Annotated in this window: 105 protein-coding genes and 5 tRNA genes; 22 read left to right on the forward strand and 88 right to left on the reverse strand. The window is 67.1% G+C overall.

Annotation, left to right across the window (positions count from 1 at the left end):
• Window positions 1–162: 162 nt before the first annotated feature.
• Window positions 163–558 (reverse strand): RidA family protein, encoded by a 396-nt coding sequence (locus FHP25_RS15960; protein WP_147847947.1) that lies wholly within the window; start codon window positions 556–558, stop codon window positions 163–165.
• A 17-nt stretch (window positions 559–575) separates the two neighbouring features.
• On the reverse strand, window positions 576–1,568 hold the full coding sequence (locus FHP25_RS15965; RefSeq protein WP_147847948.1) for a DODA-type extradiol aromatic ring-opening family dioxygenase: 993 nt from the start codon (window positions 1,566–1,568) through the stop codon (window positions 576–578).
• Between the two features lie 190 nt (window positions 1,569–1,758).
• On the opposite strand from FHP25_RS15965, the gene FHP25_RS15970 reads away from it, so the two are divergent.
• A complete protein-coding gene (locus FHP25_RS15970) occupies window positions 1,759–2,961 on the forward strand; it encodes an ABC transporter substrate-binding protein (protein WP_147847949.1) in 1,203 nt (400 codons plus the stop codon).
• Between the two features lie 56 nt (window positions 2,962–3,017).
• Here the strand turns inward: FHP25_RS15970 and FHP25_RS15975 are convergent, their stop codons facing one another.
• From FHP25_RS15975 to FHP25_RS15990, 4 genes are all read right to left on the reverse strand, one after another.
• Window positions 3,018–3,425, reverse strand: coding sequence for a hypothetical protein (locus FHP25_RS15975; protein ID WP_147847950.1), 408 nt, complete (start codon window positions 3,423–3,425; stop codon window positions 3,018–3,020).
• A 97-nt stretch (window positions 3,426–3,522) separates the two neighbouring features.
• Window positions 3,523–4,347, reverse strand: coding sequence for an SDR family NAD(P)-dependent oxidoreductase (locus FHP25_RS15980; RefSeq protein WP_147847951.1), 825 nt, complete (start codon window positions 4,345–4,347; stop codon window positions 3,523–3,525).
• A gap of 68 nt (window positions 4,348–4,415) precedes the next feature.
• Window positions 4,416–5,501, reverse strand: a complete 1,086-nt coding sequence (locus FHP25_RS15985) for an alpha/beta hydrolase (protein WP_218578407.1) — start codon at window positions 5,499–5,501, stop codon at window positions 4,416–4,418.
• A gap of 96 nt (window positions 5,502–5,597) precedes the next feature.
• Entirely contained in the window at window positions 5,598–6,503 is a 906-nt protein-coding gene (locus FHP25_RS15990; RefSeq protein WP_147847952.1) for a LysR substrate-binding domain-containing protein, read from the reverse strand.
• A gap of 223 nt (window positions 6,504–6,726) precedes the next feature.
• Here FHP25_RS15990 and FHP25_RS15995 point away from each other — a divergent pair, with 223 nt between their 5' ends.
• Window positions 6,727–8,247: an AMP nucleosidase gene (locus FHP25_RS15995; protein ID WP_147847953.1), complete on the forward strand. Its 1,521-nt coding sequence runs from the start codon at window positions 6,727–6,729 to the stop codon at window positions 8,245–8,247.
• 187 nt (window positions 8,248–8,434) lie between these two features.
• Here FHP25_RS15995 and FHP25_RS16000 read toward each other — a convergent pair whose 3' ends face one another.
• The 6 genes from FHP25_RS16000 to FHP25_RS16025 all read right to left on the reverse strand — a co-directional run bounded on the left by FHP25_RS16000 (window position 8,435) and on the right by FHP25_RS16025 (window position 14,212).
• Complete coding sequence (locus FHP25_RS16000) at window positions 8,435–9,406, reverse strand: SDR family oxidoreductase (protein ID WP_147847954.1); 972 nt, start codon at window positions 9,404–9,406, stop codon at window positions 8,435–8,437.
• 112 nt (window positions 9,407–9,518) lie between these two features.
• On the reverse strand, window positions 9,519–9,923 hold the full coding sequence (locus FHP25_RS16005; protein ID WP_147847955.1) for a DoxX family protein: 405 nt from the start codon (window positions 9,921–9,923) through the stop codon (window positions 9,519–9,521).
• 34 nt (window positions 9,924–9,957) lie between these two features.
• Window positions 9,958–10,632, reverse strand: coding sequence for a sulfite oxidase-like oxidoreductase (locus FHP25_RS16010; RefSeq protein ID WP_147847956.1), 675 nt, complete (start codon window positions 10,630–10,632; stop codon window positions 9,958–9,960).
• 71 nt (window positions 10,633–10,703) lie between these two features.
• Window positions 10,704–12,233, reverse strand: coding sequence for an acyl-CoA synthetase (locus FHP25_RS16015; RefSeq protein WP_218578408.1), 1,530 nt, complete (start codon window positions 12,231–12,233; stop codon window positions 10,704–10,706).
• Window positions 12,234–12,282: 49 nt separating this feature from the next.
• Window positions 12,283–13,503 carry an ABC transporter substrate-binding protein gene (locus FHP25_RS16020; protein WP_147847957.1) on the reverse strand — a complete coding sequence of 407 codons (1,221 nt, stop codon included), beginning with the start codon at window positions 13,501–13,503 and terminating at the stop codon, window positions 12,283–12,285.
• 67 nt (window positions 13,504–13,570) lie between these two features.
• Entirely contained in the window at window positions 13,571–14,212 is a 642-nt protein-coding gene (locus tag FHP25_RS16025; RefSeq protein WP_147847958.1) for a TetR/AcrR family transcriptional regulator, read from the reverse strand.
• Between the two features lie 150 nt (window positions 14,213–14,362).
• Between FHP25_RS16025 and FHP25_RS16030 the strand changes: the two genes are divergently transcribed.
• The gene (locus tag FHP25_RS16030) at window positions 14,363–14,785 is read left to right on the forward strand and encodes a VOC family protein (RefSeq protein WP_231712344.1); all 423 of its coding nucleotides are present in this window, start codon (window positions 14,363–14,365) and stop codon (window positions 14,783–14,785) included.
• A gap of 207 nt (window positions 14,786–14,992) precedes the next feature.
• Here FHP25_RS16030 and FHP25_RS16035 read toward each other — a convergent pair whose 3' ends face one another.
• The 3 genes from FHP25_RS16035 to FHP25_RS16045 all read right to left on the reverse strand — a co-directional run bounded on the left by FHP25_RS16035 (window position 14,993) and on the right by FHP25_RS16045 (window position 17,889).
• Window positions 14,993–16,165 (reverse strand): isovaleryl-CoA dehydrogenase, encoded by a 1,173-nt coding sequence (locus FHP25_RS16035; protein ID WP_147847960.1) that lies wholly within the window; start codon window positions 16,163–16,165, stop codon window positions 14,993–14,995.
• Window positions 16,166–16,183: 18 nt separating this feature from the next.
• Window positions 16,184–16,663 carry a hypothetical protein gene (locus FHP25_RS16040; RefSeq protein WP_147847961.1) on the reverse strand — a complete coding sequence of 160 codons (480 nt, stop codon included), beginning with the start codon at window positions 16,661–16,663 and terminating at the stop codon, window positions 16,184–16,186.
• A gap of 74 nt (window positions 16,664–16,737) precedes the next feature.
• Window positions 16,738–17,889, reverse strand: coding sequence for an aromatic ring-hydroxylating oxygenase subunit alpha (locus FHP25_RS16045; protein WP_178133563.1), 1,152 nt, complete (start codon window positions 17,887–17,889; stop codon window positions 16,738–16,740).
• A 118-nt stretch (window positions 17,890–18,007) separates the two neighbouring features.
• Here FHP25_RS16045 and FHP25_RS16050 point away from each other — a divergent pair, with 118 nt between their 5' ends.
• Window positions 18,008–18,892, forward strand: coding sequence for a LysR family transcriptional regulator (locus FHP25_RS16050; RefSeq protein WP_147847963.1), 885 nt, complete (start codon window positions 18,008–18,010; stop codon window positions 18,890–18,892).
• A gap of 10 nt (window positions 18,893–18,902) precedes the next feature.
• On the opposite strand, the gene FHP25_RS16055 is transcribed toward FHP25_RS16050, so the two are convergent.
• The 4 genes from FHP25_RS16055 to FHP25_RS16070 all read right to left on the reverse strand — a co-directional run bounded on the left by FHP25_RS16055 (window position 18,903) and on the right by FHP25_RS16070 (window position 24,934).
• Window positions 18,903–19,976, reverse strand: a complete 1,074-nt coding sequence (locus FHP25_RS16055; protein ID WP_147847964.1) for a hypothetical protein — start codon at window positions 19,974–19,976, stop codon at window positions 18,903–18,905.
• Window positions 19,977–20,012: 36 nt separating this feature from the next.
• Window positions 20,013–21,395 (reverse strand): magnesium transporter, encoded by a 1,383-nt coding sequence (gene mgtE / locus FHP25_RS16060; RefSeq protein WP_147847965.1) that lies wholly within the window; start codon window positions 21,393–21,395, stop codon window positions 20,013–20,015.
• A gap of 34 nt (window positions 21,396–21,429) precedes the next feature.
• The gene (locus FHP25_RS16065) at window positions 21,430–23,718 is read right to left on the reverse strand and encodes an NADP-dependent malic enzyme (protein ID WP_269434395.1); all 2,289 of its coding nucleotides are present in this window, start codon (window positions 23,716–23,718) and stop codon (window positions 21,430–21,432) included.
• Between the two features lie 214 nt (window positions 23,719–23,932).
• The gene (locus FHP25_RS16070; RefSeq protein ID WP_147847967.1) at window positions 23,933–24,934 is read right to left on the reverse strand and encodes a helix-turn-helix transcriptional regulator; all 1,002 of its coding nucleotides are present in this window, start codon (window positions 24,932–24,934) and stop codon (window positions 23,933–23,935) included.
• A 337-nt stretch (window positions 24,935–25,271) separates the two neighbouring features.
• On the opposite strand from FHP25_RS16070, the gene FHP25_RS16075 reads away from it, so the two are divergent.
• Window positions 25,272–25,970, forward strand: a complete 699-nt coding sequence (locus FHP25_RS16075) for a hypothetical protein (protein ID WP_147847968.1) — start codon at window positions 25,272–25,274, stop codon at window positions 25,968–25,970.
• A 152-nt stretch (window positions 25,971–26,122) separates the two neighbouring features.
• Here the strand turns inward: FHP25_RS16075 and FHP25_RS16080 are convergent, their stop codons facing one another.
• Both FHP25_RS16080 and FHP25_RS16085 read right to left on the reverse strand, forming a co-directional pair.
• Complete coding sequence (locus FHP25_RS16080) at window positions 26,123–27,124, reverse strand: AraC family transcriptional regulator (protein ID WP_178133564.1); 1,002 nt, start codon at window positions 27,122–27,124, stop codon at window positions 26,123–26,125.
• Between the two features lie 284 nt (window positions 27,125–27,408).
• Window positions 27,409–27,493 (reverse strand) — tRNA-Leu (locus FHP25_RS16085).
• A 100-nt stretch (window positions 27,494–27,593) separates the two neighbouring features.
• Between FHP25_RS16085 and lipB the strand changes: the two genes are divergently transcribed.
• Entirely contained in the window at window positions 27,594–28,358 is a 765-nt protein-coding gene (lipB, locus tag FHP25_RS16090; RefSeq protein ID WP_147847970.1) for a lipoyl(octanoyl) transferase LipB, read from the forward strand.
• Window positions 28,359–28,373: 15 nt separating this feature from the next.
• On the opposite strand, the gene FHP25_RS16095 is transcribed toward lipB, so the two are convergent.
• The 6 genes from FHP25_RS16095 to FHP25_RS16120 form a co-directional block, all read right to left on the reverse strand.
• Window positions 28,374–29,786, reverse strand: a complete 1,413-nt coding sequence (locus FHP25_RS16095) for a TMEM43 family protein (RefSeq protein ID WP_218578410.1) — start codon at window positions 29,784–29,786, stop codon at window positions 28,374–28,376.
• 84 nt (window positions 29,787–29,870) lie between these two features.
• Window positions 29,871–30,170: an acylphosphatase gene (locus tag FHP25_RS16100; protein ID WP_147847971.1), complete on the reverse strand. Its 300-nt coding sequence runs from the start codon at window positions 30,168–30,170 to the stop codon at window positions 29,871–29,873.
• A gap of 12 nt (window positions 30,171–30,182) precedes the next feature.
• Window positions 30,183–30,938, reverse strand: a complete 756-nt coding sequence (locus FHP25_RS16105) for a sulfite exporter TauE/SafE family protein (protein ID WP_147847972.1) — start codon at window positions 30,936–30,938, stop codon at window positions 30,183–30,185.
• Between the two features lie 78 nt (window positions 30,939–31,016).
• The gene (locus FHP25_RS16110) at window positions 31,017–33,143 is read right to left on the reverse strand and encodes an acetyl-CoA carboxylase biotin carboxylase subunit (RefSeq protein ID WP_147847973.1); all 2,127 of its coding nucleotides are present in this window, start codon (window positions 33,141–33,143) and stop codon (window positions 31,017–31,019) included.
• Window positions 33,143–35,308, reverse strand: coding sequence for a S9 family peptidase (locus tag FHP25_RS16115; RefSeq protein WP_231712345.1), 2,166 nt, complete (start codon window positions 35,306–35,308; stop codon window positions 33,143–33,145). The genes FHP25_RS16110 and FHP25_RS16115 overlap by 1 nt, the downstream gene beginning before the upstream one ends.
• On the reverse strand, window positions 35,278–36,810 hold the full coding sequence (locus FHP25_RS16120) for an acyl-CoA carboxylase subunit beta (RefSeq protein ID WP_147847975.1): 1,533 nt from the start codon (window positions 36,808–36,810) through the stop codon (window positions 35,278–35,280). Before FHP25_RS16120 ends, FHP25_RS16115 begins: the two co-directional genes overlap by 31 nt.
• 82 nt (window positions 36,811–36,892) lie before the next feature.
• Between FHP25_RS16120 and FHP25_RS16125 the strand changes: the two genes are divergently transcribed.
• On the forward strand, window positions 36,893–37,174 hold the full coding sequence (locus FHP25_RS16125; protein ID WP_147847976.1) for a hypothetical protein: 282 nt from the start codon (window positions 36,893–36,895) through the stop codon (window positions 37,172–37,174).
• A gap of 436 nt (window positions 37,175–37,610) precedes the next feature.
• On the opposite strand, the gene FHP25_RS16130 is transcribed toward FHP25_RS16125, so the two are convergent.
• The 6 genes from FHP25_RS16130 to FHP25_RS16155 all read right to left on the reverse strand — a co-directional run bounded on the left by FHP25_RS16130 (window position 37,611) and on the right by FHP25_RS16155 (window position 46,341).
• A complete protein-coding gene (locus FHP25_RS16130) occupies window positions 37,611–40,154 on the reverse strand; it encodes a S8 family peptidase (protein ID WP_147847977.1) in 2,544 nt (847 codons plus the stop codon).
• 53 nt (window positions 40,155–40,207) lie between these two features.
• Complete coding sequence (locus FHP25_RS16135) at window positions 40,208–41,218, reverse strand: AAA family ATPase (RefSeq protein ID WP_147847978.1); 1,011 nt, start codon at window positions 41,216–41,218, stop codon at window positions 40,208–40,210.
• Window positions 41,219–41,352: 134 nt separating this feature from the next.
• Window positions 41,353–42,249, reverse strand: coding sequence for a glycoside hydrolase family 25 protein (locus FHP25_RS16140; protein ID WP_147847979.1), 897 nt, complete (start codon window positions 42,247–42,249; stop codon window positions 41,353–41,355).
• Window positions 42,250–42,310: 61 nt separating this feature from the next.
• Window positions 42,311–43,024 (reverse strand): ATP12 family chaperone protein, encoded by a 714-nt coding sequence (locus FHP25_RS16145; RefSeq protein WP_147847980.1) that lies wholly within the window; start codon window positions 43,022–43,024, stop codon window positions 42,311–42,313.
• A 121-nt stretch (window positions 43,025–43,145) separates the two neighbouring features.
• Window positions 43,146–45,281 carry an AsmA family protein gene (locus FHP25_RS16150; protein ID WP_178133565.1) on the reverse strand — a complete coding sequence of 712 codons (2,136 nt, stop codon included), beginning with the start codon at window positions 45,279–45,281 and terminating at the stop codon, window positions 43,146–43,148.
• Between the two features lie 55 nt (window positions 45,282–45,336).
• Window positions 45,337–46,341, reverse strand: coding sequence for an RluA family pseudouridine synthase (locus tag FHP25_RS16155; protein ID WP_231712346.1), 1,005 nt, complete (start codon window positions 46,339–46,341; stop codon window positions 45,337–45,339).
• Window positions 46,342–46,459: 118 nt separating this feature from the next.
• Here FHP25_RS16155 and FHP25_RS16160 point away from each other — a divergent pair, with 118 nt between their 5' ends.
• A complete protein-coding gene (locus FHP25_RS16160) occupies window positions 46,460–47,389 on the forward strand; it encodes a dienelactone hydrolase family protein (protein ID WP_178133566.1) in 930 nt (309 codons plus the stop codon).
• 177 nt (window positions 47,390–47,566) lie between these two features.
• Entirely contained in the window at window positions 47,567–49,225 is a 1,659-nt protein-coding gene (locus FHP25_RS16165; RefSeq protein WP_147847983.1) for a L,D-transpeptidase family protein, read from the forward strand.
• An 80-nt stretch (window positions 49,226–49,305) separates the two neighbouring features.
• Here FHP25_RS16165 and FHP25_RS16170 read toward each other — a convergent pair whose 3' ends face one another.
• The 46 genes from FHP25_RS16170 to FHP25_RS16395 all read right to left on the reverse strand — a co-directional run bounded on the left by FHP25_RS16170 (window position 49,306) and on the right by FHP25_RS16395 (window position 86,459).
• Entirely contained in the window at window positions 49,306–50,514 is a 1,209-nt protein-coding gene (locus FHP25_RS16170) for an LLM class flavin-dependent oxidoreductase (protein ID WP_147847984.1), read from the reverse strand.
• Window positions 50,515–50,869: 355 nt separating this feature from the next.
• Window positions 50,870–52,168 (reverse strand): replication-associated recombination protein A, encoded by a 1,299-nt coding sequence (locus FHP25_RS16175; RefSeq protein WP_147847985.1) that lies wholly within the window; start codon window positions 52,166–52,168, stop codon window positions 50,870–50,872.
• Between the two features lie 17 nt (window positions 52,169–52,185).
• The gene (locus FHP25_RS16180) at window positions 52,186–53,598 is read right to left on the reverse strand and encodes a Do family serine endopeptidase (protein WP_147847986.1); all 1,413 of its coding nucleotides are present in this window, start codon (window positions 53,596–53,598) and stop codon (window positions 52,186–52,188) included.
• A 245-nt stretch (window positions 53,599–53,843) separates the two neighbouring features.
• Window positions 53,844–54,284 carry a 50S ribosomal protein L17 gene (gene rplQ / locus FHP25_RS16185; RefSeq protein WP_147847987.1) on the reverse strand — a complete coding sequence of 147 codons (441 nt, stop codon included), beginning with the start codon at window positions 54,282–54,284 and terminating at the stop codon, window positions 53,844–53,846.
• A gap of 105 nt (window positions 54,285–54,389) precedes the next feature.
• On the reverse strand, window positions 54,390–55,406 hold the full coding sequence (locus FHP25_RS16190; protein WP_147847988.1) for a DNA-directed RNA polymerase subunit alpha: 1,017 nt from the start codon (window positions 55,404–55,406) through the stop codon (window positions 54,390–54,392).
• A gap of 147 nt (window positions 55,407–55,553) precedes the next feature.
• Entirely contained in the window at window positions 55,554–55,967 is a 414-nt protein-coding gene (gene rpsK / locus FHP25_RS16195; RefSeq protein WP_147847989.1) for a 30S ribosomal protein S11, read from the reverse strand.
• A gap of 23 nt (window positions 55,968–55,990) precedes the next feature.
• Window positions 55,991–56,365, reverse strand: coding sequence for a 30S ribosomal protein S13 (gene rpsM, locus FHP25_RS16200; protein ID WP_147847990.1), 375 nt, complete (start codon window positions 56,363–56,365; stop codon window positions 55,991–55,993).
• Window positions 56,366–56,483: 118 nt separating this feature from the next.
• Window positions 56,484–57,068, reverse strand: a complete 585-nt coding sequence (locus FHP25_RS16205) for an adenylate kinase (RefSeq protein ID WP_147847991.1) — start codon at window positions 57,066–57,068, stop codon at window positions 56,484–56,486.
• Window positions 57,065–58,408: a preprotein translocase subunit SecY gene (secY, locus tag FHP25_RS16210; protein ID WP_147847992.1), complete on the reverse strand. Its 1,344-nt coding sequence runs from the start codon at window positions 58,406–58,408 to the stop codon at window positions 57,065–57,067. Before secY ends, FHP25_RS16205 begins: the two co-directional genes overlap by 4 nt.
• Window positions 58,409–58,477: 69 nt before the next feature.
• Entirely contained in the window at window positions 58,478–58,957 is a 480-nt protein-coding gene (gene rplO / locus FHP25_RS16215; RefSeq protein ID WP_147847993.1) for a 50S ribosomal protein L15, read from the reverse strand.
• Between the two features lie 65 nt (window positions 58,958–59,022).
• Complete coding sequence (gene rpmD, locus FHP25_RS16220) at window positions 59,023–59,214, reverse strand: 50S ribosomal protein L30 (RefSeq protein WP_147847994.1); 192 nt, start codon at window positions 59,212–59,214, stop codon at window positions 59,023–59,025.
• Between the two features lie 11 nt (window positions 59,215–59,225).
• Window positions 59,226–59,870, reverse strand: a complete 645-nt coding sequence (gene rpsE / locus FHP25_RS16225; protein ID WP_147847995.1) for a 30S ribosomal protein S5 — start codon at window positions 59,868–59,870, stop codon at window positions 59,226–59,228.
• Between the two features lie 17 nt (window positions 59,871–59,887).
• Window positions 59,888–60,244, reverse strand: a complete 357-nt coding sequence (gene rplR, locus FHP25_RS16230) for a 50S ribosomal protein L18 (RefSeq protein WP_147847996.1) — start codon at window positions 60,242–60,244, stop codon at window positions 59,888–59,890.
• A 14-nt stretch (window positions 60,245–60,258) separates the two neighbouring features.
• The gene (gene rplF, locus FHP25_RS16235) at window positions 60,259–60,792 is read right to left on the reverse strand and encodes a 50S ribosomal protein L6 (RefSeq protein WP_147847997.1); all 534 of its coding nucleotides are present in this window, start codon (window positions 60,790–60,792) and stop codon (window positions 60,259–60,261) included.
• A 2-nt stretch (window positions 60,793–60,794) separates the two neighbouring features.
• A complete protein-coding gene (gene rpsH, locus FHP25_RS16240; RefSeq protein WP_147847998.1) occupies window positions 60,795–61,193 on the reverse strand; it encodes a 30S ribosomal protein S8 in 399 nt (132 codons plus the stop codon).
• A gap of 16 nt (window positions 61,194–61,209) precedes the next feature.
• Window positions 61,210–61,515 (reverse strand): 30S ribosomal protein S14, encoded by a 306-nt coding sequence (gene rpsN, locus FHP25_RS16245; protein ID WP_147847999.1) that lies wholly within the window; start codon window positions 61,513–61,515, stop codon window positions 61,210–61,212.
• Window positions 61,516–61,533: 18 nt separating this feature from the next.
• On the reverse strand, window positions 61,534–62,076 hold the full coding sequence (gene rplE, locus FHP25_RS16250; protein ID WP_147848000.1) for a 50S ribosomal protein L5: 543 nt from the start codon (window positions 62,074–62,076) through the stop codon (window positions 61,534–61,536).
• Window positions 62,077–62,090: 14 nt separating this feature from the next.
• Window positions 62,091–62,414: a 50S ribosomal protein L24 gene (gene rplX / locus FHP25_RS16255; protein WP_218578411.1), complete on the reverse strand. Its 324-nt coding sequence runs from the start codon at window positions 62,412–62,414 to the stop codon at window positions 62,091–62,093.
• Between the two features lie 13 nt (window positions 62,415–62,427).
• A complete protein-coding gene (rplN, locus tag FHP25_RS16260) occupies window positions 62,428–62,796 on the reverse strand; it encodes a 50S ribosomal protein L14 (protein ID WP_119263519.1) in 369 nt (122 codons plus the stop codon).
• Window positions 62,797–62,816: 20 nt separating this feature from the next.
• Entirely contained in the window at window positions 62,817–63,059 is a 243-nt protein-coding gene (gene rpsQ / locus FHP25_RS16265; RefSeq protein WP_147848001.1) for a 30S ribosomal protein S17, read from the reverse strand.
• A 10-nt stretch (window positions 63,060–63,069) separates the two neighbouring features.
• Window positions 63,070–63,315, reverse strand: coding sequence for a 50S ribosomal protein L29 (rpmC, locus tag FHP25_RS16270; protein WP_147848002.1), 246 nt, complete (start codon window positions 63,313–63,315; stop codon window positions 63,070–63,072).
• Window positions 63,315–63,740 carry a 50S ribosomal protein L16 gene (rplP, locus tag FHP25_RS16275; RefSeq protein ID WP_147848003.1) on the reverse strand — a complete coding sequence of 142 codons (426 nt, stop codon included), beginning with the start codon at window positions 63,738–63,740 and terminating at the stop codon, window positions 63,315–63,317. Before rplP ends, rpmC begins: the two co-directional genes overlap by 1 nt.
• 20 nt (window positions 63,741–63,760) lie before the next feature.
• Complete coding sequence (gene rpsC, locus FHP25_RS16280) at window positions 63,761–64,444, reverse strand: 30S ribosomal protein S3 (protein WP_147848004.1); 684 nt, start codon at window positions 64,442–64,444, stop codon at window positions 63,761–63,763.
• A complete protein-coding gene (gene rplV, locus FHP25_RS16285; protein ID WP_147848005.1) occupies window positions 64,444–64,833 on the reverse strand; it encodes a 50S ribosomal protein L22 in 390 nt (129 codons plus the stop codon). The genes rpsC and rplV overlap by 1 nt, the downstream gene beginning before the upstream one ends.
• Before the next feature lie 8 nt (window positions 64,834–64,841).
• Window positions 64,842–65,123 (reverse strand): 30S ribosomal protein S19, encoded by a 282-nt coding sequence (gene rpsS, locus FHP25_RS16290; protein ID WP_147848006.1) that lies wholly within the window; start codon window positions 65,121–65,123, stop codon window positions 64,842–64,844.
• Between the two features lie 21 nt (window positions 65,124–65,144).
• A complete protein-coding gene (gene rplB / locus FHP25_RS16295; protein WP_147848007.1) occupies window positions 65,145–65,975 on the reverse strand; it encodes a 50S ribosomal protein L2 in 831 nt (276 codons plus the stop codon).
• Window positions 65,976–65,989: 14 nt separating this feature from the next.
• A complete protein-coding gene (locus FHP25_RS16300; protein ID WP_147848008.1) occupies window positions 65,990–66,307 on the reverse strand; it encodes a 50S ribosomal protein L23 in 318 nt (105 codons plus the stop codon).
• A complete protein-coding gene (gene rplD / locus FHP25_RS16305; RefSeq protein ID WP_147848009.1) occupies window positions 66,304–66,924 on the reverse strand; it encodes a 50S ribosomal protein L4 in 621 nt (206 codons plus the stop codon). The genes FHP25_RS16300 and rplD overlap by 4 nt, the downstream gene beginning before the upstream one ends.
• A gap of 4 nt (window positions 66,925–66,928) precedes the next feature.
• Window positions 66,929–67,687: a 50S ribosomal protein L3 gene (gene rplC / locus FHP25_RS16310; RefSeq protein ID WP_147848010.1), complete on the reverse strand. Its 759-nt coding sequence runs from the start codon at window positions 67,685–67,687 to the stop codon at window positions 66,929–66,931.
• A 25-nt stretch (window positions 67,688–67,712) separates the two neighbouring features.
• On the reverse strand, window positions 67,713–68,027 hold the full coding sequence (gene rpsJ / locus FHP25_RS16315; RefSeq protein WP_119263508.1) for a 30S ribosomal protein S10: 315 nt from the start codon (window positions 68,025–68,027) through the stop codon (window positions 67,713–67,715).
• 51 nt (window positions 68,028–68,078) lie between these two features.
• Entirely contained in the window at window positions 68,079–69,269 is a 1,191-nt protein-coding gene (tuf, locus tag FHP25_RS16320) for an elongation factor Tu (protein WP_147848011.1), read from the reverse strand.
• Window positions 69,270–69,302: 33 nt separating this feature from the next.
• Window positions 69,303–71,405 carry an elongation factor G gene (fusA, locus tag FHP25_RS16325; protein ID WP_147848012.1) on the reverse strand — a complete coding sequence of 701 codons (2,103 nt, stop codon included), beginning with the start codon at window positions 71,403–71,405 and terminating at the stop codon, window positions 69,303–69,305.
• A gap of 54 nt (window positions 71,406–71,459) precedes the next feature.
• On the reverse strand, window positions 71,460–71,930 hold the full coding sequence (gene rpsG, locus FHP25_RS16330; RefSeq protein ID WP_146544052.1) for a 30S ribosomal protein S7: 471 nt from the start codon (window positions 71,928–71,930) through the stop codon (window positions 71,460–71,462).
• 9 nt (window positions 71,931–71,939) lie between these two features.
• Window positions 71,940–72,311: a 30S ribosomal protein S12 gene (gene rpsL, locus FHP25_RS16335; RefSeq protein WP_147848013.1), complete on the reverse strand. Its 372-nt coding sequence runs from the start codon at window positions 72,309–72,311 to the stop codon at window positions 71,940–71,942.
• 438 nt (window positions 72,312–72,749) lie between these two features.
• On the reverse strand, window positions 72,750–76,943 hold the full coding sequence (rpoC, locus tag FHP25_RS16340) for a DNA-directed RNA polymerase subunit beta' (RefSeq protein ID WP_147848014.1): 4,194 nt from the start codon (window positions 76,941–76,943) through the stop codon (window positions 72,750–72,752).
• An 83-nt stretch (window positions 76,944–77,026) separates the two neighbouring features.
• Entirely contained in the window at window positions 77,027–81,202 is a 4,176-nt protein-coding gene (rpoB, locus tag FHP25_RS16345; RefSeq protein ID WP_147848015.1) for a DNA-directed RNA polymerase subunit beta, read from the reverse strand.
• A 197-nt stretch (window positions 81,203–81,399) separates the two neighbouring features.
• Window positions 81,400–81,780: a 50S ribosomal protein L7/L12 gene (rplL, locus tag FHP25_RS16350; protein ID WP_147848016.1), complete on the reverse strand. Its 381-nt coding sequence runs from the start codon at window positions 81,778–81,780 to the stop codon at window positions 81,400–81,402.
• Between the two features lie 42 nt (window positions 81,781–81,822).
• Window positions 81,823–82,350 carry a 50S ribosomal protein L10 gene (gene rplJ / locus FHP25_RS16355; protein WP_147848017.1) on the reverse strand — a complete coding sequence of 176 codons (528 nt, stop codon included), beginning with the start codon at window positions 82,348–82,350 and terminating at the stop codon, window positions 81,823–81,825.
• A gap of 295 nt (window positions 82,351–82,645) precedes the next feature.
• The gene (gene rplA, locus FHP25_RS16360) at window positions 82,646–83,341 is read right to left on the reverse strand and encodes a 50S ribosomal protein L1 (RefSeq protein WP_147848018.1); all 696 of its coding nucleotides are present in this window, start codon (window positions 83,339–83,341) and stop codon (window positions 82,646–82,648) included.
• 4 nt (window positions 83,342–83,345) lie between these two features.
• Window positions 83,346–83,774, reverse strand: a complete 429-nt coding sequence (rplK, locus tag FHP25_RS16365; RefSeq protein ID WP_147848019.1) for a 50S ribosomal protein L11 — start codon at window positions 83,772–83,774, stop codon at window positions 83,346–83,348.
• Between the two features lie 270 nt (window positions 83,775–84,044).
• Complete coding sequence (nusG, locus tag FHP25_RS16370; RefSeq protein ID WP_147848020.1) at window positions 84,045–84,581, reverse strand: transcription termination/antitermination protein NusG; 537 nt, start codon at window positions 84,579–84,581, stop codon at window positions 84,045–84,047.
• A gap of 2 nt (window positions 84,582–84,583) precedes the next feature.
• Window positions 84,584–84,799: a preprotein translocase subunit SecE gene (secE, locus tag FHP25_RS16375; protein ID WP_331461686.1), complete on the reverse strand. Its 216-nt coding sequence runs from the start codon at window positions 84,797–84,799 to the stop codon at window positions 84,584–84,586.
• A gap of 77 nt (window positions 84,800–84,876) precedes the next feature.
• Window positions 84,877–84,952 (reverse strand) — tRNA-Trp (locus tag FHP25_RS16380).
• Window positions 84,953–84,996: 44 nt separating this feature from the next.
• On the reverse strand, window positions 84,997–86,187 hold the full coding sequence (gene tuf, locus FHP25_RS16385) for an elongation factor Tu (RefSeq protein ID WP_147848011.1): 1,191 nt from the start codon (window positions 86,185–86,187) through the stop codon (window positions 84,997–84,999).
• Window positions 86,188–86,262: 75 nt separating this feature from the next.
• Window positions 86,263–86,336 (reverse strand) — tRNA-Gly (locus FHP25_RS16390).
• A 37-nt stretch (window positions 86,337–86,373) separates the two neighbouring features.
• A tRNA-Tyr gene (locus tag FHP25_RS16395) sits at window positions 86,374–86,459 on the reverse strand.
• A gap of 196 nt (window positions 86,460–86,655) precedes the next feature.
• Here FHP25_RS16395 and rlmB point away from each other — a divergent pair.
• From rlmB to FHP25_RS16420, 5 genes are all read left to right on the forward strand, one after another.
• Window positions 86,656–87,507: a 23S rRNA (guanosine(2251)-2'-O)-methyltransferase RlmB gene (gene rlmB, locus FHP25_RS16400; RefSeq protein ID WP_178133567.1), complete on the forward strand. Its 852-nt coding sequence runs from the start codon at window positions 86,656–86,658 to the stop codon at window positions 87,505–87,507.
• A 118-nt stretch (window positions 87,508–87,625) separates the two neighbouring features.
• Complete coding sequence (locus FHP25_RS16405; protein ID WP_178133568.1) at window positions 87,626–88,384, forward strand: class I SAM-dependent methyltransferase; 759 nt, start codon at window positions 87,626–87,628, stop codon at window positions 88,382–88,384.
• Window positions 88,385–88,433: 49 nt separating this feature from the next.
• Window positions 88,434–88,508 (forward strand) — tRNA-Thr (locus FHP25_RS16410).
• A 52-nt stretch (window positions 88,509–88,560) separates the two neighbouring features.
• Complete coding sequence (locus tag FHP25_RS16415) at window positions 88,561–89,790, forward strand: glycosyltransferase family 4 protein (protein WP_147848024.1); 1,230 nt, start codon at window positions 88,561–88,563, stop codon at window positions 89,788–89,790.
• Between the two features lie 57 nt (window positions 89,791–89,847).
• Entirely contained in the window at window positions 89,848–91,095 is a 1,248-nt protein-coding gene (locus FHP25_RS16420) for a glycosyltransferase family 4 protein (RefSeq protein ID WP_147848025.1), read from the forward strand.
• A gap of 15 nt (window positions 91,096–91,110) precedes the next feature.
• On the opposite strand, the gene FHP25_RS16425 is transcribed toward FHP25_RS16420, so the two are convergent.
• On the reverse strand, window positions 91,111–92,712 hold the full coding sequence (locus tag FHP25_RS16425; RefSeq protein ID WP_147848026.1) for a hypothetical protein: 1,602 nt from the start codon (window positions 92,710–92,712) through the stop codon (window positions 91,111–91,113).
• A 14-nt stretch (window positions 92,713–92,726) separates the two neighbouring features.
• The gene (asnB, locus tag FHP25_RS16430; RefSeq protein WP_178133569.1) at window positions 92,727–94,553 is read right to left on the reverse strand and encodes an asparagine synthase (glutamine-hydrolyzing); all 1,827 of its coding nucleotides are present in this window, start codon (window positions 94,551–94,553) and stop codon (window positions 92,727–92,729) included.
• 138 nt (window positions 94,554–94,691) lie between these two features.
• On the opposite strand from asnB, the gene FHP25_RS16435 reads away from it, so the two are divergent.
• Window positions 94,692–95,885 carry a glycosyltransferase gene (locus FHP25_RS16435; protein ID WP_178133570.1) on the forward strand — a complete coding sequence of 398 codons (1,194 nt, stop codon included), beginning with the start codon at window positions 94,692–94,694 and terminating at the stop codon, window positions 95,883–95,885.
• 109 nt (window positions 95,886–95,994) lie between these two features.
• Complete coding sequence (gene galE, locus FHP25_RS16440) at window positions 95,995–96,972, forward strand: UDP-glucose 4-epimerase GalE (protein ID WP_147848029.1); 978 nt, start codon at window positions 95,995–95,997, stop codon at window positions 96,970–96,972.
• Here the strand turns inward: galE and FHP25_RS16445 are convergent.
• A complete protein-coding gene (locus FHP25_RS16445) occupies window positions 96,967–97,716 on the reverse strand; it encodes a sulfite exporter TauE/SafE family protein (protein WP_147848063.1) in 750 nt (249 codons plus the stop codon). The two genes, galE and FHP25_RS16445, sit on opposite strands and share 6 nt — an antisense overlap.
• Before the next feature lie 94 nt (window positions 97,717–97,810).
• On the opposite strand from FHP25_RS16445, the gene FHP25_RS16450 reads away from it, so the two are divergent.
• The 3 genes from FHP25_RS16450 (at window position 97,811) to FHP25_RS16460 (ending at window position 100,879) form a co-directional block, all read left to right on the forward strand.
• Window positions 97,811–98,698, forward strand: coding sequence for a LysR family transcriptional regulator (locus tag FHP25_RS16450; protein ID WP_147848064.1), 888 nt, complete (start codon window positions 97,811–97,813; stop codon window positions 98,696–98,698).
• Complete coding sequence (locus tag FHP25_RS16455; protein WP_147848030.1) at window positions 98,695–99,816, forward strand: alpha/beta hydrolase family protein; 1,122 nt, start codon at window positions 98,695–98,697, stop codon at window positions 99,814–99,816. Before FHP25_RS16450 ends, FHP25_RS16455 begins: the two co-directional genes overlap by 4 nt.
• A 193-nt stretch (window positions 99,817–100,009) precedes the next feature.
• Window positions 100,010–100,879: a DUF2189 domain-containing protein gene (locus tag FHP25_RS16460; protein ID WP_147848031.1), complete on the forward strand. Its 870-nt coding sequence runs from the start codon at window positions 100,010–100,012 to the stop codon at window positions 100,877–100,879.
• A gap of 214 nt (window positions 100,880–101,093) precedes the next feature.
• On the opposite strand, the gene FHP25_RS16465 is transcribed toward FHP25_RS16460, so the two are convergent.
• From FHP25_RS16465 to FHP25_RS16475, 3 genes are read right to left on the reverse strand one after another with little or no spacing between them, the layout of a single operon-like run.
• Window positions 101,094–102,056, reverse strand: a complete 963-nt coding sequence (locus FHP25_RS16465; RefSeq protein ID WP_178133571.1) for a Bug family tripartite tricarboxylate transporter substrate binding protein — start codon at window positions 102,054–102,056, stop codon at window positions 101,094–101,096.
• Window positions 102,057–102,058: 2 nt separating this feature from the next.
• Window positions 102,059–102,937: a VOC family protein gene (locus FHP25_RS16470; protein ID WP_147848033.1), complete on the reverse strand. Its 879-nt coding sequence runs from the start codon at window positions 102,935–102,937 to the stop codon at window positions 102,059–102,061.
• Window positions 102,934–104,595 (reverse strand): FAD-dependent oxidoreductase, encoded by a 1,662-nt coding sequence (locus tag FHP25_RS16475; RefSeq protein WP_147848034.1) that lies wholly within the window; start codon window positions 104,593–104,595, stop codon window positions 102,934–102,936. The genes FHP25_RS16470 and FHP25_RS16475 overlap by 4 nt, the downstream gene beginning before the upstream one ends.
• Before the next feature lie 129 nt (window positions 104,596–104,724).
• Here FHP25_RS16475 and FHP25_RS16480 point away from each other — a divergent pair, with 129 nt between their 5' ends.
• Complete coding sequence (locus FHP25_RS16480) at window positions 104,725–105,636, forward strand: LysR substrate-binding domain-containing protein (protein WP_147848035.1); 912 nt, start codon at window positions 104,725–104,727, stop codon at window positions 105,634–105,636.
• Window positions 105,637–105,647: 11 nt separating this feature from the next.
• Here FHP25_RS16480 and FHP25_RS16485 read toward each other — a convergent pair whose 3' ends face one another.
• Window positions 105,648–107,165: an acyl--CoA ligase gene (locus FHP25_RS16485; RefSeq protein ID WP_147848036.1), complete on the reverse strand. Its 1,518-nt coding sequence runs from the start codon at window positions 107,163–107,165 to the stop codon at window positions 105,648–105,650.
• 40 nt (window positions 107,166–107,205) lie between these two features.
• Complete coding sequence (locus FHP25_RS16490; protein ID WP_147848037.1) at window positions 107,206–108,210, reverse strand: 2-dehydropantoate 2-reductase; 1,005 nt, start codon at window positions 108,208–108,210, stop codon at window positions 107,206–107,208.
• A 142-nt stretch (window positions 108,211–108,352) separates the two neighbouring features.
• On the opposite strand from FHP25_RS16490, the gene FHP25_RS16495 reads away from it, so the two are divergent.
• Together FHP25_RS16495 and FHP25_RS16500 are read left to right on the forward strand one after the other, a co-directional pair.
• Window positions 108,353–109,150, forward strand: a complete 798-nt coding sequence (locus FHP25_RS16495; protein ID WP_147848038.1) for a sulfite exporter TauE/SafE family protein — start codon at window positions 108,353–108,355, stop codon at window positions 109,148–109,150.
• Between the two features lie 118 nt (window positions 109,151–109,268).
• Window positions 109,269–111,695: a penicillin acylase family protein gene (locus FHP25_RS16500; protein WP_147848039.1), complete on the forward strand. Its 2,427-nt coding sequence runs from the start codon at window positions 109,269–109,271 to the stop codon at window positions 111,693–111,695.
• Here the strand turns inward: FHP25_RS16500 and FHP25_RS16505 are convergent.
• Window positions 111,664–113,373 carry an SDR family oxidoreductase gene (locus tag FHP25_RS16505; protein ID WP_147848040.1) on the reverse strand — a complete coding sequence of 570 codons (1,710 nt, stop codon included), beginning with the start codon at window positions 113,371–113,373 and terminating at the stop codon, window positions 111,664–111,666. The two genes, FHP25_RS16500 and FHP25_RS16505, sit on opposite strands and share 32 nt — an antisense overlap.
• Window positions 113,374–113,443 lie beyond the last annotated feature (70 nt).

Genomic DNA, 113,443 nt, shown 5'->3' on the forward strand with positions numbered 1-113,443 from the left:
GGCGCGCAGCGTCCTGGACAGCGCCGAGCACGGCGCTACGCTCACACGGCAAGGGACCGCCATCAAACCACAAGCGCCCCTTATTGCCCTCCATTTTCCCCTTGATAACCGGTAGGAGGTCCTCGCTGCGCTCGGGATGACAGGTAGGCCATATGCAATCGCCTACCCTGCCGTGATCACGGCCATGGCGTCGCACTGGATGAGCAGGCTGCCCGCCAGATTCTCGTTCAGCAGCGTGTGACGCGCCGGCCGCGACGCGGCGTTGGGGAACATCGCCAGCCACTGCGGATTGATGACCTCGCGCACCTTCTGGTTCCTGATCCACACCGTGACCTTAACCACGTCATCGGGCGAGGTGCCGGCCGCTTCCAGTATCCGCCGCAGATTCGCGAACATGAGGCGACACTGCTCGGCCGCGTCAGGCGGTATCGTCTGCGTCGCCGGATCAAGGCCGGATACACCACCCGTCATCACGATGTTGCCGACCCGGCTGGCTGCGGGGATCGGATTGGCGCCGTGGCTGAAGCCTTCCACGTCGATGCTGCGCCGCTTGCCCATGGACAGCCTCCCGCCTTTTAGGACCACACCGAGAATGCAACGCCGATGCCGGTTCCGGCCGGCGTGCGATAGAGCGGCTGATATTCGAGCCACCGGTTTTGCAGCCCCTCGATCGCGCCGGCGACCGCGATCCAGTTGCGGATCTCGGAAGAGCCGGCGTTGAGCGCGCCGACCGGCAGGCCGCGCAGCGCCTGCGCGTCGGCGGCAAGCAGCGCGTCGATCACCTGGCGATCAAGCGCCTCGTCGACGACGAAATGGCTGAGGCCGCCGGACGCGACGACCGCGACCCGCAGCGCCATCGGGCTGGCCTCGATCGCCGCCCGCAGCGCCCGGCCGATGTCGTGGCACCGAGCCGGGGTCGGCACGTTGGGCGGAAAGTAGGTGTTGAGCATGACCGGCACGATCGGGATCGCACGGCCCCCGAACAGGCGCTTCACGACGAAGCCGTAGGCATGGCCGAACCCCGCGACCCGGGGATCATCGACCTTGGCTGCGGCGCCGACATCGACGCTGCGCGCCATCAGGCCCTTGATCAGGTCGAGGGCAAAGGCCGGGGCGCCGGGAAAGACATGCGCCTCGTCCATGGCGTAGCCCTTCACGACAGTGGGCAGCCACGACGGCGAGGCCGCCCCGACCTGACGGTGACGTGTGACCACCTGATCGCCATAGAAGATCGACAGGGCCGGCATGTTCGAGAGGCTGAAGAGCTCGTCCTGATCGTCGCCGACGATGACGACCACGTCGGGCGCCGCGGCGGCGAGGTCGGCGGCGATCCGATCCAGCGCGGTCTGGCAGATCCCGGCCTTGACGACGAAATGCTCGGTCGTGCTGACCGAGGCGTAGCGATTCTCGACCGCCGCCGCCAGCTGCTCGTACGACACCCAGCGCCCATCCGACATGTTGAGCCTCTGGTTGCGCAGATCGTCCGCGGCGCGCTCCGCCCAGCGGGCGCCGTCAAGCGTCAGGAGCGGGCTGTGTGATGTTCCGATTCCAATGACGATGTCGGCCATGATCGGCGCATCCTCGCATTCATATTTAGCATTCAATTTTGTATTCAAAATTTAAGGTGATGTCAATGAACCCGCCAAATGACGCCTATCCACATGGCTAGCGACACGGCGCCGGCTCTCCCTATTGACACATGATCCAATATTGCATTCAAAATTGAATGCATAATCATGACGAGAGAGGAACACCCAGATGTCCGTGCGCGTGTTGTGTGCCTGCCTGGCGGTGCTTGCGATCGCAACGCCGGCATCGGCGCAGAAGAAGTACGATCCCGGAGCGTCGGACACCGAGATCAAGATCGGCCAGACGATGCCGTTCGGCGGCCCGGTCTCGGCCGCCGGCACCGTCGGCCACGCGTCGATCGCCTACTTCGAGACCCTGAACAGGAACGGCGGCATCAACGGACGCAAGATCGCGCTCTCCGCGCTCGACGACGGCTATAGCCCGCCAAAGGCGGTAGAGCTGACCCGCAAGCTGGTGGAAAGCGAGAAGGTGCTGCTGCTCTACGGCTCGGTGGGAACGCCGACGAACGCCGCCGTGCAGAAGTACCTGAATGCCAAGAAGGTACCGCAGCTCTTCATTGCCACCGGCGCCAGCCGCTTCAAGGATCCCAAGACGTTTCCTTGGACGGTCTCGATGCTTCCCAGCTATGAGGCCGAGGGCAAGGCGCTGGCGCGCTATGTCCTTCAGACAGTGACCGCGCCCAAGATCGCGATCGTGTACCAGAACGACGATCTCGGGAAGGATTTCGCGCATGGCTTCAAGGCCGGCCTTGGCGACAAGGCGAAGTCGCTGATCGTCAGCGAGCAGACCTTCGAGGTGACCGACACGACAGTCGACTCACAGATCATCGCGGCCAAGGCGTCAGGCGCCAATGTGCTGTACTTCGCCGGCACGCAGAAATACGGCGCCATGCACATCCGCGCCCGGCACGACCTGGGCTGGAAGCCGCTGCATCTGGTCTGCAGCACCTCCAGCAGCATCCAGGCGGTGCTCAAGCCGGCCGGCTTCGACCGCGCCGAGGGTGTGATCTCGACCGCGTACGCCAAGGATCCGTTCGATCCGGCCTGGGCCTCTGATACCGATACCCGGGACTACCTGGACTGGCTCAAGGCGAACCTGCCCCAGGGCAACCCGCGCGACACGGGCTACGCCGTCGGCTACATCGCGTCGTTCATGACAGCGCACGTGCTGCGCCAGGCCGGCGACACGCTCACCCGCGACAACGTCCTGAGGATCGCCACCCATCTCAAGGACCTGAACGTGCCGATGCTCCTGCCCGGCATCACGGCGCACACGACGCCGACCGACTACAGCGTGATCAACCGGTTCCAGGTGCAGCGCTTCGACGGCCGAAGCTGGACACGCGTTGGCAAGGTGATCAGCGGCGAGTAGCGGCCGCTGACCGGTGCGCCCGAGATGGCGGGATCTGCCCGCCGCCGCGCGGATACCTAGAGCTTGCTCTCGAGCAAGGTCGCCAGGGCGTCGGCGCGCAAGGGCCGGTCGTGGACGTTGAAAGGCAGGTAGTCCAGCGTCAGCACGCCGTCCTTCAAGGTCGCCCAGCGATCGGGGCGCTTGTTGTCCGCCTCGTTCTGGATGACCACCTTCTTCACGCCGGCCTTGAGGACCGCCCGGCCCATATCGTCCTTGGCGATCCGGGCAAGCCCCGTGATCAGGGGCTCGAAATAGGTGTCGGGCCAACATTTGGCGTACTGATCGGACTGGCCGTCAATCGACAGCGTGTCCCACTTGACCTCGACCGTCAGCGGAAACCCCGCGGCCTGATGCACCTTCTTCATCAGAGCCGGTAGATGACGCTCCTGAAAATCGGCCGCTGCCCTGCGCTCGACAAGCCCCATCGTACCCTCCAACGGGTGACCGGCCATTCGCCGCCCTCGACGCCTAAAATACCCGAAGCCGCGATTGCCGAAAAGCGTCTGATCACTCCGTCCTGGTTCACATCGTCAGCCCACCGCCGACCTCGAGCACCTGGCCGGTGATGTAGTCGGCCTCGGGCAGGCAGAACAGCAGCACCCCGCCGGCCGCCTCGTCGGGCGTGCCGGCGCGCCCCAGGGGGATTTGCGCCACGGTGGCGGCGCGCCCCTCGGCCAGCAGGCCGACCCGGTGCTGGCGCCCCTCGATCGTGACAGCCGTCTCGCCCTTGATCTCCTGCGTCAGCCGCGTGTCGATGAAGCCGAACGCCACGCAATTGACGTTGACGTTGTAGCGCCCCCACTCCTTGGCCAGCGTCTTGGTCAACCCCACGAGGCCGGCTTTGGCGGCGGCATAGTTCGCCTGTCCCGCCGACCCGCGCGTGCCCGAGACCGACGAGATGTTGACGACCTTGCGCTGCACGCGCCGCTCGGCTGCGGTCTCGGCGACGGCCTGGTCGCGGATATGGGGAAACGCCTCGCGCAGGATGCGGAACGGCGCCTTCAGGTGCACGTCCTGGATGGCATCCCACTGCTCATCCGTGATCTTGTGGATCGGCCCGTTCCAGATATAGCCGGCATTGTTGACGATGATGTGCAGACCGCCGAACGCCTCCAGCGCCGTGGAGACGAAGCGGCGCGGGAAATCCGCTTGCGTCACGCTGCCGGGGCATCCCACCGCCATGCCGCCGGCCGCGATGATCGCATCGACGGTCTCCTGCGTCGGGGCCGCATCGAGATCGTTGACCACGACGCGGGCGCCTTCCGCCGCCAGTTGCCGCGCCAGGCTGGCCCCGATGCCCCGTCCTGCCCCTGTGACCAAAGCCACCCGTCCGTCCAACCGTGCCATGCGTTTCTCCCTTGCACCATGGTTGCCGCCTAACCGCGGCACCATGCGCAACGAGATCGCGTTGGCCGTCAATAGCCTTGCGCAAGCAAGGCCGTGACCTCCCCCAGGAACATCTCGCGGCCGCGATCGGGGCGGTCGAGATGGACGTGGTGCGTTGCGCCAGGAATGGTCCTGACCCGCACGGCCGCCGCCCGCGCGAGATGCCGCGCCAAGGTATCGGCATCCTCCGGCCGGCTCCAGAAATCGCGCTCCGAGCGCAGCACCAGGACGCGGGCCGCGATCGAGGCGGCGTCGAAGAGCTGCCGCCCCGTCGCCTGGTAGAAGCTATCCTCCATGGCGCCGCTGGGCGCGCGAAAGCTGGCCGGGTGTCGCGACGCCGAGGTGGGGTCGCTGGCCAAGGCGGCCTGCACATAGGCCTCGGCGACACGCGGATCGCGCCACTGCGACTTGTCTTCCATCGGAATCACCGAATCCCATGCCCGCAGCAGGTCGGGGCCGGTGCTCAGCCGCCAGGCGCCGGCGCCGCCCAGGTTGAACCGGCCGGGCTGCGCCGGGTCCTCGTTGGCCGTGCCGCTGCCCAGCATGCGGTGCTGGGAAGAGCCGCCATAAAGCCCGTTGTAGTAGACGAGGTGGCTGACCCGATCGGGGTTGAGGGCAGCGTACATGCCACACCACATCGCTCCCGTCGCCCAGCCCAGCAGGCCAACGGCAGCAGTCCCGTCGCGGCGGGTCGCGGCGGCCACCACCGCATCGATGTCGCGCATCACGGCCCAGGCGCGCACCAGCTGGGCATGGTCCCCGGCCGGCGCTTCCATGGCCGCCGGCCGGGTCGAGCGGCCGTAGCCGCGCGCATCCATGACATGGACAGGATGACCCCGCTGCGCCAGATCAGCAGCCAGGGAACCGCCGGGCACCGGCAGATCGAAGGAGCCGATGCCCGGCACGCGCGCGCCATGGACCAGGATGACCGGCACGCGCTGCGGCGCCCCAAGCGGCCGCAACATGCGCACGGCAATGTCATAGCCATCGCTTGTCCTCACGGAAAACTCTTCGCGCATCGCATTCTCCGCATGGCCGAGGGACGGCAAGGCGCCGGCCACCAGCACTGAGGCGGCGGCGCCCGTGAAGCAGCGGCGAGAGACCGGGCGTTGCATCGCGTGGATCCTCCTCACCGCGTTGGATTGCATTGTCGGCGGAGGAGGCAAGGCCGTGAAATATATCTTTATGGCCTTCGTGATATGCACCACATATCAGTCATCCGGCTTCATCCGCCGGACCGCGTCGAGGAAGCGGTCGCGCGTTGGTGACGCCCGCCGCGCGTCCCAGGCCATGATCAGATCCAGGTGCAGCATGTCGTCGGGCGCGCTGACCTTGATCGGCCGGAAGACCACGCCGCGGCGCCTCACCGCTGCGACCGACGCGGGCACCAGAGCGGCGCCGAAGCCAGCTGCCACCAGACCCACGACGGTCTGCATCTGGCGGGCCTGCTGCGCTACCACCGGCGAGAAGCCGGCGAGGCGGCACAGGCCGAGGATCTGGTCATGGAAACCGGGTCCCTTCTCGCGCGGCGTCACCACGAAGCCTGTCGTCGCCAACGCCGCGAGCGGCACCGACGGCCGGCGCGCCAGGGCATGCCGCTGCGGCAAGGCCACGCGTATCGGCTCGCGCGCCACAAGCTCGATCGCCAGATGCGGCACCACGATGCCCGGGCGGCGCATGAACCCGACATCAGCGGCGCCGCCGACAATGGCCTCGACCTGCTCCGATGTCGTGCCTTCCTGAAGCCGCAACTCGACACCCGGAAAGGCAGCTCGAAAACGCCGCAGGATGGCCGGCAGGCGATCGGCGACCGACATGTCGAGGAAGGTCACGGTGATCTGCCCCGCGAGGCCGGCCGCGACGCGTCTGGTATGCTCGATCCCGTCGGACAGCGTGGCCTGGGTGCGACGGGCCACGTCCAGCAGCGCCGCACCGGCCGGCGTCAGTGACACATGGCGCTGGTTGCGGACGAACAGCGCCGTGCCCAGGGCCGCCTCCAGCCTGCGGATGGCCTGGCTGAGCGGCGGCTGGGCCATGTGCAGCCGCTCGGCGGCGCGATGGAAGTGCAGCTCCTCGGCCACAGCGACAAATTGCTGCAACAGGCGAAGATCGATCACGCGCCCTCCTCCACAGACGCCGGGGCTATCGCATATGGTGCAACACCGCGCTGCCACCTCTGCGTCATCCCGAGCGCAGCGAGGGATCTCCCGCGAATGGCGTACCGTGCGCCTTGCCGCAGGAGATCCCTCGCTGCGCTCGGGATGACAGCCGGGCGACATGCGATGGCCCTGCACCTTGCCCCCAAAAAACGAACGACGCGTTGCGATGCCGAGCCGATCGATGATAGCTGTATCGCAAAGCACGGAACGCCACTTGACCGATCCTATTCCCTTGCTGCAGCCCGCGCCGCCGTTGACGTTCCAGGCGTTTGACGATGTCGCCGCGGCCGTGCAGCGGCTGACCGAGATCTACGAACGCAACACGCTTTTCATCCGCGAGCATTTCGAGCACATGCTGAAGGGCAATGTGCCGCGCAGCCGGGTGCGCGCCTGCTATCCCGCGATCCGCATCACCACGACCTCGTTCGACATCATCGATTCGCGGCTGGCCTACGGCTACGTCCCTGGCCCCGGGACCTACCAGACCACCATCTCCCGGCCGGAGCTGTTCGTCGCCTACCTCAACGAGCAGGTCGGGCTGCTGATGCGCAACCATCGCATCTCGGTCGAGATCGGCGAATCCGACGTGCCGATCCCGCTGCATTTCGCGTTCCACGAGGGCAGCTACCTCGAAGGCACGATGCCCGAGGCGCTGCCACGCCCGCTGCGGGATGTGTTCGACGTCCCCGACCTTGCCATCACCGACGACGCGATCGTCAACGGCACCTGGACGCCGAGTCACGGCGATCCCCTGCCTCTGGCGCCCTTCACGGCGCCGCGCGTCGATTTCTCGCTGCATCGGCTGCTGCACTACACCGGCACGCGGCCCGAGCATTTCCAGAACTTCGTGCTGTTCACCAACTACCAGTTCTATGTCGACGAGTTCGCGGCCCGCGCGCGCGCCTTGATGGCGGCCGGCACGGAGGACTACACGGCCTATATCGAGCCCGGCAACATCGTGACCCGGCGCGGCGCCGCCAGCCCCGATCCGGCCGAGCCCAACCAACGCCAGCCGCAGATGCCGGCCTTTCACCTGGTGCGGCCAGACCATTCGGGCATCACCCTGATCAATATCGGGGTCGGGCCTTCGAACGCCAAGACCATCACCGACCATATCGCGGTGCTGCGCCCGCACGCCTGGCTGATGCTCGGCCATTGCGCCGGACTGCGCACCTCCCAGAAGCTGGGTGACTATGTGCTGGCCCACGGCTATGTGCGCGAGGACCACGTGCTGGATGCCGACCTGCCGACCTGGGTGCCGGTGCCGCCGCTGGCCGAGGTGCAGGTAGCGCTGGAGGACGCCGTCGAGGAGGTCACCGGCCTGTCCGGCTGGGAGCTCAAGAAGATCATGCGCACCGGCACGGTGGCCACGATCGACAACCGGAACTGGGAGCTGCGCGACCACAGCGAGCCGGTGCGCCGCTTCTCGCAATCGCGCGCCATCGCGCTGGACATGGAGTCGGCCACCATCGCCGCCAACGGCTTCCGCTTCCGCGTCCCCTACGGCACGCTGCTGTGCGTTTCCGACAAGCCGCTGCACGGCGAGTTGAAGCTGCCGGGCATGGCGACCGCCTTCTATCGCCGTCAGGTGCATCAGCACCTGGAGATCGGCATCCGCGCCCTGGAAAAGCTGCGCGCCATGCCGCTCGAACGCCTGCATTCCCGCAAGCTGCGCAGCTTCCTGGAGACGGCGTTCCAGTAGCGCGGCGGTGCCCAGCAGCGCCGGCCTGGTACCTGGAATCACTGGTCGCCAGCACACCTGTCATCCCGAGCGCAGCGAGGGATCTCCCGCGAATGGCGCACGGTGCGTCTTTCGCAGGAGGTCCCTCGCTGCGCTCGGGATGACAGGTGTATCAGCGCCCCTTCGATTCCAGCTTGACGCAGCCGCTCTACCGTCCGACCCGCCACCCTACCTGGGCTGCGAGATCCTGGAAGAAATCTGCTTCGTAGGCTTGCTCCGGGGCCTGACGCACGAGCTCGTCGATCCGGTGCGCATCGTCGCCCACCAGGATGCGCCAGCGTTCGGCCTTGACCCCATCGAGGATGATCTTCGCGGCCGCCGCCGCCGTCGTCGGCGCCTCAGTCAGGAAGCGCTGCGCCCGCTCCGCGACATGGCGACGGATGTCGTCGTCCGACAGACCGGTGGTGTCGCGGCCCGCCAGGGCCATCTGGGCGCGTGCCTGCGCGACCTGCCGCTCGCCCAGCGCGCCCGACTCGCTGCCGCTGTGCATCTTGCTGGAATTGGCGGCGATCGACGTGCCGATATGTCCCGGCATCACGACCGAGCATTTGATGTGCGGCGCATTGAGCCGCAGATCGGTCATCAGCGCCTCGGTGAAGCCCTTGACCGCGAACTCCGCGGCGCAATAGGCGGTATGCGGCACATGCGGCCCCACCGACGCCCAGAAGCCGTTGACGCTGCTGGTGTTGACGATGTGGCCCTTGTCGGCGTTGCGCAGCATCGGCAGGAAGGCACGCGTGCCGTAGTAGACCCCGCCCCAGCAGATGTTGAACGTGCGCTCCCACTCATCGCGCGTGTTGAGGATCATGCTGCCGCCGCCGCCGATCCCGGCATTGTTGAACAGCAGGTGGACCTTGTCGGTCTCATGCGCCGCAGCGACCTCTTCGCGGAAGCGCAGGATCTGCGCCTCATCCGACACATCGGCGATGTGCGTCGTCATGCGCAGCCCCTGCGGCAGCCCGTCGGCTTCGCACAGGCGGCGTGTCTCCGCCATTGCTGCAGCGGAGACATCGCACATGGCAACGTGACACCCTTCGGCGACGAGCTGGCGCGCAAGCTCGCGCCCCATGCCGGTGCCGCCACCCGTGATGACCGCGATCCTGCCCGCAAGATCCTTCATCGCCCGCGTCTCCATCGCCGATTGCTCGCGCAATAGTGTCGGCAGCGGAGTCGCGATTCAATATCGTACCTGCGCCCTCGTCCTCACAGGCGAAACGCGCCTGTGGCCGCGCTCAGGACTTCTTGCGCACGATGTAGTCGGCGCTCCACGGGCCGCCGCCGGCACAGGCGAGGTAGAGGAAGACGAAGCAATAGAGTATCGCCAGCTCGCCCTGGTTCAGGATCGGGAAGAAGCCGCGCGGCGCGTGGGCCATGAAGTAGGCCACCGCCATCAGGCCCGACAGGACGAAGGCGACCGGCCGCGTGAACAGCCCGATCACGATCAGCGCGCCGCCCACCAGCTCGAAGATGCCGGCGATGCCCGACGGCGAGAACATCTGAAGATTGTCCATGGCCGCGATACGGGGAAACTTCAGGTATTTCGCCGTCCCGTGCTGCAGGAACAGGAGTCCCGTCATGATGCGAAGGGCGCTCAGCGCGTGCGGCGTGAAGGCCGTGCGGATCGAATCCAGATTCATCGAAAAGTCTCCCCACTGGTGCTACGAGGCTTGCTCACTCATCGTCGTAGCGCTGTTCGAGCCACGGATCGCCGTAGTTGTGATAGCCGCGGACCTCCCAGAAGCCCGGCTTGTCGTGCTGCGAGAACTCGATGCGCTTGATCCACTTGGCGCTCTTCCAGAAGTAGAGCTTGGGGATCACCACGCGCACCGGCCCGCCATGCTCGCGCGCGATCGGCGCGCCGTTCCACTTGACGGCCAGCAGCACGTCGGCGGCGTCGAAATCCGCCAGCGGCACGTTGGTCGTGTAGGTATCGTAGGAATGGAAGATCACGTGCTGCGCCTCGGGTCTCGGCCGCACGACCGACAACAGATGCCGGGCGCTCATGCCCTCCCACTCATTGTCGTAGCGCGACCAGGCGGTGACGCAGTGGATGTCGCTGGTGCGCCGCACCATCGCCTCATCCGTGAACTCACCCCACTTCCACACGGTGGGGTTCTCGACCAGCCCATCCACGGTGATGCGCCAGACGTTGAGCGGGATGTCGGGCTGGATGCCGAGATCGAGCACCGGCCAGGTCGCGACCAGGCGCTGCCCCGGCGGCAGGCGCTGGGCACGCCTCGGATCGGGCGCGCCGGTCAGCAGGCGGCCGTCCTGGGCCCAGCGCTTCTTGCTCTCGACCAGCTTGTCCTTCAGCCTGCCGAACAGGCCGACACCATCATCGGACATGAAGCATGCTCGTGCGGATATGTCACCGTGGCATCCGCTATATAGGCCGATGGCGGGCGCGGCGGCCAGCGTCAGATTGCCCGGCCCGCCTTCTCCCAGTAGGGCTGGCGGAGCTTGCGCTTGAAGATCTTGCCCGAGTCCTCGCGCGGCAGCTGGTCGCGGAACTCGACGATCTTGGGCAGCTTGTAGCGCGCGACCCGCTCGCGCAGAAAGGCCCGCACGTCATCGGCCCCAAGGCCGGCGGCGGGATCAGGCTGCACGACAGCGCAGATCGCCTCGCCGAACTCCTCGTCGGGAATGCCGAACACGGCGCAATCCACCACGCCGGGCATGTCGATGAGCTGGCTTTCGATCTCGGCCGGATAGATGTTGACGCCACCCGAGATGATCATGTCGCGCTTGCGATCGCACAGGAACAGATAGCCGTCGGGGTCGAAGTAGCCGACGTCGCCGACGGTCACCAGCTCGCCCAGCGAGACCTCGCGGCGCTTATCGTCGGCGTTGTTGTAGGTGAAATCCGACAGAAAAGGCGCCCGCATGTAGATCTCGCCGACCTCGCCCTGCTTCACCTCCCGCCCCTGCTCGTCCACGACGCGCAGGATCGCGCCGCTCACCGGCTTGCCCACGGTGCCGGGCTTGAGCAGGGCCTGCTCCGAGGTGTTCCACACCACGACGCCGGTCTCGGTGGCGCCGTAGTACTCATTGATCACCTTGCCCCACCACTGGATCATGGCGCGCTTGACGTCGGGCGGGCATGGCGCAGCCCCGTGCGTGACGTTGCGCAACGAGGACAGGTCATACTTGCGCTTCACGTCGTCCGGCAGACGCAGCAGGCGCACGAACATCGTCGGCACGATGTGCATGTGCGTCACGCGATGCGCCTCGATCAGCCGCAGCATGTCCTCGGCGTCAAAGCGCGGCTGCAGCACCATGGCCATCTGGACGCGCGCCGCGGCCATGCCGTAGGCGCCCGGCGCCGAGTGATACATCGGCCCGTTCATCAACGCCACGGCGGTCGGATCCGGCAGCAGGCCCCAGAGCGATCCGATCTGCTGGGTGACGGCATCCATCTGCTCCTGCGTCGGCGGCTTGCGCCGCACGCCCTTGGGCCGGCCGGTGGTGCCCGAGGTGTAGATCATGCTGCCGCGCGAGATCTTCGGCGGCACCGCCAGCGGCGCGCTGGCGGCGACAAAATCCGACCACGCATGGCTGCCGGGCGGCAGCGCGGCCACAGCATCCGCGACATGATAGGCAGCCGCGATCTCGGCCGGAGTCGGCACCACGAAGACACGCGTCGTGGACGGTATGCCGTCGGCGATTTGCGGCAGCAGATCGGCATGCACCACCAGGACCTTGGCGGCGCAATCACGCAGGATGTACCCGGCTTCATCGGCAGTGAAATGCCAGTTCATCGGCACCGCGTAGGCGCCGACCATGCCGGCGGCGATGTTGGCCTCGAACAGCGCGAAGTCGTTGCGCAGCATCAGAGCCACCGAGTCGTCCTCGCCGACACCCGCGGCCGACAGTCCACCCGCTGCCTTCAGGGCCCGAGCACCGAGCTCGGCAAAGCTCAACCGTCGATCACCCGCTACAATGCTCAATTCTTCCTCCCAGGCGCCATGTGGCGGTTACGTTGTTCATGTGTTCCCGTCAGCCGTCAAAGACGTCATCGAGCAACTTGTAGGTCGTCCCGTCAAACCGCTGCAAGCGCAGCTGCCGGTATGGCAGGTAGGAGTCGGGCGAGGTGTTGACCGCAACGCCTGGCAGGGCCAGGGGCCCGACGAAGGATTTGATGCTGGCCGCCTTGCGGATCACGTTCTCGCGGGACAAATCGTCACCGCACGCCTTCAGCACATGCGCCATCAGCGCACTGTAGCCATAGCCACCCGATGCCGACGTATCGAGCCGATTCTCGCCGGGCAGATATTTCTGCATGAATGCGAAGTAGGCCTTCATGCCCGGGTCGCTGTCCCATTGCGGGTCGCCCGGAATTTTTCCCAGAGCGATGGTCGTGGCGCCGACGGCATTGTCGGCTCCGGCCGGCCGCAGCACCCCGGGAATCGAGCTGGCACCGGCCGGCACGTAGATCTGGGGCTTCCAGCCACTTCCGCTCGCTTTTCGGATGGCCATGCTCTGGTGCTTGCCCAGCGCGATGCTGAACAGCACGTCAGCGCCGCTGTTCTGGAGCTGGATCATCTGAGACTCCACCGTGGGGTCGGTGTTCTCGTAGCTCGCTTCGGCGATGATCATTGTCTTCGCCTTGTCGCCCAGCGCCGCCTTGAATCCTTCCAGGTAGTCCCGGCCGAAATCATCGTTCTGGACGAGAACAGCGATCTTCGCGTCAGGCCGCGTCTTGAGGATGTGCTGGGCGTAGACGCCGGCCTCCGTGCGGTAAGCCGCCATGCCCATCATGGTCCATGGATACTTCGCCGGATCATTCCATTTGTCGGCGCCGCTCAGGAGGAAGAGGTGCGGCACCTTCTTCTGATTCAGATAGCGGTGGATGGCGGTGTTGGTGGGCGTGCCCAGTGTGCTGAAGATCGCCAGCACCTCCTCCTTCTCCACGAGCCGGCGCGTCATCTCCACTGTCTTGGGTGGGCTGTAGCCGTCGTCAAGGCTGAGCAACGTCACCTTGCGGCCATTGATGCCGCCTTGCGTGTCGTTGAGCATGCGGAAATACGCCTGTTCCGCCTTGCCGACGAGGCCCAGAGCCGACAGCGGGCCGCTATAGGGCAACGACTGGCCAAGCCTGATCTCCGTGTCGCTGGCACCCGGCCCGTGCTTCTTCTGCGCTTGTGCCGGTCCCGCCAGAACCGGCGCCGCCAGCAGCGCCGCCGCAGCCATCCACACGCGCCTTGTCGTCCGTTCCATCATTTCCTCCAATCTTTCATATGCATTGCTGCCGGCGCGATCACGACGATACCGTGCGGTGCACGGATCAGCGCTTGGCCCGGCCGGTTGCCGGCATCGCTGCCGCCGATGGCCTGACGCGCGCACCGTCAAAGATCAGCCGCATCATGTTGTGATGAAGCACGTCGAAATCCGGGCCCTCGCGCATCAGGCCGGCCAGCTTCAGGACCACAAGGCCATGCACGCCGGCCCACATCGCCCAGCCGACGATCTGAGGATCGGCCACGATCAGGCCGGCGCGCGCGAGATCCTCGGCCTGGCGCGTGATGAACTGGCGGGCGCGCGCCGCCTCGCGACGCAGCTCGGGATGGTTCATCGCCTCCGGCACGTTGAGATCGAACATGATCCGATAGGCCGCCGGATTAGCCAGAGCGAACTCGATGTATGACCGCCCGACACGCCGCGAGCGCTCGGCCGGGTCCGTGCTGGACGCCGCGGCCGCTTCCAGCACGTCGGCGAAGCGGCCGTAGGCGGCGGCGCGCACCGTTGCGAGGATGTCGGCCTTATCCTTGAAGTAGCGGTAGGGCGTCTTCGGGCTGCAACCCAGGACATCGGCGAGCTGCCGCATCGTCACGCCATCGTAGCCATGCTTGGCGAAACGTTCCGTGGCGACCCGGCAGAGCTCGGCCCGGAAATCGGCAATGTCGTCGTCCGTCAGGATCTTGGGCACGAACCGATCCTAAATTTCACAGCGTGAATTTCAGCGTAGGTGCGGGAGCACGGCACGTCAACAGGGACGATTCAGGCGCCGCACGCCCCCTGAAGCAACACGACCGCGCTACATGGTATGATGCGCGTCACCCGCGACCAGGAGGTGCCCATGCGTGCGACCGCGACCATCATTCCCACCATGCGCTACCGCGATGCACCGGGCGCGATCGCGTGGTTGTGCGATGTGTTCGGCTTCGAAAAGCACCTCGTGGTGCCCGGCGAGGACGGCACCATCGCGCACGCCCAGCTCACGCGCGGCAACAGCATGATCATGCTGGGATCGATCAACGATTCACAGTTCGGGCAGCTGATGCGTCAGCCCGAGGAGATCGGCGGCGGCGCGACACAGAGCATCTATGTCGTCGTCCCTGATATCGATGCGCACCATGCCCATGCCAAGGCGGCGGGAGCGGAGATCGTCATCGATCTGGCGGCGCAGGATTATGGCGGCAAGCTCTACACCTGCCGCGACCCCGAAGGGCATGTCTGGAATTTCGGCAGCTACGATCCCTGGACGGAGCCTGCCGGGTAGCACCGCCTACCGCTGAGGGTCTGGCGATCGCATATCGCGCAACACCGCGCCAGCGCCCTGTCCGTCATCCCGAGCGCAGCGAGGGATCTCCCGCGAAGAGCGCACCGTGCGTCTTGCCGCAGGAGGTCCCTCGCTGCGCTCGGGATGACATCATATGCGATCGTCTCACCGTCGAACGGGCGATCACGATGCAGAGGTGGCGCCCCTTCAGGCAGTCTCCTCGAACAGCTCGCGGCCGATCAGCCAGCGGCGGATCTCGCTGGTGCCGGCGCCGATCTCGTAGAGCTTGGCGTCGCGCAGGAAACGGCCGGCCGGATAGTCGTTGATGTAGCCGTTGCCGCCCAGGATCTGGATGGCGTCGAGCGCCAGCATGGTCGCCTTCTCCGCGGCGTAGAGGATCGCGCCGGCGGCGTCCTTGCGCGTGGTCCGGCTGGCGTCGCAGGCCTTGTTCACCGAATAGACGTACGCCTTGCAGGCGTTCATGGTGGTGTACATGTCGGCCAGCTTGCCCTGGATCAGCTGGAACGTGCCGATCGGCTGGCCGAACTGCTTGCGCTCGTGCACGTAGGGCACCACCAGGTCCATGCAGGACTGCATGATGCCCAGCGGCCCCGCCGCCAGCACGGCGCGCTCATAGTCGAGGCCGCTCATCAGCACGTTGACGCCCTTGCCGATATCGCCCAGCACGTTCTCGGCCGGCACCTCGCAATCCTCGAACACCAGCTCGCCGGTCGAAGAGCCGCGCATGCCCAGCTTGTCGAGCTTCTGCGCCACCTTGAAGCCCTTCCAGCCGGTCTCGATGATGAACGCCGTGATGCCGCGCGGGCCGGCATTTGGGTCGGTCTTGGCATAGGCGACGATCACCTGCGCGTCGGGGCTGTTGGTGATCCACATCTTGGTGCCGTTGAGCACGTAGCGGTCGCCCTTCTTGTCGGCGCGCAGCTTCATCGACACCACGTCCGAGCCGGCGCCGGCCTCGCTCATGGCGAGGCTGCCGACATGCTCCCCTGAGATCAGCTTGGGCAGGTAGCGCTTCTTCTGCTCGTGGCTGGCATTGCGACGGATCTGGTTGACGCAGAGGTTGGAATGCGCGCCGTAGCTCAGGCCGACGGCGGCCGACGCACGGCTCAGCTCCTCCAGCGCCACCGCCTGCTCGAGATATCCCAGCCCGGCGCCGCCATACTCCTCCTCGACGGTGATGCCGAGCAGGCCGAGCTCGCCCATCCGCGGCCACAGCTCGCGCGGGAAGCGATCGGTCTTGTCGAGCTCGGCAGCGATCGGCGCGACCTCGTCGGCGGCGAAGCGCATCACCTGCTCGCGGACCGCATCGGCGGTCTCGCCGAGGCCGAAATCGAACGGCGGCAGCGAATTGGGGATCATGTCACAGGCTCCTGCATCTCACTCGCCAGGCGGCTTCACCTTGACGTGGATATTGATCAGCTTCCAGTCACCATCCGACTGGATGTAATCCAGGGTGAAGGTGACCCGGTTCGGCGACGTCTCGAAATAGCCGCGCACCAGCAGCGCGCCGCGGTCGTCGATGCGCGGATCCTCGCTCAGCACCGGCTTCAGCGCCGCGATGATGTCGAAATCGATGCCCTGCTGCGAGAAGCTCTGAAAGGCCTCCTTGAGCTTCTCGGGGCTGAACTGGTCGCGGAAGGGCTTGGCCAGCTTGGCGTGCATGACCGTGTAGTTGCCGGTGATGTTGGCATCGTTGAACGTCAGCAGCGACGACTTGACGAGCGCCTCCAGCATCACCGGATCCGGCGGCTTCTGCGCCGAGGCCGGCGGCATGGCCGCCGCCAGCAGCACGGCCGCGCCCAGGATCACCCCCAACCCGCGCCGCCTGACCGACTTGAAATCCCCGATGACGGACATCCCCGCTCCCACCGTTCTGATGCAGCGCGCAGGATAGCCGCCGGTGGGTCGATTGCGAAGGGTGTCACGACGTTTCAGGCCGCGGCCAGCGCCTCTTTCAGGGCACGATGGAAGTCATGCAGGCCGATCTCGTTGCGCCCGAAGACCACATGGTCCTGCGCGCCGCCGGAAAACCCCTTCTGGATGGTGCAGGCCATGGGGAAGTCCTCGTCGCGCACCGTGTCCTTCACGATCGTCCAGTTCTTCTCCCACTTCACGCGATCGGCCTCGCTCACGACCTTGGTGGGGCTGAGCAGCCACAGCCGCACCATGCACCGGTTGGGATCGCCGCCGTCGGGCGTTGCGGTCCAGAACTCGACATGATCGCGCTGCCAGATCACGACGGCGTTGGGGAACACCCGATTGATGACGAGCATATGGTCGCTGATGTCCCGCTGGTCGGGCGGCACGTCCTTCAGCGCCGGCATGAAGCTCTTGCGGGGCGCGATGAAGCGGCTATGGCAGCCGAGCTGTTCATGGATCGCGCCCCTGCCCTCGAGGTAGCGGCCGACCGTCTTCGTGTGCAGGTGGGGCACGTGGTAGAGCTCGAGGAAGGTATCCACCACCAGCTTCCAGTTCAGGTTCTCCGCGAAGTGCTCGAAGCGGAAGACGCCCGCCTCCGCGATCCGCATGGCGGCCAGCGCATCGCTCATGGGACCGAGAAAGCTGTCGAGGTCGAGCGGTTGTCCGGCGGTCGGGACCAGCCACACCAGCCCGTGCCGCTCCGCCACGGGCAGCGGCACCAGCCCACGCTCGGCGCGGTCCATGCCCGCGAAGGCCTCGACCATCGGCACATAGCGCAGCGCGCCATCGCCGCCATAGACCCAGCTGTGGAACTTGCAGGTGAAGGTGCGCGCCGTGCCGCACTCGGCATCGACCACGCGGCAGCCGCGGTGCCGGCAGACGTTGTGGAAGGCGCGCAGCGAGCCGTCGTCCTGGCGCACGATCACGGCCGAGATGCCGTCGATGTCCACGGTGCGGAACGCACCCGGTTCGGACAGCTCGTCCGACGTCGCCACGATCAGCGGCGTGCGGCGGAACAGCAGGTCCCGTTCGCGGCCGGCATGGCCGGGATCGACATAGTCGGCCACCGGCTGCACGTACTCCCGGTCGGCCATCTGGGTGGTATTGGCGGCCAGCAGGGCGAACATCTGATCACCCCAGCGGCGCTTGGTGGCAGCATCCATGGCGGCTTCTCCCGATGCAAGGCGGGCGGTTCTCGGCATCCCGCCATCTCGCCATACGCCCGAACGTTCCATTGGTGAAATTGATTGATTTGATCAGGCTGATAGATATCGTCTATTCATGAATCTGGCCTTCGTGCGCTACTTCCTCGCCGTCGCCGAAACCGGCCATTTCACGCGCGCCGCCCGGCGGCTGAACGTGACCCAGCCGACGCTGTCGGCGGGCATCGCGCGCCTCGAGGAGGAGCTGGGTGCGCGCCTGTTCGACCGCCGCCGCGGCGTGGTGCTGACCGAAGCCGGCAGCCGCCTCGTGCCGCAGGCACGGATCATCATCGACGCCTGGGCCGGGGCGCGCGCCGAGCTGCGCCAGGTCCCGGTGGCACGCCGGCCGCTGCGCCTGGGGCTGCTGCCCACCCTGCCGGACCGTATCGTGATGACGCTGACGGCGCGCCTCGCCGCCAGCGGCCGCACCCTCGACCTCGTCGAAGCCCCGGCTGAGACGCTGCAGACCCGCCTGCGGCGCGGCCAGCACGACGCCATCCTGACGGTCCTGCCCGACGAGGCAACGCTGCCGCGGCTGCGCGCGCTGCACCGCGAGGCCTATGTGGTGGCCGTGCCCTCCAGCCATGTGCTGGCCGGCTACAGCCGCGCCACCATCGCCGACCTGGCGACGACTCCGTTCGTCCTGCGCCAGCATTGCGAAGCCCATGCCGCGGCGCGCCGGGTGTTCGCGCACCATGGGGCACACCCACCGGTCGTCGCCCGCACCGCATCCGATGCCCGGGCGCTGGCGCTGGTCGCAGCCGGCACCGGCGCCTGCCTGATGCCCGAGAGCCTGACCGAGGCCACCACCGACGTGGTGGCGGTCGCCGAGGTGCGCCTCGAGCGGCGGCTGGGCCTGATGCTGCGCCCCGACCTCGATCCGGATGCCGCCGACCTGCTGCGCGAGAGCGTGCGCGGCCTGCCCTGGATGCCGCCGCGGCAGGCGACGCTGATCGCCCACTGAGCCAGGCGGCTCAGTCGGCGACGCTCAGGATCTGGTACAGCGTCTCGGTCTGCTGCCGGGGCCGGCGGGTGCCGGTGACCGGGTCAGGCACCAGCGTGGCGCGCCGGTCATCGTCATGCACCACCAGCAGGCGACGGTCCGGCAGGATCGCCAGGGCCTCCGGCTTGTGGGTGAACAGCAGCGGCCTGCCGTCGGCGCCGCGCACCACGACCGGCGGCAGGCCGCTTGCCAGCGCGGCAAGATCCAGCGTCCAGAGATAGCCGGCCACCCCATCTACCGCCTCGCCTTGCTCGACGCTCGTCAGCAGCCAGAGCCGCTCTCGCGCGGCGTCATAGGCCAGCTCGGACAGGCCGATGGGCGTCTTCGGCAGATCCGGCAGGCGCGCCGGATCGGCGCGCCAGACCATGCGCGGCGGACCCGCGAGCACAGGCACGCCATCCTCGAGGCGCCATGGCAGGGACAGCACGGTCAGCGTGAAGCTGAAATCCTGGTAGGTGCGTCCGGTCTCGCGCACGCCGACCAGCAGGCGATCCGGCAACGCAGCCAGGCCCTCGATCTTGAAATAGGCCGGGCCATCCGGCACCGACGCCGACGCCAGCGCGGCCCGCAGTTGCGCACGCAGCGCCAAGGAGCCCAGCACGCGGGCGGCTTGCGGCCGCCCTTCCGGCCATGTCAGCAGCACGTTGAAGCGGTCGGGATCCGGGCGGTCGAACGACGTCGTCGCGAAGACATGCCGGCCGTCGGACGTTGTCGTGATCGCCTCGAGCTTCTCCGCCGGCAGCGGCGGCAGGCCAGCCTGGAAGCGCGCGTCAACGCGCGGCGCGAAGGTGGTCGGCGCGATCGTGAGGACCGAGTCGCCGACCTTGCCGGAAACCGCCCGATCGTTGACCAGCAGCAGGCGGCCGGCCGCGAGCGTCGCCCCCGACAGCTCGCAGCGCTCGGTCGGCGCCGGGCACACGATGATGCCCTCGCCCACCACCCGCGCCACCGGCCCTGTGGGGAGCGGCTGGACGCAGCCGCCCATGAGGGCCGCGACCAGGCCGATCGCCGCCCGACGCCATGATGCCAGACCAGATGCCCCCATCCGCGCCCTCCCCCGCTGACTTGCCGGTATCCGATCCTAAAGCAGGAAGACAGCCGCCAACCCGAGAAAGGCGAGGAAGCCGACGACGTCGGTCACCGTGGTCAGGAAGACCGTGGATGAGACAGCGGGATCGACCCTGAGCCATTGCAGGCCCAACGGGATCAGGGTGCCGGCCAATGCCGCCGCCACAAGGTTGATCACCATCGCGGCGCCGATGGTGAGCGCGATGCGCGGATCGTGGAACCAGAGCCATGTGACGGCGCCGACGATCAGCGCGAACATGAAGCCGTTGGCGCCGCCGACGATGATTTCCTTGAGCACGAAGCGCAGCGCGTTGGCCGTGGTCAGCTCCCCCATGGCCAGCGCCCGCACCGCGACCGTCACTGTCTGGGTGCCGGCATTGCCGCCCATCGAGGCCACGATCGGCATCAGGACCGCCAGCGCGACGACCTTCTGTAGCTCGTCCTCGAACCGGCCGATGACGGAGGACGCCAGGAAGGCCGTGCCGAGGTTGACGAACAGCCACCCGAAGCGGGAGCGCGTCGTGCGCGCCGCCGGCTCATGGATATCGATGCCGCTGACGCCGCCCATGCGGGCGAGGTCGTCCTCGGCCTCCTCGTCGATGACATCGACCACGTCGTCGACCATGATCACACCCAGCAGGCGGCGCTCGTTGTCGACCACAGGGCAGGACACGAGGTTCTGGTCACGAAAGATGTGCGCGACCTGCTCCTGGTCGGCCGTGACCGGGATGCTGGGGATGTCGGGGTCCATGATATCGACCACCGGCACCGGTCGTTTCGTGCGCAGCATGCGGCCCAGCGCGACGCTGCCGCGCAGCCGTCGTTCGGCATCGATCACGAACAGGTCGTAGACGTCGTCGGGCAGGTCCGTGGCGTCACGGCAATGATCTATCACCTGGCCGACCGTCCAGGTGTCGGGCACCGCGACCAGCTCGCGCTGCATGAGGCGGCCGGCGCTATGCTCGGGATAGGCCAGCGTCTCCTCGATGACGGCGCGATCGGCGGCCGGCAGCTCCGACAGCACTTCCCGCCGCTCGATTTCCGGCAGGACGCTGATGATCTCGGCGGCGTCGTCGGTGTCCAGCTCCTGGGCCGCGGCCGCGATGTCCTTCGGCCCGAGGTTCTCCAGAACCTCCTCGCGAACCTCGTCGTCGAGCTCGATCAGGGTCTCGGGATCGAGGTGACCCTTGAGGATGCCCACGAGCTGGTTGCGCGAATCAGGGGCTACCTGCTCCAGCAGATGGGCCATGCCGGCAGGGCTGAGATCCGCCGTCACCGCCCGGATCTCATCGACACGACCATGCTCGAGATGCTCGAGGACCAGCGCGATCAGGCTGGGCGTCACCTCGTCCAGGGCCGACCCGGATTCGATGCTGTCACGTGCGGCGTCGGTCATGGCGGGCTACGTTCCGATCCTTGCCGCCGTGACCTTACGGCCCGCGGCGGGTTTGGTCCTGTGCGTCGACAGCCGCCAGGGCAGCCATGTTCACAATGCCGCGTGCCGTCACCGACGGCGTGAGGATGTGCGCCGGACGGGTCGTGCCCAGCAGCATCGGCCCGACATGCAACCCGTCGGCCGCCACCTTCAGCAGATTGAAGGCGATGTTGGCGGCGTCCAGCGAGGGGCACACGAGCAGGTTGGCGGCCCCCTTCAGCCGCGAGCGCGGGAAGATGGCAAGCCGTATGCCCTCGTCCAGCGCCGCGTCGCCCTGCATCTCGCCTTCGACCTCGAGGTCGGGGGCGCGCTCGTTCACCAGCGCCAGGGCCGCGCGCATCTTCACCGCCGAGGCGGAATCGGAGCTGCCGAAGCTGGAGTGCGACAGCAGCGCGATCTTGGGCTCGATGCCGAAGCGGCGCACCTCGTCGGCCGCCAGCAGCGTGGTGTCGGCGATCTCCTCCGGATCGGGATCCTCATTGACGAACGTGTCGCAGATGAACAGCGAGCGCGTCGGCATCACCAGCAGGCTGAGCGCGGCCATGCGCTCGACGCCCGGCCGCAGGCCGACGACATCTTGCACATGATTGAAATGCGTGCGGAAGCGGCCGAAGGCGCCGGCGATCATGGCATCGGCATCGCCGCGGCGCACAGCCAGGGCGCCGATCAAGGTGGGGCTGGAGCGCACCAGGTTGCGCGCCGTCGGCTCGGTGACACCGCGCCGCTCCATCAGCTGGTGATACAGGCCCCAATAGGCGTCGAAACGCGGATCGCTCGAGGGGTCGACCAGGTCGACGTCAACGCCGGGCCGGAAGCGCAGGCCCAGCCGTGCCATGCGGCGGCGGATGATGTCGGGCCGGCCGATCAGGATCGGCTGGCAGAGCTTCTCGTCGAGCAGGACCTGGGTGGCGCGCAGCACACGGTCGTCCTCGCCGGCGCTGAAGATCACGCGCTTGGTGTCGCGTCGTGCCTGGTCGAACACCGGCCGCATGACCAGGCCCGAGCGGAAGACGAACTGGCCGAGCTGGTCGCGATAGGCCGTGAAGTCGGCGATCGGCCGGGTGGCCACGCCGCTGTCCATCGCCGCCTTGGCGACAGCCGGCGCCAGCTCGACGATGAGGCGCGGATCGAACGGCCGCGGGATGATCTGCTCGGCGCCGAACTCGTCGGCATGCTGGCCAAAGGCCTTGGACACGACCTCCGATGTCTCCTGGCGCGCCAGGCGGGCCAGCGCGCGCACGCAGGCGATCTTCATCTCGTCGTTCACGATCGTGGCGCCGACGTCGAGCGCGCCGCGGAAGATGAACGGGAAGCACAGCACGTTGTTGACCTGGTTGGGGTAGTCGCTGCGCCCGGTGGCGACGATGGCGTCGTCACGCACCGCCTTGACATCCTCGGGCAGGATTTCCGGCGTCGGGTTGGCCAGCGCCATGATCAGCGGCTTGGGCGCCATGCGCGCCACCATGTCGCGCTTGAGCACGCCGCCGGCCGACAGGCCCAGGAAGATGTCGGCGCCGTCGATGATCTCGCCCAGCGTCCGCTTGTCGGTGTCGCGCGCGTAGCGTTCCTTCCAGGGATCCATCAAGGTGTTGCGTCCCTTGAAGACGACACCCTCGATGTCGCTGACCCAGATGTGGTCCTGCTTCACGCCCAGCTTCACCAGGACGTCGAGGCAGGACAACGCCGCTGCGCCGGCGCCGGAGCACACCAGCTTCACCTGGCCGATATCCTTGCCCACCAGCTCCAGGGCGTTGAGCGCCGCGGCGCCGACGATGATCGCCGTGCCATGCTGGTCGTCGTGGAACACCGGGATATTCATGCGCTCGCGCAGCGCGCGCTCGACGGCGAAGCACTCCGGCGCCTTGATGTCTTCGAGGTTGATGCCGCCGAAGGTGGGCTCCAGGGCGGCCACGATCTCGATCAGCTTGTCGGGATCGGTCTGGGCGATCTCGATATCGAAGACGTCGATGCCGGCGAACTTCTTGAAGAGGACGCCCTTGCCTTCCATCACCGGCTTGGCGGCCAGCGGCCCGATCGCCCCCAGCCCCAGCACGGCGGTGCCGTTGGTGACCACGGCCACCAGGTTGGCGCGCGCGGTCATCTCGGCGGCAGCGGCGGGATCGGCCACGATCGCGTTGCAGGCCGCGGCCACGCCCGGCGAATAGGCCAGCGACAGGTCCCGCTGGGTGGCCAGCGGCTTGGTCGGAACGACCTCGATCTTGCCCGCCCGTGGCTGGCGGTGATAGCGCAGCGCGCTGTCGGCGAGATCGTCGGTCATCGTCATTTCCCCTGCCGGTGGGAACGAAAGGGCCGCCCACCGGGGCGGCCCTGTCGCTGATCCCGTGCCGGCGTCAACCGGATTGGTGCGGCCGAGAAGACTCGAACATCCGTGATGTTGCTAGCACTTCAATATATTGATCCACAACACCTTTGGTTATCCGGAATACCGGACCTGCCCGGACGCGCCTGCTTTGCGCCCGTCGGGGCTAATGCGGCCATCAGCCGCCGGGGATTGCTGCGGCACGCAGCTCAGAAGGCGTCACGCCGTAGCGACGGCGAAATGCACGATTGAAATAGGACAGATCCCCGAACCCGACATCGAGCGCGATGGCGCTGATCTTCAGGTGGCCTTGGCGCGGGTCCGTCAGCAGGCGGTGCGCGCGCAGAAGACGTTGCGCAAGAACATACTCGGTAAAGGTTGTGCCCTCGCGTTCGAACAGCCGCTGCACCCACCGCGGCTTGACCCGATGCTGCGCGGCGATCGTTGCCACCGACAGGTCGGGCCGGTCGAGGCTGCTTGCGATGTCCTGCTTGATCGCGCCCAGCCGCGCTGCCCGCCCGCCTCGGCCCTGCGCGAGCTCGGCGGCGTCCCGCGCCGCCCCGATGGTGAGCGCAACAAGGTCGTGAATATGCGTGACAGCCTGCCTTCGCAACTCGGGGACCGCAAAGGTTCCCGCCGCCTCGAGGATGTCCAGATAGCCATCCAGCAGCCGCAGCGCTGAATTGTTCGCCGCGATCGTCCGGCCGTACGCGGCATCGAGGTCGGCAACAAACGGCGAGATCATGCGCACCGGCACGCGCAGGAGGCTTACGGATTTCTGGTCAGGTCCGCCGAAGAAAGCCGGCTCGGCCCCGGTCAGGACGACCAATTCGCCGGGCCCCATGCTGAGCGTGCGGCCGAGGTGTTGAACCTCGTAGCTGGAAGTGAACCCGGAAATCACGATGACATCGTCGTGCTCGATGAGCTCACGGGACCGACGGTAGATCGCGGCCGAACGAGAGGCCCGGTACAGAGACAGGCCGGGCATCTGGCGCAGCGTGATGGCCGTATGAAAGGATTCTCCCGCCAGCGGCTCGACGTGCACCTTCTGCAGATTTCGGCCGAGTATCTCATGCACGGCCTCAAGGCGCGCGTGCGGTTCATAGTCCTCGGTCGAGAAGCGAACGACGGCGCAATCGCCGGTATCGGGGGCAGGCGCGATGGTGCTCGAAGCGCTCATGTCAAGCTCACCTCGATAATGGTCGGTCGGTACCTTCCGCCGCGTTCACCTGAGCCGCTCGCTGTCCGGGCGAGTCAACTTTGCACCAGGATGATTGCCAGCAGGCGCAAAGAACCGTTGGTCGAGCCCTCTTGGAGGGCTGCCACCACATCATGTGAACGCTAACGCAACCGGCAGGGCCCTATTCCGCATCAACGAAGGCTTCGGTCAGCTGGTCGCTCCAGTCCCACTGAATTGTCGTGCCAGTCCAAGAGCCGACAACTCGAGACCGCTAAAGAGACAGATATATAAGTGATTAATTACCCATTTTCTGAACTTTGACAACCAGGAGAATTCGATGAGCGATCTGTTGACCCGTAAGGCGGCGACCACGGCTGGCCAACCATCTCTTTCCTGCAATACCAAGGCCGCCGCAGTTGCCATTCTCAAGAACAGCCCAACACTGGATGCCAGGACCAAGATGATGCTGACGCCTTACTTGGTGGACGGCATCATCAGCGCAGAGGCAAAGCGAATTGGAAAATGGGAGCGGCGGGGCGAAACGTACCTCTGGATGGAATGGGATTGGCTACGCCAAATTGCAGGAGGGGTGGGTCCAGGTCAGCTCTATCCGGCGGCCTACAATGAGGTGATGCAGAGGCTGAACCCCGAACTGAAGCAATATCTGGTGCATATGGGTGTAAACTGTGGTGCCGGCCAGCATCGGGGATGTGGCGAGTTTCCCCTGACCCTCAAGGGCTATCCCCTGGATGTCATGGATCCGGTCACGGCTGATTTCTTCATTGCCGCGACTCTTGCCCTTAAGATCAAGGAGTCGCTGAAGCCGGGCCGCAACGCGGACGACCAGCTGCAATTCGGCATCGGCCGCTACTTCGGCGCCTTCAGCTCGCTCCAAGCCGCGCAAACCGCCATCTGCCCGCAGAACCCCTCAAGCGTCGTCCACTATCCGCCCGTCAGGGACTGGCTGCTACGTTCCAGCAGTCCAAGGGACAGGGACGTGGCAGCTTATATCCAGGAGGTGTTCGGCCGCCGCTGATCTGGCGAACACAACCTTGGCCATCGTCTCGGCTACCGCGTCATCCGATGGGTTCCAGTCTGGGCAAAGCACCCACCGACACATGGAAAGGGCGCTCCTCAGAGCGCCCTCTCCATACCCTGGATCTCGGTCAGGTCTTCACGACCATTCGGTCATTCGCCAGAGACCGCTGCGGCGCGGAGTTCTGAGGGCGTCACGCCATAGCGACGGCGGAATGCACGATTGAAATAGGACAGATCCCCGAACCCGGCATCGAGCGCGATGGCGCTGATCTTCAGACCAACATGGCCTGGATCCGTCATCAGGCGATGCGCGCGCTCAAGACGTTGCGTAAGAACGTACTCAGTAAATGTCGTGCCCTCACGTTCGAACTGTCGCTGGACCCATCGCGCCTTGACCCGATGCTGCGCGGCGATCGTCGCCACGGACAGATCGGGCTGATCGAGCCGGTTTGCGATGTCCTGCTTGATAGCCCGCAACCGTGCCGCCTCGCCGCCCCGGCTCCTGGCGATCTCGGCTGCGTCGCGTGTCGCGCCGATGGCAAGCGTCATGAGATCGTGTATATGCGTCACGACCTGCTGTCGCAGGTCAGGTGCGGCGAAACCCTCGGTCTTCTCGATGAGGCCGATGTAGCGGATCATAAGCCGCAGTGCCGGATTGTGCGCCGGGATGGACCGGCAATAGGCAGCGTCGAGGTCGGCAACGGACGACGACAAGATGCGCCGCGGGGCCCGCACGTTGATGTATTGGCCGTACGACGGCACCTTCAGGCAGGCCGGCTCCGACGCGGTCATCACGCTCGCCTCGCCCGGCTTCAGATCGAGCGCGCGGCCGAGTTGACGCGCCTCGCAGGCGGAGGTCAGGCCGATGGTCATGAACACATCGTCGCTGTCGATGAACTCCCGCGGCAAACGATAGATCGCTGCGGATCGTTGCGCCTTCGCGATCCCCAGGCCCGGCATGCGCCACAGGGTGGCTTCGGTACGAAACCCCTCGGCCGAGAGGGGCTCGATATCACGCTTCGACAGCGTCCGGCCGTAGATCTCACGGCACGCATCCAGGCGCTCGTGCGGCGCATAATCGTCGGTCGAGAACCGGACCACAGCGCAATTGCCGTAGTGGGCGACAGGTGGAATCGTGCTCGAAGTGCTCATGTTCAGCTCACCTCGATGTTGGTCACTCCGTGCGTGTCGCCGCGCCAACCTCTCAGGTCCCCGTTCTACTCGATTGTCGCGGCAGTCCAAGAGGGAACGGGTCGAGACCCTTAAGATAGCACAAATAATGATTGAGTGCCCACTGATAAATTTCAACAGCAAAATGAATTCGAGAAGCGATCTGTCGACCCGGCAAGCGGCGCCCGGGCCTGGCTGCACCCGCCGGCACATGAAAAAGGCGCTCCTAAGAGCGCCCTCTCCATACCCTAACCGGCCCGTTCGATTGGTGCGGCCGAGAAGACTCGAACTTCCACGGTGTTACCCGCTAGCACCTCAAGCTAGTGCGTCTACCAATTCCGCCACGGCCGCATCCGATCGGCCAGTCGGGGTGGCCCACTGAAGGAGCCGGGCGGGAGATAGCAAATCGACTCGCCCAGGGCAAGGCTGCGCCGTCACGGAAAGGCCTGCCATGGACGGATACGGCCGACCGGCCCATATTGCCGCCATGACCGGACCAGCCGACCCGGAATGGCGGATCGAGGACCACGCCGTGCCCTATCCCGAGGCGCTGGCGGCAATGGATGCGCGCGTCGCCGCGATCCATGCCGGCACGGCGCCCGAGCTGGTGTGGCTGCTGGAGCATCCGCCGCTCTACACCGCCGGCACCAGCGCCAAGCATGCCGACCTGCTCGTGCGCGACCGGTTCCCGGTCTATCCCACCGGCCGCGGCGGCCAGTACACGTATCACGGACCGGGCCAGCGCGTGGCCTACCTGATGCTCGACCTGCGGCGCCGGCGCATCGGCGTGCATCGCTACGTGCGCCATCTCGAGGAATGGGTGATCCGCGCCCTGGACCGCCTCAATGTGCGCGGCGAGCGGCGTGAAGGCCGCATCGGAGTCTGGGTGACACGGCCGGACAAGCCACCGCGCATGGCGCTGGACGGCATGCCCCACCCCACCGAGGACAAGATCGCGGCCATCGGCGTGCGGGTGCGCCACTGGGTGGCCTTCCATGGCGTGGCCATCAACGTCGCGCCGGACCTGACGCATTTCGGCGGCATCGTGCCTTGCGGCATCAGCGAGCATGGCGTGACATCGCTGGCCGATCTCGGCCTGACCGCCGGCATGGCCGACCTCGACCTGGCCCTGCGCGCGACGTTCGACGACGTTTTCAGCGCCGAGCCCGCGCCGGCCGAGGCGATCGGCGTTGACGCCACGCTCGCAACGGCCTGACGCCGGCGCCCGCCCCTACCGCACCACCGGCCCTTGCGGCGATGTCCCCTGCTGCGGGTTCTGCTGCCACTGCCCCGGAGGCTGCTGCCACTGGCCGGGCGGCATGGGCGGCGGCTGCCATTGCCCTGGCGGCATCTGGCCCATCGGCACCTGCGGCGGCATGCCGTAGCCCGGCGCCGCGGGCGCCATGCCCGCGGGCACTGCGACCTGGCGCGCCGACCGCCGGCCGCGGCCGAGGAACCAGAGACCGAGCGCGATCCCGACGCCGACAACCAGCACCAGGATGCCCACGATCGGCCGGTAGTACAGCCAGGCGACGGCAATGGTGATCGCCGACAGCACGGCCGTCATCGCCAGCCCGATCGCCCCCGTGCCCAGGCCGATGATGTCGCCGAGGAACGGAATGACATCACCCACCACGCTCAAGGGCCGGAAGAACAGCACGAAACCGATGAACATGACCAGCGCACCGACCGCGCGCAGGATCCAGGTCATGACCGTGTTGGCATCCTGGGCCGCCGTGAACATCTGCGCCGCCGGCACCACCCCCTTCTCGACCATCAGCAGGCGGTCGCCAGCAGCGGTCTGATAGGGCGCGAAGCCGTTGCCGGCCTGCTGCGCCACGACGCTGATCTGGCTCGCCGTCACCGCCTCGTACGAAATCCGCAGGTCGCCGATCTGGGGGCTGTCCGGGTCGCGGCCGACATAAAGACGGCCATCGACGACACGCACGGGCTCGCCCACGGTCTGCCGTGCACGCGCTTCGGCAGCGGCATCGACGGACAAGGGCTCACCGCCGCTCAGCCGGCCCAGGACATTCGGCGATGCATCGAAGGCACCCAGCGATGCCTTCGCGACCGTGACGCTGCGGCTGCTGTAGCGCATCGGCGGGTTGTGATGGTTGCCCGGCTGCTTGAAGCGCGTCGAGTCATGCAGACGATCGCTCCATTCGCGGACGTAGCTGTAGGTCGTGACCGTCTCCTCGCCGCCGCCGAGCTTCTTGCGGGTTTCGCTCCGGCTCTCCTCCTTCCACTGGTACATCTCGACCTTGCGGATCAGGCGCACCGCCTGTGCCGTGACGCCGAACTCGGCGTCCGACACCGAGCCGCCCAGGGTCAAGGGGCCGGCGACATGCACCAGCTTGCCCTGGTTGGCCGGGTCGACACGATCGGCCGACACGGATTGCACGATGCCGGCGCCCTCGGTCAGGGAACGTGCCGTGGTCACGGCCCGGCCCTCGTTCCAGAACAGCAGGACCACCGATACCGGAATCAACAGCAGGCCGATCAGGACGCCGACAATGGCCTGCTTCAGCCGCCCGAACCAGGACGTCTGGGTCGTCTCGGTGAAGCTGTCGCCGCCGTAGCCGCCGGCACCGCCTGGTCCGTCAGACCACGACGGGCCGCTTGCCTGATTGTCGTCGGACATTCCGACTCTCCCCGGAGCCGCGCGCCCCTGTCCCATTCTACGCCGCAGCACGCCAGCGCCCAAACAAAAAGTGATCGCTCGCCCCTAGACGGTCGGTTTATGCGCGAAGCCGTCCAGCGCCGGGGCTATCGCGGGTTCGGCATCGACGGCGTCCACGCGCGCCAGCGATGGCCCCCGGCGGCAATCGGCGAGCATGTGGTCGACAATGGGGCGCGGACCGACGAACAGCGCCTCGACGGAGCCGTCGACGCGGTTGCGCACCCAGCCACGCAGACCCAGCGCCCGGGCGCGCCGCACGGTCCAATCGCGGAAGCCGACACCTTGCACCCGACCGCGGATACGCGCCTGGACCGCGATGATGTCGTTGTCGGTCGATGCCGTCATGATGGCACCTCCTCAGCCTGACAGCGCCTGCCAGCCGTTCTGCACCGTCAGCACGATACCCGAGGCGGCCAGCAGCAGCAGCACGATGCGACGGAACTGCATCGGCGAAACGTGCCGGTAGGCGCGTGCGCCAAGCCAGGCTCCGCCAACCAGGCATGGCAGCAGAATCGCAAAGCGTTCGAGCGTCGCCACGGTCACGTACCCTGCCACCACGAGCCCGGTCAGGGACACGATATGGCAGAAAGTATTGAAGACCATGAACAGCGCGCGCTGGCGCTCCTTGGTCCAGACGCGCGCCACGGCCCACATCGCGGGGACGACGCCGCTCAGCCCCGCCAGGCCGCCGAGCACGCCGCTCAGCCAGCCGATGGCGACCTCGGCCACCAGCCCATCGCGCGGGCGGGGACGCAGCCAGGGCCCGATCACGAGCTGGAAGGCGGCGAAGGCAATCAACAGCAGGCCGACGAACAGGCGGAACAACCCGAGATTGATATGCGCGATCAGCAGCGTGCCGATCGGCAGGCCGACGATCGCACCGGCGATGTAGGGCGCCACCAGCTTCGGCTCGACGTCCCGCAACACGCTCGGCATCGCCGTAGCCTGCGACACCAACGAGCCGAACACCACCATCGCCGCCAACTCGGCAAGCGGAAAGCGCCAGATCCAGAACGACAGCGACACCAGGGCGAAGGCGAAGCCCGACAGCCCCGAGACGAAGGCCGCGGCGATGGCGCCGGCGAGCAGGACGATCAGGTCAGTGGCGGCCATCGTCTATGCCGAATCATTGCGGCAACGCGAGGAGGCCCCCGCGAAAGGAGGCTCCATGCGCGGCAGACGACGAATCGATCAGGCGAATTCGAGGATCTTCTGGTCGACTCGCAGGCTGTCGCCGGGGTTGGCGTGCAGCTTCAGCACCGTGCCGTCGCGCGTGGCGCGCAGCACGTTCTCCATCTTCATCGCCTCGACCTTGGCCAGCGCCTCGCCGGCCTTGATGTCCTGCCCTTCGTGGACCTCGACCGAGACCAGCAGGCCCGGCATCGGCGACAGCAGGAATTTCGAGGTGTCGGGCGGCGCCTTCTCGGGCATCAGCTTCAGCAGCTCGGCGCGGCGCACCGTCAGCACCAGCACGTCGGCCTGGCCGCCGGCATGGAACAGCAGGAAGCCGGCGCCCTTGGTGTCGACCTGCGCCACCACCCGCTTGCCGTCGACGCGGCCGCTGAACAGCGGCTCGCCCGGTGTCCACGTGGTCTCAACTTCCAGCGTGCGCTCGCCGGCGCGCACCGTGAACAGGCTGCCGCCGCCCGCGACATGCAGGCGATGATGCTCCTTGTTGAGCACCACGACGATGTCCTCCTCGAGCGCCGGCCGGTCGGGCGTCGTGCGGCCGTTCAGCCGCGCCGCCCGCAGCGTGGTGATCTGGTCGATCGTGGCGGCAATCGCCGCCAGGACCGTGGGATCGCGTGGCGGCAGGTCCTTGGCGGAGAACCCGCTCTTGAACTCCTCGGCGATGAAGTTGGTGGTGAGCTGGCCCGAAGCGAAACGCGGATGCGCCATCAGCGCCGCAAGGAAGCTGATGTTGTGGTTGAGGCCGCGAATGTAGAATTCATCGAGCGCGCGCAGCATGCGGTCGGTCGCCGCCGCCCGATCCGGGCCATAGGCGCACAGCTTGGCGATCATGGGATCGTAGAACATGCTGATCTCGCCGCCCTCGTGCACGCCGGTATCGACGCGCACGTCGCCCGACGTGACGTCGGGCGGCAGGTACTTCACGACCCGGCCGGTCGAAGGCAGGAAGTTGCGGAACGGATCCTCGGCATAGACGCGTGCCTCGATCGCCCAGCCCTTGAGCTCGACGTCGTCCTGCGTGAACGGCAGCTTCTCTCCGGCCGCCACGCGGATCATCAGCTCGACCAGGTCCAGGCCCGTCACCAGCTCGGTCACGGGATGCTCGACCTGCAGCCGGGTGTTCATCTCGAGGAAGTAGAAATTGCGGTTCTTGTCGACGATGAACTCGACCGTGCCGGCCGACTTGTACTGCACCGCCTTGGCCAGGGCGACCGCCTGCTCGCCCATCGCGCGGCGGGTCTTCTCGTCGAGGAACGGACTGGGAGCCTCCTCGATCACCTTCTGATGGCGACGCTGGATCGAGCATTCGCGCTCGCCGAGATAGACACAGTTGCCATGGCCGTCGGCCAGCACCTGGATCTCGATGTGGCGCGGCTCCTCGACGTACTTCTCGATGAACACGCGGTCGTCGGCGAAGCTGGACTTGGCCTCGTTGGTGGCCGAGACGAAGCCCTCCTTGGCCTCGGCGTCGTTCCAGGCCAGGCGCATGCCCTTGCCGCCGCCGCCGGCCGACGCCTTGATCATCACCGGATAGCCGATCGAGCGCGCGATCTTCACCGCCTCGTCGGCGTTGGGGATCACCTCGAGATGGCCGGGCACGGTGCTGACATTGGCGTTCTTCGCCAGGATCTTGGACTCGATCTTGTCGCCCATCGCGTGGATGGCGTGCGAATCAGGGCCGATGAAGACGATGCCGGCCTTGGCCAGGGCAGCCTGGAACTCCTGCTTTTCCGACAGGAAGCCGTAGCCGGGATGCACGGCCTGCGCGCCGGTCGACTTGCAGGCCTCGACGATGCGGTCGACGACGAGGTAGCTCTGGGCCGAGGGCGGCGGACCGATGAACACCGCCTCGTCCGCTTCGCGCACATGCAGCGCATCGGCATCCGCCTCGGAATAGACCGCCACCGTCTTGATGCCCAGGCGGCGGGCGGTGCGGATCACGCGGCAGGCGATCTCGCCACGGTTGGCGATCAGGATCTTGTCGAAGGGCGGCCGCGTCGGCCGTGTCGCCGCCGTCTTCGCCGCCGCCGCCGTCAGGTGCTGGCCGTCCGCAACCTTTGCCGAGGCCGGCTTGGCTGTCTTCGATGCCGGCTTCTTCGCAGCGTCCTCTTTCCGGGCCGTGGCCATTACCCTTGCTCCTTCACAGACATCGTTCCATGGACCGGCCGTTCAGGCAGATCCAAAACACGGATCACGAACGCCAGCCGCTCGGCAACCTCGGCCAGCGCCTTGTAGCGTCCGGACGCACCGCCGTGGCCGGCTTCCATCTCGGTGTGCAGCAGCAGCACATGGTCGTCGGTCTTCAGCGTGCGCAGCTTCGCCACCCACTTGGCCGGCTCCCAGTACGTAACACGCGGATCGTACAGCCCGGCGCTGACCAGCATCGTCGGGTAGGCTTGCGCCACCACGTTGTCGTACGGGCTGTAGCTGGCCATGTAGGCGTGGAACACCGGATCGGCCGGGTTGCCCCATTCGACGTATTCCGGCGGCGTCAGCGGCAGGCTGGCATCGTGCATGGTCGACAGCACGTCGACGAAAGGCACCATCGCCAGCACCGCCGCGAACAGCTCCGGCCGCTGGTTCGCGACCGCGCCCATCAGCATGCCGCCGGCGCTGCCGCCCATGGCCGCGATCCTGCCGGGCGCCGCGACGCCGGCGCTCACCAGGTGCTCGGCGCAGGCAATGAAATCGTCGAAGCTGTTGCGCTTCTTCAGCAGCTTGCCGTCGTCATACCAGGCCCGCCCCATCTCCTCGCCGCCGCGGATATGGGCGATCGCCCAGATCATCCCGCGGCCCAGGAAAGGCAGGCGGTTGGCGGAAAAGCCGGCATCCATCGACATGCCGTAGGCGCCGTAGCCGTACAGCAGGACCGGCGCCGGGCCATCGTCCACGGTCGCGCGGTGGCGGACGAGCGAGATCGGCACGCGCACGCCATCCTTGGCCGTCGCCCAAATGCGCTCCACGACGTAGTCATCAGGCGCGTGCGTGGGCACGCTTGTCTCCTGCACGATGTCAAGACGCGCCGTCGCCACCTCGTAGTCGTACCAGGTGCGCGGCCGCGCCGGCGATTCGTAGATCAGCCGCAGGGTGCGCCGGTCCCATTGGTGGCCATCGAGCGCCGAGATCGTGTAGGCGGGATCCGGGAACGAGATCACCTTGCCCGCCGACGCATCGCGGTGCTGCCCCGTCACCACGCGAACGCGCTTCTGCGCCTGGGTGCGCTCGACCAGCCACCAGAAGTCACGCGCCACGCCGAAGCCGCTGATCAGCGCCTGATCGGACGGCGGCACCACCTCCTGCCATCCCGACTCGCGCGGATCGTCGAGCGGTGCGCGCACCAGTCGGAAATTGTGGTGGCGGTCGTTGGTGCGGATCAGCAGCTCATCGCCGCGGTCGGCCACGTCGTATTCATGGTCGGGCCGGCGCGCCAGCACGAGGCGCGGCACCGCCTCCGGCTCGGCCAGCGGCACCAACCGGGTCTCGCTGCTGTTCTTGGCCGCCGATTCGATATGCAGGAAACGGCCCGAGGCGCTCTCGCCGATCCCAACGAAAAAGACCGGATCGGTCTCCTCGTAGATCAGCGGATCCTCGCCCGCATCCCCCAGCCGATGGCGGTGCACCCAGCGCGGCCGCTGCTTGTCATCCTGCCGGATGTAGAACAACGTGCGGCCGTCCGCCGACCAGCCCAGGCCCGACGAGCACGGCACCGCGGCCGTGTGCACGTCGGCGCCGGCTTGCAGGTCGCGGATCCGCAGACGCAGCCGCTCCGAACCGTCGATATCGTCGAGGATCGCCAGGAAGCGGTGGTCGGGCGAGACGGCCCAATCACGCACCGCATAGAAGCCGTAGCCCTCCGCCTCGCGATTGGCATCCAGGATGATCGTCTCCGGCGCCTCGAGGGTATCCTTGCAGTACCACAGCGGGTACTCCCGGCCCGGCTCGAAGCGCGCGCCATACCATCGACCATGGAGCCACGACGGCGGCGGGCTTTCGTCGGGGATCACCAGCGCCTTGAACTCGTCCAGCAATGCCGGCCGCAGGTCGCTGCTGCCGCCGAGCACCGCATCGACATAGGCGTTCTCCGCCTTGAGGTAGTCCAGCACCGCCTCGTCGCGCACGTCCGGATAGCCGGGATCCCGCAGCCAGTGGAAAGGGTCCTCGCGGCCATCGGCATGCCGATGCGGCACCTGCCGCGCGCGCGGCGGCGGCGGAAAGGCCGATTGGCGGAAGGGGTTCTGCGACGTCATGCCGATGGCGTGGCTCAGAGCGGGATGTTGCCGTGCTTGCGCCACGGATTCTCGAGCTTCTTGTTCTTCAGCAGCGCCAGCGCCTTGCAGACCCGCCGGCGCGTGCCGTGCGGCATGATCACGTCGTCGATGAAGCCGCGGTTGGCGGCCACGAACGGGTTGGCGAACTTCTCACGGTATTCCTTCTCGCGGGCCGCGATCTTGGCGGGATCGCCGATGTCGGACCGGAAGATGATCTCGACCGCCCCCTTGGCGCCCATCACGGCAATCTCGGCGCCGGGCCAGGCGTAGTTGACGTCGCCGCGCAAGTGCTTGGACGCCATGACGTCATAGGCGCCGCCATAGGCCTTGCGGGTGATCACCGTGACCTTGGGCACCGTCGCTTCGGCATAGGCATAGAGCAGCTTGGCGCCATGCTTGATGATGCCGCCGAACTCCTGGGCCGTGCCCGGCAGGAAGCCCGGGACATCGACGAAGGTGACGATCGGAATGTTGAACGCGTCGCAGAAGCGCACGAAGCGCGCCGCCTTCTTCGATGAATCGATGTCGAGGCAGCCGGCCAGGACCATCGGCTGGTTGGCGACGAAGCCCACCGTGTCGCCGGCCATGCGGCCGAACCCGGTCACGATGTTGCCGGCATAGTCGGGCTGCAGCTCGAAGAAATCGCCTTCATCGACAATTTTAGCAATCAACTCTTTGATATCATAAGGCTTATTCGGATTGGCCGGAACCAGGGTATCAAGTGAGAAATCGTCCCGCGCCGGGTCATCGGCCGTTGGCCAATGCGGCACCTTCTCGCGATTGCTGAGCGGCAGGAAGTCGTAGAAGCGACGCAGTTGAAGCAATGCCTCAACATCATTCTCGAAGGCCACGTCCGCCACACCCGACTTGGTGGTGTGGGTGACGGCGCCGCCAAGCTCCTCCTGCGTCACCGTCTCATGCGTCACCGTCTTCACGACATCGGGACCGGTGACAAACATGTAGGAGCTGTCCTTCACCATGAAGATGAAGTCGGTCATGGCCGGCGAGTAGACCGCCCCGCCGGCGCAGGGGCCCATGATCATCGAGATCTGCGGAATGACGCCGGAGCTCATCACGTTACGCTGAAAGACATCGGCATAACCCGCGAGACTATCGACACCTTCCTGGATTCGTGCACCGCCCGAATCATTGATGCCGATCACCGGCAAGCCATTCTTCATGGCCGTGTCCATCACCTTGCAGATCTTCTGCGCATGAGCGTCGGACAGCGCGCCGCCGAACACCGTGAAATCCTGGCTGAAGACCATCACCGGGCGGCCATTGATGGTGCCGTGGCCCGTGATCACGCCGTCGCCCGGGATACGCTGCGCCTCCATGCCGAAATCAGTGCAATCGTGCTCGACGAACATATCGAACTCCTCGAAGGAGCCCTCGTCGAGCAGAACCTCCAGCCGCTCACGTGCCGTCAGCTTGCCCTTGGCATGCTGCGCATCGATACGGCGCTCACCGCCACCCAGTCGCGCCGCGGCGCGCTTCTTCTCCAGGAGCTGGAGGATTTCCTGCATCGTGTTTCCCCGAACGGATCGGCCAAACGGCGGTTGCCCATAGCACTTGGGCCGGTGGGTTGCTAGGTGATCAGGCCGCAGAGTGAAACAATCTTGCGCAGGCAAATCTCTTCGGCAGAAGGATCGCGATCACATCGCGGCAGAATTACCAGAAACTCTATCGAGCTGTGATTTCAAGGGCTTGCGGATGGTCAAAATTACGCCGGAAAACGGCCAGAAATTACCAGAAACCCTCGCCGCCCGTGCAGCAACCGCATCGCGCGATGTCCGCACCCGAGTCGGTGCAAATGGTGAGAGCAAGAACGACATCATGAACTCCGCACCCAAGAATTGGGCCAGTAGACAATACCACTTTCTTAATTGAAGAACAAGAACAAAATAGCAACATAAATGACGAATGAGCTGGCCGGTGCAGCAGATGATCTGTCCGGTGCAAAACGACGTCGCGTTTGTTGACGCGCCGGAGCTGCCCCAGGGCCAGGGACGTTCAAGCTTCCCGATGAGGTAAGCCGAACCGGAGCAACCAGGCTGGCTGGAGGCAGCGGAACCGTTGGCGTGAGCGAGCGGACGTTCCGGCGCTGGTTCGGCGCTTGGAAGAGACAGAGGACGCAGGACTCTTGGATCGCGATTGGGCCGACGATCGGACCAACGGATGCCACCGCACCCGGCACCGGCCCACTTCGTGCACGCCAAAGCCGCGCCCACGAGTACTCTGGTGCATTGGACGCTGGCCAGCTCGCGCCCCATTTCCGCCACACGAGCTACAGCACACCGCAGTATCCGCTTCCTCTCACTCCCCCTCATCCGATTAGCACGTCGATTTCCTTCACCTCGACGAGGTTGGCGATTTCCGAATAAAGATCCACGGCTTGACCAGCCGCTGAGATCGAGATGACCAGCGAATAGCGCGCCTTGTCGGACACCCGCCGCTGGCCCGCATGTGATTTCCACCAGCCACCTACAGGATAGATCGCAATTGAATCGTGGCCGGCAAGCTCAATTGCACGCCCACGCCACAAATCGCAGTGCAGCGAGCCGGCTTGAACAGCCTTGGGCCCCAGCAGCCAGCAGCTCGTTTCCCCATCCGGCTCGGAACCGTCCTTTGCCTGGCTGGCAGAGATGCGGCTTCTGAACCGAGCCTTTGTTTCGGTCCGCTTTTTCATATCGAAGCGAAGCCCAAAAGACCGGTAGGTATCGGGTCGAGTTGCGGCCTTGCCGGTGACGTTTGGCTCGATGAAGTAGGAGAGCGTCACCTTCATGACGACGATCTCGTTCTCGATCTGCTCCAGCGCTGTCCTCGGCCAAGGCAGATCGTAGAAGTGCATCTCGTTGAATACGCCAGTCCGCCCGTCTGCCCCGACCGCGAAAGGCTGAATTTCGGCTTCGGCGATCAGCGTGACGTCATTTCGCGCGGAAAGGACGGCCCGCCCGATGTCGGGCACACCGTAACCGACTTCGCGCAGCATCTGCTGCTTCTCGACCTTCGACCCACCCTTCCAGTGGGCGCCGCGGCCGATGAACTGGTTGCGGATCGGTTGCGGCCACTGCGCCGAGTCGATTGTCAGCGCGCGGTGCGTCTCCGGCCAAAGGCCCGGCAAGGCGGCCTGCAAGGTGCCGATAAAGTTCCCGGCCATGCCTGCTGCCGCGCTTGTCGCCCAGAACGGCACCAGCGGTTCCGCCGCCACGTCCGACCCAGGCGCCAAGAGCGAAACGGACGGACTCCAAGCGCAGAAGCCGGTGGTGTCAGAGAGCATATTTCCAGCTTCGAACAACACCTCCGGCTTAATTGGCGTCAGGTCATCAGGGAGCGACTGCGATCCGCGGCTGAAGGGGCTGCGGTGGTTTGCAGGGACAACCGCCTCCAGGGCCGGCGACGGTGCAGGCGGCTGTTCCTTCCGGGTGAAGCCGCCGATTGTCAGGGTGTTCCAGCTCTGCGCAGGATCCTCGAGCGGCTGGGACGGCACAACGTTCACCATCATCCCGCCCGACACGTTGCCGGTTGCTGCCATCACCAAGCGCTTCGGTCGCTCCGACGCCGACACACCATCGACCATGTCCCCCGGCATCGATCCTGCCGCGATCTGATCGAGCGCCCCGCTCCAGCTCGACGGCCGGTCCGATGGAAAATCGGTCGCGGTGGTGGCGATACAAAAGCTGCGCCGTACGTCTGGCCGTTCCGTTTCAACCGAGGCGACCGCCCCTTGGGTGACCACACCGTAGCTCGGTGGCTTCGTAGGGGGAAAGCCGTCTGGCGGAAGGAGCTTCATCGACTCGACTGCGTGGGTAAGAGCCACTGGCCGCGTGTCGTTCATGAGCGGCTCCAGATCGCCGTAGAGCACGAGGCCGGCCAGAGCCGTTCCGTGTCCCCCCTCGGGATGATGATCGTCAGGCCCCCAGTCTGCATCATAGGCCCAAACGCCGCGCAGACCCGGCGAGATCAGTGGGTGAGCGGCGTTGACGCCGGTATCCAAGGCACACACCGCTGACGCGTCCTGAGCCGGCGGCGTCACGCGCGCCGCCAGCTCCGCGACCCAATCGTGCTGACCTAGCCTATTTTCGCCGCGTTCAAGGAATGGCTCGATCGTGCCCGTCGCCCGTCTGATCTCTGTAATCGCGCCCGGAGAACGCCCCGCAAAAGCGGCGACCGCGCTGGCTGAGGCATGAACGAACAAGACCGTCGTGTCCGGGAAGATGAGCCGATCTGAGTGGACGTCAAGGTTGGTGCTGCGCGCCAACGCTGCGAGCCGACCAGCAAGCACCACCGGCTGCCGCACCCAAAGCTCCCACCACATGATGTCGGTGGCAGCGAGATCGACGGTACCGGTGAAAAGGGAACTGACCTGAGTCGCGAGCACGGTCTCGACAACCTCGAACCGGTCGACGTACGGCCGACGCTGGTTGCCGGGATCGCGCCCATAGTCGGCAATCCTCTCCCGGAGATAATCGCGCGCGTCGTCAGGCACGAAGATCAGCGCGCTCTCCGAGCGATCATCGTTTCGCTCGGACCGCAATACGACGACGTCCTGCGCGGGAAACTCCAACGCAGCCGGTACCTTCGTGGCCTTGACCCGCGAGCCTTCGGCCGGCGGCATCGTCGTGACTTGGACGATCGCGCCCGGTTTGAGCCCCTCGATGGACAACCGCACATCTGCTTCCGGTACTGGAAGCTCTCCCAGCGCAACGGCAAGTTGATCAAGCAACGCCGCTGCATGCCCGGCATAGTCATCGCGAAGCGGCTTGCGCTTCTGGTTCCGGGCTGGAAAGGTGTAGGCTGCCGTCTCTCGGAAGTCGTCTATCGAGATGTGCGCGTTATTCCGCTCACCGTAATCTTGTGCCCCCGTCATAAGACCCTACGCGTATGTGAGATGTTCCATTGCGTCCGGCCAGCGGAGCCTCCCTAGCGACCGGACCGGCGGCGGAACTTCTGCTTGAGTGCTTGACGGTTTTGCAGAGCATCGCGCAGCGCCTCGGTCGACACCTTCGTCGCGCCTTCGAGGATTGCGTCCTTAATCACCGCGTCGGTTGCTCGCACCAACTCGCCCTGACTCAATCCTTCGAGCGCCCGGGCCAGATCCGGCGATAACTTCGAGACAAGCTTGAGCTTGCCGAGGCGGCGTTCAATGATCGCTCGCGCAGCCGCAGCATCGGGCACTGCGTATTCGATCACCTCGTCGAAGCGCCGCGCCAGCGCGTCGTCGAGTATCTCCACATGGTTCGTTGCGGCCAGCACGAGGCTGTCGGTAGAGTTGGGCTCCTCCATAAAGGCGAGAACGGAATTGAGCACGCGCCGAATTTCGCCCACGTCGTTCGGTTCGCCCCGACGCGCGCCGATGGCGTCAAACTCGTCGAGCAGATAGACGCCCCGTATCTGGGCAATCTGATCGAACAGCAGCCGCAGCTTGCCCGCCGTCTCACCGAGGAACCGGCTGAACAAAGACTCCAGCCGCACGGTGAACAATGGAAGCCGCAACTCTCCGGCAAGCGCCGAAGCGGTCATTGTCTTGCCAGTGCCCGGCAGCCCGACGAGCAGCATGTGCGTCGTAGGGGTTTGTCCGTGTTCGCGCAGGAGCGCGCGTTCGTGCTGCTGACGGACGACACGGGTCAGTCGCGCACGAACGTCGTCCGCCAGGACCATGCTTGCCAGCGTGATCTTGGGATAAGCGCTCTCGACGAGACCCTGAAGGTCGCCTCGGGGCCGAGCCAATGGGATCGGCGCCTGCCCACCGGCGGGTCTGCCCATCCGCTGCCGATCGCGTGCCTTCTGGACGAGGCGTTTCAGCTTCTCCGCCTCCTCTGTGTGTCCTTGCCGGGCCTCTTGGGCAGCGACCTGGAGCGCAATGGAGAGAAACTGGTCCTCATCGCCCTCGACGTGCGAGTTCAGGAGCGCGAGAAGGTGCTTTGCCGACATGCTCGCCTCCTTTCTTAGCCGCGACGGTTGAACTTAGAAGGTGCATTGGAGCACAACTGCCATAAATATATATAATTCTTGATCAAAGAACAACAACAATCCAGTGGCCGCCTAGCATGCCAGACTGGCGATAATCAGCGGCCGCGGTAGATGCAGTCCCAGCTCTGGTTGCTGACGAAGCGGTCGAAGCCGGCGCGGGGACCGCGGAACACGCTGCGATCGACCAGCTCGCCGGCGATCTTGCCATGCGGGAAATCGGCGATGGGGCCATTGTCGCCACTGGTGTACTGCCACAGGTTCCAGTCCGGCCACGGCGAGCCGGCGACGCGTGGCAGGATCATGCCGCCACGCAGGGGATTGCCCATGGCGTCGGTGCTGACCTTGTAGTTGGCGACCCAGAGCGGATTACGCGCCAGCAGCGCCCATAGTCCCGGCGTGTTGGCGATCTCATCGCGCTGCTCGTGGATGAAGTTCTCATAGGCGTAGACGAGCACGCCGCGGCCGGTGCGCGCCATGGCCCGGCGCAAAAAGCGATCGACCTCGGCGGCGCGCATGTAGTGATCCGGATCGTTGCCGTGCGGCTCCCAGTCGATGGCAAGCACCACCCGGCGCTGCGATGGCGGCAGCAGATCACACGCCGCCTTCACGACACGCAGGAAGTCGTCGGCCTGGCGATCGCCGGTGTCGGTCGGTGTCGCCCAGTGATAGGCGCCCAGCCGAAGGCCGGCGCGCGCGATCTCCAGGGTTCGGTCCGGGAACACCGAATCGACATCGTTGGGGCTGCCCGTGTCGCGCCCCAACGTGGCGCGATGAATGACCAGCCCGATGCCGTGCCGGCTCTTCAGCGTATTGTCGATCGGGATAGTGTTGTGGCTGGACAGGTCGAGCACAACCGACGGGTAGTCCCGGGGAGATACCGTCTTGGCCGCGACCGGCCGTGCCGAAGGTGACGCCGCGACGGACCGCTGCTGCGCGCTTGCCGGCATCGCCGCCAGCGACGCGACGCACAGGGCCAGGACTCTACCAACCACGTCTCCCCCTCGGCCCGGATCGCCAGGCCCATGACTGGACCCTCAACCCAAACGCACCCTACTACAGAATGCGGGCCGATCCCAGCAGCTCCAGAAAACGTGCGCCGGCACCGATGTCGCGCCGCAGACGCTGGTGGCGCTGGATGGCTTCCGAATCGTCACCCCACTTCTCGATCTCATACAGCGCGTCGAGCTCGGCCGCTTCGAAGGCAGCCGACGGATCAAGGTGGCGCTCCGATACCGCCAGCGCGAGCACGACCGATCCCATTGCCGTCGTCAGGTTGAACAGCGCCGACAAGCCGAAATCGCTGTGGGCGGCAACGGCCTGGACCAGTGCCGCAAGCGATTCCGGTGGCTGCGGCCGGTGCCGGATGCCGGCGGCAAGCTCCAGCGGCGCCGCGTAGCGCGTCGCGGCCCAATCCAGCAGCGGCTGCCAGACGCGCGCCTGTCGCACAACGAGATCCGTCGGCGTGTCGGCGCGGTAGCACAGCAGGTCGGAGCCGGCGTATCTCGCGGTATCGTCGATCACCTTGTGCCGCTGGCCGGTGACACGGTCGATGGCGGTGGCGGCGAGCCGCATCAACCCCATCTCGAGCGGCTTGATCTCGCCCTTCTCCGGTTGCTCGGTCCATTCCTGTGCAATCTCTGCCGCCAAGGCTTCGGTCGGCAATATCAATGGCCGCGCCGCGGGTGTGCGGATCGGCCGGTTGTCCAGCCGCACCTCGAAGCCGCCCGTCGCAGGCGCCACCGTCACGGTTTTGTAGAAACGCTTCATGGAGTCCCAGCACGCTCGTCGTGATCTCACCCCGTCCCGAACGGCTGGGCTATCGCACGGAGCAGGATTGCCCTGCCACCGGAAAAGACCCTCGCAGCGCCGGGGAGGTGCCGTGGCCGCGTCACCGGTTGCGGCGAGGCGTCGGCCGCGGCGGACGATACTCAGGTGCGACGGCCGGCGGGGGCGGCAGCTGCGAGCGCAGGCCCGGTCGCAGGCTGTCCAGCCGCGCCAACACGGTGGCGCAGGCATTGAGCCCGCTCTGACCGGCTGTGCGGGCTGCCGTCGTGATGGCTGCCGTCAGGCTGGCCACACGGGTGCCCGGCACGACGCCACCGGCCGACCGGGCGGCGGCGGCATCCGACTCGGCGCTGGCCTGGGCCAGCGTCCCCTTCAGCCGCAGCGGCAACGCGATCGACATCAACGCCAGCTCACGCGGCTCCGGCCACATCAGCAGGCCGAGCTGCTCGTTGCGAAGCTGGATATAGCCGCCCCCGATCGCCGTGAACCGTGGCGTGTCGAGCACCAGCTTGCGGATATTGGCGGCACCGCGCTCACCTTCCGGCCGGCCGCCGAACTCGACCTTGCCGGCGGCGCAGTTGAGCGTCGCCGGGCGGTCGCCAAGATTGAGCATGCGAATCCATTCCGGCGTCAGCAGGTGCGCCACATCCTTCGTGACCTGCGTCGATCCGATGACGAAATCCATGCTGCCGACGGCAAGGCCCAGCGACTCGCGCAGCGACCGCCCTGAGCCGCGCAGCTTCAGCTCCATATCGATCAAGCCGCCCTTCATGCCGGCCGACACGCCGAGCAGGGTCAGCAGCTCCTCCAGCGGCACCTTCGAGGTCGATGCGGTCAGGATCAGCACGGGCCCGGCGCCACTGGCGTCGATCTGGGCATCAATACCGAGCTGGCCGGTCCCGATCGTCACCGCCGGCCGCAACGTCAGCTTGCCGTCGTTGAGGATGAGGCTCACCGACAGCCCCTGCATCTTCACCGCGGCACCCACGACCTCGCCGATGCGCAACGCCAGCGATCCGTTCCAGCGCCGGATCGCATCGATGGGATAGGGATCACCGGGGATGACACGGCCGTCGGCCGGCGGTCGTGACGACAGGGCCGGCGCCACCACCGGTGGTGGCGCCGGCGACGGCGCGGGCGGCTGTGCCGCCTGCGCCGTCCCGGACGGGCCCGCCTCGCTGCCGCCGTTCGCCGGCGGTGACGGCTCGGGCGGGCGCGGCTGCAGGTCGGCAAGGTCGAAGCGATCAGCGGCCAGGTTCGCCACGACGATCGGCTTGCCCGCCTTGGTGGTACGGAAGATGAAGTCGCCACGCAGGGTGCTGTCGCCGATCTTCAGGTCGGTCACTTCCAGCTTGGTGCCGGAGCGTGGATTGGTCAGCTTCAGCTTCAGCGCGTAGGGTGCGGTCTCCGGCAGCGGCAGGTTCAACAGATTGCCGAGCAGCGCCAGGCTGCGCCCCTCGACCTCAGCCGCCATCTCCATCCGCCGCGAGGTCACCTGGCCCGTGATCGACACGGGCGCGCCACCCAGCGTGCCCTGCATGTCGAGATCGCCGGGCACGCCCTTGAACCAGCCGTCGAACGTGCCGGCCCGCTTCAGGGACAGCGCCAGGGCTTCGCTGTTGTTGATCCGGCCCAGGAATTCGCCGCTGACCGGCGCCGACGGCTGGGCCGCGAGGCCGATAAATCGATCGATGACAAACACGACGGCCGGCCGCTCCGCCGTCTCGCGCAAGGTCAGCGTCGATCCCTCGATCTCGACCCGGCTTATCCACGGCAGGCTGGGCGTGTTCTTGATGCGCAGCGACTGATGCTCGCTGGGGTGCGGCCCCGACCCTTCGACCGGCGGCTCCATCGCCAGGTTGCTGCGGCCCTCGCTGTCCCGCTCGATCAGAATGTCGGCGCCGAAGAGCTGGAGCCGGCCGATCCGGATCTCCCCCAGCAGCAGCGAGAACGGGTCGAGATGGAGCACCAGGCGCTTGATGCGGGCCATGTCGGGCCGCGAGCCGCCCGATGCGTTGGCCAGCACGACGTCCTCTGCGACGGCCGAGGGCGACAAGGTAAAATTGACACGCAGGCCGCCCTTCATCGCCAGCTCGCGGCCCGTCACCTTGCGCACCTGCTCGGCGATCTGATTCTGATAGCGGCTGAGGTCGCGGCTGCTGGCCCACAGGTAAAGCCCGGCCGGTCCCAGGATCAGCACCGCCAGCACCGAGGCCGTCATCAGCAGAAAACGCCGCACTCTTTCACCCGCTGTAGCAAGCCTTGCCGCCAACCGGATGTGGCGATGGCCCTTTTTACCGGGAACGAGACGGCGCGTCGCGCGGCATCTCCAGTCCCAATGTGGCGACCGTCGCCTCAAAATGCGGCGGTGGCGGGGCAAAGAGGCGCAACCTGTGCGCATCCTTGGCGGGATGCGGCAGTTCCAGCCGCGCCGCATGCAGGTGAAGCCGTCGGACAATCCCGGGCGCATCGATGACGGCGCGGTCGGCGCCGTATTTCACATCGCCCAGGATCGGTGTTCCCAATGCGGCGCAGTGCACCCGCAGCTGATGCGTCCGCCCGGTCAGAGGCCGCAGAACCAGCAGCGCCGCCTTCTTGCCGGCGACGTCGATGGTTTCGTAGTCCGTCACGGCGTGGTCGCCGCCGGCCTCGTCCACCACCATCGACTCGCGGCCGAAGGTGCCTCCTGTCCCCTTGGCCAGGGGCAGATCGATCGTGCCACGCGCCACCCGTGGCACGCCGACCACAACGGCCCAGTATTCCTTCAGGGTCGTGCGCTCACGGAAAGCCGCTGCCAGCCTGGCCGCGGCCGCCGCGCTGCGGCCGAGCACCAGCAGCCCGCTCGTGTCCTTGTCGAGCCTATGCACCAGGCGCGGCCGCTCCCCGGCATCGAAACGCAGCGCATCCAGGAGGCCATCGACATGAATTTGCGTGCGGCTGCCGCCCTGGACGGCAAGGCCGGGCTCCTTGTTCAGCGCGATCACGTGCTGGTCGCGGTACACGATGCTGGCCATCAGCGCCGCAGCCGCGCGCGGATCGGCAGCCGCCGCGCTGGTGGCGGACGGCGCCGGACCGGCCGGCTGCGAGCCCAGCGGCGGAATGCGGACCTGCTGGCCGGCGCTGAGGCGCTCGCCGGCCTGGGCACGTTTGCCATCGACCCGGACCTGGCCCGTGCGCAGCAGCTTCTCCAGGCGGCCATGCGAAAGCGCCGGATAGCGGCGACGGAACCAGCGGTCCAGGCGCAGGCCGGCCTCATCTTCGTTGACGGTGACCATCGCCACCGCGATCGTTTCACTCATGGGCCGACACTATCGGCGCGATTCCGTGCGGACAAGGCGAGCCACGTGCCAGCACGCTGCCCGCTCTCCGCTTGGACAAGGACACGCACCTTATCCCGGAAGGATGGTACTCTGTCGCATGCTTTCCTCGGCCCTGGCTGACAGCAGCACGGCGACCACGCCTCCCGCGGAATCGATCACGCTAGCGTCGCTATCGCCGGACGTGCCGATCGCGGTGGCGCCACAGGCCATTCGCGCCCTGCTCTTCCGGCCCGGCGGCGGTGCGTCGCGCGCGCCGGCCATGGTGATCCTGTCGAGCAGCGCCGGCATCCAGCGGCATCGCGAGCTGTTCTACGCCGACGCCATGGTGCGGGCCGGGATCTCAGCCTGCGTCGTCGACAGCTTCGGACCGCGCGGCGTGCGCACCACGGTCGTCGACCAGAGCCTGGTGACGGCCTACCAGATGGAATGCGACGCCCACGCCGCCCTGCAATGGCTGCGGCAGGACAGCCGCATCGACCCGGCGCGCATCGGCATCATGGGCGTGTCCAAAGGCGGCGTCGTGGCCGTCAACAGCGCCATTGCCGTGCGCCGGCGGTGGCGGGGCATCGATGACATCTTCGCCCTGCATGTCGGCATCTGCCCTGGATGCGTGGCCCAGCATCGCGACGCAACGACGACGGGCGCGCCCATGTTCCTGATGCTGGCGGAGCACGACGACTACACGCCAGCCCACTACGCCATCACCTACGCCGGCCGCATGCGCGATGCCGGCAACCGCGGCATCCGCATCAAGGTCTACAAGGCCCATCACGGCTGGGAGTCGATCGGGCCGGTCTACCACATCGCCAAAGCCCAGAACTTCTCCAGCTGTCCCAACCTGATCGAGGACGATGGCCGCCATTTCGTGCCAACCGCCGGCAGAACCATGTCGGAAAGCGACTATCGCGCCTGGGTGCGCCAGGCCGGCCTGCTGCAATACGGCGCGCATGCCGGCGGCGGCACGCTCGCCCTCAAGCAGCGGGCAACGGGCGACCTGATCACATTCCTGCGCGCCAACGGGTTCTGAGCCAGCGTGCGCGTGGCCGGCTGCGACAGCACCACGATCTTTCGTCGCAAGCACCGGCACTTGGCGCGCCCATGCGGCTGCAGCGCAGCCGCGGGCTGCCCCCAGTGTGGCAGCAATGCAACTAGCGCAATCGCTCATTTTTTCTTATATAACCGGTGAAAAGTTGGGAGATTGCTTGTGCTTAGGGGTATTCTGTCCGGTCCATGGGTCGGTCGCGTATGTTTTTGCGGCGTCCTGGCAATTTCCCTACTGAGAGGCGTTGAGCCTGCACGAGCCGAAGGCGACGCCACCGTTGTCGCGCTGAAGGATCGAATCCGCACGGCCATCCAGACCGCGACCGATGGCTCGGAGCCGATCCTGGCGGCCATCGGCAAGGTCTATGCCGAGCGCGAGCACACGTTGCTGTGGCTGGACCGGGGCAAGCCGACCCGGCGTGGCGAGGCGCTGCTCCAAGCGCTGAAGGCGATGCAGGACGAGGGCCTCGAGCCCGAGGACTACGACGTCTCGCTCATCGAGAAGCTGATGACCTCGGACACCCCGGTCGACCAGGCCCGGGCCGATTTCCTGCTGAGCCGGGGCCTGGTGCTGGCCGGAGCCGACATGTCCAGCGGCCGGGTCAACGCCAATGCCATCGACAAGGACATGTCCCCGGTGCAGCGCCGCCCCGACTACGCCGCGCTGGCGCGCGATGGCTTGGTGGCGTCCGATCCCCAGGCGTTCATCCAGTCGCTGGCGCCGGCGGGACGGCAGTATCCGGCGCTGAAGAAGGCGCTGGCGGAATGGCGCGAACGGGTGAAGACCGAGACCTACACCAAGGTGCCGCGCGGCGAGCTGCTGCGGCCCGGCAACTGCGACCCGCGCGTGCCCCTCATCCGCAAGCGGCTTTCGGAGACCGAGGCCGACGTTCCCACGGCGCAGGGCGACCCGAATTGCTATGACGACGGCCTGGTGGCGGCCGTGAAGCGCTTCCAGGACGCGCACAACCTCAGCGTCGACGGTGTCGTGGGCCCGCGCGTCACGGCATCCATGAACATCCCGATCGAAGAGAAGGTGCAGCAGATCATCGTCAACCTCGAGCGCCGGCGCTGGGCGCCGGAAGCTCCCGGCAGCCGCTATCTCCTGATCAATGCGGCCGACTACGCCGCCGTGTTCGTCGACGACGGGCAAGTCGCGTTCCGAACCAAGGTGATCGTGGGCACGGCCAAGGACCAGACGCCCGAGATCACCAGCACGATGCATAGCTTCCAGACCAATCCGTACTGGACGGTGCCGACCTCGATCGCCGGGGAAGAATACCTGCCGATGCTGCGCCGGGATCCCTACGCGCTGCAAAAGTCCAACATGCGCATCTTCGCCGACTGGAGCAGCGACACCGAGCTCGACCCGGGCACGGTCGACTGGACGAGCGTGAGCCCCAAGGCGTTCCCCTACCGCATCCGCCAGGAGCCGGGCGCGTCCAATGCCCTGGGCTACATCTTCTTCCCGTTCTCCAACAAGTACGGCATCTACGTGCACGACACGTCGAGCCGCTTCCTGTTCACCGAAGGCAGCCGCAACTTCAGCCACGGCTGCATTCGCCTGCAGAACCCCTTCGCATTCATCGAGGCAGCGGTGAAGGGTTCCACCAGCGTCAACCGCGCCAGGGTCGAGGCGATGGCCAACGGCGGCCGCCAGGCCAGCTTCGGCTTTCCTGCCCCCATCACCATCATGGTGACGTACCAGACGGTGTTCGCCGACGACAACGACAAGCTCCAGTTCCGCGACGACATCTACGGCCGCGACCGCAAGGTCTTCGCCGCGATGCGCAAGACACGCACGTTCGAGCGCGCACGGTAGGGATCAGAAGATACTCGGGACGTCCGCACGCGTTGAACCGGGCTGCCAATACTGACCGGCAACGCGTGCGAGCCTCATCATCACGAGATCAGTGACGGCCCCCCGCGGCGGCCGGCCGAGGCGACCTTGGCCTTCTCCCCGCGCTTGGCGGCGCGTTCAGCTTCGTGCTTCTCGATCATGCGCTGGGCGGCGTCGCTGCGCTGCCTGGACAGGCTGTCGCGGTTGGCAGTGACCCAGGCGTAGGACTCCTCACGCGCGACATTGCTGCGGTCGAAACAAGGCATCACGAAGCGCGCATAGAGCTCGTAGGAGCGCCTGGTCGCGTCCCAGTCGGCGATGTTGTTGGCCATGTGCAGCATGACACCGAATTCGCCCTGCTTGGCCTGCAGCTTCTTGATCAGGTCGATGGCGTCGTCGGGCGTGCCGATCACCCCGATCTTGTTGTCCAGCCAATAGTCGACCACGTCGGTGCCCGGCGGCACGTTGAACCGCGGCATGTTGTTGTTGATGTAGTCGAGATACTGCTGGATGCCGAAGCGCACGTTCCTGCGCGCCTGCTCGCGTGTCTCGGCGATGTGGAACGGCGCCACCAGCCGCAGCCGTTGCGGATCCATCCTGTGGCCATGCTCCTCGGCGATCTCACAGGCGGTTCGCCAGTTCACACCCAGCGCGTCGAAGCCCTTGGTCTCGGCGGCCGCAACGCACAGCATGCCGAGATTGTAGCGCCCGGCAAGGCGCCCGCCCGACGGCGTCACCGCGCTGGCCACCGCCACCTCCGGATACGGGTCGCTGTAGGGCAGCAGATGCAGGCGGGCCTGATTGAGCGAGTACCAGTCCGTCCTCTCGGTCACGACCTCGCCGCGGAACAGGCGCAGGATGACGTCGAGCGCCTGCTCCATGCGGTCGCGCTGCGTGTTGGGATCGATGTCGAGCATGATGGCGTCGGAAGCCAGCAGGCCCGGACCGGCGCCGAACATCACGCGGCCCCTGGTCTGGTGGTCGAGCTGGATGATACGGTTCGCGACCATCAGCGGGTTGTGATAGGGCAGCGAGATCACACCGGTGCCGAACCGGATGTGCCTGGTGCGCTCGGCCGCAGCGGCTATGAACACCTCGGGCGACGAGATGGTCTCGAAGCCGGCGGAATGATGCTCGCCGATCCAGGCTTCATGGTAGCCGAGCCGGTCGAGCCACTCCATCAGCTCGAGGTCGCGATGCAGCACGTTGTTGGGGTTCTCGTTCATCGCGTGGAACGGCGGCAGGAATATCCCGTGCCTCATCTTCGCCATCGCGCACTCTCCTCGGCCGGCCCTCTGACAGCGCATCGTGGCCGTCCCGCCGCAGGCGGGTCAAATGCATTGTCGCCCGTGCGCCATGCTCGCCCGGAATGGCCGCCGCCCTCCCCCACGCGCAGCGTCTGTCGGATTCACACATCTCGCAGGTCGACCCCGCTGTCATCCTGAGCGCAGCGAAGGATCTTTTGAGCCCTGGGTCCGCACGGAATTCACCCTCGACATCCGTGTGCCGGCACGTTCCGTTCGTGCGAAACGACGGTCTAAAAGATCCTTCGCTTCGCTCAGGATGACAGAAGCGCGCTTCCCGTAAGATATGTCCACTCCTCCCCAACTTCGTTGGGGAGGATCGTCATTCACCCTTGTGCCGCTTCTCGCGCAGCTTGGCCCAGTACTCCAGGCGCTTGCGGATCTCGCGCTCGAAGCCGCGCTCGACGGGACGGTAGAGCTCACGCCGCGCCATGCCGTCGGGGAAGTAGTTCTGGCCGGAGAAGGCATCCGGCGCATCGTGGTCGTAGTCGTAGTCCTTGCCGTAGCCGAGCTGCTTCATCAGCTTTGTCGGCGCGTTGAGGATGTGCATCGGCGGCGCCAGCGAGCCTGTCTCGCGCGCCGCCTGGCGCGCGGCGCTGCTGGCCACGTAGAGCGCGTTGGATTTTGGCGCCGTCGCCAGATAGACGACGGTCTGGGCAATGGCGAGCTCGCCTTCGGGCGAGCCCAGCCGCTCGTAAGCATCCCATGAGGCAAGCGCCTGGGTCAGCGCCTGCGGGTCGGCCATGCCGACATCCTCGGACGCGAAGCGCACCAGGCGGCGGGCGAGATAGAGCGGGTCCTCGCCGCCATCCAGCATGCGGGCGTACCAGTACAGCGCCGCATCGACGTCGGAGCCGCGCAGCGACTTGTGCAGGGCGGAGATCAGGTTGTAGTGGCTCTCCTGCCCCTTGTCGTAGATCGGCGCCCGCTTCTGCAGCAGCCGGGCGAGATCCTCGGGCGACAACGGGGCGTCCACCTTCAGGTCCAGAACCTGCTCAGCCATGGTCAGCACGTAGCGGCCGTCACCATCGGCCATGGCGCACACGGCCTCGCGCGCGGCGTCGGTCACGGGCAGAGCGCGTCCGACTGCTTCCTCGGCGCGCGACAACAGGGTCATCAGGGCCGGCGTGTCAAGCCGGCGCAGCACCAGCACCTGGCAGCGCGACAGAAGCGCGGCATTCAGCTCGAAGGACGGGTTCTCGGTCGTGGCCCCGACCAGGGTCACGGTGCCGTCCTCGACGTAGGGCAGGAAGCCATCCTGCTGGGCGCGGTTGAAGCGATGAATCTCGTCGACGAACAGCAAGGTGCCGCGGCCACCCAGCCGCCGCTGGCGCGCCGCGTCGAACACCTTGCGCAGGTCGGCCACGCCGGAGAACACTGCCGACAGCGGCTCGAAGTGCAGGTTCACATGATCGGCTAGCAGCCGGGCGATGGTGGTCTTGCCGCAGCCCGGCGGCCCCCACAGGATCAGGGAGCCCAGCCGCCCCGCCGCCAGCATGCGGCCCAGCGGCGCATCGGGCGCCAGCAGATGATCCTGGCCGACGATATCCTCTACCCGGGCCGGACGCAGCCGTTCGGGCAGCGGCGTCGGCGTCAGCGCACTGAACAGCCCGCCCGCCATATCGCCGCCTCCACTGCTCAGCCGCGGAAGTTGAAGGTGCGCACTTCGCCGTCGCGTCGCACGGAGACGCTCCAGCGATCCGGCTGGCTGCTCACCATGGTGCGCAGCGTCGACACCGAGTCGATCTCGCGGCCGTTGATCCCCACGATGTAGTCGCCGACCTTCAGGAACTGCGCGGCAAAGGCACCCTGCGGAACTTCCGCGACGATCACGCCACCCTGCCCGGCCTCGATGGCGAGCTCATCGGCCACGGCCGGTGACATGTTCATCACCGTGACGCCGGTCAGGGGCTGGCGCCCCGTAAGCTGCGTGCGGTCACGCGGCGGCACCTCGGGCGGCGCCGCGATCTTCACGACGTAGGTCTCTTCCTGGCCCTTGCGGATGGTGCGCACCCGGATGGTCGCATCCACGGGCTGCGTCGACAGACGGAAGCGCAGCGCTGCCTCGTCGTCGACCGGCTGGCCGTTGATCGTCAGCAGCACGTCGCCCACCTTCAGGCCGGCGCGGGCAGCGGGGCTATCGGCAGCCACGGCGCGGATGATCACGCCCTGGGGACGGGCCATGCCCAGCGACTGCGCCAGGTCCGGCGTCACGCGCTGCACGCCGATGCCGAACCACGGCCGCGTCAGCCGGGTACCCTTCTCGGCCACCTCGATGATGCGGGCCACGATGTTGGAAGGCGTGGCGAAGCCAATGCCGACACTGCCGCCGCTGCTTGAATAGATGGCGGTGTTGATGCCCACCAGCTTGCCGTCGAGCGTCAGCAGGGCGCCGCCGGAGTTGCCGGGGTTGATCGCCGCGTCAGTCTGCAGGAAGAAGCCGCTCTCGGTGACACCGCTGCCGCTGCGCGCCACAGCCGAGATGATACCCGACGTCACCGTCTGCTGCAGGCCGAACGGATTGCCGATCGCCAGCACAAGGTCGCCGACCTCGGCAGTGTCCGAATCGCGCAGCTCCAGGTAGGGCAGCGGCTCGTCGCCGACATCGACCCGCAGCACGGCCAGATCGTAGCGGTCGTCCTGCAGGACCACCTTGGCCGGCAGCTCGCGCTTGTCCGAGAACACGACCTGGATCTCGTCGGCGTTGCGCACGACATGGGCGTTGGTGACGATCAGGCCGTGGGCACGCAGCACGACGCCGGAGCCGAGCGCGTTCTGCACACGCTCGCGCGGCAGGGCGCGCATGTAGTCGTCGCCGAAGAAGCGGCGGAACACCGGATCGTCCAGGAACGACGGCCGCTGCGTCCGGATTCGCGTCTTGGTGTAGATGTTGACCACGGCCGGCGAGGCCCGCTTGACCAGCGGCGCGAACGACAGCTGGATCTGCTCGCGCCCAGACGGAACTTCCGGCTCCCGCGCCAGGGCCGGCGTCGCGATACCGACCGCGATAAGGAGCGCCGCCAGGGCCGCCCGACGGAAAGTGCGTTGCATTCGAGCCTGTCCTTGCCCGGCACCGTGGACGACATCCTAGCCGGTCCGCCGACAGGTGGAAAAAGAAAGAGGCGGCACTGTGGCCGCCTGCCTTTCACCTCTCCCGCTGCGCGGGAGAGGTCGGCGGGCGCCCAGCGCCCGGCGGGTGAGGGCTTCACGCGAGGCGCCTCGTCCTGGCCCCCTCACCCTCCCATTGCGCTACGCGCAATGGGCCCCTCCCTCTCCCGCTTGCGGGAGAGGGCAAATCATGCCTGCGCTTGCGGCTCGGCGTCGTCGGCTGCCGTCGGCTCGCCCGACGGACCGCTGTCCTTGCCCTTGGCTTCGGGATCGCGGTCGACCAGCTCGATCAGCGCCATCGGGGCGGCGTCGCCGTAGCGGAAGCCGGCCTTGAGCACGCGCGTGTAGCCGCCCTTGCGGTTCTTGTAGCGCTCGGCCAGCGTGGTGAAGAGCTTGTCGACGATCGCCGCGTCGTTGCCCAGCGACGCCAGCGCCTGGCGACGGGCGTGCTGGCCGCCGCGCTTGCCCAGCGTGATCAGGCGCTCGACCTGCGGCCGCAGGTCCTTGGCCTTGGGCAGCGTGGTGCGGATCTGCTCGTGCTTGAGCAGCGCCAGCTCCAGGTTCATGAACAGGGCCTTGCGATGCCCCGACGGCCGGTTGAGCTTACGGCCATTCATTCCGTGTCGCATATCCAGTCTCCGTTGTGTTTATCGACGCACGCCGGCAAGCCGACATGCGCGTTGGGGCCTGTGGCCCTGTGGCGACCGCGCGCGCGAAACGCGCGCGGCCGGAACTCAGTACGGCTCCTCGAGACGCTTGGCGAGCTCCTCGATGTTCTCCGGCGGCCAGTTGGGGATCTCCATGCCGAGATGGAGGCCCATCTGGGCCAGCACTTCCTTGATCTCGTTGAGCGACTTGCGGCCGAAGTTCGGCGTGCGCAGCATCTCGGCCTCGGTCTTCTGCACGAGGTCGCCGATATAGATGATGTTGTCGTTCTTCAGGCAGTTGGCCGAGCGCACCGACAGCTCCAGCTCGTCGACCTTGCGCAGCAGGTTGCGGTTGAACGGCAGCTCGTCGGCCGGCTCGACGGCGCGGGCCTGCTGCGGCTCCTCGAAGTTGATGAACAGGCGCAGCTGGTCCTGAAGGATGCGCGCCGCCAGGGCCACCGAATCCTCCGGGCTCACGGTGCCGTCGGTCTCGATGCTCATCGACAGCTTGTCGTAGTCGGTCACCTGGCCGACGCGACTGTTGTCGATCTTGTACGAGACCTTCTTGACCGGGCTGAACAGCGCATCGACCGGGATCAGGCCGATGGGGGCGTCGGCCGGACGATTGGCGGTGGCCGGCACATAGCCCTTGCCGGTCGAGACCGTGAGCTCCATGTGCAGCGAGGCGCCGTCGTCGAGCGTGCACAAAACGAGCTTGGGGTCCATGATCTGGATGTCGCCCGTGGTCTCGATCATGCCGGCCGTCACCTCGCCCGGGCCGGTGGCGCGCAGCACCAGCCGATGCGGCCGGTCGGACTGCATCTTGACCGCCATCGACTTGATGTTGAGCACGATGTCGACCACATCCTCACGGACGCCGGGGATGGAGGAGAACTCGTGCAGCACGCCGTCGATCTTGATCGACGTCACCGCCGCGCCTTGCAGCGACGACAGCAGGATGCGGCGCAGCGCGTTGCCCAGCGTGAGGCCGAAGCCGCGCTCCAGAGGCTCGGCGACCAGCGTCGCCTGGCGCGTCGGATCAGCACCGGGTTCGATCTGCAGCTTGGTCGGCTTGATCAGCTCTTCCCAATTCTTCTGGAGCACGGGGGATACCTCTCGCGATCGGGTTGGGGGCGGCAGGCACACGGCGGGGCCGCCGGCCCCTCCTCTACGTCAAACACCGCGATGCCGACGGCATCGCGGTTGGAACCCGGGGCGCTGCCGGCCAACGCCGGCGCACCCGACAAAACATCAAACGCGCCGTCGCTTGGGCGGACGACAGCCATTGTGCGGGATCGGCGTCACGTCACGGATCGCCGTCACGCTCAGCCCGACCGCCTGCAGCGCGCGCAGCGCCGATTCGCGGCCTGAGCCGGGGCCACGCACCTCGATCTCAAGCGTGCGCATGCCGTGATCCATCGCCTTGCGGCCGGCGTCCTCGGCCGCCATCTGCGCCGCGAACGGCGTCGACTTGCGCGACCCCTTGAAGCCCTGTGCACCCGACGACGACCAGGCGATGGTGTTGCCCTGCACGTCGGTGATCGTGATGATCGTGTTGTTGAACGACGCATTCACGTGAGCGATGCCCGACGTGATGTTCTTGCGTTCGCGGCGGCGCGGACGGCCAGCGGCCGCAGTGCCCGCGGCGGCGGGAGCTTTGCCCATACGTCTTTCCTATCCTCTCGGGCTCACGAAGCCTTTTTCTTGCCAGCGATCGGCTTCGCCGGCCCCTTGCGCGTGCGCGCGTTGGTATGGGTCCGCTGGCCGCGCACGGGCAAGCCCCGGCGGTGTCGCAGGCCCCGGTAGCAGCCGAGATCCATGAGCCGCTTGATGTTCATCGCGACCTCACGACGCAGGTCGCCTTCCACGACATAGTCGCGGTCGATGGCCTCGCGGATGCGCAACACCTCGTCATCGCTGAGCGAGCTGACGCGACGGTCGAGCGTGACCCCGACTTTCTCACAGATTTCAGCGGCCTTCCTGGGGCCGATCCCATGTATATACTGAAGCGCGATCAGGACGCGCTTGGCGGTAGGAATGTTGACGCCGGCAATACGAGCCAATGTTCTTGCTCCTTCAAGGACTTAAGACGCGCTCCGCACCCGGGAGACGACGCCTGCGGCGCTCCGGAAAGCGGGCGATTATATGAATCGCGCCCCGGGAGTCAATTCCGGGGTTTTGTCAAGCCTTTCCAAGCGCTTGGGTCAGCTGACGATAGACCTCGTCGATCGGCGCCATGCCGTCGATCCACTGCAGCCGGCCGGCCTGCTCATAGTACGGCAGGATCGGCGCGGTCTGCTCGTTGTAGACGCGGATACGCTGCTTCAGGGTTTCCGGGTTGTCGTCGGGCCGCAGCGGCTGGCCAGCGGCCTGCGCGTCACGCGCCCGGCCGTCGATGCGGTCGAACAGGATCTTCTCGTCGACCTTCAACGCCACGACACGGTCGATCGAGAGCCCCTGGGCGGTCAGCGCGCGGTCCAGCGCCTCGGCCTGGGCCACGGTGCGCGGAAAGCCGTCCAGCACGAAGCCCTGAGCGCAGTCCGGCGCCTTGATGCGCTCCAGCAGCAGGCTCACGACCAGGTCGTCAGGAACCAGATCGCCGCGCGCCATGATGTCCTTGGCGCGCAGGCCCAGCTCGGTGCCGGCCGCCACAGCGGCGCGCAGCATGTCGCCGGTGGACAGCTGGCGTAGACCGAACTGCTCCTCCAGCCGCCGCGCCTGGGTTCCCTTCCCGGCGCCCGGCGGCCCCAGCAGGATCAGCTTCATCGTCCCTTACCCCCCTTGAGACGGGCCGCGCCGATCAGATCGCCGTACTGGTAGGCCATCAAGTGCGACTGCACCTGGTTGATGGTGTCCAAGGTCACGGACACGACGATCAGCAGGCTGGTGCCGCCGAAGTAGAACGGCACCCCGCCGCGCGAGATCAGCAGCTCCGGAATGATGCAGACGGCCGCCAGATAGGCCGAGCCGATCACGGTGATGCGCGTCAGCACGTATTCGAGATAGTCGGCCGTGTTCTTGCCGGGGCGGATGCCGGGCAGGAAGCCGCCGTACTTCTTCAGGTTCTCAGCCGTCTCGGTCGGCTGGAACACAACCGTGGTGTAGAAGAAGCAGAAGAAGACGATCAGGGCGACATAGGTCAGCAGATAGAGCGGCTGGCCGTGGCCCAGATAGGTCGAGATCCACTGCATCCACTCCGCCGACTGGCCGCCCTGGAAGCCCGCGATGGTGGCCGGGAACAGCAGCAGCGACGAGGCGAAGATCGGCGGGATGACGCCCGAGGTGTTGATCTTGAGCGGCAGGTAGTTGGTGGTCACCTGGGAGCCGTAGCCCGTGAACCGCTTCGGGTACTGCACCAGGATGCGCCGCTGCGAGAGCTCGACGAAGACGGTGAAGGCCACCACCGCGATCGCGCCCACGCCCAGCCCGATGATGAACAGCGCCGACAGGGCGCCGGTGCGGCCCAATTCCAGGGTGTGCACCAGGGCGCCGGGCATGGCGGCGACGATACCCGCGAAGATGATCAGCGAGATGCCGTTGCCCACCCCGCGCGATGTGACCTGCTCGCCCAGCCACATCAGGAACATGGTGCCGCCGGTCAGGGTCACGACCGTCACGAAACGGAAATAGAGGCCCGCCTCGGCCACGACCGGGCCGACGCTGCTGGTCTGCGCCTCCAGCCCGACCGCTATGCCGTAGGCCTGCAAGGCAGCCAGGAACACCGTGCCATAGCGGGTATACTGGTTGATCTTCTTGCGGCCGGCCTCGCCCTCCTTCTTCATGGCCTCGAACGACGGCACCACCGTCGTGAGGATCTGCATGATGATGGAGGCCGAGATATACGGCATGATGCTGAGCGCGAGGATCGACATGCGGCCGATCGCCCCGCCGGAAAACACGTCGAGCAAGCCAGCGATGCCGCCCGCCTGGCGCTGGAACATCTCGGCCAGCGCCACCGGATCGACACCGGGTAGCGGGATATAGCTGCCAACACGATAGACGATCAGCGCGCCCAAGGTGAACCACAGGCGCTTCTTCAGCTCGGTTGCCTTGCTGATATTCGCCCAGTTCAGGTTCTTGGCGAGCTGTTCGGCGGCGGATGCCATGCGGTTCGACCCTCAAGGGCCCGGCGGGTCGCGCCGGGCCTGAAACACTGCTGAGCGCCGGACGCCGCCTCAGGCGGCCTTCTTTTCCTGGCTCGCCGCCACCTCGACCTTGCCGCCGGCCTTCTCGACCGCGGCAATCGCCGGCTTGGAAGCCCCGGCCACCGACAGGGTGACCTTGGCCGTCAGCTCACCCTTGCCCAGCAGCCGGACACCATCACGCAAATTGGTGACGAGACCCGCCGCCTGCAAGGCCGCGGCGTCGATGGTCTTGGCCGGGTCGAGCCGGCCGGCGTCGACCGCCTTCTGCACGGCGCCGAGATTGACCTCGGCAAACTCCAGCCGGAACGGCTTCACGAAGCCGCGCTTGGGCAGGCGCCGATGCAGCGGCATCTGACCGCCTTCGAAGCCCTTGATGCTCACGCCGGTGCGCGACTTCTGGCCCTTCACGCCGCGGCCGCCGGTCTTGCCCTTGCCGGAGCCGATGCCGCGGCCCACGCGCATGCGCGGCTTGCGGGCGCCCGGGTTGTCGGAAATTTCGTTGAGTTTCATGGCTGCGGTTCCTGAAGGTCAGACCACCACTTCTCCCCGGGTCAGCGGGAAGAAGGGCCGGGCAATTACTTCGCCGGCTCGACGCGGATGAGGTGGTGGACCTTGTTGATCATGCCGCGCACCGAGGGCGTATCCTCCAGGACACGGCTGCGGTGGCGCTTGTTGAGGCCCAGCCCGACGAGCGTGGCGCGCTGGTCCTTGGTGCGCCCGATCGGGCTGCCGATCTGGGTCACTTTAATGGTCGGCTTGTCGGACACCGTCTCTCTCCTCAGGCCGCGGCTTCGGCGGCCACCTGGTCGTCGCGGCGGCCGAGGATATCGGCGACCTTCTTGCCGCGGCGGCCCGCGACGGTGCGCGGCGACTGCACGGCGCTCAACGCCTCGAAGGTGGCCTTGATCATGTTGTGCGGGTTGGAAGTGCCCACCGACTTGGCGACCACATCCTTCAGGCCGACCGTCTCGAAGACGGCGCGCATGGCGCCGCCGGCGATGATGCCGGTGCCCGCCGGCGCGGCGCGCAGCACCACGCGGCCGGCGCCGAAATGGCCGATCACGTCATGATGCAGGGTGCGGCCCTCGCGCAGCGCGACGCGGATCATGCCGCGCTTGGCCGACTCGGTGGCCTTGCGGATCGCCTCGGGCACCTCGCGCGCCTTGCCGGTGCCGTAGCCGACCCGGCCGCGCTGGTCACCGACCACGACGATTGCCGCAAAGCCGAAGCGCTTGCCACCCTTCACCGTCTTGGAGACGCGGTTGATATCGACGAGACGGTCGATGATCTCGCTCTCCTCGCGGTCAATGGAGCTGTCGCGCCGCTGACCCCGACCGCCCTCACGATCCGACCGGCGGCCACGGCCGCCGCCCTCGCCGCCCTCGCGCGGGCCGCCGCGGCCCGAACCCGGTGCACGTGCCATGGTTTATCGTCTCCCGATCAGAACGCCAGACCGCCCTCGCGGGCGGCGTCGGCCAGCGCCTTGACGCGGCCATGGAACAGGTAGCCGCCGCGGTCGAACACGACCTGCTTGACGCCGGCCTCGATGGCGCGCGCGGCGATCAGCTTGCCGACCTCGGCCGCCGCTGCCTTGTCGGCGCCGGTCTTCAGCTTGCCCTTGAGGTCGGCGTCGGCCGACGAGGCCGCCGCCACCGTGTGGCCCTTGGTGTCGTCGATCACCTGGGCGTAGATGTGCTTGCCGGAGCGGAACACGCTCAGCCGCGGACGCAGGCCGCCTTTGCTGCGCAACCCGTGGCGCACGCGGCGCCGCCGGCGCTGGAAGAGATTTTCGGACATCGTCGTGCTCCGGCCTACTTCTTCTTGCCTTCCTTGCGCAAGATATGCTCGCCAGCATACTTGATGCCCTTGCCCTTGTAGGGCTCGGGCGGCCGCATGCCGCGGATCTCGGCGGCGACCTGACCGACACGCTGCCGGTCGGCGCCGCTGATCTCGATCTCGGTCGGCTTTGGCGTCTTGATCGCGATGCCAACCGGGATCGGGTAGAGAACCTCATGGCTGAAGCCGAGCTGCAGCTTCAGCGCCTTGGCGTCGGCGGCCGCTCGGTAGCCGACGCCCTCGATCTCCAGGTTCACCGTGTAGCCCTCGTGCGCCCCCTGGATCAGGTTGCGCACCAGGGCACGGCTGGTGCCCCACAGCACCCGCGAGCGCTTGGTGTCCTCGCGCATCTTGACGGTCACGACGTTGCCTTCCTTGGCAACGGCGATCTCGTCGGCGACGCGCATGGACAGCTCGCCCTTCTTGCCCTTGGCCTTGACCATCTGGCCGGCCACGTCGACCGTGACGCCCGCCGGGATGGGGACCGGATTCTTGCCGACACGCGACATGGTCAGAACACCTTGCAGATGACCTCGCCGCCGACATTGGCAGCGCGGGCCTCGTTGTCGGACATGACGCCGCGCGGCGTCGAGAGGATCGAGATGCCCAGCCCATTGTAGTGCTTGGGCAGGTCGGCGATCTTCGAATACACGCGGCGTCCCGGCTTGGAAACCCGCTTGATCTCGCGGATGACCGGCCGGCCGTTGTCGTACTTCAGCTCGATGCGCAGCTCGCGGATGCCCGGCCGCAGCTCCTCCTCGAAGAAGCCGCGGATGAAGCCTTCGCGCTGCAGCACGTCGAGCACGTTGGCGCGCAGCCGTGAGGCCGGCGCCGTGATGGAGTCCAGGCGGGCCGACTGCCCGTTCCGGATCCGTGTCAGCATATCACCGACGGGATCGCTCATCGACATGATCGGTCTCTCCGTCTCACCAGCTCGACTTGACGACGCCCGGGAGCTGACCCCGCGAGGCCAGCTCGCGCAGGCCAATGCGCGAGAGCTTGAACTTGCGATAGACACCGCGCGAGCGTCCCGTCATCTCGCAGCGGTTGCGGATACGGACGCGGGCGCTGTTGCGCGGCAGTTCGTTGAGTTTGAGCTGCGCCTCGAACCGCTCCTCGATCGGCTTGGAGCGATCCATCACGACCGCCTTCAGCGTCGAGCGCTTGGCGTGTTGCTGCTTGGACAGCTTCTCGCGACGCTTGTTCTTCTCGACCATGCTCGTCTTGGCCATGTGATGGTCTCCCGCCCTTCAGTTGTAGAAGGGGAAATCGAAGCCGCGCAGCAGTGCCTTGGCCTCGGCGTCCGTCCGCGCAGTGGTGCAGATGATGATGTCCATGCCCCGGACCTTGTCGACCTTGTCGTAGTCGATTTCCGGGAACACGAGCTGCTCCTTCAGGCCCAGGGCGTAATTGCCGCGGCCATCGAAAGACTTGCCGTTGAGTCCCCGGAAGTCGCGCACGCGCGGCAGGGCGATGTTCACCAGGCGGTCAAGGAATTCGTACATGCGGTGGCGGCGCAGGGTGACCTTGCAGCCCAGGGCCATGCCCTCGCGCACCTTGAAGGTGGCGATCGACTTGCGGGCCTTGGTGATCACCGGCCGCTGGCCGCAGATCAGCGCCAGCTCGGCCGCGGCATTGTCCACGGCCTTGCGGTCGCCGACGGCCTCGCCGACACCCATGTTGATCACGATCTTGTCCAGCCGCGGCACTTCCATCGGATTGCCGTAGCTGAACTCCTGGCGCAGGGCCGGGCGGATCGTCGCTTCGTAGTGCTCTTGCAGACGGGAAGACATGTTCTTCTTCCTCCTCAGCGGTCGATCTGCTCGCCCGATGCGCGGGCCACGCGCACCTTGCGGCCGTCCTCGAGGAACTTGTAGCCGACACGCGTCGGCTTGCCGCTCGACGGGTCGATGTGAGCGACGTTGGAGGCGTGAATCGGCGCCTCGAACGACACGATCTGGCTCTGCTCGGCCTGGTTGCGAGCCTTGCGATGGCGCTTGCGGACATTGATGCCCGAGATCACCACACGGTTCTCCTCGGGCAGCACGCGCGTGACCTCGCCCTGCTTGCCTTTGTCGCGACCCGCGATCACGATCACGCGGTCGCCCTTCTTGATCTTCATCTTCGGCATGTCTGGGCGCTCCTTACAGCACCTCGGGCGCGAGCGAGATGATCTTCATGAACTTGCGCGCGCGCAGCTCGCGCGTCACCGGTCCGAAGATGCGGGTCCCGATCGGCTCGTCCTGCTTGGTGATCAGCACCGCGGCGTTGCGGTCGAAGCGGATGGCGCTGCCGTCGGGCCGCCGGATCTCGCGCGCCGTGCGCACGATCACCGCCCGATGCACCTCACCCTTCTTGACCTTGCCGCGCGGAATGGCGTCCTTGATCGACACGACGATGACGTCGCCGATCGTGGCGGTCTTGCGTTTGGACCCGCCCAGCACCTTGATGCACTGCACCCTGCGCGCGCCGGAGTTGTCGGCGACGTCCAGGTTCGTCTGCATCTGGATCATGGTCTAGCTCCTTGGCAGCGTCAGGACGCCGCTTGCTCCGTGAGGACCACCCACCGCTTGGTCTTGCTCAGCGGCCGGCTCTCGATGATGCGCACCGTCTGACCGACCTTGATGGCGTTGGTCTCGTCGTGCGCGTGGTACCGCTTGGAGCGGCGAATGAACTTCTTGTAGATCGGATGCTGGACGCGACGTTCGACCTCGACGACGATGGTCTTGTCCATCTTGTCGCTGACGACGACGCCCTGCAGAATTCGCTTCGGCATCTTGGGCTCCTCAGCCTGCGGCCTTCTTCGCCGCCTGAAGGCGGGCGCGGCGGGCCCGTGCTGTGTTGTCGGTCTTCTGCACCAGCACCGTGCGGATGCGCGCGATATCGCGCTTCACGCGTCGCATGCGGGCGGTGTTGTCGAGCTGGCCGCTGGCCTTCTGGAAACGAAGGTTGAAGGACTCCTTGCGCAGGTCGATGAGCTGCGTCTTGAGCTCGTCCACGGTCTTGGCCTGCAGGTCGGCTGCCTTGCTCATCATGCGCCTCCAACCGTCATGCTGCGGGTCACGAACTTGGTCTTGATCGGCAGCTTGGCGGCGCCCAGCGCGAAGGCCTCCTTGGCCACCGGCTCCGGCACGCCGTCGATCTCGAACATGATGCGGCCCGGCTTGACGCGGCACGCCCAGAACTCGGGCGCGCCCTTGCCGCTGCCCATGCGGACCTCGGCCGGCTTGCTCGACACCGGCACGTCCGGGAACAGGCGGATCCAGACGCGGCCGGTACGCTTCATGTGGCGGGTGATGGCGCGGCGAGCGGCTTCGATCTGGCGTGCGGTCACGCGCTCGGGCTGCAGCGCCTTAAGGCCGTAGGTGCCGAAGGCCAGCGTCGTGCCGCCCTTGGCGACACCGCTGATCCGGCCCTTGAAGGCCTTGCGGAACTTGGTTCTCTTGGGACTCAACATGGCGGCAATCTACCTTCCAATCAGGTCCGGCCCTGCTGCGCCTCGGCGGCGAGCTTGTCCTGGGCCATCGGGTCGTGGGCCATGATCTCGCCCTTGAACACCCAGACCTTGACGCCGCACGTGCCGAACGTGGTGAAGGCCGTGGCGGTGCCGTAGTCGACATCGGCGCGCAGCGTATGCAGCGGCACGCGGCCCTCGCGGTACCACTCCATGCGCGCGATCTCGGCGCCACCCAGGCGGCCGGAGCAGTTGATGCGGATGCCGCCGGCGCCCAGCCGCATGGCCGACTGCACGGCGCGCTTCATGGCGCGGCGGAACGCGACGCGGCGCTCGAGCTGCTGGGCGATGCTCTCGGCGATCAGGGTGGCGTCGATCTCGGGCTTGCGGATCTCGACGATGTTGAGGCTGACCTCGCCCGAGCTCGAGAGCTTGGCCAGGTCCTGGCGCAGCTTCTCGATGTCGGCACCCTTCTTGCCGATCACCACGCCGGGGCGTGCCGTGTGAATGGTCACGCGTGCCTTCTTGGCCGGGCGCTCGATCACGATCTTGCTGACGCCGGCCTGCGCCAGACGCCCGCGCAGGAACTTGCGCAGCCGCAGGTCCTCATGCAGCAGGTTGGCGTAGTCGGCTCCGGCGTACCAGCGCGAGTCCCAGGTGCGGTTGACGCCCAGGCGAAGCCCGATCGGGTTGACTTTCTGACCCATTACTCCGTCTCCTCCGCCTGCTCGCGTTCCTTCACCACGATGGTGAGGTTGCTGAACGGCTTCAGGATGCCGGCGCCGCGGCCGCGGGCACGGGCGTGGAAGCGCTTCAGGACCAGCGCCTTGCCGACGCTGGCTTCGCTGACCACCAGGCGATCGACGTCGAGCTGGTGGTTGTTCTCGGCATTGGCGATCGCCGACTCCAGCGCCTTGCACACGTCGGCGGCGATGCGCTTGCGCGAGAACTTGAGCTCGTTGACCGCGGCCGACGCGGTCATGCCGCGGATCTGCCCGGCCACGAGGTTGAGCTTGCGCGGGCTGACGCGGATCATCCGCGCCACCGCCTTGGCTTCGGTCTCCGCCAGATGGCGGGGGGAGGCTGGCTTGCTCATGATCCGCCCTACCTCGAGACCTTCTTGTCGCCACCGCCGGCATGGCCGTGGAACACGCGGGTCGGCGCGAACTCGCCGAACTTGTGACCGACCATCTCCTCGTTCACCTGCACCGGGATGAACTTGTGGCCGTTGTAGACGCCGAACGTGAGCCCGACGAACTGCGGCAGGATGGTCGAGCGCCGCGACCAGGTCTTGATGATTTCGTTGCGGGTCGACTGACGGGCGGCATCTGCCTTCTTCAGCAGATAGCCGTCCACCATCGGACCTTTCCAGACGGAACGTGCCACGATCGTCCTCCTCTGACCCGCTCAGCGCGCCGCGTGGCGGCGACGGACGATAAAGCGATCCGTCGACTTGTTGCTGCGAGTCTTCTTGCCCTTGGTCGGCTTGCCCCACGGCGTCACCGGATGGCGTCCGCCCGAGGTGCGTCCCTCGCCGCCGCCATGCGGGTGATCGATGGGGTTCATCGCCACACCACGATTGACCGGCTTGCGGCCCAGCCAGCGCATGCGGCCGGCCTTGCCGTAGTTCACGTTCTGCTGGTCGGGGTTGCTGACCGCGCCGACCGTGGCCAGGCACTCGCCGCGCACCATGCGCACCTCGCCCGAGGACAGCTTGAGCTGGGCGTAGCCCGCATCCTTGCCGACGAGCTGGCAGTAGGTGCCGGCCGAGCGGGCGATCTGGCCGCCCTTGCCCGGCTTCATCTCGACGTTGTGCACGATGGTGCCCACCGGCATGCTGGCCAGCGGCATGGCGTTGCCCGGCTTGATGTCGACGCGCCCGCCCGACACCACCTGGTCGCCGGCCTTCAGGCGCTGCGGCGCCAGGATGTAGGCCAGCTCGCCGTCCTGGTACTTGACCAGGGCGAGGAACGCGGTGCGGTTGGGATCATACTCCAGGCGCTCCACCGTCGCCGGCATGTCGAACTTGCGGCGCTTGAAGTCGACCGTGCGATAGCGGCGCTTGTGGCCGCCGCCGCGATGCGGACCGGTGATGCGGCCATGATTGTTGCGGCCGCCGGTGTTGTGCTTGCCCTCGGTCAACGCCTTGACAGGCTTGCCCTTGTGCAACCCCGACCGGTCCACCAGCACGAGCTGGCGGAGCGACGGCGTCACCGGCTTGTAGGTTTTCAGTGCCATGGTTCAGCCCTGCCTCACAGACCCGTGGTGACGTCGATCTTGCTGCCCTCGACCAACGAGACGACAGCCTTCTTCCAGTCGCCGCGCTGGCCGCGGATGCCACGGAAGACCTTCTTCTTGCCGCCGACCACGATGGTGTTCACCGCCTTGACCTTGACGTTGAACAGGCCCTCGACGGCAGCCTTGATCTCAGGCTTGCTGGCGTCGATCGGAACCTCGAACGTCACCTGGCCATGGGCGCTGCCATGGGTCGACTTCTCGGTGATGACCGGCCGGCGCACGAGCTCGTACATGCGCGCGCGCGACAGGGTCGGCTTGGCGGCGACGCTCATTGCAGGCGCTCCTCGAGATGCTTGACCGCGTCGCGGGTGAGCACGAGCGTGTCACGACGCAGGATGTCGTAGACGTTGGCACCCTGCTGCGGCAGCACGTCGAGCTGGGCGATGTTGCGCGCGGCGCGGGCGAAGTTGATCTCGATCTCGGCGCCGCCGATGATCAGCGCGCTGCCGATGCCGAGCTTCTTCAGCGAGGCGGCCAGCTGGCCGGTCTTGGGCTCGGCCACCGTGGCGGCATCGAGCACCATCAGCTTGCCGTCGGCCGCCTTGGCGGCCAGCGCCGAGCGCAGCGCCATCTTGCGCACCTTCTTGGGCAGGTCGATCTCGTGGCTGCGGTTGACCGGACCGAAGGCCTTGCCGCCGCCGCGGAACTGCGGCGCGGCGCGGTTGCCGTGGCGGGCCCGGCCGGTGCCCTTCTGCGACCACGCCTTCTTGGACGTGGCCTTGACCTCGGAACGGCCCTTGGACTTGTGCGTGCCGGCGCGACGGCGCGCCAGCTGCCACACGACGCAGCGCTGCAGGATGTCCTTGCGCACCGGGGCGGCGAACACGGCGTCGGCGAGCTCGATCTCACCGGCTTCCGCGCCGTCAATGGTAACGACATTGAGCTTCATGACATCAGCCCTTGTTCGCTTCGGCGTCAGCCGCCGGCGCATCTGCCGCCGCCGTCTTCAACCCGGCCGGGAACGGCACGTCGCCGGGGGCCTTGCGCTTGGCCGCATCGCGGATCAGCACATAGGCGCCCTCATAGCCGGGCACGGCACCCTGGACCAGGATCAGGCCGCGCTCGACGTCGGTCGACACGACCTTGAGGTTCTGGGTGGTGACGCGCTCGGCGCCCAGGTGACCCGCCATCTTCTTGTTGGGGAAGGTGCGGCCGGGATCCTGGCGGTTGCCGGTCGAGCCGTGGCTGCGATGCGAGATCGACACGCCGTGGGTGGCTTCCAGGCCGCGGAAGTTCCAGCGCTTCATGGCGCCGGCGAACCCCTTGCCGAGGCTGGTGCCGGTGACGTCCACGAACTGGCCGGCCAGGAAATGCGTGGCAGCAATCTCGGCGCCGACCGGCAGCAAGGCGTCCTTGCTGACCCGGAACTCGACCAGCTTGCGCTTGGGCGGCACGCCTGCCTTGTCGAAGTAGACGCGCATGGCGTCCGACATGCCGCGGCCGCGCATCGCCGTGCCGTTCTTCTTCTTCTTGGCCTTGACCTTGCCCTTGCCGATGCCGAGCTGAACGGCGTTGTAGCCGTTCTTCTCCTCGGTGCGGACAGCCACGACCTGGACGTTGTCCAGCTTCAGCACGGTCACTGGCACATGCTCGCCGGCGTCGTTGAAGACGCGGGTCATGCCGACCTTTTGTGCGACCAGTCCGGTACGCATGGTTGAATCCCCTCGCTCCTGCCCGTTACTGGCCGAGCTTGATCTCGACGTCGACGCCGGCGGCGAGGTCGAGCTTCATCAGCGCGTCCACGGTCTGCGGCGTCGGATCGACGATATCGAGCACGCGCTTGTGCGTGCGCATCTCGAACTGCTCGCGCGACTTCTTGTCGATGTGCGGCGAGCGGTTCACGGTGAAACGCTCGATCCGGGTCGGCAGCGGAATCGGCCCGCGCACGCGGGCGCCGGTTCGCTTGGCCGTGCTGACGATCTCGCTCGTCGACTGGTCGAGGATGCGATGATCGAAGGCTTTAAGCCGGATGCGGATATTGGTGCTGTCCATGACCTGCTCCGTGGCGCAGCGCGGCGAACCTCGCCGCGCCCGGTGCCTTGACTACTTGACGATCTTGGTGACGACGCCGGCGCCGACGGTGCGGCCGCCTTCGCGGATGGCGAAGCGCAGGCCCTCATCCATCGCGATCGGCTGGATCAGCTCGACCTCCATCCGCGCATTGTCGCCCGGCATCACCATCTCCGTGCCCTCGGGCAGCTTGCACACACCCGTCACGTCCGTCGTGCGGAAGTAAAACTGCGGACGGTAGTTCGTGAAGAACGGCGTGTGGCGACCGCCCTCCTCCTTCGTCAGGATGTACGCCTCGGCATGAAACTGCGTGTGCGGCGTGATCGACCCGGGCCGCGCCAGAACCTGGCCGCGCTCAACGTCCTCGCGCTTCGTGCCGCGCAGCAGCGCGCCGATGTTGTCCCCCGCCTCGCCCTGGTCCAGCAGCTTGCGGAACATCTCAACGCCCGTCACCACCGTCTTGACCGTGTCCTTCAGGCCAACGATCTCGATCTCCTCGCCGACCTTCACCACACCGCGCTCCACACGGCCCGTCACAACCGTCCCGCGACCCGAGATCGAGAACACGTCCTCGATCGGCATCAGGAACGGCTTGTCCTTGTCGCGCATCGGCTGCGGAATGTACGCGTCAACCGCCTCCATCAGCTTCAGCACCGCCTGCTCGCCGATCTCGGGCTGCTTGTCCTCCAGCGCGCACAGCGCCGAGCCACGGATCACCGGGATCTGGTCCCCGGGGAACTGGTACGACGACAGAAGCTCCCGCACCTCAAGCTCCACAAGGTCCAACAGCTCGGGGTCGTCAACCATGTCCACCTTGTTCATGAACACCACCAGCGCCGGCACCCCGACCTGGCGCGCCAGCAGGATGTGCTCCCGCGTCTGCGGCATCGGACCGTCCGCCGCTGAAACCACCAGGATCGCACCGTCCATCTGCGCCGCGCCCGTGATCATGTTCTTCACGTAGTCCGCGTGACCGGGGCAGTCCACGTGCGCGTAGTGCCGGTTCGCCGTCTCGTACTCAACATGCGCCGTCGAGATCGTGATGCCGCGCTCGCGCTCCTCAGGCGCCCGGTCAATCTGGTCGTACGCCGTGAACGTCGCACCGCCTGTCCGCGCCAGGATCTTCGTGATCGCCGCCGTCAGCGATGTCTTGCCATGGTCAACGTGCCCGATCGTTCCGATGTTCACGTGCGGCTTGTTCCGCTCGAACTTGCTCTTCGACATGGTTCTGTTCCTTCCGGATCACCTGATTCGGGCTTACGCCAGCTTCGCAACCACTTCGTCGGCCACGGCCTGCGGCACCGGCGCGTAGTGGTCGAACACCATCGAGTACGCCGCGCGTCCCTGGGTCATCGAGCGCAGCGTGTTCACGTAGCCGAACATGTTGGCCAGCGGCACCATGGCATTGATGACCTGCGCGTTGCCGCGCGCTTCCATGCCCTGGATCGTGCCGCGGCGGCTGTTGAGGTCACCGATGCAGTCGCCCATGTAGTCCTCCGGCGTCACGACCTCGACCTTCATGATCGGCTCCAGCAGCTTGCACTGGGCCTTCTGCAGCGCCTCTCGGAACGCGGCGCGGGCCGCGATCTCGAAGGCCAGCACGCTGGAGTCGACGTCATGATAGGCGCCGTCGATCAGCTTTACCGAGAAGTCGATCACCGGGAACCCGGCCAGCACACCGGTCTCGCGCGACGCCGCCAAGCCCTTCTCGACGCCGGGGATGTATTCCTTCGGCACCGTGCCGCCGACGACCTCGCTGGCGAACGCGTAGCCCGAACCCGGCTCGCCCGGCTCGAACACCAGCTTGATGCGGGCGAACTGGCCCGAACCGCCGGTCTGCTTCTTGTGCGTGTAGTCGTGCTCGACACGGCGGCCCAGGGTCTCGCGATAGGCGACCTGCGGCGCGCCGACGTTGCAATCGACCTTGTAGGTGCGCTTGAGGATGTCGACCTTGATCTCGAGATGGAGCTCGCCCATGCCCTTGATGATGGTCTGCCCGCTCTCCGGGTCGGTCTGGACGCGGAAGGTGGGATCCTCCTGCACCAGCTTCCCTAGCGCCTGGGACATCTTCTCCTGGTCACCCTTGGTCTTCGGCTCGATCGCGAGCTCGATGACCGGCTCCGGGAAGTCCATCTTCTCGAGGATCACCGCCGACTTGGGATCGCACAGCGTGTCGCCGGTGGTGACCGTCTTGAGCCCGGCCAGCGCCACGATGTCGCCTGCCCGCGACTCGTCGATATCCTCGCGGTTGTTGGCATGCATCAGCAACATGCGGCCGACGCGCTCGGAGCGGTCCTTGGTGCTGTTCAGCACGCCGCTGCTCTTCTGCAGCACACCGGAGTAGACGCGCACGAAGGTCAGCGAGCCGACATGCGGGTCGGAGATGATCTTGAACGCCAGGCCGGAGAACGGCGCGTCATCCCGGCTGGGCCGCGTATCGGGCTCGCCCGTCTTGACGTTGGTGCCCTTCACGTCCGGCCGGTCGTTCGGCGCCGGCAGGTAGTTCACCACGGCGTCCAACATCGGCTGCACGCCCTTGTTCTTGAAGGACGAGCCGCACAGCACCGGTACGAACGCATACGAGATCGTGCCCTTGCGGATGCACTTGATCAGCGTCGGGTAGTCCGGCTCCTCGCCGCCGAGATACTTCTCCAGCGTCTCGTCGTCCTGCTCGACAGCCAGCTCGACCAGCTTGGCGCGGTACTCCGCCGCCTGCTCCTTCAGGTCGTCAGGGATGTCGGCGTGCTCGAACTTGGCGCCCAACGTCTCCTCGAGCCACACGATCGCCTTGTTGGCGACCAGGTCGACGACGCCCTTGAAGCCCGACTCGGTGCCGATCGGAATCTGGGTGACCAGCGGCACCGACCCGAGCCGGTCCTTGATCATGTCGACCGTACGCCAGAAGTTGGCGCCGGTGCGGTCCATCTTGTTGACGAAGCACATGCGCGGCACGCCGTACTTGTCGGCCTGGCGCCACACGGTCTCGGACTGCGGCTCGACGCCGGCCACCGAGTCGAACACGCAGACGGCACCGTCGAGCACGCGCAGCGAGCGCTCGACCTCGATGGTGAAGTCAACGTGGCCTGGCGTATCGATGATATTGACCCGGTACTGCTCGCCGCTGAACGGACCTTCGGTCGGCTTCCAGAAACACGTCGTGGCCGCCGACGTGATGGTGATGCCGCGCTCCTGCTCCTGCTCCATGAAATCCATGGTCGCAGCGCCGTCGTGCACCTCACCGATCTTATAGCTCTTGCCGGTGTAATAGAGGATGCGCTCGGTCGTCGTCGTCTTGCCGGCGTCGATATGCGCCATGATACCGATGTTTCGGTAGCGCTCGATGGGAGTAGTGCGGGCCATGGTGTTGGCGACCTTCTGGGCGAATGGCGGGCCAGTCCGAGGGGAACGGACCGGCTACCAGCGGTAGTGGGCGAACGCCTTGTTGGCGTCGGCCATGCGGTGAGTATCTTCGCGCTTCTTGACCGCGGCGCCGCGACGGTTGGCGGCATCCAGCAGCTCGGCCGACAGCTTGTCGACCATGCTGTTCTCCGAGCGGCTGCGCGCGGCCTGGATGATCCAGCGGATCGCCAGCGCCTGGCGCCGCTCGGGGCGAACCTCGACCGGCACCTGATAGGTGGCGCCGCCGACACGGCGCGAGCGCACCTCGACCGCCGGCTTCACGTTCTCGATCGCCTCGTGGAACACCGGCAGCGGCTCCTGCTTGGCACGCTCCTCGATACGGTCCAGGGCGCCGTAGACGATGCCTTCGGCAACCGACTTCTTGCCGTCGTACATCAGCGTGTTCATGAACTTGCTGAGCACGAGGTCGCCGAACTTGGCGTCCGGGTTGATTTCGCGCTTCTCGGCGCGGCGGCGGCGGGACATGGCAGGCTCCTACTTCGGTCGCTTGGCGCCGTACTTCGAGCGCCGCTGCTTGCGGTCCTTGACGCCCTGCGTGTCCAGCGTGCCGCGGATGATGTGGTAGCGCACGCCCGGCAGATCCTTGACGCGGCCGCCCCGGATCATGACCACCGAGTGCTCCTGCAGGTTGTGGCCCTCGCCCGGAATGTAGCTCACCACCTCGTAACCGTTGGTCAGGCGCACCTTGGCGACCTTGCGCAGGGCCGAGTTCGGCTTCTTCGGCGTTGTCGTGTAGACGCGTGTGCAGACGCCCCGCTTCTGCGGGCAGGACTGCATCGCCGGCACCTTGTTGCGGTACACCGGAGCGATCCGCGCCTTGCGAATCAACTGGTTGATGGTGGGCATCCGTCTCCGATCCTTCGACCGACCGCCTGAAACTTGCCGCCGTTCACCACTTGCCCGACCTGAGCACGCCGTCCTCTCCCCAGAGGGAATGCCGAAACGCCAATAGCCAACGAGCGCTGGCTTTGCCCTTTCGGGTGGACGGCCTACCAGATCGGCCGAAGCAGTGTCTGTCGCGGTACCTGTCGGGCGAAACTGCGTCTAGGCTCTCGCCTACCGCCAGTCCCTCCGAAAAGTGGGCGGGTTATATGGGCCGCACCCCGTGCCGTCAAGCATACAGGCGTAAAAAGCGACGTTTTTTCCGAGGTTTGACGTCGCACTCAAAGTGAGTCGCAAATCCCGACAATAGGGCAATTAAATTGCCTCAAGCCGGGCCTTCCCACAAACAATTGGGCCGCCTCCCGGGAGAGGCGGCCCATATCTTGTGGTTGCAAGCCTACCTTACTCGGCGGGCACCTTCTCCCGCAGCGCCTGCTCGTCCGGCTGCTCCATCGGCGTGGCGGCGGCCGGCGCCGGAACCGCCTGCGCCTCCAGCATCTCACGGTCGCGCTTGGCCGCGATCTCCTTCAGCCGGTTCATGACGCCGCCCGTGCCGGCCGGGATCAGCCGCCCGACGATGACGTTCTCCTTGAGGCCGAGCAGCGTGTCGACGCGGCCGGACACGGACGCCTCGGTGAGCACGCGGGTGGTCTCCTGGAACGACGCCGCCGAGATGAACGACTTGGTCTGCAGGCTCGCCTTGGTGATGCCCAGCAGCACCGGCTCGCCCTTGGCCGGCCTGAGGCCTTCGGTCTCGAGCTTGGCGTTGGTCTCCTCGAACTCCAGCTTCTCGACCTGCTCCCCGATCAGGAAGGTGGATTCGCCAGGGTCGACGATCTCGATCTTCTGCAGCATCTGACGCGCGATCGTCTCGATGTGCTTGTCGTTGATCTTCACGCCTTGCAGCCGGTAGACGTCCTGGATCTCGTTGACGAGGTACTTGGCCAGCTCCTCGATGCCCAGCACGCGCAGGATGTCGTGGGGCACGGGGTTGCCGTCCATCAGCAGGTCGCCGCGCTCGACAAAGTCGCCTTCCTGGACGCTGATGCGCTTGCCCTTCGGGATCAGGTATTCCACCGGATCGCCGCCGTCGGCGGGCACCACCAGCAGGCGGCGCTTGTTCTTGTAGTCCTTGCCGAACTCGACGCGGCCGGGCATCTCGCTGATGATCGCGAAATCCTTGGGCTTGCGCGCCTCGAACAGCTCGGCCACGCGCGGCAGACCGCCGGTGATGTCGCGCGTCTTGCTGCCTTCGCGCGGGATGCGCGCGAGCACGTCGCCGGCCTTGACCGCCTGGCCGTTCTCGACCGACAGCACCGAGTCGACGAGCAGCGGGTAGCGGGCCTCCTGGCCGTTGGCGAGCAGGACGGGCTTGCCCTCCTCGTCCATGATGGCGATGCGCGGCCGCAGGTCGCCGCCACGCGACTGGCCCTTCCAGTCGACGACGACGCGGTTGGAGATGTAGGTCGCCTCGTCGATGACCTCGCGCATGGAGGTGCCTTCGACCAGGTCGACATAGGTCGCGGTGCCGCTCTTCTCGGTGATGACCGGCAGCGTGTAGGGATCCCATTCCGCGAGCTTCTGGCCCTTGGTCACCTGCACGTCGTTGTCGACCAGCAGGCGCGAGCCGTAGGGCACGCGGAAGCGGGCACGCTCGCGCTCGTTGGCGTCGATCAGCACCAGCTCGGTGTTGCGGCCCATGACGACCGGCACGCCCTCGCCGTTGATGACGATGTTGCGGTTCTTCACCACCACACGGCCGTCATGCGAGGCCTCGACGTTGGACTGCTCGGCGGCGCGCTGGGCGGCGCCGCCGATGTGGAAGGTACGCATCGTGAGCTGCGTGCCGGGCTCGCCGATCGACTGGGCGGCGATGACGCCCACGGCCTCGCCGATGTTGACCGGCGTGCCGCGCGCCAGGTCGCGGCCGTAGCAGGTGGCGCACACGCCCCACTTGGTCTCGCAGGTCAGCACCGAGCGGATCTTGACCTCCTCGATGCCGGCCTTGCCGATGGCGTCGACGTCGTCCTCCTGGATGAGCTCGCCGGTTTCGACGATCACATTGCCGTTCAGCGGGTCGACGATGTCCTCCAGCGCCGAGCGCCCGAGGATACGCTCGCCCAGCGGCTCGATCGTGTGCGGGCCGTTCATCACCGCGCGCATGGCAAGGCCGTGCTTGGTGCCGCAATCCGGCTCGGTGACGATGCAGTCCTGCGCCACGTCGACCAGGCGGCGGGTGAGGTAGCCCGAGTTCGCCGTCTTGAGCGCCGTGTCGGCCAGGCCCTTGCGGGCGCCGTGGGTCGAGTTGAAGTACTCGAGCACCGACAGGCCTTCCTTGAAGTTGGCGATGATCGGCGTCTCGATGATCTCGCCCGACGGCTTGGTCATCAGGCCGCGCATGCCGGCGAGCTGCTTCATCTGCGCCGCCGAGCCGCGGGCGCCGGAGTGGGACATCATGTGCACCGAATTGATCGGCTCGCCCTTCTTCGGCGTCGAGATGCCCCGCATCATCTCCTCGGCGACCTTCTCCGAGCAGCGCGTCCAGGCGTCGACGACCTTGTTGTACTTCTCGCCGGCGGTGATCAGGCCTTCCTGATACTGCTGCTCGTACTCCTTCACCTCCTTCTGGGTGTCGGTGACCAGCTTCTCCTTGCGCGCCGGGATGACGAGGTCGTCCTTGCCGAAGGAGATGCCGGCCTTGCACGCCTGGCTGAAGCCCAGCGCCATCAGGCGGTCGGCGAAGATCACCGTCTCCTTCTGGCCGCAGTGGCGGTAGACCGCGTCGATGACGTTCTGCACGTCCTTCTTGATGAGCAGCGTGTTGACCAGGGAGAACGGCACGTTCTGGTGCCGCGGCAGGATCTCCGACAGCAGCATGCGGCCGGGCGTGGTGCCGACCACACGCGTCACCGGATTGCCCTGCTCGTCGACCGTGTGCAGGCGGGCCTTGATCTTGGAGTGCAGGGTGACGGCGCCGGCTTCCAGCGCATGCTGGATCTCGCCCATGTCGGCGAAGGCCATGCCCTCGCCGGGCTCGCCCTCACGCTCCATGGTGATGTAGTAGATGCCGAGCACGATGTCCTGCGACGGCACGATGATCGGCTTGCCGTTGGCCGGGCTGAGGATGTTGTTGGTCGACATCATCAGCACGCGGGCCTCGAGCTGGGCCTCCAGCGACAGCGGCACGTGCACCGCCATCTGGTCGCCGTCGAAGTCGGCGTTGAAGGCGGTGCAGACCAGCGGATGCAGCTGGATCGCCTTGCCTTCGATCAGCACCGGCTCGAACGCCTGGATGCCCAGGCGGTGCAGGGTGGGCGCGCGGTTGAGCAGCACGGGATGCTCGCGGATCACCTCCTCGAGGATGTCCCACACCTCCGGCCGCTCCTTCTCCACCATGCGCTTGGCCGCCTTGATGGTGTTGGCCATGCCGTAGGCCTGCAGGCGCGAGTAGATGAACGGCTTGAACAGCTCCAGCGCCATCTTCTTGGGCAGGCCGCACTGGTGCAGCTTCAGCTCGGGACCGACCACGATCACCGAGCGGCCCGAGTAGTCGACGCGCTTGCCCAGCAGGTTCTGCCGGAAGCGGCCCTGCTTGCCCTTGAGCATGTCGCTGAGCGACTTCAGCGGCCGCTTGTTGGCGCCGGTGATGACGCGGCCGCGGCGGCCGTTGTCGAACAGCGCGTCGACAGCCTCCTGCAGCATGCGCTTCTCGTTGCGCACGATGATGTCGGGCGCGCGCAGCTCGATCAGCCGCTTCAGGCGGTTGTTGCGGTTGATGACGCGGCGGTAGAGGTCGTTGAGGTCCGACGTCGCGAACCGGCCGCCGTCCAGCGGCACCAGCGGACGCAGCTCAGGCGGAATGACCGGCACGACCTCGAGGATCATCCACTCGGGCCGGGCGCCCGACTCGACGAAGGCCTCGATCATCTTCAGGCGCTTGACCAGCTTCTTGCGCTTGGCCTCGGACGTCGTCTCCTTGAGGTCCTCACGCAGCGTCTTGCGCTCCTGCTCCAGGTCGATGCCGACCAGCATGTCCTTGAGCGCCTCGGCACCGATCTTGGCGGTGAAGTTCTCCTCGCCGTGCTCCTCCTGGGCCCGGATGTACTGCTCCTCGGACAGCAGCTCGCGGTACTTCAGCGAGGTCATGCCCGGCTCGATGACGACGTAGTTCTCGAAGTACAGGATGCGCTCGAGATCCTTGAGCGTCATGTCGAGCAGCAGCCCGATGCGGCTGGGCAGCGACTTGAGGAACCAGATATGCGCCACCGGCGAGGCGAGCTCGATGTGGCCCATGCGCTCGCGGCGCACCTTGGTCAGGGTCACCTCGACGCCGCACTTCTCGCAGATGATGCCGCGGAACTTCATCCGCTTGTACTTGCCGCACAGGCACTCGTAGTCCTTGATCGGGCCGAAGATGCGGGCGCAGAACAGCCCGTCCCGCTCCGGCTTGAACGTGCGGTAGTTGATGGTCTCCGGCTTCTTGATCTCGCCGTAGCTCCACGAGCGGATGCGCTCCGGGCTCGCGATCGCGATGCGGATGTAGTCGAAGGTCTGCGGGCCCTGGGGCTGCCCGAGGACGTTGATCAGGTCGGTCATGGTCCGATACTCCTGACGCGCGCCGCCTGTGGCGGCTCTTGTTCCGTAAGAGGGCTAAAGGCGGGACGGCGGTGGCGCCGTCCCTAGAGGGGCTTGTGTTCGAGCTCGACGTTGAGGCCCAGCGAGCGCAGCTCCTTGACCAGCACGTTGAACGATTCGGGGATGCCGGCCTCGAAGGTGTCGTCGCCGCGCACGATGGCCTCGTAGACCTTGGTGCGGCCCGACACGTCGTCCGACTTCACGGTCAGCATCTCCTGCAGCGTGTAGGCGGCGCCGTAGGCCTCCAGCGCCCACACCTCCATCTCGCCGAAGCGCTGGCCGCCGAACTGCGCCTTGCCGCCCAGCGGCTGCTGGGTGACCAGGCTGTAGGGGCCGATCGAGCGGGCGTGGATCTTGTCGTCGACCAGGTGGTGCAGCTTCAGCATGTAGATGTAGCCGACGGTGACCTTGCGGGCGAACGGATCGCCGGTGCGGCCGTCGACCAGTGTCACCTGGCCGGACTTGTCCAGCCCCGCCTGCTCCAGCATGGTGACGATGTCGTCCTCGCGCGCGCCATCGAACACCGGCGAGGCGAACGGCACGCCGTGGCTGAGGTTGCTGCCCAGCTGCACGACCTGCTCATCCGACAGGTCGGCGACGTCCGACTTGTAGGCCCGCTCGCCGTAGATGTCCTTCAACGAGCGCCGCAGATCGGCGGCCTTGACCAGGCCATCGTTGACCTGCCCGGCCAGCTGGCCGAGCCTGCGCCCGAGGCCGGCCGAGGCCCAGCCGAGATGGGTCTCGAGGATCTGGCCGACGTTCATGCGGCTGGGCACGCCCAACGGGTTGAGCACGATGTCGACCGGCGTGCCGTCCTCGAGGTACGGCATGTCCTCGGCCGGCATGATGCGCGAGATCACGCCCTTGTTGCCGTGGCGGCCGGCCATCTTGTCGCCCGGCTGCAGCTTGCGCTTCACGGCCACGAAGACCTTGACCATCTTCATCACGCCCGGCGGCAGCTCGTCGCCGCGCTGCAGCTTGTCGACCTTGTTCTCGAAGCGGTCCTGCAGCCGCTTGAGCGATTCGTCGAACTGTGCGTTCAGCGCCTCGATCTGCTTCATCCGCGCGTCTTCCTTGACGGCGATCTGGCGCCACTGGCCGGGCGTGAACTCCGAGAGCACCTTCTCGGTGATCTTGGTGCCCGCCTTGGCGCCCTTCAGGCCGCCGGACACGGTCTCGCCCAGAAGCAGCGCCTGCAGCTGGCCGTAGAAGCTGCGCTCCAGGATCGCCTTCTCGTCGTCGCGGTCCTTGGCCAGGCGCTCGATCTGATCGCGCTCGATCGCCAGCGCACGCTCGTCCTTGTCGACGCCGCGGCGGTTGAAGACGCGGACCTCGACGATCGTGCCCTGCACGCCCGGCGGCACCCGCAGCGAGGTGTCGCGCACGTCGGAGGCCTTCTCGCCGAAGATGGCGCGCAGCAGCTTCTCTTCCGGAGTCATCGGCGATTCGCCCTTGGGCGTCACCTTGCCGACCAGGATGTCGCCGGCCTGCACCTCGGCGCCGATATAGACGATGCCCGCCTCGTCGAGGTTGCGCAGCGCTTCCTCGCCGACGTTGGGGATATCGCGGGTGATCTCCTCCTGGCCCAGCTTGGTGTCGCGGGCCATCACCTCGAACTCCTCAATGTGGATCGAGGTGAAGACGTCGTCGCTGACGATCCGCTCGGAGATCAGGATCGAGTCCTCGAAGTTGTAGCCGTTCCAGGGCATGAACGCGACCAGCACGTTGCGGCCCAGGGCCAGCTCGCCGTTGTGCGTCGAGGGGCCGTCGGCGATGATCTCGCCGCGCCGCACCGTGTCGCCGACCTTCACCAGGGGCTTCTGCGTGATGCAGGTGCTCTGGTTCGACCGCTGGAACTTCAGCAGGTTGTAGATGTCGACCGCCGGGGTGCCGGGACCGGTGTCCTCGGTGGCGCGCACGACGATGCGCGTCGCGTCGACCTGATCGACCACGCCGGACCGGCGGGCGACGATGGTGACGCCCGAATCGCGTGCGACGATCTCCTCCATGCCGGTGCCGACCAGCGGCGCATCGGCACGCAGCAGCGGCACCGCCTGACGCTGCATGTTCGAGCCCATCAGGGCGCGGTTGGCGTCGTCGTTCTCGAGGAACGGGATGAGCGCCGCCGCCACCGACACGACCTGCTTGGGCGACACGTCGATGAAATCGATGGTGTCGGGCCGCGCCAGGATGTATTCGCCGCCCTTGCGGCAGGACACCAGCTCGTCGGCGAAGCGGCCGCGCGGGTCGAGCTCGGCGTTGGCCTGGGCGATGGTGTAGCGCCCTTCCTCCATGGCCGACAGGTAGATGACCTCGTCGCCGACCTTGCCGCCGGCCACCTTGCGGTACGGGCTTTCGATGAAGCCGTACTGGTTGACGCGGGCATAGGTGGCCAGCGAGTTGATCAGGCCGATATTGGGGCCTTCCGGCGTTTCGATCGGGCAGATGCGGCCATAGTGCGTCGGATGCACGTCGCGCACCTCGAAGCCGGCGCGCTCGCGGGTCAGGCCGCCCGGCCCGAGCGCCGACAGGCGGCGCTTGTGCGTCACCTCCGACAGCGGGTTGGTCTGGTCCATGAACTGGCTGAGCTGCGAGGAGCCGAAGAACTCGCGCACCGCCGCCGCCGCCGGCTTGGCGTTGATCAGGTCGTGCGGCATCACGGTGTCGATGTCGATCGAGCTCATGCGCTCGCGGATCGCGCGCTCCATGCGCAGCAGGCCGACCCGGTACTGGTTCTCCATCAGCTCGCCGACCGAGCGCACCCGGCGGTTGCCGAGATGGTCGATGTCGTCGATCTCGCCGCGGCCGTCCTTCAGATCATGCAGCACCTTGACCACGGCGATGATGTCCTCGCGGCGCAGCACGCGCACCGAGTCGGGCACGCCCTCGAAGCCCAGGCGCATGTTCATCTTGACGCGGCCGACGGCCGAGAGGTCGTAGCGCTCGGGGTCGAACAGCAGGCCGTTGAACAGCGTCTCGGCCGTCTCCACGGTAGGCGGCTCGCCCGGACGCATGACGCGGTAGATCTCCATCAGCGCGTCCTCGCGCGTCTGGTTCTTGTCCGCCATCAGCGTGTTGCGCAGATAGCCGCCGACGCTGACATGGTCGATGGCGAGCACTTCCAGCGCGTCGATCTTGTTCTCGGCAAACGTCTTCAGCGTCGCCTCGGTGATCTCGTGACCGGCCTCGATGTAGATCTCGCCCGTCTTCTCATTGATCACGTCGCGGGCCGCGTACTTGCCGACCAGCTCCTCATCGAGGACGCGGATCTCCTTGAGGCCCTGCTCGGCCAAGCGGTTCAGGAGCCGCGGAGTCATCTTGGTGCCGGCCTCGGCCACCGCCTTGTTGGTCTTGGCGTTGACCAGATCGTGCGTCAGCTTGGTGCCGCGCAGCGCGTCGGCGTCGAAGTCGGTGCGCCAGCCTTCCTTGTCGCGCTTGTAGACGTGCTGGCCGTAGAATGCCGACAGGACGTCCTCCTGCGACAGGCCCACCGCCTCGCCGGGCTCGAGCTGCTTGCTCTTGGTCTGCAGCTCGGCGCGCTTCTTGGCCGTCTCGTCGTTGTCGAGCGCCAGCAGCAGCGTCGTCACCGGCAGCTTGCGGCGACGGTCGATGCGGACATGGATCAGGTCCTTGGCGTCGAACTCGAAGTCGAGCCACGAGCCGCGATAGGGGATGATGCGGGCGGCGAACAGGTACTTGCCCGACGAATGGGTCTTGCCCTTGTCGTGGTCGAAGAACACGCCCGGCGAGCGGTGCATCTGCGAGACGATGACGCGCTCGGTGCCGTTCACGACGAAGGTGCCGTTGGCCGTCATGAGCGGCATGTCGCCCATGTAGACGTCCTGCTCCTTGATGTCGCGGATCGAGCGCGAGCCGGTCTCCTCGTCGACGTCCCAGACGACGAGCTGCAGCGTGAGCTTCAGCGGCGCCGAATAGGTGATGCCGCGCTGCTGGCATTCCTCGACGTCGTACTTGGGCTCCTCGAACTCGAACTTCACGAACTCGAGGCTGGCACGCTCGGCGAAATCCTTGATCGGGAAGACGCCGCGGAACACTTCCTGCAGGCCGATATTGGTGCGCTTCTCCGGCGGCACGTGCATCTGCAGGAACTGATCGTACGAGCTCTTCTGGACCTCGATCAGGTTCGGCATCGGCGCGGCGGCGGCGATGCGGCCAAACGGGCGACGAATCCGGGTACGGGCGTTGAATGACGTGGCCATGCTCTTCCTCGGCACTTCCGCGAGAGGGCGAGGCGGACAAACCCCGACTGCTGTCTCGGAACCGGCGATCCGCTACGTCGCCAATCCCATCCGTTGCAGAGGGCCACTTGACGGGACCGGCGGTGCAAGGCGCCGGTCCGATGAAGGGGCCCCTGGGGGCGCCGGCTTGCCGCCTGACGCCCCCAGGAGAACGTTGCTTACTTCAGCTCGACCTTGGCGCCTTCGGCCTCGAGCTTCGCCTTCATCTTGTCGGCGTCGGCCTTGGGCACGCTCTCCTTGACCGCCTTCGGAGCGGCCTCGACCAGGTCCTTGGCCTCCTTCAGGCCCAGGCCGGTCAGCTCGCGCACGACCTTGATGACGTTGATCTTCTTGTCGCCGGCAGCGGCGAGCACGACGGTGAACTCGTCCTTCTGCTCGGCGGCGGCCGGCGCGGCACCTGCGCCCGGCGCGGCAGCGACCGCAACCGGCGCGGCGGCCGAAACGCCCCACTTCTCTTCCAGCAGCTTGCTGAGCTGCGCCGCCTCGATGACGGTCAGCGCCGAGAGCTGGTCGACGATCTGTTCCAAATTGGCAGCCATTGTCTTTCTCCGAATATCCCGATGTTGGCGTTGGCGATCGGCTTAAGCCGCCTGGCCGGAAGTGTCCTTGGATCCGTACGCGCCCATGACGCGCGCCAGCTGGCCGGCCGGCGCCTGCACGACACCGGCGATGCGGGTTGCCGGCGTCTGCAACAGCGCCAGCAGACTGGCCCGCAGCTCATCGAGCGACGGCAGCGCCGCCAGCTGCTTGACGCCCTCGGCGTCCAGCGTCTGGCCGTTCAGCGAGCCGCCGACGATGGTCAGCTTCTCGTTGTCCTTGGCAAAGGCAGAAACCGCCTTGGCCGCGGCAACCGGATCCTTGGACGAGGCGATCGCGGTCGGACCCGTCAGAAACGAGCCGATATCCTTGAACGCCGTCCCTTCCAAAGCGAGACGGGTGAGCCGGTTCTTCGACACTTTGTAGCTGGCGCCCGCTGCCCGCACCTTGCGGCGCAGGTCGGAAACTTCCGTCACCGTCAGGCCCGACTGGCGAGTCACCACCAGCAGGTTGACGGCCTGGAAGTCCTTGTTCAGCGAAGCGATCAGCTCTGCCTTCTCAGAGCGGTTCACTTGACGTCTCCGAACATGGCCCGACCTGCCGCAGCGGATCGGACCGACTACACAAGAACCGCCCCTCTGTCGGGCGCGGCCCGGTTTCCCATCCCGGAAGACCGGGCTCGGAGGGGACTGGCCACCTCGTCATTCCCGTTCCACCGTCTGCGCAGGCGGGTCGCCCCTTTAAGCCGCCCCCGAAGGATTGGCGCCGGCGGTCTCGGACAGGTCGGAGCCACCTCCGAGGAGATGGCTCCCATCGGCCGATGGGCGAACCCGCCGGCCAATCTCGTCACGGCTGGGCCTTGCAGGCTCAGCCCTGCAGGGTCGCGACGTCGAGCTTGACGCCGGGCCCCATGGTCGAGCTGAGCGACACCTTCTGGATGAAGGTGCCCTTGGCCCCGGTCGGCTTGGCGCGGCTGATCGCGCCGACGAACGCCTTGACGTTCTCCGTGATCGCCTGCTCGCTGAAGCTCGCCTTGCCGACGCCGGCATGCACGATGCCGGCCTTCTCGGCACGGAACTCCACCTGGCCGGCCTTGGCTGCCTTGACGGCAGTTGCGACATCGGGTGTCACGGTGCCCAGCTTCGGGTTCGGCATCAAGCCGCGCGGACCCAGCACCTTGCCCAGCCGGCCGACGATGCCCATCATGTCGGGCGTCGCAATGCAGCGGTCGAAGTTCATCTCACCGGCCGTGATCTTCTCGGCCAGATCTTCGGCGCCGACAATGTCGGCCCCCGCCGCCTTGGCCGCCTCGGCCTTGTCGCCGCGCGCGAACACCGCCACACGCAGCGTCTTGCCGGTGCCGTTGGGCAGCTCGACGACGCCGCGCACCATCTGGTCGGCGTGGCGCGGGTCGATGCCGAGATTCATCGCGATCTCGATGGTCTCGTCGAACTTCGCCTTGGCGCCTGATTTGACGATCTTGACGGCATCGGTAAGCCCGTAGGCCTTGCCGCGCTCGACACCTTCGCTCGCCTTGCGGAAGCGCTTGCCTGGTTTCGCCATGGCCTTACTCCACCACCTGGACGCCCATGGACCGGGCCGACCCCTTCAGCATGCTGACGGCGGCCTCGACGGTCTCGCAGTTGAGATCGGGCATCTTGGCCTTGGCGATCTCCTCGAGCTGCTCCACCGTGACCTTGCCGACGACCTGGGTGCCGATATTCTTGGCGCCTTTCTCGATGCCGGCCGCCTTCATGATGAAATAGCTGTTGGGCGGGCTCTTGGTGACGAAGGTGAAGCTGCGGTCCTGGAAGACCGTGATCACGACCGGAATCGGCATCCCCGGTTCCAGCTTCTGCGTCCGGGCGTTGAACTGCTTGCAGAACTCCATGATGTTGACGCCCTGCTGGCCCAGCGCCGGACCGATCGGCGGCGACGGGTTGGCTTTGCCCGCCGGCACCTGCAATTTGACATAGGCCTGAATCTTTTTGGCCATTCGTGACCCTCCTACCTTATGGACGGGCGCGCGGTACGGCCATGGCAAGCCTCCCGCACGTTCTGCAGCCGCCTGAGCGGCTGGGGTGCCGCAGCTTCAAACCCTTGATATTCCAAGACATTCAAATGCTGCCGACAACAAAACCGAAAGGCCGGCAGTTGCGCCAGCCTTTCGGGAGGCGCCTCCTACCACAAACCCATCGATTTGCAAGCTTTTTCTTTACCGCGCCATCACGGAAAAACGGCCGCGACCGGAACTGCCGCCCCCTTGCTAGACCTTGTCGACCTGGCCGTAGTCGAGCTCGACCGGCGTGGCGCGGCCGAAGATCGAGACCGAGACCTTGAGACGCTGCTTCTCCTCGTCGATCTCCTCGACGGTGCCGTTGAAGGAGGCGAACGGGCCGTCCGACACTTTCACCTGCTCGCCGATCTCGAACATCACCGACGGCTTGGGCCGCTCGATGCCCTCCTGCACCTGCTTGAGGATGCGGCCAGCCTCCGCGTCGGTGATCGGCACTGGCCGGCCGGCCTTGCCGCCGCCCAGGAAGCCCGTGACCTTCGGCGTGTTCTTGACCAGGTGCCAGGTCTCGTCGGTCAGCTCCATGCGAGCCAGCACATAGCCCGGAAAGAACTTGCGCTCGGCATTCACCTTGGTGCCACGGCGCAGCTCGACGACCTCCTCGGTCGGCACCAGCACCTCGGGAATCAAGGGCGTCATGCCCTTCTTCTCCGCCTGCTCGCGGATCGACTGCGCCACCTTGTTCTCGAAGCCGGAATAGGCGTGCACCACGTACCAACGGAGCGCCATGGTCAGATCAACCTCAGCAGGGACTGGACGACCAGGGAGATGACCTTGTCGACCAGGAGAAAGAAGATGGCCGCGATGGTGACGAAGACGAACACCATGCCGGTGGTCACCATCGTCTCGCGCCGACCGGCCCAGGTGATCTTCCCGGCCTCCTGGCGCACTTCACGGACGAATTCGACGGGATTCTTCATAGTTCCGACGGGGTTGGCGGAAAGCAACCGCGCTTCCTAGCGGCGGGTCCCGCGAATGTCCAGAACGCGCTTCTCCCCGCTGAGGGCGGGGAGAAGCGAATATCTGGCAGGAGTGGAGGGACTCGAACCCCCGGCCCTCGGTTTTGGAGACCGATGCTCTACCAACTGAGCTACACTCCTAGGGTCGCGCCATCCCTACCACCGGACGGCGCAGCATAGAAGCCCTACTTGACGATCTTGGTGACGACGCCGGCGCCGACGGTGCGGCCGCCTTCGCGGATGGCGAAGCGCAGGCCCTCATCCATCGCGATCGGCTGGATCAGCTCGACCTCCATCCGCGCATTGTCGCCCGGCATCACCATCTCCGTGCCCTCGGGCAGCTTGCACACACCCGTCACGTCCGTCGTGCGGAAGTAAAACTGCGGACGGTAGTTCGTGAAGAACGGCGTGTGGCGACCGCCCTCCTCCTTCGTCAGGATGTACGCCTCGGCATGAAACTGCGTGTGCGGCGTGATCGACCCGGGCCGCGCCAGAACCTGGCCGCGCTCAACGTCCTCGCGCTTCGTGCCGCGCAGCAGCGCGCCGATGTTGTCCCCCGCCTCGCCCTGGTCCAGCAGCTTGCGGAACATCTCAACGCCCGTCACCACCGTCTTGACCGTGTCCTTCAGGCCAACGATCTCGATCTCCTCGCCGACCTTCACCACACCGCGCTCCACACGGCCCGTCACAACCGTCCCGCGACCCGAGATCGAGAACACGTCCTCGATCGGCATCAGGAACGGCTTGTCCTTGTCGCGCATCGGCTGCGGAATGTACGCGTCAACCGCCTCCATCAGCTTCAGCACCGCCTGCTCGCCGATCTCGGGCTGCTTGTCCTCCAGCGCGCACAGCGCCGAGCCACGGATCACCGGGATCTGGTCCCCGGGGAACTGGTACGACGACAGAAGCTCCCGCACCTCAAGCTCCACAAGGTCCAACAGCTCGGGGTCGTCAACCATGTCCACCTTGTTCATGAACACCACCAGCGCCGGCACCCCGACCTGGCGCGCCAGCAGGATGTGCTCCCGCGTCTGCGGCATCGGACCGTCCGCCGCTGAAACCACCAGGATCGCACCGTCCATCTGCGCCGCGCCCGTGATCATGTTCTTCACGTAGTCCGCGTGACCGGGGCAGTCCACGTGCGCGTAGTGCCGGTTCGCCGTCTCGTACTCAACATGCGCCGTCGAGATCGTGATGCCGCGCTCGCGCTCCTCAGGCGCCCGGTCAATCTGGTCGTACGCCGTGAACGTCGCACCGCCTGTCCGCGCCAGGATCTTCGTGATCGCCGCCGTCAGCGATGTCTTGCCATGGTCAACGTGCCCGATCGTTCCGATGTTCACGTGCGGCTTGTTCCGCTCGAACTTGCTCTTCGACATGGTTCAGGTGCCTCGATCAGATCACGGCCTGCGGGCCGCTTGTCACTGGCTGGCGGCGACAGCGCCACCGCGGGTTGGAGCGGGTGATGGGAATCGAACCCACGTAGCCAGCTTGGAAGGCTGGAGCTCTACCATTGAGCTACACCCGCGAACCCGCTTGGCCGGCCGCCCGCTTCCGGGGGCGCGTGGTGGAGGGGGAAGGATTCGAACCTTCGTAGGTGTAAACCGGCTGATTTACAGTCAGCTGCCATTGACCGCTCGGCCACCCCTCCGACGCTACGACACTACGCTACGCACCGGCCATCCGGCCGGCGCGGGATACAGCAAATCCAACGGCTTGCGTCAAGACAAAGACGATGCACAAGCGTCATTGGCGATGCCAGACTTCAAAAAGGCGGCCGCCGGCGTCGCCTCCCGTCGATTTGCCAAGCGAGTTGACGCCCCCTATATGGCCCCACCATGCGTCATATGAAAGACCGCTCCAAGGATCGCGGCGAGCACCGCCCACACGGGCCGCGCCGCGAGCAGCGCCCTGCCGGCCCCCTGCCCCCATCCCGTCGCGATGCCCCACGCGCGCCCGGCGGCGGACAAGTCTGGGTCTACGGCCGCCACCCGGTGCTGGCGGCCCTGGCCAACCCCGAACGCCGCATCTTTCGGCTGATGATGACGCAGGACGCCGCCGACCGTGCGGCGGCCGATCTTGCCGGCCTGCCGCAGCCGCCGCAGCCCGAGATCGTGCCGCGCGAGCGCATCGCCGAGCGCCTGCCGGCGGGCGCGGTGCATCAGGGCTTCCTCGCCGCCGTCTCCCCCCTGCTCGACGCGGCACTGGAGGACATCATCGCCGCCGCCGGGGACCGGGCCCTGGTCCTGGCGCTCGACCAGGTCACCGACCCGCACAACGTGGGCGCCATCCTGCGCTCGGCCGAAGCCTTCGGCGCCGCCGGCGTGATCGTCACGGAACGGCACGCGCCCGAGGAAACCGGCACCCTCGCCAAGGCCGCGTCCGGCGCCCTGGAACGGGTGCCGCTGGTGCGTGTCGTGAACCTCAGCCGCGCGCTCGAGCAGCTGAAGGCAGCCGGCTTCTGGGTGCTGGGCCTCGACGAGCGCGGCGACAAGGCCCTGGCCGACGCCGACATGGACGGCCGCCTCGTCCTGGCGCTGGGCGCCGAGGGCGAGGGCCTGCGGCGCCTCACCCTCGAGCACTGCGACCTGCTGGTGCGGCTGCCCATGAAAGGCGCGATGCCGAGCCTGAACGTCTCGAACGCAGCTGCGATATCACTTTATGAATTAAGTAGAAAATCTTTATTATCAGATAATTAACGGACTATCTTAAATTCCCGCATAGCTTGCTTTAGAGGCCGATACCGCGTCGACCGTTACAATCCCCGCATGGCTGTGATAGATTTATCGGCGCTTCATTCCGATGTTGGCGATCGTCATGAGCCTGCCTGCCGAGCGCTTCACCACACAATCAACCGACAAGACATCGAATGAGTGGCACCAGCAGCTCGACTTCTATGCCGGCCGGGCTGATCGCTACATCACCGAAAACTGGAGCGAGGCTGAGCATGATTGGCCCTTGGCCATCCTGCTGGGCTACATGAGCATCGCCAGGCCGGCATCGGTCCTTGATGTCGGCGCCGGCTCCGGTCGCGCACTTCACCTGATGCGTGAACGTTTCCCGGAACTGACGGTGTGCGGTGTTGAACCCTCGGCCGACTTCCGCGCCATCGGGCACCGTGAATTCAAGCTCGGCCCCGAGGAGCTACGCGACGGCGACGCCACCCGGCTGCCTTTTCCCGATGGAAGCTTCGACGTGGTGACCGAGTTCGGTGCCCTGCACCATATGCGCCATCCAGCCCAGGCAGTTGCCGAGATGGTCCGCGTCGCGCGCCAGACCGTGTTCATTTCTGATTGCAACAATTTCGGCCAAGGCAGCGCCCTGACACGAATAATAAAGCAGACGCTGCATGCCGTCGGACTGTGGCGGGCAGCCGACTGGATCAAGACGCGGGGCAAGGGCTACTCCATCACCGAAGGCGATGGATTGGCCTATTCCTATTCGATTTTCGACGATCTGCCGATCGTGCGCCGCCACTTCAGCCGTGTCATGGTCATGAATACCCAGGGCCAGGCGACCAACCACTATCGTGAAGCGCCCACAGTTGTCGTGCTGGCCGACAACCGGCCGTGGTGACTGTTGCCCTGGCTGAAATGGATCGGTACACATCGACCGAGGGTCGAATGCCGGGTTAGCTCAGCGGTAGAGCAGCGGTTTTGTAAACCGTTGGTCGGGGGTTCAAATCCCTCACCCGGCACCACGTCCTGCGCCACCAGCGGGCGCCAGACGCCCGCCGCGAGGACGTTCCCATCGTGCCGAAACCCGACAAGAAGTATCGGGTCGCCTTCATGGTGACTCATCCGATCCAGTATCAAGCGCCGCTGCTGCGCCTGATCAATGCCGACCCCGACATCCACCTGAAAGCCTATTTCGCCTCGGATTTTTCGGCGCGCCATTTCGTCGACCCGGAGTTCGGCCGCTCGATCGAATGGGACGTGCCCCTGCTGGACGGATACGAGCACGAGGTGCTGCCGGTGCTGCCCGGCCTGCGCTACCCCGATGACGCCCATTTCGACACCTGGCGGCCGTTCAGCGTCGGGCTGCGCCAGCGGCTGCGCGCCGGTCGCTTCGATGCGCTTTGGGTTCATGGCTATGCCCGGGTGCCGCATCTATGGGCGATGATGGCGGCGCGCAGCGCCGGGGTCCGGGTCCTGCTGCGCGATGAGACCAGCGCGCTCGGCCGCTCCCCCAGCCGGTCCCGCCGCGGCGCCAAGCAGGCTTTGTTCACGCTGATCGACCGGCTGGTCGATGCCTATCTCACGATCGGCACGATGAACGAGCAGCACCTGCGCGAGCTGGGAGTAGACGCACGCAAGTTCTTCCGGGTCGGCTACGCCGTCGACAACGCCTGGTTCCAGGCGCGCGCCGCCGCCGCCGGCTCTCATCGGACGACGCTGCGGGCAGAGCTGGGGCTGCCGGCGGACCGGCCGATCATGCTCTATGCCGCCAAGCTGATCGGCCGCAAGGCGCCGCTCGACCTCGTGCAAGCCTTCGGCCGCGCCATGACAGGTGTGGCGGCGGAACACCGACCGGTCCTGCTGATGGCCGGAGACGGCGATCTGAGGCCGCAGGTCGAGGCCGCCATCGCGACCCTCGAGCTCTCGGATTCGATCCGCCTGCTCGGCTTTCAATCGCAGCAGCGGCTCGCGGCGCTCTACGACCTCTGCGACGTGTTCGTGCTGCCCTCGGCGCACGAGACCTGGGGACTGGTGGTCAACGAGGTGATGAACGCCGGCAAGCCGGTGATCGCCAGCGACCGCGTCGGCGCGGCCCGCGACCTGGTGCAGGAAGGCGTCAACGGCTTCATCTATCCTTTCGGCGACACCGAGGCGCTGGCGGCGCGGCTGCGTGATGCGACGACCGACCGCACCCGCCTCGCCGCCATGGGTGTCGAAAGCCGGCGCATCATCGATGGCTGGGGTTTTGCCCAGAATCTGGCCGGCCTGAAGGCCGCCCTGGCGGCAACCGTCGGTGCGCGCTGACCAGCGGCGCTCGCCTGCGCCGCGCTCTTGAACTCTACATGCTATAACGCGTTCGCCATGGCCCAACGCCGTCTGCTGATCGCCCATCCCGGCGCCACGTCCCTGCTCTATCCGCTGGTGGCGTTGCTGCAGCGCATGGATCTGGCCATCAGCTTCGAGACATCCTTCTACAGCCGGCCGGGTGATGCCTTTGACGGCGTCGCCCGGGTTCTGCCATCCCGGCTGCGGACGCGCGCCGCCCGCGAGCTGGGACGGCGCCGCCATCCCGATATCGCTCCCACGAACATCATCACGCATCCTCTGCCCGAGCTGATCCACGTGCTGGCGGCGCGCGCCGCACCCGCCTCCATGACGTCGGCGCTCCTGCGCTGGCGCAACGCGCGCTTCGATCGGCTGGTGGCGGCACGCATCCGGCGCGAGCGGCCAGACATCTTCATCGGCTTCGACGGCTCATGCGAGGAGTCGTTGCGGGCCTGCAAGGATGCCGGCACGACCTCCCTGCTGTTCCAGGCGATCGGCCATCTGCGCAGCGGCCTGCGCATCCTCGAGGAGGAACGGCGCCTCAATCCGGAATTCGCCCAGATCCCGCTGGGCGACACCAGCGAAGGCTGGATCGAGCGCCAGACCCGCGAAGCTGTGCTCGCCGACCGTGTCATCGTGCCATCCGACTATGTCCGCGACACCATGATCGAGAACGGCCGCGATCCGGCCACGATCGATCTGCTGCCCTATCCGATCGACACCAAACGCTTCAGCCCCGCGACGCCGCCGCGCTCGGAGCATGCCCTGCGCGCGCTGTTCGTCGGCCAGATCGGCATGCGCAAGGGCGTCAAATACATCCTGGAGGCGGCCAAGCTCCTGGCGCGGCACGACATCCAGATCGGCCTGGTCGGCGGCCTGGTCGACGGCAGCGACTGGCTCAAGCCCTATCTCGGCCGCTATCGCCACATGGCCAACGTGCCCTACGCGGAGATGCCTGCGATCTTCCGCGACGCCGATATCTTCGTCTTTCCGTCGCTGCATGAAGGCTCGGCGATGGCCGTCAACGAGGCCTTGGCCAGCGGCCTGCCGGTGATCGTCACACCCAACGCCGGCAGCATCGCCCGCGACGGCGTCGAGGGCTTTGTGGTGCCGATCCGCGACCCGGCCGCCCTTGCCGACCGGATGGCGCGCCTGGCCGATGATGCCGTGCTGCGGCAGCGCATGGCAGCCGCGGCCCGCGCCCGCGCCGAGGCGCACGATGCGGCAGCCTACGGGCGGTCCCTCGCAGCCCTGCTGGATGCGCTGCCCTCCATCCGGCGATGAAGGCTCCGCCGCGGTTCAGCTATTGGCGTTCTTCGGATTGCCGGAATCCGGCGGATTAGGACCCCGCTCATCGCTTGCCCTGGGTGACGAGGCCATCTGCCGCCTGGCGACGATGTCGCCGTAGTAGCCATTCCTGCCGATCAAAGGGCGGTGCCGCGGCCCTGGTCCGATCCCGGCGGGTCGGGCAGCCACCGCCGGCCTCGGCCCCGCAGCGCCCGGTGCGGCGGCAGGGATGGGAATGCCCTGGCCGGCAGCCCGCGCGGCCATGCGCCGGTCCACGTGCGGCAGCGCCAGCATGATGCCCATCGTGAGGTAGTAATAGTAGTTCAGCGGCTCGGCATCCAATGCCCAGCCTTTCATCGACACCAGGACGATGAAGGCAGCCATCGCCGTGCCACATGCCGCGACCCCCTTCAACGCCGGCGACCGGATCTGGAACTGCGCGCGCAGGCAGCTGAGCAGCATCAGGAGCAGGCAGGCGATCAAAGCGATGAAGCCGAAAAAGCCCAGCTCCACGATCGCCTTGGCATAGTAGTTCTCGACCATCCCGCCTTCGGACTTCAGCAGGGCGGCCGTCGCTTCGTCGAGACCGTGACGGGCCCCGCCCGTGTTGGTCCCGACGCCACGGCCCAGGAGCCCGCCGCGGTCGAATGCCTCGAGGATGCCGCCGGTTCCCATCTCGGTGCTGTAGCGGGCTGTCAGCTGCCCTACTTCTCCATACATCTTGCTGCCGTCGATGCCGGAGATCGCCAATGCCGCGATCAGTCCGCCACCGACCCCGATGATGCCCTGGATCATCCCCCCGGCGCGGAACTTGAAGAACTGCACCATGACGAAAATCAGCGGCAAGAACAGGAAGTTGCCGCGCGCGCCGGACGTGAAGCCGGCCACCAGTCCGACGATCATGCTGGCCCATGTGAAGGCGCGCCATGTGCGCTCGCGCTCGACCTCCAGGAGCATGAGAAGCGGAAACAACATGAAGAAGCAGAAGACGCCGTATTGCGAGTTGTACTGGAACGTGCCGGGAATGCGGAACAGCCGGGCACCGTAGCTGTCGAAGGCACCGAACTCCGACGTCGCGATCATCGCGTAGTCGCCGAAGAAGAAGCGCGCCACGGGCTCGTAGTTGTCCATCGTGGCGCTGACAAAGAGGAAAATGCCGACCGCCCAGGGAATCCACGCGGAAACAACCAGCGCCCGCAGGAAGTTGCGCAGATCGTCCTCATGGCGAACGAACGCGGCGCCGACGATCAGCAGCGGGACGTACGACAGCCATACCTTGACGCCGATTCCGGCGACCATGAGGTTGGGAACCCCGGGATTGGCCGCGGCAAACATCACGAACAGGGCCAGGGCGCCGTACGCAGCATAGAGGAAGGAGGGTATCCGATCGTAGCGCGCCTGCTTGCTGAGCACGAAGAACGCAAGATACAGCGGCACCACGACCAGGATGTCGCGCACCAGCGTCCCCAGCGGTGACGGATAGAGGATCGCCACGACGATGCCGGTGAACGGTGTATAGGCGACAAGCCCGTACACGCCCCACCGCCAGTTGATACAGATGCCGATCCAGGCGGCGACAGCGATCGGAAGGCCCAGAAGAACCGCGATTCCCATCAGATCCTGCCCTGCTACGCCGCGCGCCGCGCGAAATCGCTGCCCGGGCGGAAGCCTGCCAGCACCTGCAGCGCCCAGGCTCGCCAGCCGCGCGTGCGCGCGTCGCGACCCGACGGCATGCCCAGCCACGTCCGCACCGGCACCTGGAACCCGCGCTTGGGCCGCCCTGCCAGCATGTCGCGCACCGGTGGCGCCAGCAACGGCGGCAGCTCCGCCTTGGTGAGCGGCGGGTCGGCCACGATCAGCGGCGCGAGATCGCGGAAGAAGCGGACATCGACGAACGGCGTGCGGATCTCCAGCGAGTGCGCCATGCCGGCCCAGTCGGCGTCACGCAGGAGCTGGTTGCGCAGGTAGAAGCTCAATTCCAGGGCCGCAACCCGGCCGTTGCCCGACCGGACGCCGTCGAGCGCCGCCGCCAGGGTGGCCTGCGAGTCGAGCGCCGCCAGGCCCTGCCGCAGGTAGTCGACATCGACCAGCGCCGGCAGCTCCCAGGGCATGAACAGGCCGCGGCGCAGCAGGTAGGCCCCGCCATAGGTGCCGCCGTACTCCAGCACCCCGGCATATTTGGGTGATGTGAAGCGCCGCAGCACCGGCTCGCTGACGATGCGGAAACCGCGTCCGAGCGCGGCCAGCGGCCCCACGCGGCCGACCAGCCGCACCATCTCCGGCACTTGGCGGAAGCTGGGATAGCCGGCGAAGACCTCGTCGCCGCCGATGCCCGACAGCGCCACCTTCAGGCCGGTCGAGGCCGTGGCCTTGCTGACGAAATAGACATTGGTGCCGTCGATGGTCGGCTGGTCCATCGCCGTCAGCAAATGATCCCGGGCGGCGGCGAACTCGGCGCGCGCGACCCAGACCGTGCGATGGTCGGTCCGATGATGCCCGGCGATCTGGGCCGCGACGGTGGTCTCGTCGTTATCGGTGCCGCGGTACTCGTCGAAGCCCAGCGTCACGCTGCGCAGGGCCTGCGCCGATTGCGGCGCGGCGAACTGCGCCACCAGCGAGGAATCGAAGCCGGCCGACAGGAACATGCCCACCGGCACGTCGGCCACCATGTGGTGCTTCACGGTATCGGCAATGCAGTTCCGCAAATGGTCGATGCGAGCCTGGCCCGTGGGGGCCGGCCGATCCCGCTCCGCCTCCGCCAGAACCGAGGCGACGGCATGGAAGCGGCGGACCGCCGGTAGCTGCCCTTGCGCAACGGTCATCGTATGGCCGGCAGGCAGGGCCCGGATGCCCTTGTAGAGGGTGAAAGGCTCCGGCACCGAGCCCCACAGCAGGAAGCCGATATCGCCTGCCGGCTCGGGTGTGGTGTCGATGCCGCCACCCGCCAGCAGCGCCTTCACCTGCGAGGCAAAACGCAGCGTGCGGCCGTCGTCGGCAACATAGAGCGGCTTGATGCCGAAGGGATCACGCGCGAAGAACATGGCGCGCCGCTCGCGGTCCCAGATCGAGAGCGCATACATGCCGCGCAGGCGGTCGACCATCCCCGCGCCGTGCAGGTCATAGAGGTGCAGCAGGACCTCGGTGTCGGATTGCGACACAAACCGCCGGCCGGCCGCCTCGAGCCCGGATCGCAGCTCCCGATAGTTGTAGATCTCGCCGTTATAGTTGGCGACCAGGCGACCGCCGTCGAAGCTCATCGGCTGCCAGCCGCCCGGGCCGGGATCGATGATCGCCAGGCGGCGCTGGGCGAACAAGGCGGTTCCGTCGTCGCTGGCCCAGACGCCCTCGCTGTCAGGTCCGCGCGCCGCCATGGTAGCTGACATGCGGGCGACCACAGCCTGGTCGTCAGGTCGGGGGCCTGTGCCGTAGTGGAGCAAACCGGCAATGCCGCACACCAAAGCCTCGCTTCCCGGCCCAAACCCGACGCGGCCGGTGTCGGTCGCCAGACACAGAATGGCAATAAATTGTAGTATTTTTAATAACTTATGCTAAGTACGCTGAACAATCAATCATTTGTGCACCAGACTCCCGCAATGCGAATCCTTCACCTGATCGCGACGCTTGCCCGCGAAAGCGGCGGCCCTGCCCAGGCCTGCCTGGAGATGGCCCGCGCCGTGGCCGCGCGTGGCCACGAGGTGACGATCTACACCACCAACTGGGCCAGCAACGGCGTCGAGCCCGTCCCGACCTCGGTCCGGCTACAGCAGGACGGGGTCAACGTCACCTATTACCCGGTCCATTTCCCGCGCTTCTGGAAACCGTCGCTGGCGATGGCATCGGCGCTGCGCCGGGACCTGGCGCAGTTCGATGTCGTGCATCTGCATTCGCTCTACATGTTCCACGACTGGCTGGGAGGGCGCCTGTGCCAGCGCCTGGGCGTCCCCTATATCGTGCGCCCGCACGGCATGCTCGATCCGTACATCCGAAGCCGCCATCGCGCCCGCAAGCAGCTGGTGGAAACGCTGTTCCAGAACCGCGTCCTGCGGCAGGCGACCGCCATCCACTACACCAGCGACGTGGAACGCGAGATCAGCCAGCCGTTCGATGGCGGCGCGCCCGCCCGGATCGTCCCCTTGGGCGTCGACCTGTCCGGCTTCGACAGCCTGCCGCCAGCCGAGCGCTTCTACCAGATCTGCCCGGAGACCCGAGGCCGGCGTGTCATCCTGTTCCTGAGCCGGCTCCATTTCAAGAAAGGGCTGGACCTGCTGATCCCGGCTTTCGCGCGCCTGGCGGCAGAGGATCCGTCGCTGCACCTGGTGATCGCCGGCCCCGACGACGGCATGCTGGATCAGTGCAAGGCCTGGACGCGGCGCGACGGCGTGCCCGACCGCGTGAGCTTCCCCGGCATGCTGCGCGGCGAGGACAAGCTGGCGGCCTTCGCCGCCGCATCCGTCTTCTCCCTGCCCTCCTACAGCGAGAACTTCGGCATCGCTGTCGTCGAAGCCATGGCTGCCGGCCTGCCCGTGGTCATTTCCGACCAGGTCAACATCTGGCGTGAGGTTCAGGCAGGGGGTGGTGCGCTGGTGGTGCGCTGCGACGAGCAGAAGCTGACCCTGGCGCTGGCCACGGTGCTGCGCGATCCGACATTGGCCGGCGACCTGGCCCACAAGGCGCGCGACACGGTGCAGCGTCTCTACCGCTGGGACAACGTTGCCGTCGCGCTGGAGGCCATGTACGAGGACGCCGCGGCACGACGCAGCGGCGTGCCGGCGGCCGCGGCTGCATGATGTCTGCGGCGTTCACGTCCCGCGCCGACCGGTAGGCGCGGGTCACCGAAAAGATTCTCGCCGCACACGCCTGAGGCACGCTAGGTGCCGCGACGGCAGGAGGACAGGCATGGCGCGTAGCGTTGTGGTGACCGGCGGCGCGGGCTTTATCGGCAGTCAGATCTGCAAGCGTCTGGCATCGGCGGGCATCGTTCCGGTCGCCTACGATACTCTGGAGAAGGGCCATGACTGGGCCGTGCGCTGGGGACCGCTGGAACGCGGCGACATCGGCGACGGGGTGCGTCTGGCCGAGGTTCTGACCCGTCACAAGCCCGAAGCGATCATCCATCTCGCCGGCTACATCGAAGTCGGCGAATCGATGCGCGATCCCGAACGCTACTGGCACAACAACACGACCAAGACCCAGACCCTGATCGAGACGGCCGAGGCGCACGGCGTCGAGCGCTTCGTCTTCTCCAGCACCTGCGCCATCTACGGCACGCCCCGGACGCCGCTCCTGGCCGAAACGCACGGCTTCAAGCCGGCCAGCGTCTACGGCGAGACCAAGCTTGCCGTCGAGCAGATGCTGCGCGCGCCACAGCGCCGGATCCGCAGCCTCGCGCTGCGCTACTTCAACGCTGCCGGCGCTGATCCCGACGGCGAGGTCGGCGAGGCGCACGACCCCGAGTCGCACCTGATGCCGCTGGCCATCGACGCGATGCTGGGCATGGGCCAGCCGCTGTCCGTCTTCGGCGACGACTACGACACGCCCGACGGCACCGGCGTGCGCGACTTCGTGCATGTCGCCGACCTGGCCGACGCCCACGCGCGCGCGCTCGACTACCTTGCCGACGGCGGCACGGCCACGGCGCTCAACGTCGGCAGCGGCCAGGGCTACAGCGTGCGCCAGCTGATCGACGCCACGGCCCGGATCGCGGGCCGGCCGGTGCCGCACAGCGTCGGGCCGCGCCGGCCCGGCGATGTCGCCAAGCTGGTGTGCGACACAGCGCTGATCCAGCGCGAGCTGGGCTGGTCGCCGACCTTGGGCCTGGAGGCCCAGATCGAGCATGCGCTGCGCTGGCGCCGCCAGATGCCACGGCCGTCATAGCCACGGACGCAAGGTCAGGTAGGCGCCCAGCGCCAGCAGGCCCAGCAGGAACCAGCGGCGAAATGTCACCGGCTGCACGCGCAGGCGCAGATATTGCCCGGCGAGCATGCCGGCCAGCGCCGGCACCAATGCCAGCAGCGACGTCCCGGCCAGCGGAGCGGCAAACGCGCCGTCGCGCGCCAGCCCCGCCGCCAGGGCCACGGTCGAGACGGTGAAGGACAGGCCCAGCGCCTGCACCAGCGCCTCCTTGTCGAGGTCCAGCGCCTGCAGGTAGGGCACGGCCGGGATCACGAACACACCGGTCGCGGCCGTGATCAGCCCGGTGGCCGCCCCGACGACGGGCGACAGCCAGGGCTCGGCGCGGGCCGGCACATGCAGTCGAACGGCGGCAAGGCTCACCAGGGCATAGACGACCAGCGCGATGCCCAGCCCGACCGTGGCGCGGCCGGCGCCCTCCCCGGTCAACCACCCCGCCCCGGCCCAGGTCCCGGCGCAAACGCCCAGCATCATCAGCCACAGCCGGCGCAGCAGCGGCCACATTCGGGGGCCGGCCACCAGCTGCCAGACGTTGGTGACGAACGAGGGAATGATCAGCAGCGCCGCCGCCTGCGCCGGCGCCATGATCGCCCCCAGCAGCCCCATCGCCACGGTGGGCAGCCCCAGGCCGATGACACCTTTCACGAAACCGGCCAGCAGGAACACCGCCGCGATGGCTGACAACAGCAGGATGGATGCTTCGGACATGCCCTCGACTTGCAGCGCCGCGCCGCCGGGCACAATGTGGAAGCCGTTGAGCCAGCCTTCGTCCTCGCCGAAGGCTGCAGATCCGATGGCCGCGATGCGCTTCGACCTCACCGACCTGCGCCTGTTCGTCCACGTCGCCGAAGCGGCCAGCATCACACGCGGCGCCGCCGGCGCCCACATGGCGCTGGCGTCGGCCAGCGCCCGCATCCAGGGCATGGAGCAGGCGCTGGGGGCAGCGCTTCTGCAGCGCGGCCGGCGTGGCGTGACGCTCACGCCGGCCGGACAGGCGCTGCTGCACCACGCGCGCCTGGTGCTGCAGCAGGTGGAGCACATGCGCGCCGAGCTGGGGGCATATGCCAGCGGCCTGCGCGGCCACGTGCGCCTGTGGAGCAACACGGCGGCGCTCAGCGAGTTCCTCCCGGAAGCGCTGGCGGCCTATCTTGCCCGGCATCCGAACATCGATATCGACGTGCAGGAGCGCCCCAGCTACGCCATCACGCAGGCGGTGGCCGGCGGCTTCGCCGATATCGGGATCGTCACCGATGCTGCAGACCTGACCGGCCTGGAAAGCCTGCCTTTCGCGCTCGATCGGCTGGTGCTGGTGGCGCCGCGCGGCCATCGCCTGGCGCGCCATCGGCAGGTCGCCTTCCGCGAGGCTGCCCGCTATCCGTTCGTCACGCTGGGGACCGACAATCCGCTGCAGGAGTACATCAGCCGGCATGCCAGCCGCGCCGGCGCGCCGCCGCAATCGCGCATCCAGATGCGCAGCTTCGAGGCGATCTGCCGCCTGGTCGCCAACGGCGTCGGGATCGGCGTCGTCTCCGAGACGGCGGCGCGGCGATACCGCCGCGCCCTGCGCTTCGCGACGGTGGCCCTGAGCGACCCCTGGGCCTTGCGCCGTCTGGTCATCTGCACGCGTCGCCTCGACGCCCTGCCCGTCCATGCCCGCCGCCTCGTCGAGCACCTCAAGGCCACGGCATGAAACGCTGGAAGGCGATGCTTGCGGCAGCCGCAGTGGCGCTCGTGGCTGTCGCTGTCGTCGGTCATCCCGTGCGCTGGACCGAAGCGGCGCTGCTGACATTCGACATCGCTGCCGGTGGTGCGCCGACGCCTTGGCAAGACGTGACGCCGGCGCCCACCCGCACCACGGTGCGCTGGGCGGTCGACGGCCGTGCCGTCGGGGCAGACCTCTACACGCCGGGTGGTCGCGCCCGGGCGGCGCTGGTGCTGGTTCCCGGCGCCGCAGCCCTGGGCCGCGAGGACAAGCACCTGGTGGCGTTCGCACAGTCGCTGGCGCGGGCCGGGTTCGCGACCTTGGTGCCGGAGCTGCCCGCGGTGCGCCGCCTGGCGTTGTCGCGCGCCGACGCCGACGTGCTGGCGGACGCGCTGCGGGCGCTGCACCGCCAGGGCCTCGCCGCGGTGCTGGGCGTGGTGGCGATCTCCTATGGCGTCGGCCCGGCGGTGATCGCCACGCTCGAGCCGGACGTCAACGGCACCGTGGGCTTCATTGTCGGCATCGGCGGCTACCACAATACCGACGAGGTGATCCGCTACATCACCACGGGCACCTATCGCCGGATCGGCGACGGCCGCTTGCACCGACGGGCACCCAACCCCTACGCCCGCTGGACCTTCATGCTGGCCAATGCCGAGCGGCTTCCCGACCCGGCCGACGCGGTGCTGCTGCGAGAGGCGGCGCAGCGCAAGCTCGCCGATCCGGCGGCGCCGACGGCCGACCTGCGTGCCGGCATGACCGCCGATGCCCAGGCCGTGCTCGACCTGATGGAGAACGAGGTGCCGGACAAGGTGCCGGCGCTGCTGGCCGCCCTGCCCGATCCGATCCGCACCAACATCGATGCCCTGAATCTGGCGCTTTACGACCTGGGCGCGCTGAAAGCCCGGCTGATCCTGGTGCACGGCCGCAGCGATCCCACCATCCCCTTCACCGAAAGCGAGGCCCTGGCCGCCGCCGCGCCCAAGGGCGCCACGTCGCTCTACCTGATCGACGGCATCGGCCATGTCGAGTTCAACGCCGTGAGCATCGCCAATGCCTGGTCGATATGGTCGGCCGTCGACCGCGTGCTGGCGCAGCGGCGCTGACGACGCCACGTCAGCCATCTTGTGATGATCTGCCGAAAGGAATCCGGCGCCGGCAGATGTGGGGCGACAGCCCCGTTGCGGCGGGGTATGCTCGCCGCAGGCAGGTCGCGGATATGCGTGACCGGCGGCCGGATTGACCGTCAAGGCACGGATCGTCCACGGCCCTCGAACCAGTTGTTCGGGAGGATCGTCTATGGCCACCATTCGCAATCCCATTGAATATGCAAACGATTCGCTCAAGGGCCTGGGACATGTGCTGGGCTCGACATTCCACGCTGTCGGCGGCGCCGACGAAACCCGGCATGCTGCGCCCCCCGTTGTTAGCCGCATCGGATTTGCCGATCTGCGCGATGCGTTGGCCAAGGGGTTCAACGACTTTGGCGCATTCCGTACCGACGTAATCTTCCTCGTGCTGGTCTATCCCGTCATCGGCCTGGTGCTGGCGCGCGCGGCCTTCGGCCAGGACATGCTGCCGCTGCTGTTCCCCCTGGCATCGGGCTTCGCGTTGGTCGGTCCCGTGGCCGCGGTCGGCCTGTACGAGATGAGCCGCCGGCGCGAGCAAGGACACGAGATCAGCTGGGCGGACGCCTTCGGCGTGGTCCGCTCGCCGGCGTTCGGCGCCATCATGGTGCTGGGCCTGCTGCTGGTGGGTATTTTCGGCGTCTGGCTGTTCGCAGCGCAACTCATCTACGACATGACGCTGGGCCCCGAGCCGCCAGCCTCGTTCTTGGGCTTCGCCCATGACGTGTTCACGACCAGCGCTGGTTGGACCATGATCGTGGTCGGTGTCGGCGTCGGCTTCCTGTTCGCTGTTGCGGTGCTGGCCATCAGCGTCGTGTCGTTCCCGCTGATGCTCGACCGTGGCACGGCGCTGGACACGGCGGTCGGCACGTCGATCCGGGCCGTGAAGGCCAACCCTGGCCCTATGGCGGTCTGGGGCATGATCGTGGCCGGCGGCCTCGTGCTGGGCTCGATCCCCTTGTTCATCGGCCTGATCATCGTCATGCCCGTGCTGGGACACGCCACTTGGCACCTCTACCGCAAGGTGGTGCCGCGACCGTAGGTCAACCACCCGCTACGTCGTCTCCGCGGGCGCGATACCGATCGCAATCGTCGAGGTGGACGCGCAGCGTGATCAACCGGCCAACGACCTCGAACGGCGGCTCGACATGCGTGACACCAGCCTTGACGGACCCGTCCGTAAGGCTTTCAGGCTGTGGGATCGACATGCCGGTCCCGCAGACAGCCTCCCGCACCGGAACGCTCGCTTCCACTGCCTATTGCCGCTGGATGCCGAGCTGATCCGCCGTGCGGCGCCAGAGGTCCTGCTCCGACCGGATGAACTGCGCCAGCGCGACGCCTGACAGCGCCTCGGGATACATGCCGAGGGCTCCCATACGCGCCGCGACCTCTTGATCGACGGTGGCCTTCCTGATTTCCGCCGCCAGCCGCTCGACGATGGCATCTGGTGTTCCCCGCGGCGCGACGAGCACGAACCACCCGTCAACGACCATATCCGGCACCATCTCTGCGACGGTGGGCACCGTCGGATACCGGGCCAGACGTTTTCTCGAGAAGACGGCAATCGGTGTCAGCTTCCCGGACTCGACCATCGAGGCCAGCGCCGCAACACCATCGGTCATCAGCATGGCATCACGGCTCAGCAGCGCCGATATGGCGGTCGTGCTGCCGTTGAACGACACGGTGAAGAATTTGCTGCCGCTGCGATGAGCCAGCATCTCGGTCGCAAGGTGCGGCACCGAGTTGAAACCGGAAACCGCAACGGTCACGATATCCGGCTGTGCCTTGGCCAGAGCAAGGACGCCGCCCAGCGTCTGGGCTGGCGCGTGCGCTGCCGCCACCATCAGCAGCGGGGCACGTGCCACCAGCGCGACAGGAACGAAATCCTTGTCGAAGTCGTACTGCATCTCCTTCATCGTATGCGGTGCAACCGTGATCGCCGAAGCGTGAACGACGCCCAGCGCATAGCCATCCGCAGGCAGACGCCTCAGTGCGCCCAACGCGATGTTGCCTCCCGCGCCGCCGCGCGAATCGACAATGAACTGCTGCTGGAACGCCCGGCCCAACCGGTCGGCCAGCAGCCGCGCCATGACGTCGGGTGCAGAACCTGTTGCTGCCGTCACGATCACTCGCACCGGTTTGTGTGGCCAGTTTTCGGCCAGCACGCCAGTCGGCACGCCCACCAGCACCGCCAGCCATAACACCAGCGTATCGGCCATCCTCATGACAGGCGCTCGCCAGACTGGTGCCCCCAGGTGCTGAACCGCTCGTATCGCCCCGGGCTCCAGGGCGTGGTCTCGATGCGCAGGCCGCCCCAGCCGACCTCCAGGTCGAAGCCGGATGGCGTGCGGCAGTAGAACGACACCATGCGGTCGTTGGGATGCTGTCCCAGCGTGCGCGTGATCGGCACGCCGGCGTCGCGCGCCCGGTCATAGGCCAGGCCGACATCCTCCAGCGCGGCGGCTTCGACCATGATGTGGTTGAGCCGTTTGGGCAGCGTCATCGGCAGGCCGGCATAGGCGATCGAATGGTGCCGCGGGTTCAGGTGCAGGAAGGACACCGTTACGGGCAACGGTCCGATCCGGTCGTGGATACGATCGCTCAGCCCCGCGCCCAGCGCATCGACACAGAAGCGCTCGCTGCCGGGAAGGTCGGCCGTGCCCAACACGATGTGCCCCAGCCCGCCATCGCCGGTCACGAACCCGCCGGCGACCAGGGGTGAGCGGAAGACCTCGCCGCCATCACGCGCACCCGTCGCCAGCTCGAACGGTGTGCCGTTGGGATCGTCGAACCGGAAGAACCGCGTCACGCCGCGCAGCGCCGCCTCGCCGTCGCTGCCCGGGGACACGGCGACGCCGGCGCCGCGCAGACGTGCAACCCGCTGCTCCAGCGCCGCCTCGGAGTCGACCTCGAAGCCCGCGAAGGCGAGGTCATCGCGACTGCCGGGCAGCACCAGGATGCGCCGGGCACGCGCGTCGAAGCGGCATGCCAGCCCGGCATTGAGGGTCTCAACCGCGAAGCCGCAGATCGCGTCGGCAAACCGTGCCCACGCCGCGAGGTCCGATGCCTCGACGCCGATATAGCCGAGCCGGATCGTCATGAACGTGCCTCCTGTTGCCTGGCTCCGCGGACACGCTCCAGCAGCGCATCGATCGCTGCGGGAGGCGCATGGCCACGCCACGCGACACGCTGGTCGGGCCGCACCAGGACCAGAGGGTGGTCGTACAGAGCTGCCGCCTGCGGCTCGGCGCTGATGTCGACAACTGCCAGCGGCAGCCCCTGGCGTGTCGCCGCCGCCTGGAACGCCGTCGACAGCGGCGTTCGGCCATGCGTGACCAGGGTGAAATCCGGCCCGAGCAGATCGTGCAGCCAAGCGCCATCGCGCAGGCGGGCCTGCGGGGCACGGCAACCCGGCGTCGTCGAGGGCTCGTAGCGGTCGATCTCGAAGGCCGGCGCGATGCCATCGTCGTAGGCGATGACCGGCGAGCCGCCATAGGCGATGGCGAAGTTCAACCCCACGGGGTTGAACTGCGCCTTGTCCGTCGCCAGCAGCGCCGCGCCGTATGCCCGTCGAGCGCCATCACCGTCGGGGCCGTCATCCTCCAGCGCCGCCGGCAGCCTGACGCGGCCCTGCTCGGCGAACAGCCGCTGCGCGGCGCGCGACACCTGCTCGCCGATCGGCTGCCGCTCCGCCTCGTAGGCGTCCAGCAGCGCGCTCGATCCCCAGCCTTTGAGGGTAGCCGCCAGCATCCAGCCCAGCGATATGGCATCTTCGATGCCCGCGTTCATGCCGAAGCCGCCATAGGGAATCCAGAGATGGGCGGCGTCGCCGGCCAGGAACATGTTGCCGGCACGATAGCGGTCGGCGACCAGGCGGCGTCCGGTCCAATCCTCCGCAGCCAGGATCTCGACATCGACTGGTGCGCCGATCACCTGCGCGATCATGGCGCGCGTGTCGGTGGCATCGAACGCCTCCTCCCGCCGCAGCGTGCAATGGCACAGCCACAGCGACTCGCCGTCCAGGGCGATCACGTTGCCGCGCCGCTCGTCGTTGATGATCCAGGTCATCCAGGCAGCGGCCCGGGGCTGGCGCGCCTTCAGGTCGTGGGACCGCAGATAGACGGAGCGCGTGCGGGACAGGTTGTCGTCACCGTGCAGCTTCGCGCCGATCGCCTTGCGGACCAGGCTGCGCGCGCCATCGCAGCCGACGGCGAAACGCGCACGCAGCCGGCGCTCGCTGCCCGTAGCGGGATGGCGGACCAGCGCCTCGACACCGGCCCCACGGTCCGTCAGCGCAGTCACCTCGGCATCGAAGTCCACCGCGATACTCAGCGTGTCCATCGCGTGCCGGCGCAGCACGGGCTCGAGATACAACTGGCTGATGCGATGCGGCGGCTCCGGCGTCGGCCACGTGCCGTCCAGCGAACCGTCCGCATCGTCATAGCGCCGGGACCACGCAGGGAACGGAAAGCGGCCCAGCTCGTGACCGAGGAAGCGCGTGGCGTAGGCGACATCACAGGGGTGATCCGCCGGCAGGCCGGCGCGACGCACCTCGGCCGCGACGCCCAGCCGCCGGAAGATCTCCATGCTGCGCGCGCTCGTGGTGTTGCATTTGGGATGGGCCGGCGCATCGGCGGGGCGCGCCTCGAGCACCCGCACGCTGACACCGCGGCTGGCGAGATCCATCGCCAGCGTCAGGCCGACCGGCCCGGCCCCCACCACCAGGACATCGCAATCGCAGCCGTTCGTGTCGCTCATCGTCGCGCCCTGGGCGTCGTTTCCTCGACGCCGGGCGTACATCACGCGCGCATGGGCGGGAAATCGAGAGTCGGCATCCAGGTATCAACGGTATAAATACCTGGCTGCCGAGGTATCCAGGAGTGACGCATGACCAACCTGCGCCGCGTCAACCTCAACCTGATGCCGGTGCTGCGCGAGCTCCTGCGGACCCGCAATGTGACGCGCGCGGCCGAACGCCTGGGCCTCACCCAGTCGGCCACCAGCGCCGCCCTGGGGCGCCTGCGCCTGCTCCTGCAGGACGACCTGCTGGTGATGGTGGGACGCCGCATGCAGCTGACGGAGACGGCGGAGCGTCTGGTCGTGCCGCTGGAGGAAGCCCTGGCGGCGCTCGAGCAGGCCATCGTGCCGCCGGCGTTCGACCCAGCCCGCCTCGACCGCCGGTTCGTGATCGCCACCGCCGATTACGTTTCCTTCCTGTTGGCGCCGGCGGTCGTGCGCGGCATCACCCGGGCGGCGCCGCGCTGTACGCTCCAGATCGTCGACATCCCGGCCAACTATGCCGCCGCCATGCGCATGGGCGCGGCTGACCTGCTGCTGGCGCCCGATCTGGGGATCAGCCGGCAGCCGGGCATGAAGCGCGCGCCACTGATACGGGACCGCATGGTCTGCATCGCCGCCCGGGATCACCCCGATATCGGGGCGCGGCTGGATCGGCGGACCTATCTACGGCTGCCGCACGCGACCTTCCGCACCGGCGGCGACAACGAGACCAGCTTCGAGCAGCACCTGCTGCACCGCCTGAACGTGCGGCAGAACGACGTGGTGTTCGTGCCCAACTTCATGCTGCTGCCGCAGATCGTGGCCGAGACCGCCTGCATCGCCCTCGTCCACCGCAGGCTCGCCGAGCGCTTTGCGGTGATGGCGCCGATCCGCATCATCGAGCCGCCGCTGCGGCTGCCCGACATCGAGATCGCGATGTTCTGGACCGCCAGCCAGGATCGCGATCCCGCCCATCAGTGGCTGCGCGCCCTCCTGAAGGCGGCAGCCACTGAGGCTTGAAGCGCGTAAGGCTACAGCCCCAGCTTCGCCGCCAGCCCGATCCGCTGCAGCTTGCCGGTCGCACCCTTGGGAATCTCAGGCAGGAACAGCACCTTGCGCGGCACCTTGAAGTTGGCCAGCCGCGCGCTCACGAAGTCGCGCAGCTCCTTCTCGGTGGCGGCCATGCCTTCGCGCAGCACCACGGCGGCGGCGACCTCCTCGCCCAGCTTGTCGTGCGGCATCGCGAAGGTGACCACCTGCAGCACGGCGGGATGGTCCATCAGGACCTCATCCACCTCGCGCGGGGAGACCTTCTCGCCGCCACGGTTGATGATCTCCTTCAGCCGCCCCGTGATGCTGATATAGCCCTCGCCGTCCATCACGCCCTGATCGCCGGTGCGGAACCAGCCGTTGGTGAAGGCCTCGCCGTTGGCGTTGGGGTTGTTCTCGTAGCCCGCCGTGACGTTGGCGCCGCGGATCACGATCTCGCCGGTCGCACCGGCTGCCAGCAGCGTGCCGGCCTCGTCCATGATCGCGATCTCGGGACCGGCGGCGACGCCGACGGTGCCCGGCTTGCGCGTGCCCGGCGGCAGCATGTTGCTCGCCATCTGGTGCGAAGCCTCGGTCATGCCGTAGGCCTCGATCACAGGGGCGCTGAACGTGGCCTCCAGCTCGGCGATCACCTGCGGCGGCAGCGAGGAGGACGAGGAGCGCACGAAGCGCAGCGGATTGGCGGTGATGATCGCCTTGTTCTGCGTCGCACGCGTCAGGATCGCCTGATGCATGGTGGGCACCGCGGTGTACCAGGTCGGCTTGGCCTCCTGCATCCAGGCGAAGAAGCGCAGCGCATTGAAGCCGGGTGTGCAGAACACGGCGCTGCCGGCCGAGAACGGCGCCAGCAGGCCGGCCATCAGCCCGTGGATATGGAACAGCGGCATGATGTTCAGGCCGCGGTCGCTTGCGGTGAACCGCAGCGCCTGGGCGATATTGCCGGCGGATGCGCAGATGTTGCGCTGCGCCAGCGGCACGATCTTGGGTCGCGACGTCGTGCCCGACGTGTGCAGGATCAGGGCGACATCGTCGGCTTCCGCATAGCGGCCGTTGCCGGTGCCGGCGCCGACATGATCGCCGAGCGTGAATGCGCCGGCGCCCTGCGACGGCTCGGCGGCGAGCTCGATCACCGGCACGCCCATCTTGCGGGCGACGCCGACCGCGGGCGAGTCGCTGCCCTTGTCGACCACCAGCGCCTTGGCGTTGATGTCGGACATATAGAACTCGAACTCGTCGGCGCGATAGGCGGGATTGAGCGGCGCGGCCGTGGCGCCCGCGGCGATGGCGACGAAGGCCGTGGCCATTTCCGGCCCGTTGGGCAGCACGATCGCCACCCTATCGTTGCGGCCGATGCCCATGCCATTGAGCGTGCCAAGGCTGCGATCGACAAGCCCGCGCAGGCCGGCATAGGTGAGTGGCGGCGTGCCGGGTGCCGCGATCGCGACGTCGGCGTCGGCGCCCTTGGCCAGCAGTTCCCGCAGCGTCGAAACCCTCGTCATGTCACGCCCTCTCAAGCCATTACCAGATGCATCATGCTGATCACGCCGGCTCGATCCGCAACCGCCCCTTGGCGGCCTGCAGCGAGCCGGCCAGGAGGCTGGCGCAGGCGTAGACCGCATCGATATGCGGCGTCGGCGTCTGCGTGATGCGGCCCAGCTCGACGACCGAGCCGACCAGCGCCTCGACTTCGATGACGCGGCCCGCCTCGATATCCTGCAGCATCGAGGTCTTGTGCGCCCCGACCGCCTCGGCGCCGGCGATGCGCTTCTCGAGCGACACGCGGAAGCGGATGCCCAGCTTCTCGCCGACAGCCTGCGCCTCCTGCATCATCTTGGCCGCCAGGTCCCGCGTCAGCGGAAAGCGACAGATATCGACCAGGGTCGCATGCGTGAGCGCGCTCAGCGGATTGAAGCTGAGGTTGCCCCACAGCTTGGTCCAGATCTCGGCCCGGATGTCGGAGGTCACGGGGGCCTTGAAGCCGGCCTTGCGCAGCGTCTCCGACACGGCCTTGATGCGCGGTGTCTCGCTGTTGTCGATCTCGGCGATCGAGAACCGGTTGCCCTCGATATGCTTGATGGATCCCGGCGCCGTGATCTCCGCTGCCGGATAGACCACCGAGCCGATCACGCGCTCGATCGGCAAATTGTCGGCGATCACACCGCCCGGATCGACGCTCTGCAGCCTGGCGCCCTCATGCGGCCCGGCCTGCTTCATGAAATACCACCAGGGAATGCCGTTCTGCGCCGTCATCACCATGGTATCAGGGCCATAAAGCGCGGGGAGGTCCTTGACGACCGCCGCCACCTGGTGGGCCTTCATGCCCAGGATCACCAGGTCCTGGGGGCCGGCGTCGGCGATCTTGTCGGTGGCGGCCACCCTGGCCACGGTCTCGCCGCCGGCCTCGTCGGCAAGCCGCAGCCCGCCGGCACGGATCGCCGCCAGGTGCGGGCCGCGCGCGATCAACGTCACCTGCTCGCCAGCCTCGGCCAAGCGCACGCCAAGCAGCCCACCAATCGCACCGGCACCGACCACGCAGATCTTCATCACGCCTCCCACGGGGCCGGCACGCCCATCCGGCCGGCGGCGCACTTAATCACGTCGGCGCCGCCGGCTAAAGCCTCATGGCGGCATCTGACTTGTGACCGCGGCAGGGCCATGACGCTGGCGTCAGTTGCTATAAGGCGCAATGCTCCTCGGTCTGCCTTATCTCGATGCCTTCCTGCTGTTTGGCGCCGGCCTGCTGGCGGCGGCCGCGAATGCCATCGCCGGCGGCGGCACGTTCCTGACATTCCCGGCCTTTCTCGCCACCGGCGTGCCGGCCGTGACCGCCAACGCCTCCAACGCAGTGGCGATCTGGCCTGGCCGGCTTCTGGTGATCGCGGCCTATCGGCGCGAGCTGGCGCGCCAGGCCGACCGGGCGCTGCGGACCGGCGCCATCTGCATCGCCGGCGGCATCACCGGCGCCTGGGCGCTGCTGCAGTCGAGCGACCAGGCATTCCTGCGCACCGTGCCATGGCTGCTCTTGATCGCTACGTTGCTGCTGCTGTTCGACCGGCCGATCCAGCGGCTCGTCGGGATCGGCACGCCGGGCAGCCGGCCCTCTCCAGCCTGGCGGGCGACGCTGACGGTGGCGCTGTTCCTGTGCGCTGCCTATGGTGGCTTCTTCGGTGGCGGCCTGGGTGTGATCCTGATGCCGCTGCTGTCGCTGTCAGGCGTGCGCGACATCCAGGAGCTGAACGCGCTCAAGAACCTCCTGGTGACGCTGATCGCCGGCGTGGCCGTGACACTGTTCGTGATCTCCGGCGCGGTGTCCTGGCCCGGCACCCTGGTCATGATGGCTGGTGGCGTGATCGGCGGCTATTGCGGCGGCGCCGTTGCGCGGCATGTGCCGGCGCCGGCCCTGCGCGCCGTCGTGATCTTTTCCGGCTTTGCGCTCGCGGCGTACTACTTCTGGAATATCTACCTGCGCCCGGCGGCAGGCTGACGCGGCGATTGCGCTTGGCCACCGCCTGTGGCTAAGACAGCCAGCCGGAGAGGAGCTGCATGGGCGCGTTCATCGTCGAGTCATATTCCCGGAGCATGCAAGCCGAGCGGTCCGGCGCATGAGGGCGCTGGCAGCGATAGCCCGGGTCGGCGGCCGCCTGCTGGTCGGGCTGGTCGTGTTCGTGCTCACCCTGGCGACCGGCCTCTATTTCCATCTGCGCACGTCATTGCCCGACTATGCCGGCACGGTGCGGATCGCCGGGCCGCAGGCTCCGGTCGACATCGTGCGCGATCGCAACGCGATCCCGCATATTTTCGCAGGCTCGCTGGAAGATGCGATGTTCGGGCTGGGCTACGTTCACGCCCAGGACCGGCTGTGGCAGATGGAGATGATGCGCCGCGCCGCCGCAGGCCGGCTGTCGGAAGTGCTGCCGCCGGCGATCATTGGCACGGGCGTGCTGGACGTCGACCGCACCATGCGGGCGCTCGGGGTCTACCGGCGCGCCCAGGACAGCCTGGGCGCGCTTGCGCCGCGCACACGCAAGATGCTCGAGGCCTATTCGGCCGGCGTCAACGCCCACATCACCACCCACAAAGGGTCGTTCGGCCCGGAATTCACGCTCCTGCAGGTGACGCCCGAGCTGTGGCAGCCGGCCGACTCCCTGGTCTGGGGCAAGCTGATGGCGCTCAGCCTCGACGGCAACTGGCGGGCCGAGCTGCTGCGCGCGCGCCTGGCCAAGAAGCTGGGCGAGCCGCGCATGCTCCAGATGTTCCCGCAGCTGGGCGATGACCGCGAGTCGACCCTCTCGATCCTGGGCGATGCGCTGCTGAAGCTGCCGCTGGACCGCCTCTACCGCGCCACGAACAACGACCTCACGCGCAAGCGCGAGGCGTCCAACGAATGGGTGGTCGCCGGCAGCCACACCAGCAGCGGCAAGCCGTTGCTGGCCAACGATCCGCATCTCGGGCTGAGCGCGCCCGGCACGTGGTACCTGGCGCGGCTGGTCGGGCCCGATTTCGATATCCGCGGCGCCACGTCACCCGGTTCGCCCGCTGTCGTGCTGGGCCACAACGGGCACATCGCCTGGGGCTTCACCACCACCAACCTCGACAGCCAGGATCTGTTCGTCGAGCGCATCGATCCGGGCGATCCCGGCAAGTACGTCACGCCTGACGGCAGCCGGCCGTTCGGCGCCCGCGAGGAATACATCAACGTGCGCTTTGGCGAGCAGGTCAAGATCCGCCTGCGCACGACCCGGCACGGCCCCGTGATATCCGACGTGCTCGATCCCAAGGGAACGGAAGTCGAAAGCGGTCACGTGCTGGCGCTGTCGGCGACGGCCCTCGACCCGGCCGACACTTCGGCCGAGGGGTTCCTGGAGCTGGGCCTGGCGCGCGACTGGGAGCAGTTCCTGGCCGCGACGCGCAAGATCGTCTCGCCGATGCAGAACATGGTCTACGCCGACACGGCGGGCAATATCGGCCTCATCTCGCCGGCGCGGGTTCCGATCCGACGCAAGGGCGACGGCTTCATGCCGGTGCCGGGCTGGACCGGCGAGTACGACTGGGCCGGGTTCGTGCCGTTCGAGGAGCTGCCCCGCGCCTACAATCCCCCGGGCGGCATCATCGTGAACGCCAACGCCCGGCTGGTGCCCGGCAACTACCGGCACTTCATCAGCCGCGAATGGGCCGAGCCCTACCGCCAGCGGCGCGCCAACGCCCTGCTGTCGGGTGCCGGCCAGCATGCCGTGGGCAGCATGATCGCGCTGCAGGAGGACATCCTTTCGCCTGACACGGCCGACACGCTGCCGCCCCTGCTCGCCCTGCAGCCGCGCGATCCGCGCCAGGCCCAGGCCATCGACCTGCTGCGGCACTGGAACCGGCGCATGATCGCCGACCGCCCGGAGCCGCTGATCTACGCCGCCTGGCTGCGCAACCTGCAGCGCACGCTCTATGCCGACGAGCTGGGCGAGGAGCTGTTCCGGGAATACGCATCGCCCAACGTCGCCTTCCTGGTCACCATCTTGCGGGACCATCCGGAATGGTGCGACGACGTGCGCACGCCGAAGGCCGAAACCTGCGCGGAGGCCATGTCGACGGCGCTCGACGCGGCCCTGAACGAGCTGCAGACGCGCTACGGGCCCGCGATGGAAGCCTGGCGCTGGGGCGATGCCCATCCCGCAGCGCATCGTCACGCGTTGTTCGATAGCGTTCCGTTGCTGCGCGACGTGGCCTCGATCCGCTTCCCCGCCGATGGCGGCATGCACACGCTGAACCGGGCGACACCGTCCTTCCGCGACCGGCGCGAGCCCTATGCTGCCGTGCACGGTGCCGGCCTGCGCGCCATCTACGATTTCGACGACCTCGACAACAGCCGCTTCGCGATCCCGCTGGGCCAGTCGGGCAACTTCCTCTCGCCGTGGTACGCCAACTTCGTGACCGGCTGGCGGGCGTTCGACTATCTGCGTATCGGCGGCTACCGCTTCCGGCTCCAGCGCGAGGGCATCGGCACGATCAGCCTGCTGCCGGTGCCGCCGGCGAAGTGACATCGTCGGCCGGCGCCAGCCAGCCGCGATAGTGCACCAGCCGGCCCAGCACGGGCAGTCCGATCGACACGTCGAAGCGAAAGCGGCCAGCGCTGTCGACCCGTTCGCAGGCGGCGATGCGTGGCCACAGGAACCGCGGCAACGTCAGCCCCAGCACACGCCCGCTCTCCAGCCGCAGGTCGATGCCCTGTGGCGACACCATCGCCCGCATCGCGAAGGCGACTGCGCCGAAACGCTCGACGATCAGGCCCTGCTCGCGGCCGGTGCCAGCGTATTGCAGCGAGCGGAACGTATGGCAGCCAAAGGTGCGGCGCCAGGTCTCGACCCCGTCGCGGACATCGAACGCGACCGTCACCGGCACATCCGTGGCCGTAGCCGGAAAGCCGAACAGGCGTGCCGCAGCCCGCGCCAGAAGCCCCTGCACGCCGCCGACCTCGGCGCGCCCCTGCCACACCGCGCCGGCCGATACGTCGTGCAGGCGCCGGATGCTCGCCGGGAGGCTGTCATAGGCCGCCCCGATGCTTTGCACGTAGAGTGGCTGGGCCAGCTCGCAGGCCCACCGCACCGCAAGGCCCTCGGCTTCGGCCAGCACCTCGTCCATGGCCAGCAGACCGACACACGGCATGGCGCCGCGCGCCGTCACGGCGCCACGGGCCAGCTTGCGCGCCAAGGCCACCGAGGCCAGCGCCGGAATCCACGGGCCATCGCCGGCCTCGGCCAGCAGCCGCCAGCGGCACGTGACCGCCCGGCCGGCGGCATCGCGGCCGGCAACGTCGAGCAGCATCCCGCCACGATCGGAACCCAGCCGACGCACCCGGTCGGCAAGCCAACGCAACGCATCCGTGAACGGCACAAGCGAGGAGAGCCACCTCCAGCGCACCGACCACGACAGCAGCCACAGGCCGACATGCAGCAGCGACAGCTCCAGGCCGGCATGAAAGGCGACGCGCCCGCGCACGGCGTAGCGCTCGGGAAACAGCGTCAGGTCGGGCACGTCGCATAGCGCGAACCTGCGTGGTCCCAGACTCGGGCCGTCCGGCAACGCCAGGACACGGCGATGCAGGTCCTGCCAGCCGATGCCGGTGGTCCAAGCACCGTCCCGCCACAACCGCACCGGCCGGCCGACATAGCTGAGGATCGCGGCGATCGTCGCCCGCCCCCGCGGCGCCCGGTTGCCCGGGGTGATCGCGATGTCGATGGCATCGATGCGCGACAGTCCGCTGGCGACGTGCTCGATGACCGCGGCCGACAGGGCCGGTACGGAGCTGGCGCCGCTCGCGACCAGCACCCCGGCGGCACGGGCGGCGTCATCGAGCGTTCCTATGCCGCAGACAAATCCGCGCGCATCCGCGAGGTCGATATAGTGGATGCCGGCTTCGATGCAGGCCTCGGCGACCCGATAGTCCGCTCCCTGGAAGGGCCCGGCTGTGTGGATGACGGCGTCCGGTCGCAGGCGCGCCAGATCACCGGGCCAAGTCGACGCGGCGAGGTCGAGGGTTGCCGCGGTGATGCGCTCGCCGCCATCTTGCGCACGCAGCGTCGCGGCGAGCGCCTGTGCCGGCTCCAGGCGGCGGGCGGCGATGACCACGTCGACGCTGGGATCGCGCGCCAGCAAACGGCAGACGCGCTCGCCGAACGCGCCGGTGCCGCCAATGACCACCACGCGGAACGCAGCCACTGCCGGTCAGCCGAGATCGCAGACGCCGTCGAACAGGATCACGGAGCCACCGGCCGGCAGGATGACCCGC

It is taken from the genome of Vineibacter terrae (assembly GCF_008039615.1).
In the GTDB taxonomy this organism is placed as follows: domain Bacteria; phylum Pseudomonadota; class Alphaproteobacteria; order Reyranellales; family Reyranellaceae; genus Vineibacter; species Vineibacter terrae.

What these genes read in the sequence shown, in the direction of transcription:
- rpoB (WP_147848015.1), bottom strand. Translation starts at nt 81,202, where the DNA reads ATGGCCACGTCATTCAACGCCCGTACCCGGATTCGTCGCCCGTTTGGC.
- FHP25_RS15970 (WP_147847949.1), top strand. Translation starts at nt 1,759, where the DNA reads ATGTCCGTGCGCGTGTTGTGTGCCTGCCTGGCGGTGCTTGCGATCGCA.
- FHP25_RS16455 (WP_147848030.1), top strand. Translation starts at nt 98,695, where the DNA reads ATGAAACGCTGGAAGGCGATGCTTGCGGCAGCCGCAGTGGCGCTCGTG.
- rplN (WP_119263519.1), bottom strand. Translation starts at nt 62,796, where the DNA reads ATGATCCAGATGCAGACGAACCTGGACGTCGCCGACAACTCCGGCGCG.
- FHP25_RS16500 (WP_147848039.1), top strand. Translation starts at nt 109,269, where the DNA reads ATGAGGGCGCTGGCAGCGATAGCCCGGGTCGGCGGCCGCCTGCTGGTC.
- secY (WP_147847992.1), bottom strand. Translation starts at nt 58,408, where the DNA reads ATGGCATCCGCCGCCGAACAGCTCGCCAAGAACCTGAACTGGGCGAAT.
- nusG (WP_147848020.1), bottom strand. Translation starts at nt 84,581, where the DNA reads ATGGCGCTCCGTTGGTACGTGGTGCACGCCTATTCCGGCTTCGAGAAC.
- FHP25_RS15985 (WP_218578407.1), bottom strand. Translation starts at nt 5,501, where the DNA reads ATGCAACGCCCGGTCTCTCGCCGCTGCTTCACGGGCGCCGCCGCCTCA.
- FHP25_RS16030 (WP_231712344.1), top strand. Translation starts at nt 14,363, where the DNA reads ATGCGTGCGACCGCGACCATCATTCCCACCATGCGCTACCGCGATGCA.
- rplC (WP_147848010.1), bottom strand. Translation starts at nt 67,687, where the DNA reads ATGCGTACCGGACTGGTCGCACAAAAGGTCGGCATGACCCGCGTCTTC.
- rplR (WP_147847996.1), bottom strand. Translation starts at nt 60,244, where the DNA reads ATGTCCGAAAATCTCTTCCAGCGCCGGCGGCGCCGCGTGCGCCACGGG.
- FHP25_RS16105 (WP_147847972.1), bottom strand. Translation starts at nt 30,938, where the DNA reads ATGGCCGCCACTGACCTGATCGTCCTGCTCGCCGGCGCCATCGCCGCG.
- rpsK (WP_147847989.1), bottom strand. Translation starts at nt 55,967, where the DNA reads ATGGGCAAAGCTCCCGCCGCCGCGGGCACTGCGGCCGCTGGCCGTCCG.
- mgtE (WP_147847965.1), bottom strand. Translation starts at nt 21,395, where the DNA reads ATGACCGACGCCGCACGTGACAGCATCGAATCCGGGTCGGCCCTGGAC.
- FHP25_RS15960 (WP_147847947.1), bottom strand. Translation starts at nt 558, where the DNA reads ATGGGCAAGCGGCGCAGCATCGACGTGGAAGGCTTCAGCCACGGCGCC.
- FHP25_RS16170 (WP_147847984.1), bottom strand. Translation starts at nt 50,514, where the DNA reads ATGGCGAAGATGAGGCACGGGATATTCCTGCCGCCGTTCCACGCGATG.
- rpsJ (WP_119263508.1), bottom strand. Translation starts at nt 68,027, where the DNA reads ATGGACAGCACCAATATCCGCATCCGGCTTAAAGCCTTCGATCATCGC.
- rplQ (WP_147847987.1), bottom strand. Translation starts at nt 54,284, where the DNA reads ATGCGACACGGAATGAATGGCCGTAAGCTCAACCGGCCGTCGGGGCAT.
- FHP25_RS15980 (WP_147847951.1), bottom strand. Translation starts at nt 4,347, where the DNA reads ATGGCACGGTTGGACGGACGGGTGGCTTTGGTCACAGGGGCAGGACGG.
- FHP25_RS15975 (WP_147847950.1), bottom strand. Translation starts at nt 3,425, where the DNA reads ATGGGGCTTGTCGAGCGCAGGGCAGCGGCCGATTTTCAGGAGCGTCAT.
- tuf (WP_147848011.1), bottom strand. Translation starts at nt 69,269, where the DNA reads ATGTCGAAGAGCAAGTTCGAGCGGAACAAGCCGCACGTGAACATCGGA.
- lipB (WP_147847970.1), top strand. Translation starts at nt 27,594, where the DNA reads ATGGACGGATACGGCCGACCGGCCCATATTGCCGCCATGACCGGACCA.
- FHP25_RS16160 (WP_178133566.1), top strand. Translation starts at nt 46,460, where the DNA reads ATGCTTTCCTCGGCCCTGGCTGACAGCAGCACGGCGACCACGCCTCCC.
- rplF (WP_147847997.1), bottom strand. Translation starts at nt 60,792, where the DNA reads ATGTCGCGTGTCGGCAAGAATCCGGTCCCCATCCCGGCGGGCGTCACG.
- FHP25_RS16475 (WP_147848034.1), bottom strand. Translation starts at nt 104,595, where the DNA reads ATGAGCGACACGAACGGCTGCGATTGCGATGTCCTGGTGGTGGGGGCC.
- FHP25_RS16035 (WP_147847960.1), bottom strand. Translation starts at nt 16,165, where the DNA reads ATGATCCCCAATTCGCTGCCGCCGTTCGATTTCGGCCTCGGCGAGACC.
- rplA (WP_147848018.1), bottom strand. Translation starts at nt 83,341, where the DNA reads ATGGCGAAACCAGGCAAGCGCTTCCGCAAGGCGAGCGAAGGTGTCGAG.
- rpsE (WP_147847995.1), bottom strand. Translation starts at nt 59,870, where the DNA reads ATGGCACGTGCACCGGGTTCGGGCCGCGGCGGCCCGCGCGAGGGCGGC.
- FHP25_RS15965 (WP_147847948.1), bottom strand. Translation starts at nt 1,568, where the DNA reads ATGGCCGACATCGTCATTGGAATCGGAACATCACACAGCCCGCTCCTG.
- rplD (WP_147848009.1), bottom strand. Translation starts at nt 66,924, where the DNA reads ATGAAGCTCAATGTCGTTACCATTGACGGCGCGGAAGCCGGTGAGATC.
- FHP25_RS16175 (WP_147847985.1), bottom strand. Translation starts at nt 52,168, where the DNA reads ATGGCGGGCGGGCTGTTCAGTGCGCTGACGCCGACGCCGCTGCCCGAA.
- tuf (WP_147848011.1), bottom strand. Translation starts at nt 86,187, where the DNA reads ATGTCGAAGAGCAAGTTCGAGCGGAACAAGCCGCACGTGAACATCGGA.
- rplE (WP_147848000.1), bottom strand. Translation starts at nt 62,076, where the DNA reads ATGTCTTCCCGTCTGCAAGAGCACTACGAAGCGACGATCCGCCCGGCC.
- FHP25_RS16445 (WP_147848063.1), bottom strand. Translation starts at nt 97,716, where the DNA reads ATGTCCGAAGCATCCATCCTGCTGTTGTCAGCCATCGCGGCGGTGTTC.
- FHP25_RS16065 (WP_269434395.1), bottom strand. Translation starts at nt 23,718, where the DNA reads ATGACGATGACCGACGATCTCGCCGACAGCGCGCTGCGCTATCACCGC.
- FHP25_RS16070 (WP_147847967.1), bottom strand. Translation starts at nt 24,934, where the DNA reads ATGAGCGCTTCGAGCACCATCGCGCCTGCCCCCGATACCGGCGATTGC.
- rplP (WP_147848003.1), bottom strand. Translation starts at nt 63,740, where the DNA reads ATGTTGAGTCCCAAGAGAACCAAGTTCCGCAAGGCCTTCAAGGGCCGG.
- FHP25_RS16405 (WP_178133568.1), top strand. Translation starts at nt 87,626, where the DNA reads ATGAGCCTGCCTGCCGAGCGCTTCACCACACAATCAACCGACAAGACA.
- FHP25_RS16055 (WP_147847964.1), bottom strand. Translation starts at nt 19,976, where the DNA reads ATGGGGGCATCTGGTCTGGCATCATGGCGTCGGGCGGCGATCGGCCTG.
- FHP25_RS16180 (WP_147847986.1), bottom strand. Translation starts at nt 53,598, where the DNA reads ATGCAACGCACTTTCCGTCGGGCGGCCCTGGCGGCGCTCCTTATCGCG.
- FHP25_RS16040 (WP_147847961.1), bottom strand. Translation starts at nt 16,663, where the DNA reads ATGTCCGTCATCGGGGATTTCAAGTCGGTCAGGCGGCGCGGGTTGGGG.
- FHP25_RS16450 (WP_147848064.1), top strand. Translation starts at nt 97,811, where the DNA reads ATGCGCTTCGACCTCACCGACCTGCGCCTGTTCGTCCACGTCGCCGAA.
- rplO (WP_147847993.1), bottom strand. Translation starts at nt 58,957, where the DNA reads ATGAAACTCAACGAAATTTCCGACAACCCGGGCGCCCGCAAGCCGCGC.
- rpsC (WP_147848004.1), bottom strand. Translation starts at nt 64,444, where the DNA reads ATGGGTCAGAAAGTCAACCCGATCGGGCTTCGCCTGGGCGTCAACCGC.
- FHP25_RS16110 (WP_147847973.1), bottom strand. Translation starts at nt 33,143, where the DNA reads ATGGCCACGGCCCGGAAAGAGGACGCTGCGAAGAAGCCGGCATCGAAG.
- FHP25_RS16145 (WP_147847980.1), bottom strand. Translation starts at nt 43,024, where the DNA reads ATGAAGCGTTTCTACAAAACCGTGACGGTGGCGCCTGCGACGGGCGGC.
- FHP25_RS16045 (WP_178133563.1), bottom strand. Translation starts at nt 17,889, where the DNA reads ATGGATGCTGCCACCAAGCGCCGCTGGGGTGATCAGATGTTCGCCCTG.
- rpsN (WP_147847999.1), bottom strand. Translation starts at nt 61,515, where the DNA reads ATGGCCAAGACGAGCATGGTCGAGAAGAACAAGCGTCGCGAGAAGCTG.
- FHP25_RS15995 (WP_147847953.1), top strand. Translation starts at nt 6,727, where the DNA reads ATGATAGCTGTATCGCAAAGCACGGAACGCCACTTGACCGATCCTATT.
- rpsQ (WP_147848001.1), bottom strand. Translation starts at nt 63,059, where the DNA reads ATGCCGAAGCGAATTCTGCAGGGCGTCGTCGTCAGCGACAAGATGGAC.
- FHP25_RS16000 (WP_147847954.1), bottom strand. Translation starts at nt 9,406, where the DNA reads ATGAAGGATCTTGCGGGCAGGATCGCGGTCATCACGGGTGGCGGCACC.
- galE (WP_147848029.1), top strand. Translation starts at nt 95,995, where the DNA reads ATGGCGCGTAGCGTTGTGGTGACCGGCGGCGCGGGCTTTATCGGCAGT.
- rpsH (WP_147847998.1), bottom strand. Translation starts at nt 61,193, where the DNA reads ATGTCGATGAGCGATCCCGTCGGTGATATGCTGACACGGATCCGGAAC.
- FHP25_RS16135 (WP_147847978.1), bottom strand. Translation starts at nt 41,218, where the DNA reads ATGTCGGCAAAGCACCTTCTCGCGCTCCTGAACTCGCACGTCGAGGGC.
- FHP25_RS16470 (WP_147848033.1), bottom strand. Translation starts at nt 102,937, where the DNA reads ATGACGATCCGGCTCGGCTATATCGGCGTCGAGGCATCGGACCTCGCG.
- rpoC (WP_147848014.1), bottom strand. Translation starts at nt 76,943, where the DNA reads ATGACCGACCTGATCAACGTCCTCGGGCAGCCCCAGGGCCCGCAGACC.
- rplB (WP_147848007.1), bottom strand. Translation starts at nt 65,975, where the DNA reads ATGGCACTGAAAACCTACAAGCCGGTGACGCCGTCGCTCCGCCAGCTC.
- FHP25_RS16130 (WP_147847977.1), bottom strand. Translation starts at nt 40,154, where the DNA reads ATGACGGGGGCACAAGATTACGGTGAGCGGAATAACGCGCACATCTCG.
- FHP25_RS16485 (WP_147848036.1), bottom strand. Translation starts at nt 107,165, where the DNA reads ATGACGAGGGTTTCGACGCTGCGGGAACTGCTGGCCAAGGGCGCCGAC.
- FHP25_RS16490 (WP_147848037.1), bottom strand. Translation starts at nt 108,210, where the DNA reads ATGAAGATCTGCGTGGTCGGTGCCGGTGCGATTGGTGGGCTGCTTGGC.
- FHP25_RS16095 (WP_218578410.1), bottom strand. Translation starts at nt 29,786, where the DNA reads ATGTCCGACGACAATCAGGCAAGCGGCCCGTCGTGGTCTGACGGACCA.
- fusA (WP_147848012.1), bottom strand. Translation starts at nt 71,405, where the DNA reads ATGGCCCGCACTACTCCCATCGAGCGCTACCGAAACATCGGTATCATG.
- FHP25_RS16120 (WP_147847975.1), bottom strand. Translation starts at nt 36,810, where the DNA reads ATGCAGGAAATCCTCCAGCTCCTGGAGAAGAAGCGCGCCGCGGCGCGA.
- FHP25_RS16155 (WP_231712346.1), bottom strand. Translation starts at nt 46,341, where the DNA reads ATGAGTGAAACGATCGCGGTGGCGATGGTCACCGTCAACGAAGATGAG.
- FHP25_RS16300 (WP_147848008.1), bottom strand. Translation starts at nt 66,307, where the DNA reads ATGAGCGTCGCCGCCAAGCCGACCCTGTCGCGCGCGCGCATGTACGAG.
- rplK (WP_147848019.1), bottom strand. Translation starts at nt 83,774, where the DNA reads ATGGCCAAAAAGATTCAGGCCTATGTCAAATTGCAGGTGCCGGCGGGC.
- FHP25_RS16480 (WP_147848035.1), top strand. Translation starts at nt 104,725, where the DNA reads ATGACCAACCTGCGCCGCGTCAACCTCAACCTGATGCCGGTGCTGCGC.
- FHP25_RS16010 (WP_147847956.1), bottom strand. Translation starts at nt 10,632, where the DNA reads ATGTCCGATGATGGTGTCGGCCTGTTCGGCAGGCTGAAGGACAAGCTG.
- rpsG (WP_146544052.1), bottom strand. Translation starts at nt 71,930, where the DNA reads ATGTCCCGCCGCCGCCGCGCCGAGAAGCGCGAAATCAACCCGGACGCC.
- FHP25_RS16495 (WP_147848038.1), top strand. Translation starts at nt 108,353, where the DNA reads ATGCTCCTCGGTCTGCCTTATCTCGATGCCTTCCTGCTGTTTGGCGCC.
- FHP25_RS16050 (WP_147847963.1), top strand. Translation starts at nt 18,008, where the DNA reads ATGAATCTGGCCTTCGTGCGCTACTTCCTCGCCGTCGCCGAAACCGGC.
- FHP25_RS16420 (WP_147848025.1), top strand. Translation starts at nt 89,848, where the DNA reads ATGGCCCAACGCCGTCTGCTGATCGCCCATCCCGGCGCCACGTCCCTG.
- rplL (WP_147848016.1), bottom strand. Translation starts at nt 81,780, where the DNA reads ATGGCTGCCAATTTGGAACAGATCGTCGACCAGCTCTCGGCGCTGACC.
- FHP25_RS16435 (WP_178133570.1), top strand. Translation starts at nt 94,692, where the DNA reads ATGCGAATCCTTCACCTGATCGCGACGCTTGCCCGCGAAAGCGGCGGC.
- rpmC (WP_147848002.1), bottom strand. Translation starts at nt 63,315, where the DNA reads ATGAGCAAGGCAGCCGACCTGCAGGCCAAGACCGTGGACGAGCTCAAG.
- FHP25_RS16020 (WP_147847957.1), bottom strand. Translation starts at nt 13,503, where the DNA reads ATGGAACGGACGACAAGGCGCGTGTGGATGGCTGCGGCGGCGCTGCTG.
- rplV (WP_147848005.1), bottom strand. Translation starts at nt 64,833, where the DNA reads ATGAGCAAGCCAGCCTCCCCCCGCCATCTGGCGGAGACCGAAGCCAAG.
- rplX (WP_218578411.1), bottom strand. Translation starts at nt 62,414, where the DNA reads ATGCCGAAGATGAAGATCAAGAAGGGCGACCGCGTGATCGTGATCGCG.
- FHP25_RS16425 (WP_147848026.1), bottom strand. Translation starts at nt 92,712, where the DNA reads ATGGGAATCGCGGTTCTTCTGGGCCTTCCGATCGCTGTCGCCGCCTGG.
- FHP25_RS16465 (WP_178133571.1), bottom strand. Translation starts at nt 102,056, where the DNA reads ATGGCCGATACGCTGGTGTTATGGCTGGCGGTGCTGGTGGGCGTGCCG.
- FHP25_RS16100 (WP_147847971.1), bottom strand. Translation starts at nt 30,170, where the DNA reads ATGACGGCATCGACCGACAACGACATCATCGCGGTCCAGGCGCGTATC.
- FHP25_RS16205 (WP_147847991.1), bottom strand. Translation starts at nt 57,068, where the DNA reads ATGAAGCTGATCCTGCTGGGGCCGCCGGGCGCCGGGAAGGGAACCCAG.
- FHP25_RS16075 (WP_147847968.1), top strand. Translation starts at nt 25,272, where the DNA reads ATGAGCGATCTGTTGACCCGTAAGGCGGCGACCACGGCTGGCCAACCA.
- FHP25_RS16080 (WP_178133564.1), bottom strand. Translation starts at nt 27,124, where the DNA reads ATGAGCACTTCGAGCACGATTCCACCTGTCGCCCACTACGGCAATTGC.
- rlmB (WP_178133567.1), top strand. Translation starts at nt 86,656, where the DNA reads ATGAAAGACCGCTCCAAGGATCGCGGCGAGCACCGCCCACACGGGCCG.
- FHP25_RS16005 (WP_147847955.1), bottom strand. Translation starts at nt 9,923, where the DNA reads ATGAATCTGGATTCGATCCGCACGGCCTTCACGCCGCACGCGCTGAGC.
- rpsL (WP_147848013.1), bottom strand. Translation starts at nt 72,311, where the DNA reads ATGCCCACCATCAACCAGTTGATTCGCAAGGCGCGGATCGCTCCGGTG.
- FHP25_RS16460 (WP_147848031.1), top strand. Translation starts at nt 100,010, where the DNA reads ATGGCCACCATTCGCAATCCCATTGAATATGCAAACGATTCGCTCAAG.